Annotated in this window: 87 protein-coding genes and 5 pseudogenes (1 of these 92 running past the window's edge); 60 read left to right on the forward strand and 32 right to left on the reverse strand. The window is 57.0% G+C overall.

The features are described from left to right. On the forward strand, window positions 1-13 hold the 3' end of the coding sequence (locus ACR0AO_RS16010) for a uracil-xanthine permease family protein (protein ID WP_480605331.1). It extends 1,412 nt beyond the left edge of the window; the window shows 13 of its 1,425 coding nt (coding positions 1,413-1,425); its start codon lies beyond the left edge, outside the window; its stop codon occupies window positions 11-13. Window positions 14-118: 105 nt separating this feature from the next. On the opposite strand, the gene ACR0AO_RS16015 is transcribed toward ACR0AO_RS16010, so the two are convergent. The 5 genes from ACR0AO_RS16015 to bhcA form a co-directional block, all read right to left on the reverse strand. Next, window positions 119-2,398 carry an NADP-dependent malic enzyme gene (locus ACR0AO_RS16015; protein ID WP_480605336.1) on the reverse strand — a complete coding sequence of 760 codons (2,280 nt, stop codon included), beginning with the start codon at window positions 2,396-2,398 and terminating at the stop codon, window positions 119-121. Window positions 2,399-2,803: 405 nt separating this feature from the next. Then, a complete protein-coding gene (gene bhcD, locus ACR0AO_RS16020; protein WP_480605339.1) occupies window positions 2,804-3,769 on the reverse strand; it encodes an iminosuccinate reductase BhcD in 966 nt (321 codons plus the stop codon). Window positions 3,770-3,885: 116 nt separating this feature from the next. Then, window positions 3,886-5,049 (reverse strand): 3-hydroxy-D-aspartate aldolase BhcC, encoded by a 1,164-nt coding sequence (gene bhcC, locus ACR0AO_RS16025; protein WP_480605341.1) that lies wholly within the window; start codon window positions 5,047-5,049, stop codon window positions 3,886-3,888. Window positions 5,050-5,091: 42 nt separating this feature from the next. After that, window positions 5,092-6,060: a beta-hydroxyaspartate dehydratase BhcB gene (gene bhcB, locus ACR0AO_RS16030; RefSeq protein ID WP_480605630.1), complete on the reverse strand. Its 969-nt coding sequence runs from the start codon at window positions 6,058-6,060 to the stop codon at window positions 5,092-5,094. Beyond that, window positions 6,060-7,250, reverse strand: a complete 1,191-nt coding sequence (gene bhcA / locus ACR0AO_RS16035; RefSeq protein WP_480605344.1) for an L-aspartate--glyoxylate aminotransferase BhcA — start codon at window positions 7,248-7,250, stop codon at window positions 6,060-6,062. The genes bhcB and bhcA overlap by 1 nt, the downstream gene beginning before the upstream one ends. Window positions 7,251-7,419: 169 nt before the next feature. Here bhcA and bhcR point away from each other — a divergent pair, with 169 nt between their 5' ends. Next, window positions 7,420-8,268, forward strand: a complete 849-nt coding sequence (gene bhcR, locus ACR0AO_RS16040) for an HTH-type transcriptional regulator BhcR (RefSeq protein ID WP_480605347.1) — start codon at window positions 7,420-7,422, stop codon at window positions 8,266-8,268. Here bhcR and ACR0AO_RS16045 read toward each other — a convergent pair. Further along, on the reverse strand, window positions 8,249-9,118 hold the full coding sequence (locus ACR0AO_RS16045; protein WP_480605349.1) for a bifunctional allantoicase/(S)-ureidoglycine aminohydrolase: 870 nt from the start codon (window positions 9,116-9,118) through the stop codon (window positions 8,249-8,251). The genes bhcR and ACR0AO_RS16045 overlap by 20 nt on opposite strands. A 165-nt stretch (window positions 9,119-9,283) precedes the next feature. On the opposite strand from ACR0AO_RS16045, the gene ACR0AO_RS16050 reads away from it, so the two are divergent. Further along, window positions 9,284-9,679, forward strand: coding sequence for a hypothetical protein (locus tag ACR0AO_RS16050; RefSeq protein WP_480605352.1), 396 nt, complete (start codon window positions 9,284-9,286; stop codon window positions 9,677-9,679). Between the two features lie 40 nt (window positions 9,680-9,719). On the opposite strand, the gene ACR0AO_RS16055 is transcribed toward ACR0AO_RS16050, so the two are convergent. Further along, on the reverse strand, window positions 9,720-10,565 hold the full coding sequence (locus ACR0AO_RS16055) for a Rossmann-like and DUF2520 domain-containing protein (RefSeq protein WP_480605357.1): 846 nt from the start codon (window positions 10,563-10,565) through the stop codon (window positions 9,720-9,722). Between the two features lie 209 nt (window positions 10,566-10,774). Then, window positions 10,775-11,734: a homocysteine S-methyltransferase family protein gene (locus ACR0AO_RS16060; RefSeq protein ID WP_480605360.1), complete on the reverse strand. Its 960-nt coding sequence runs from the start codon at window positions 11,732-11,734 to the stop codon at window positions 10,775-10,777. A 137-nt stretch (window positions 11,735-11,871) separates the two neighbouring features. Here ACR0AO_RS16060 and ACR0AO_RS16065 point away from each other — a divergent pair, with 137 nt between their 5' ends. After that, window positions 11,872-13,434 (forward strand): winged helix-turn-helix domain-containing protein, encoded by a 1,563-nt coding sequence (locus tag ACR0AO_RS16065; protein ID WP_480605364.1) that lies wholly within the window; start codon window positions 11,872-11,874, stop codon window positions 13,432-13,434. A gap of 65 nt (window positions 13,435-13,499) precedes the next feature. Here the strand turns inward: ACR0AO_RS16065 and ACR0AO_RS16070 are convergent, their stop codons facing one another. From ACR0AO_RS16070 to ACR0AO_RS16105, 8 genes are all read right to left on the reverse strand, one after another. Continuing rightward, window positions 13,500-13,670 (reverse strand): hypothetical protein, encoded by a 171-nt coding sequence (locus ACR0AO_RS16070; RefSeq protein WP_480605367.1) that lies wholly within the window; start codon window positions 13,668-13,670, stop codon window positions 13,500-13,502. 77 nt (window positions 13,671-13,747) lie between these two features. Further along, window positions 13,748-15,241 (reverse strand): ABC transporter permease, encoded by a 1,494-nt coding sequence (locus ACR0AO_RS16075; protein ID WP_480605370.1) that lies wholly within the window; start codon window positions 15,239-15,241, stop codon window positions 13,748-13,750. After that, window positions 15,238-16,293: a quaternary amine ABC transporter ATP-binding protein gene (locus ACR0AO_RS16080; protein ID WP_480605374.1), complete on the reverse strand. Its 1,056-nt coding sequence runs from the start codon at window positions 16,291-16,293 to the stop codon at window positions 15,238-15,240. Before ACR0AO_RS16080 ends, ACR0AO_RS16075 begins: the two co-directional genes overlap by 4 nt. A gap of 65 nt (window positions 16,294-16,358) precedes the next feature. After that, window positions 16,359-17,318: an ABC transporter substrate-binding protein gene (locus tag ACR0AO_RS16085; RefSeq protein ID WP_480605378.1), complete on the reverse strand. Its 960-nt coding sequence runs from the start codon at window positions 17,316-17,318 to the stop codon at window positions 16,359-16,361. 199 nt (window positions 17,319-17,517) lie between these two features. After that, window positions 17,518-17,652, reverse strand: a complete 135-nt coding sequence (locus ACR0AO_RS16090) for a hypothetical protein (RefSeq protein WP_480605382.1) — start codon at window positions 17,650-17,652, stop codon at window positions 17,518-17,520. 111 nt (window positions 17,653-17,763) lie between these two features. After that, window positions 17,764-18,261, reverse strand: a complete 498-nt coding sequence (locus ACR0AO_RS16095) for a sulfotransferase-like domain-containing protein (RefSeq protein WP_480605633.1) — start codon at window positions 18,259-18,261, stop codon at window positions 17,764-17,766. A gap of 30 nt (window positions 18,262-18,291) precedes the next feature. Beyond that, on the reverse strand, window positions 18,292-20,706 hold the full coding sequence (locus tag ACR0AO_RS16100; RefSeq protein ID WP_480605385.1) for a GcvT family protein: 2,415 nt from the start codon (window positions 20,704-20,706) through the stop codon (window positions 18,292-18,294). Further along, window positions 20,703-23,096 carry a GcvT family protein gene (locus ACR0AO_RS16105; protein ID WP_480605389.1) on the reverse strand — a complete coding sequence of 798 codons (2,394 nt, stop codon included), beginning with the start codon at window positions 23,094-23,096 and terminating at the stop codon, window positions 20,703-20,705. Before ACR0AO_RS16105 ends, ACR0AO_RS16100 begins: the two co-directional genes overlap by 4 nt. Window positions 23,097-23,257: 161 nt before the next feature. Here ACR0AO_RS16105 and ACR0AO_RS16110 point away from each other — a divergent pair, with 161 nt between their 5' ends. The 3 genes from ACR0AO_RS16110 to ACR0AO_RS16120 all read left to right on the forward strand — a co-directional run bounded on the left by ACR0AO_RS16110 (window position 23,258) and on the right by ACR0AO_RS16120 (window position 27,185). After that, entirely contained in the window at window positions 23,258-24,235 is a 978-nt protein-coding gene (locus ACR0AO_RS16110; protein WP_480605391.1) for a LysR family transcriptional regulator, read from the forward strand. 113 nt (window positions 24,236-24,348) lie between these two features. Next, complete coding sequence (locus ACR0AO_RS16115; protein WP_480605395.1) at window positions 24,349-25,869, forward strand: trimethylamine methyltransferase family protein; 1,521 nt, start codon at window positions 24,349-24,351, stop codon at window positions 25,867-25,869. Then, window positions 25,866-27,185 carry an aspartate aminotransferase family protein gene (locus tag ACR0AO_RS16120; RefSeq protein ID WP_480605398.1) on the forward strand — a complete coding sequence of 440 codons (1,320 nt, stop codon included), beginning with the start codon at window positions 25,866-25,868 and terminating at the stop codon, window positions 27,183-27,185. Before ACR0AO_RS16115 ends, ACR0AO_RS16120 begins: the two co-directional genes overlap by 4 nt. Before the next feature lie 295 nt (window positions 27,186-27,480). On the opposite strand, the pseudogene ACR0AO_RS16125 reads toward ACR0AO_RS16120, so the two are convergent. Continuing rightward, window positions 27,481-28,485: pseudogene (locus ACR0AO_RS16125) on the reverse strand (IS110 family RNA-guided transposase). On the opposite strand from ACR0AO_RS16125, the gene ACR0AO_RS16130 reads away from it, so the two are divergent. After that, a complete protein-coding gene (locus ACR0AO_RS16130) occupies window positions 28,473-28,634 on the forward strand; it encodes a hypothetical protein (RefSeq protein ID WP_480605641.1) in 162 nt (53 codons plus the stop codon). The pseudogene ACR0AO_RS16125 and the gene ACR0AO_RS16130 overlap by 13 nt on opposite strands. Before the next feature lie 56 nt (window positions 28,635-28,690). On the opposite strand, the pseudogene ACR0AO_RS16135 reads toward ACR0AO_RS16130, so the two are convergent. Next, window positions 28,691-28,913: pseudogene (locus tag ACR0AO_RS16135) on the reverse strand (transposase); the annotation flags it as partial. Between the two features lie 208 nt (window positions 28,914-29,121). Between ACR0AO_RS16135 and ACR0AO_RS16140 the strand changes: the two are divergent. The 3 genes from ACR0AO_RS16140 to ACR0AO_RS16150 are packed head-to-tail and all read left to right on the forward strand — an operon-like array spanning window position 29,122 to window position 34,977. Beyond that, complete coding sequence (locus tag ACR0AO_RS16140; RefSeq protein WP_480605401.1) at window positions 29,122-33,366, forward strand: GAF domain-containing protein; 4,245 nt, start codon at window positions 29,122-29,124, stop codon at window positions 33,364-33,366. After that, window positions 33,341-33,730 carry a response regulator gene (locus ACR0AO_RS16145; protein WP_480605404.1) on the forward strand — a complete coding sequence of 130 codons (390 nt, stop codon included), beginning with the start codon at window positions 33,341-33,343 and terminating at the stop codon, window positions 33,728-33,730. Before ACR0AO_RS16140 ends, ACR0AO_RS16145 begins: the two co-directional genes overlap by 26 nt. Next, window positions 33,727-34,977 (forward strand): adenylate/guanylate cyclase domain-containing protein, encoded by a 1,251-nt coding sequence (locus ACR0AO_RS16150; RefSeq protein WP_480605407.1) that lies wholly within the window; start codon window positions 33,727-33,729, stop codon window positions 34,975-34,977. The genes ACR0AO_RS16145 and ACR0AO_RS16150 overlap by 4 nt, the downstream gene beginning before the upstream one ends. A 92-nt stretch (window positions 34,978-35,069) precedes the next feature. Here ACR0AO_RS16150 and ACR0AO_RS16155 read toward each other — a convergent pair. Continuing rightward, window positions 35,070-35,362, reverse strand: a pseudogene (locus tag ACR0AO_RS16155) (IS6 family transposase); the annotation flags it as partial. A 162-nt stretch (window positions 35,363-35,524) separates the two neighbouring features. Beyond that, complete coding sequence (locus ACR0AO_RS16160) at window positions 35,525-36,322, reverse strand: FadR/GntR family transcriptional regulator (RefSeq protein WP_480605410.1); 798 nt, start codon at window positions 36,320-36,322, stop codon at window positions 35,525-35,527. Window positions 36,323-36,655: 333 nt separating this feature from the next. Between ACR0AO_RS16160 and ACR0AO_RS16165 the strand changes: the two genes are divergently transcribed. From ACR0AO_RS16165 to dld, 4 genes are all read left to right on the forward strand, one after another. Continuing rightward, window positions 36,656-37,705, forward strand: coding sequence for a TRAP transporter substrate-binding protein (locus ACR0AO_RS16165; RefSeq protein WP_480605413.1), 1,050 nt, complete (start codon window positions 36,656-36,658; stop codon window positions 37,703-37,705). A gap of 118 nt (window positions 37,706-37,823) precedes the next feature. Beyond that, entirely contained in the window at window positions 37,824-39,887 is a 2,064-nt protein-coding gene (locus ACR0AO_RS16170) for a TRAP transporter large permease subunit (RefSeq protein WP_480605416.1), read from the forward strand. A 12-nt stretch (window positions 39,888-39,899) separates the two neighbouring features. Continuing rightward, window positions 39,900-41,051, forward strand: a complete 1,152-nt coding sequence (locus tag ACR0AO_RS16175) for an alpha-hydroxy acid oxidase (RefSeq protein WP_480605419.1) — start codon at window positions 39,900-39,902, stop codon at window positions 41,049-41,051. An 18-nt stretch (window positions 41,052-41,069) separates the two neighbouring features. Further along, the gene (gene dld, locus ACR0AO_RS16180) at window positions 41,070-42,773 is read left to right on the forward strand and encodes a D-lactate dehydrogenase (protein ID WP_480605422.1); all 1,704 of its coding nucleotides are present in this window, start codon (window positions 41,070-41,072) and stop codon (window positions 42,771-42,773) included. Window positions 42,774-43,050: 277 nt separating this feature from the next. Here the strand turns inward: dld and ACR0AO_RS16185 are convergent, their stop codons facing one another. The 6 genes from ACR0AO_RS16185 to ACR0AO_RS16210 form a co-directional block, all read right to left on the reverse strand. Further along, window positions 43,051-43,584 carry an ABC transporter substrate binding protein gene (locus ACR0AO_RS16185; protein ID WP_480605636.1) on the reverse strand — a complete coding sequence of 178 codons (534 nt, stop codon included), beginning with the start codon at window positions 43,582-43,584 and terminating at the stop codon, window positions 43,051-43,053. Between the two features lie 3 nt (window positions 43,585-43,587). Then, window positions 43,588-44,049, reverse strand: coding sequence for a type 1 periplasmic-binding domain-containing protein (locus ACR0AO_RS16190; protein WP_480605425.1), 462 nt, complete (start codon window positions 44,047-44,049; stop codon window positions 43,588-43,590). A 118-nt stretch (window positions 44,050-44,167) separates the two neighbouring features. Continuing rightward, window positions 44,168-44,413 carry a hypothetical protein gene (locus ACR0AO_RS16195; RefSeq protein WP_480605428.1) on the reverse strand — a complete coding sequence of 82 codons (246 nt, stop codon included), beginning with the start codon at window positions 44,411-44,413 and terminating at the stop codon, window positions 44,168-44,170. Between the two features lie 156 nt (window positions 44,414-44,569). Further along, the gene (locus ACR0AO_RS16200; RefSeq protein WP_480605432.1) at window positions 44,570-45,577 is read right to left on the reverse strand and encodes an ABC transporter substrate-binding protein; all 1,008 of its coding nucleotides are present in this window, start codon (window positions 45,575-45,577) and stop codon (window positions 44,570-44,572) included. Further along, window positions 45,556-46,920: a sensor histidine kinase gene (locus tag ACR0AO_RS16205; RefSeq protein WP_480605436.1), complete on the reverse strand. Its 1,365-nt coding sequence runs from the start codon at window positions 46,918-46,920 to the stop codon at window positions 45,556-45,558. Before ACR0AO_RS16205 ends, ACR0AO_RS16200 begins: the two co-directional genes overlap by 22 nt. Continuing rightward, the gene (locus ACR0AO_RS16210; protein WP_480605439.1) at window positions 46,913-47,581 is read right to left on the reverse strand and encodes a response regulator transcription factor; all 669 of its coding nucleotides are present in this window, start codon (window positions 47,579-47,581) and stop codon (window positions 46,913-46,915) included. The genes ACR0AO_RS16205 and ACR0AO_RS16210 overlap by 8 nt, the downstream gene beginning before the upstream one ends. 108 nt (window positions 47,582-47,689) lie before the next feature. Here ACR0AO_RS16210 and ACR0AO_RS16215 point away from each other — a divergent pair, with 108 nt between their 5' ends. The 11 genes from ACR0AO_RS16215 to ACR0AO_RS16265 all read left to right on the forward strand — a co-directional run bounded on the left by ACR0AO_RS16215 (window position 47,690) and on the right by ACR0AO_RS16265 (window position 59,691). After that, entirely contained in the window at window positions 47,690-48,673 is a 984-nt protein-coding gene (locus ACR0AO_RS16215) for a Bug family tripartite tricarboxylate transporter substrate binding protein (RefSeq protein ID WP_480605445.1), read from the forward strand. Window positions 48,674-48,732: 59 nt separating this feature from the next. Next, the gene (locus ACR0AO_RS16220) at window positions 48,733-49,215 is read left to right on the forward strand and encodes a tripartite tricarboxylate transporter TctB family protein (RefSeq protein WP_480605451.1); all 483 of its coding nucleotides are present in this window, start codon (window positions 48,733-48,735) and stop codon (window positions 49,213-49,215) included. Window position 49,216: 1 nt separating this feature from the next. Next, a complete protein-coding gene (locus tag ACR0AO_RS16225) occupies window positions 49,217-50,728 on the forward strand; it encodes a tripartite tricarboxylate transporter permease (RefSeq protein WP_480605457.1) in 1,512 nt (503 codons plus the stop codon). Window positions 50,729-51,198: 470 nt separating this feature from the next. Further along, window positions 51,199-52,305 (forward strand): MHYT domain-containing protein, encoded by a 1,107-nt coding sequence (locus ACR0AO_RS16230; RefSeq protein WP_480605461.1) that lies wholly within the window; start codon window positions 51,199-51,201, stop codon window positions 52,303-52,305. 140 nt (window positions 52,306-52,445) lie between these two features. Further along, window positions 52,446-53,279, forward strand: a complete 834-nt coding sequence (locus ACR0AO_RS16235) for an FAD binding domain-containing protein (protein WP_480605468.1) — start codon at window positions 52,446-52,448, stop codon at window positions 53,277-53,279. 12 nt (window positions 53,280-53,291) lie between these two features. Continuing rightward, window positions 53,292-53,786, forward strand: coding sequence for a (2Fe-2S)-binding protein (locus ACR0AO_RS16240; protein WP_480605471.1), 495 nt, complete (start codon window positions 53,292-53,294; stop codon window positions 53,784-53,786). Further along, complete coding sequence (locus tag ACR0AO_RS16245; RefSeq protein WP_480605477.1) at window positions 53,783-56,200, forward strand: aerobic carbon-monoxide dehydrogenase large subunit; 2,418 nt, start codon at window positions 53,783-53,785, stop codon at window positions 56,198-56,200. Before ACR0AO_RS16240 ends, ACR0AO_RS16245 begins: the two co-directional genes overlap by 4 nt. Window positions 56,201-56,253: 53 nt before the next feature. Beyond that, window positions 56,254-57,120 (forward strand): AAA family ATPase, encoded by an 867-nt coding sequence (locus ACR0AO_RS16250; RefSeq protein ID WP_480605481.1) that lies wholly within the window; start codon window positions 56,254-56,256, stop codon window positions 57,118-57,120. Window positions 57,121-57,167: 47 nt separating this feature from the next. Further along, complete coding sequence (locus tag ACR0AO_RS16255; protein WP_480605486.1) at window positions 57,168-58,307, forward strand: vWA domain-containing protein; 1,140 nt, start codon at window positions 57,168-57,170, stop codon at window positions 58,305-58,307. A 12-nt stretch (window positions 58,308-58,319) separates the two neighbouring features. Continuing rightward, complete coding sequence (locus ACR0AO_RS16260) at window positions 58,320-59,132, forward strand: XdhC family protein (protein WP_480605490.1); 813 nt, start codon at window positions 58,320-58,322, stop codon at window positions 59,130-59,132. Between the two features lie 106 nt (window positions 59,133-59,238). Then, window positions 59,239-59,691, forward strand: a complete 453-nt coding sequence (locus tag ACR0AO_RS16265; RefSeq protein ID WP_480605495.1) for an SRPBCC family protein — start codon at window positions 59,239-59,241, stop codon at window positions 59,689-59,691. Between the two features lie 343 nt (window positions 59,692-60,034). On the opposite strand, the pseudogene ACR0AO_RS16270 reads toward ACR0AO_RS16265, so the two are convergent. The 3 genes and pseudogenes from ACR0AO_RS16270 to ACR0AO_RS16280 all read right to left on the reverse strand — a co-directional run. After that, window positions 60,035-60,157, reverse strand: a pseudogene (locus ACR0AO_RS16270) (integrase core domain-containing protein); the annotation flags it as partial. A 33-nt stretch (window positions 60,158-60,190) separates the two neighbouring features. Continuing rightward, window positions 60,191-60,487 carry a DUF1330 domain-containing protein gene (locus ACR0AO_RS16275; protein ID WP_480605497.1) on the reverse strand — a complete coding sequence of 99 codons (297 nt, stop codon included), beginning with the start codon at window positions 60,485-60,487 and terminating at the stop codon, window positions 60,191-60,193. Further along, window positions 60,480-61,277, reverse strand: a complete 798-nt coding sequence (locus tag ACR0AO_RS16280) for a GntR family transcriptional regulator (protein WP_480605501.1) — start codon at window positions 61,275-61,277, stop codon at window positions 60,480-60,482. The genes ACR0AO_RS16275 and ACR0AO_RS16280 overlap by 8 nt, the downstream gene beginning before the upstream one ends. On the opposite strand from ACR0AO_RS16280, the gene ACR0AO_RS16285 reads away from it, so the two are divergent. The 7 genes from ACR0AO_RS16285 (at window position 61,276) to ACR0AO_RS16315 (ending at window position 69,387) form a co-directional block, all read left to right on the forward strand. Then, window positions 61,276-61,878 carry an amino acid synthesis family protein gene (locus ACR0AO_RS16285; protein ID WP_480605503.1) on the forward strand — a complete coding sequence of 201 codons (603 nt, stop codon included), beginning with the start codon at window positions 61,276-61,278 and terminating at the stop codon, window positions 61,876-61,878. The genes ACR0AO_RS16280 and ACR0AO_RS16285 overlap by 2 nt on opposite strands. Then, window positions 61,850-62,677 (forward strand): alpha/beta fold hydrolase, encoded by an 828-nt coding sequence (locus tag ACR0AO_RS16290; protein WP_480605508.1) that lies wholly within the window; start codon window positions 61,850-61,852, stop codon window positions 62,675-62,677. Before ACR0AO_RS16285 ends, ACR0AO_RS16290 begins: the two co-directional genes overlap by 29 nt. Continuing rightward, complete coding sequence (locus ACR0AO_RS16295) at window positions 62,674-63,609, forward strand: flavin reductase (protein ID WP_480605511.1); 936 nt, start codon at window positions 62,674-62,676, stop codon at window positions 63,607-63,609. The genes ACR0AO_RS16290 and ACR0AO_RS16295 overlap by 4 nt, the downstream gene beginning before the upstream one ends. A 6-nt stretch (window positions 63,610-63,615) precedes the next feature. After that, window positions 63,616-64,653, forward strand: coding sequence for an LLM class flavin-dependent oxidoreductase (locus tag ACR0AO_RS16300; RefSeq protein WP_480605515.1), 1,038 nt, complete (start codon window positions 63,616-63,618; stop codon window positions 64,651-64,653). Between the two features lie 14 nt (window positions 64,654-64,667). Then, window positions 64,668-66,131: an aldehyde dehydrogenase gene (locus tag ACR0AO_RS16305; protein WP_480605518.1), complete on the forward strand. Its 1,464-nt coding sequence runs from the start codon at window positions 64,668-64,670 to the stop codon at window positions 66,129-66,131. A 144-nt stretch (window positions 66,132-66,275) separates the two neighbouring features. Beyond that, window positions 66,276-67,868, forward strand: a complete 1,593-nt coding sequence (locus tag ACR0AO_RS16310) for a BCCT family transporter (protein ID WP_480605521.1) — start codon at window positions 66,276-66,278, stop codon at window positions 67,866-67,868. Window positions 67,869-67,938: 70 nt separating this feature from the next. After that, window positions 67,939-69,387, forward strand: coding sequence for an NAD-dependent succinate-semialdehyde dehydrogenase (locus ACR0AO_RS16315; RefSeq protein ID WP_480605524.1), 1,449 nt, complete (start codon window positions 67,939-67,941; stop codon window positions 69,385-69,387). A 548-nt stretch (window positions 69,388-69,935) separates the two neighbouring features. Here ACR0AO_RS16315 and ACR0AO_RS16320 read toward each other — a convergent pair. Further along, on the reverse strand, window positions 69,936-70,850 hold the full coding sequence (locus tag ACR0AO_RS16320; protein ID WP_480605528.1) for a LysR substrate-binding domain-containing protein: 915 nt from the start codon (window positions 70,848-70,850) through the stop codon (window positions 69,936-69,938). Window positions 70,851-70,994: 144 nt separating this feature from the next. Here ACR0AO_RS16320 and ACR0AO_RS16325 point away from each other — a divergent pair, with 144 nt between their 5' ends. The 16 genes and pseudogenes from ACR0AO_RS16325 (at window position 70,995) to ACR0AO_RS16400 (ending at window position 84,153) form a co-directional block, all read left to right on the forward strand. After that, entirely contained in the window at window positions 70,995-71,489 is a 495-nt protein-coding gene (locus ACR0AO_RS16325; protein WP_480605530.1) for a TRAP transporter small permease, read from the forward strand. Then, complete coding sequence (locus ACR0AO_RS16330; protein ID WP_480605533.1) at window positions 71,486-72,784, forward strand: TRAP transporter large permease; 1,299 nt, start codon at window positions 71,486-71,488, stop codon at window positions 72,782-72,784. Before ACR0AO_RS16325 ends, ACR0AO_RS16330 begins: the two co-directional genes overlap by 4 nt. A gap of 36 nt (window positions 72,785-72,820) precedes the next feature. After that, entirely contained in the window at window positions 72,821-73,813 is a 993-nt protein-coding gene (gene dctP, locus ACR0AO_RS16335; protein ID WP_480605536.1) for a TRAP transporter substrate-binding protein DctP, read from the forward strand. A gap of 72 nt (window positions 73,814-73,885) precedes the next feature. Further along, window positions 73,886-74,197 (forward strand): (2Fe-2S)-binding protein, encoded by a 312-nt coding sequence (locus tag ACR0AO_RS16340; protein ID WP_480605541.1) that lies wholly within the window; start codon window positions 73,886-73,888, stop codon window positions 74,195-74,197. Continuing rightward, a complete protein-coding gene (locus tag ACR0AO_RS16345; protein WP_480605545.1) occupies window positions 74,184-75,581 on the forward strand; it encodes an FAD-dependent oxidoreductase in 1,398 nt (465 codons plus the stop codon). The genes ACR0AO_RS16340 and ACR0AO_RS16345 overlap by 14 nt, the downstream gene beginning before the upstream one ends. Then, window positions 75,578-76,693, forward strand: a complete 1,116-nt coding sequence (locus ACR0AO_RS16350; protein ID WP_480605549.1) for an NAD(P)/FAD-dependent oxidoreductase — start codon at window positions 75,578-75,580, stop codon at window positions 76,691-76,693. The genes ACR0AO_RS16345 and ACR0AO_RS16350 overlap by 4 nt, the downstream gene beginning before the upstream one ends. A 15-nt stretch (window positions 76,694-76,708) precedes the next feature. Next, a complete protein-coding gene (locus ACR0AO_RS16355; protein ID WP_480605553.1) occupies window positions 76,709-77,053 on the forward strand; it encodes a RidA family protein in 345 nt (114 codons plus the stop codon). 136 nt (window positions 77,054-77,189) lie between these two features. After that, window positions 77,190-77,300: pseudogene (locus ACR0AO_RS16360) on the forward strand (IS6 family transposase); the annotation flags it as partial. A 69-nt stretch (window positions 77,301-77,369) separates the two neighbouring features. Beyond that, entirely contained in the window at window positions 77,370-77,465 is a 96-nt protein-coding gene (locus ACR0AO_RS16365; protein WP_480605556.1) for a DDE-type integrase/transposase/recombinase, read from the forward strand. A 178-nt stretch (window positions 77,466-77,643) separates the two neighbouring features. Further along, window positions 77,644-78,381 carry a GntR family transcriptional regulator gene (locus ACR0AO_RS16370; RefSeq protein WP_480605560.1) on the forward strand — a complete coding sequence of 246 codons (738 nt, stop codon included), beginning with the start codon at window positions 77,644-77,646 and terminating at the stop codon, window positions 78,379-78,381. A 2-nt stretch (window positions 78,382-78,383) separates the two neighbouring features. Further along, complete coding sequence (locus ACR0AO_RS16375) at window positions 78,384-79,427, forward strand: ADP-ribosylglycohydrolase family protein (protein ID WP_480605564.1); 1,044 nt, start codon at window positions 78,384-78,386, stop codon at window positions 79,425-79,427. Next, window positions 79,424-80,356: a PfkB family carbohydrate kinase gene (locus ACR0AO_RS16380; RefSeq protein WP_480605568.1), complete on the forward strand. Its 933-nt coding sequence runs from the start codon at window positions 79,424-79,426 to the stop codon at window positions 80,354-80,356. Before ACR0AO_RS16375 ends, ACR0AO_RS16380 begins: the two co-directional genes overlap by 4 nt. A gap of 37 nt (window positions 80,357-80,393) precedes the next feature. After that, window positions 80,394-81,428, forward strand: a complete 1,035-nt coding sequence (locus tag ACR0AO_RS16385; protein ID WP_480605573.1) for an ABC transporter substrate-binding protein — start codon at window positions 80,394-80,396, stop codon at window positions 81,426-81,428. Between the two features lie 33 nt (window positions 81,429-81,461). Further along, window positions 81,462-82,325 (forward strand): ABC transporter permease, encoded by an 864-nt coding sequence (locus tag ACR0AO_RS16390; RefSeq protein WP_480605577.1) that lies wholly within the window; start codon window positions 81,462-81,464, stop codon window positions 82,323-82,325. After that, window positions 82,322-83,107, forward strand: a complete 786-nt coding sequence (locus tag ACR0AO_RS16395; protein WP_480605581.1) for an ABC transporter permease — start codon at window positions 82,322-82,324, stop codon at window positions 83,105-83,107. Before ACR0AO_RS16390 ends, ACR0AO_RS16395 begins: the two co-directional genes overlap by 4 nt. Beyond that, a complete protein-coding gene (locus ACR0AO_RS16400) occupies window positions 83,107-84,153 on the forward strand; it encodes an ABC transporter ATP-binding protein (RefSeq protein ID WP_480605584.1) in 1,047 nt (348 codons plus the stop codon). The genes ACR0AO_RS16395 and ACR0AO_RS16400 overlap by 1 nt, the downstream gene beginning before the upstream one ends. Before the next feature lie 573 nt (window positions 84,154-84,726). On the opposite strand, the gene ACR0AO_RS16405 is transcribed toward ACR0AO_RS16400, so the two are convergent. Continuing rightward, window positions 84,727-85,488, reverse strand: a complete 762-nt coding sequence (locus tag ACR0AO_RS16405) for a helix-turn-helix transcriptional regulator (protein WP_480605588.1) — start codon at window positions 85,486-85,488, stop codon at window positions 84,727-84,729. A gap of 129 nt (window positions 85,489-85,617) precedes the next feature. On the opposite strand from ACR0AO_RS16405, the gene ACR0AO_RS16410 reads away from it, so the two are divergent. The 8 genes from ACR0AO_RS16410 (at window position 85,618) to ACR0AO_RS16445 (ending at window position 96,148) form a co-directional block, all read left to right on the forward strand. After that, window positions 85,618-87,594: a CocE/NonD family hydrolase gene (locus ACR0AO_RS16410; protein ID WP_480605592.1), complete on the forward strand. Its 1,977-nt coding sequence runs from the start codon at window positions 85,618-85,620 to the stop codon at window positions 87,592-87,594. A gap of 21 nt (window positions 87,595-87,615) precedes the next feature. Further along, the gene (locus ACR0AO_RS16415; protein ID WP_480605596.1) at window positions 87,616-89,181 is read left to right on the forward strand and encodes an ABC transporter substrate-binding protein; all 1,566 of its coding nucleotides are present in this window, start codon (window positions 87,616-87,618) and stop codon (window positions 89,179-89,181) included. 86 nt (window positions 89,182-89,267) lie between these two features. Next, complete coding sequence (locus ACR0AO_RS16420) at window positions 89,268-90,206, forward strand: ABC transporter permease (RefSeq protein WP_480605598.1); 939 nt, start codon at window positions 89,268-89,270, stop codon at window positions 90,204-90,206. Window positions 90,207-90,218: 12 nt separating this feature from the next. Next, window positions 90,219-91,076 carry an ABC transporter permease gene (locus ACR0AO_RS16425; protein ID WP_480605601.1) on the forward strand — a complete coding sequence of 286 codons (858 nt, stop codon included), beginning with the start codon at window positions 90,219-90,221 and terminating at the stop codon, window positions 91,074-91,076. After that, window positions 91,073-92,053 (forward strand): ABC transporter ATP-binding protein, encoded by a 981-nt coding sequence (locus ACR0AO_RS16430; protein ID WP_480605604.1) that lies wholly within the window; start codon window positions 91,073-91,075, stop codon window positions 92,051-92,053. The genes ACR0AO_RS16425 and ACR0AO_RS16430 overlap by 4 nt, the downstream gene beginning before the upstream one ends. Further along, entirely contained in the window at window positions 92,050-92,973 is a 924-nt protein-coding gene (locus ACR0AO_RS16435; RefSeq protein ID WP_480605608.1) for an oligopeptide/dipeptide ABC transporter ATP-binding protein, read from the forward strand. The genes ACR0AO_RS16430 and ACR0AO_RS16435 overlap by 4 nt, the downstream gene beginning before the upstream one ends. 50 nt (window positions 92,974-93,023) lie before the next feature. Beyond that, window positions 93,024-94,631, forward strand: a complete 1,608-nt coding sequence (locus ACR0AO_RS16440) for an amidohydrolase (RefSeq protein ID WP_480605612.1) — start codon at window positions 93,024-93,026, stop codon at window positions 94,629-94,631. Next, the gene (locus ACR0AO_RS16445) at window positions 94,631-96,148 is read left to right on the forward strand and encodes a M81 family metallopeptidase (RefSeq protein WP_480605615.1); all 1,518 of its coding nucleotides are present in this window, start codon (window positions 94,631-94,633) and stop codon (window positions 96,146-96,148) included. Before ACR0AO_RS16440 ends, ACR0AO_RS16445 begins: the two co-directional genes overlap by 1 nt. A gap of 283 nt (window positions 96,149-96,431) precedes the next feature. On the opposite strand, the gene pdxR is transcribed toward ACR0AO_RS16445, so the two are convergent. Then, window positions 96,432-97,916 (reverse strand): MocR-like pyridoxine biosynthesis transcription factor PdxR, encoded by a 1,485-nt coding sequence (gene pdxR, locus ACR0AO_RS16450; RefSeq protein WP_480605617.1) that lies wholly within the window; start codon window positions 97,914-97,916, stop codon window positions 96,432-96,434. A 160-nt stretch (window positions 97,917-98,076) separates the two neighbouring features. Between pdxR and ACR0AO_RS16455 the strand changes: the two genes are divergently transcribed. The 3 genes from ACR0AO_RS16455 to ACR0AO_RS16465 form a co-directional block, all read left to right on the forward strand. Next, the gene (locus tag ACR0AO_RS16455) at window positions 98,077-99,660 is read left to right on the forward strand and encodes an ABC transporter substrate-binding protein (RefSeq protein WP_480605619.1); all 1,584 of its coding nucleotides are present in this window, start codon (window positions 98,077-98,079) and stop codon (window positions 99,658-99,660) included. Between the two features lie 68 nt (window positions 99,661-99,728). Next, entirely contained in the window at window positions 99,729-100,658 is a 930-nt protein-coding gene (locus tag ACR0AO_RS16460; protein ID WP_480605622.1) for an endonuclease/exonuclease/phosphatase family protein, read from the forward strand. Window positions 100,659-101,040: 382 nt separating this feature from the next. Continuing rightward, the coding region (locus ACR0AO_RS16465) for a hypothetical protein (RefSeq protein ID WP_480605638.1) at window positions 101,041-101,131 on the forward strand (91 nt) is incomplete at its 3' end.

Genomic DNA, 101,131 nt, shown 5'->3' on the forward strand with positions numbered 1-101,131 from the left:
CGATCACGTCTGATGGATCTGACGTGAAACGCTGAATTCGAACGCAAAAAGAAAAGCGGCGTGCCGAGGCGCGCCGCTTTTTTGGGGGGTTCTCAATCGAGTGAGCCAGTCGATACCCTTAGCCGTAGGTCGACACGTCTGTTCCAGCCAGTGCCGCGATATTGAACAATCCACGTGGCGTCACGCCCGGGGTCACGATATGGGCACGATTGCCCATGCCCATCAGGATCGGGCCAACCTCAAGACCCTCTGCCGCGCTTTTCAACAGATTTCGGGCAGCCCCGGCAGCATCCGTATTGGCATAGACCAGAACATTTGCGCGACCGGTCAGACGATTACCCGGCAAGAGCCTTTCGCGCAGCTCCGGATCAAGCGCTGCGTCCGTGTGCATTTCGCCTTCGTATTCGAAGTCACGGGGTTCACGATCCAGTATTTCCAGCGCCGCACGCATGGTTCGGCCGGACCGGCAATCGAGATTGCCAAACTGAGAGCCCGAGCACAGCCCAACACGCGGTTCCAACCCAAAGCGCCGGACGTGCCGCGCGGCGGCGATGACCGTACGGGCCAGAGTCTCTGGTGTTTGTTCGACATTCACGTGGGTATCCGCAACAAACAGCGGGCCGTCATCAAGGATCACCAGCGACAATGCCCCTGCGGGCACCAGCTTGTCGGTTTGCAACATCTGAGTGACGTAGTTCAGGTGCCAGTGATATTGGCCGACAACGCCGCAAACCATGCTGTCCGCGTCTCCGCGATGAACCATCGTTGCAGCGATTGCCGTCGTGTTTGTACGCATGATCGCCTTGGCAAGATCCGGAGTGATCCCATAGCGTTGCATTTGAGTGTGATAAGTCCGCCAATAGTCACGATAGCGGTCATCATTTTCCGGGTTCACGATTTCAAAATCGACATTTGGCCGAATGGTCATTCCCGCCCTTTCAAGGCGTTGAACGATGACATCGGGGCGACCGATTAGGATTGGAGTATCAACGCTGTCTTCCACCAGGGCCTGCGCCGCACGCAGAACACGATCATCCTCACCCTCGGCAAAAACGATCCGGCGCTTTGATTTTCGTGCCGCTTCGAACACGCGGCGCATTATCAGCGATGATTTGAAAACTTCGGCCTCCAGCGCCTGATGATACGCATCCAAATCCAGTTCGCGACGGGCGGCCCCGGACTCGATTGCCGCTTTTGCCACGGCGACGGCAATTGTCGGCAAGAGCCGAGGGTCAAAGGGTTTGGGGATCAGATAGTCCGGTCCAAATGTCAGCCTTTCACCCTCGTAGGCTTCGCCGACTTCCGCCGAGGTGGTCTGGCGCGCCAAAGACGCAATTGCGTCGACGCAGGCCAGTTTCATTGCATCGTTGATTTCCTTGGCCTCCGCGTCCAGCGCCCCGCGAAAGATGAACGGGAAACACAGCACGTTGTTAACCTGATTGGGAAAGTCCGAACGGCCGGTCGCGATCATGGCGCCGGGTGATGCTGCCCGCGCCTCTTCCGGCATGATTTCGGGCACCGGGTTTGCCAGTGCAAAGATAATCGGATTGTCCGCCATTTTGCGAACCAGATCTGCGGCAAGTGCACCCGGACCGGACAGGCCCAGGAACATATCCGCGCCTGTCAGCGCTTGCTCCAGTGTCGTGCCTTCAATGGCGTTGGCGAAGATCGCCTGTTCTGGCGCGAGGTTTTCGCTGTTTTGGTGAAGAACGCCTGAGCGGTTGAACACGGTCATGTTCTCCAGCGGAACGCCCATTTTGTTGAGCATCGTAAGGCACGCAACCCCGGCCGCACCGGCGCCGAGTGCCACAATCCGGATGTCCTCAGGTCTTTTGCCCGCTATGCGCAGAGCATTCTGAGCGGCAGCTGCGACCACAATGGCAGTGCCGTGCTGGTCGTCATGAAATACAGGAATACCCATACGTTCGCGGCAAAGACGTTCAACTGTAAAGCAATCCGGCGCCTTGATGTCTTCCAGGTTCACCGCGCCGAAAGTTGGTTCCAAACGGCATACCAAATCTGCCAGTTTTTCCGGATCGGCTTCGTCGACTTCGATATCAAAGCAGTCAATTCCGGCGAATTTTTTGAACAGAACGGCCTTACCTTCCATCACGGGCTTTGACGCCTGCGCCCCGATATTGCCAAGCCCAAGGACGGCCGTGCCGTTTGATATAACGGCAACAAGATTGCGTTTGGCCGTATAGCGAGTAGCGAGTGCCGCGTCGGTCGCAATCTCAGTGCACGCCTCGGCCACACCCGGTGAGTAGGCGCGTGACAGATCGCGCGCCGTCGCCATGGGTTTCGTCGGGCGTATTTCCAGTTTTCCCGGCTTGGGGAATTCGTGATAATCAAGCGCGGCTTGCGCTTCGACGTCCTTTTTGGACCCATCCAAAGCCATTTCTATATCCTCCGAAAAAGTTGTGCAGTAGACGTGATGAAACGGCCCGCACAAAGCGGGAACAAACGCGCTTGCGTTGCCGGCTGATCTCAGCCGCCGTTGGTGAGATAGTTGAGAACTGTTTCCGCGTTTCCGGCAGGGTTCGTTGCGGGGCGGAATGCGCTCGAATCCTGCCCATCGCGAAGGATCATTGCGAAACGCTCGAACTGCGTTGTTCCGCCAGTTTCGAACGTCGGAAGCGACAGCGCGGATTGCAGATTCAGGTTTTCGTCAGACAGAATCTCGAATGGCAGATGCAACCTGCCAGTGTTAACAGGTCGATATCGCTTCCGTCGGTCGCCGTTAGCGGAACATTGGATAGACGTTTACCGACCAGCCGCTGAGGCAGGTTGTCACCGTTTGACATCAGAAATCGACCTCGATCGCGATCCCTTTTTGAACGGCAAGATCAACTACGGAAGCAGCGACCGCAAGATCTTGAAGACCTACCCCCGTACCATCGAACAGGGTGACCTGATCGTCCGATGTCCGGCCCGGATTTGTGCCATTAATGACCGCGCCAAGCTGGGCCACGTCGCTTTCTTTGATCAGGCCCTGCGCAACTGCATGCTGTGCTTCACCAATGGTAACGGATTGTGCGACTTCGTCGGTAAACACCGCCGCTTTGACCAGCAGAGCCGCTTCTACTTCCTGCTTGCCCTTTGTATCTGTTCCCATGCAGGCGACATGAGTTCCCGGGCTGACATGGTCCGCCATCAGCGACGGTGCAAATGCCGAAGTAATCGAGATGATCACATCCGCCTCTGTTAACCCGTCCAACTCGACCGCTTCAAAAGGCACGCCTGCTTCATTGGCGACCTTTTCAATATTAGGCAGCATTTCCGGGTGATAATTCCAGCCGACTACCTTTTCAAACGCGCGCTGCTCCAGCGCTGCACGAAGCTGAAAGGCCGCTTGGTGGCCCGCGCCGATCATGCCGATCACTTTGGCGTCCGCACGGGCGAGGTGTTTGATCGAAACGGACGATGCCGCTGCTGTCCGCAGGGCCGTCAGGAGATTGCCACCCACCATCGCCGATGGCTTTCCGGTGTCAGGATCAAAAAGAAAGACGGTCGACTGATGGTTGATCAGCCCGCGTTTTTCCAGATTGTTTGGCCAATACCCACCCGCTTTTAGGCCAAGTGTCAGGCCCGCGCGGTCAAACCCACCTTTGAAACCGTACAGTGCATCTTCATGCCCGATGGCTTCGCGCACGACGGGGAAATTGTAGGCGTCGCCGGACGCCATGGCAGCAAAGACCTGTTCGACGGCGTCAAAGGCCGCCTGGCGGGTCATAAGGTCAGCGATTTCGCGCTCGGGTACGATCAGCATATCTTTCTCCAATCAAACATTCGTGCGCCCGTGTGCCACTGCCGGAAGGAGAGCATACACACGGGCGTCTATCTGACTTCCTCCGAGCCAGACCTTCCTATCTATGAAGGGTTGGATCAATAAGCGCGGCCGCGCGCGGACACCGGCCAGACGGATTCGACCTTGCCGTTGCGAACGCCGACATACCAATCGTGTACGTTTGCGGTCGGGTCGCAATGCCCCGGCACCAGCTTCAGCTTGTCGTTGACTTTGAGCGCACCGTTCGGGTCCATCACGACGCCGTGTTCGTCCGAACATTTGATGTATTCGACATCGTCGCGACCAAAGACAACCGGCAGGCCGCTATCGACCGACTGCGCTTTAAGGCCCGCGTCGACGATTGCTTTGTCCGCCTTGGCGTGGCTCATGACGCTGGTCAGGATGAAGAAGGCATTTTCCCACTCGCCCTGGTCGATCCGGTTTCCGTCCTTGTCCAGAATGCGACCATAATCGGCATCCATGAACGCGTAAGACCCGCACTGCAGTTCGTTATACACGCCCGAGTTGGACTCGAAGTAGTAGGATCCGGTGCCGCCGCCCGAAACCAGCTCGCATTCGATGCCTTCAGCTTTGAGGCCCTCAACAGCGTCTTTTACCATTGCGATAGCGGTATCGAGCTTTTCTTTGCGCGCCTCGTAGCTGTCGAGATGCTGCATCGCGCCCTGATAGGCCTGAATACCAGTAAACTTCAGGTTGTCGGCAGCTTCTACTGCTTTGGCAATTTCAATCACGTCCTGCGTCGTCGTCACACCGCAACGACCGGCGCCACAGTCAATTTCGATGAAAACCTCCAGCTGTGTGCCGTGATCGACGGCCGCGCCCGAAAGGTCCGCGACATTGTCCAGATCATCAACACAAACGATGATGCGGCTGCCCAGCTTCGGCAGGCTGGCAAGGCGATCGATTTTGGCGGGGTCGCGCACCTGGTTCGACACCAGAACGTCCTTGATGCCACCGCGAACGAAAACCTCAGCTTCGGATACCTTCTGACAACAGACACCGACAGCACCGCCGATTTTCTCCTGCAGTTTGGCAACGTCGACCGACTTATGCATTTTCCCGTGTACCCGGTGGCGCATGCCATGCGCCTTGGCATAATCGCCCATTTTCTTGATGTTGCGCTCAAGCGCGTCGAGATCCAGAACCAGGCTGGGGGTCTGGATATCTGCTTCATCCATTCCGGGCTTGGCCGGAATGTCATAGCCTACTTCGAAATTGTCGAGATTGGTCATATCTTTCATTTCCGTCTTCCTATGTCGGGATTGATGTCTGTTAGGTGGCGGTCAGGCATTCAGCCAAGGCAGCTTGTCCAGATCGACATTGCCCCCGGTTATGATCAGGCCGACACGCTTGCCTTTGAAAGCGTCCGGGTTCTTCAACACTGTCGCCAGCGGAACGGCCGAGGATGGCTCCATCACGATCCGCAGGTGCTTCCACGTCAGCTTCATTGCGTCGATGATTTCTTGTTCCGAGGCCGTATAGATTTCGGAGACGTGGTTCGACACGAAGTGCCACGTGAGGTCTTTCAGCGGAACCAGCAGACCGTCGGCAATCGTCTTTGGTGCATCATCGGCGATGATGTGACCAGCTTTGAAGCTGCGATAGGCATCATCGGCCTGTTCGGGTTCAGCCGCAATAATCGCCGTTTCAGGTGCCAAAGTGGACAGGGTCAGGCAAGTACCGGACACCATGCCGCCGCCTCCGATGGGCGCGACCACTGCATCCAAGCCGTCGGTCTGCTCAATGAACTCACGTGAACAGGTGCCCTGCCCGGCGATTACGCGCGGATCGTTGTAGGGATGGACAAAATCCCCACCCGTGGCCGCCTGAACCTCGGCAAAGGTCGCTTCGCGAGACGAGGTGGATGGTTCACACTCGGTGATCTTCCCGCCATAGCGACGAACCGTGTCCTTCTTTGCCTGCGGTGCCGTGCGTGGCATCACCACATTGCAGGGGATGCCACGCTTCATCGCCGCATAGGACAGGCATGAGGCGTGGTTGCCCGATGAATGGGTCGCAACGCCTTTTTTCGCCTGCTCCTCATCCAACCCGAACACCGCATTCGTAGCGCCTCGTACCTTGAACGCGCCCGGTTCCTGAAAGTTCTCGCATTTGAAGAACAGTTGCGCCCCGGTCAGTTCATTCAGGTAGTCCGAAGTCCGGATTGGGGTGCGGCGGATAAAAGGTTCAATCCGATGATGCGCCGCGAGCATGTCCTCATACGTTGGGATGTACATGTTACAATCCTTCATCATGCAGCGTCCTTCTGAACGGCAGCTGGATGTCCGCGATAGTATTCCTGCGCAGCAGCTACACCGGAGCCGAGTTGGATATTCAGGCCCAGGTCGGCCATGCACATTTCAGCGGTGGCGATTCCGGACAGAGCCATGACATCCGTCAGGCTGCCAAGGTGTCCGATCCGGAACACCTTGCCTGCGACTTCGCCGAGGCCGACACCAAATGCAACGCCGTACTTTTCTGCCGCATGCGTGACGATATCGGTTGCGTTGAAACCGTTGGGCGTGCGGATGGCGCTTACGGTATCAGAATACACCGACGGGTTGGCCGCGCAAAGCTCCAGCCCCCAGGCACCTACGGCTGCGCGAACACCTTCGGCGATTCGATGATGACGGGCAAAGACGTTTTCCAGACCTTCACTCAACAGCATACCGCAGGCCTGGTTGAGGCCATTCATCAAGCCAACTGCGGGCGTATAGGGATAGGCGTTGTTGGCATAGCCCTTCGCCATATCGTGCACATCAAAGAACGTGCGGGGCAGGGTGCCTGTTTTTGTTGCCTCCATTGCCTTCTGGCTAAAGCCGACGATGGCCAGTCCCGCGGTCAGCATGAACCCCTTTTGTGAACCCGTAACCGCAACGTCGACGCCCCATTCGTCAAAGCGGAAATCCATCGAGGCAATAGAAGAAACGCCATCAACAAACAGGAGGGCCGGGTGCTGGGCCGCATCCAGTGCCTTGCGCACGGCAGCAATATCCGACTTTACGCCAGTCGCCGTTTCGTTATGCGTGGCAAGAACAACCTTGATTTCGTGGTTTGTGTCGGCGGTCAGAATTTCTTCGTAGCGGTCGGCTGACAATCCTTCGCCCCAAGGGGTTTCGACGATTTCGACATTCAGACCGTGCCGCTGGCACATGTCGATCCAACGGTGGCTGAACATGCCGTTGCGCGCCGCCAGAACCTTGTCACCGGCTGAAAGGGTGTTGGTCAAAGCGGTTTCCCAGCCTCCGGTTCCGGTTGAAGGGAAGATGAAGACCTCGGCGCTGTCGCTTTTCAGAATTTTCTGCACACCCGCGCGCGCAGGATGCAGAATCTGCCCGAACAGTGGCGAACGGTGGTCGATCGTGGGCATGTCGCAAGCCTTGCGCAGGCTTTCAGGGATATTGGTCGGGCCCGGGATGAAAACGGGGTTTTGAAAGCTCATGGGTGGTCTCCTTCCGTCGTTGACCACACAATAAGCCCAAGCCTCTCAGCTCGATATATTTTTGAAAATGCCTTTCAAAACATGCGAGCGGGGATTTAGTTTATAGTTGTCAGTGTGTTATATTTTTCATATGGTGAATTAGTCTTTCACGAATGATCAGAGGGTTTTTATGGATTCTCAAGATAATATGCCCGAATCCCGCCGAAAAGCCCGTGGAAGACCACGCGGATGGGATGACAAGACAGCACAGAACACGATCAAATCCCTGGACCGGGCGATGGAGGTCTTCGAGTATCTGAGTGAAGCGCAAGGCAAGGCATTGACCGCGCTTTCCGACGAAATGCGTCAATCTCCCGCCACCGTTTACCGTATCCTTGTGACGTTGGAGGGCAGAGGGCTTGTTGAATTCGATCACGATGAGCAGGTCTGGCATATCGGCCCGCGTGCGTTCGTCATAGGTGCGCGCTTTTTGCGCCGTACCAGCCTTGTGGACCGGGCCAGACCAATCATGCGCAAGCTGATGGAAGCCACGGGCGAGACCGCCAATCTGGGTATCGAGAAAGAAGGTTCAGTGCTTTTCCTGAGTCAGGTGGAAACACATGCCAGCATCCGCGCGTTTTTCCCTCCGGGCACACTATCACCGATGCACGCATCGGGCATTGGGAAAGCTCTGTTGGCTTACATGGATGAAGATCGTTTGGACCGGCTGTTGACCAACGTGGAGCTTCAGGCGTTCACGGACAAGTCGATTACAAATCCGGCGGCGTTGAAAGAGGACCTTGCAGCAGTCAGGGCGCAGGGCTTCTCAGTGGACAATGAAGAGAAGAACGCGGGCATGCGATGCATTGCGGCGCCGGTTTTCGACATCAACAGAGAAGCGGTTGCGGGGATATCAGTGTCCGGACCGACAAGCCGGGTTGGCGAGTCTGAAATTGAAAGGCTAAGCCGCCCCGTCATGGAGGCGGCTCGTCAGTTGACACTGGCCATCGGCGGAACGGTTACTCCGCCGCAGCCCTGAGACGTTGGTGGTGCGGGTAGGCGGCGGGTCCCGGTCGCAGCGCCATATGCCGGTTTACGTCCTTGTAAAGCAGGTAACGGAATTTGCCCGGACCACCTGCATAACATGCCTGGGGGCAGAACGCCCGTAACCACATGTAGTCACCCGCCTCAACTTCGACCCAGTCATTGTTCAGCCGGTAGACTGCCTTTCCTTCCAGAACATAGAGACCATGCTCCATGACATGAGTTTCAAGGAAGGGGATGACGGCGCCGGGCTCAAACGTCACCACGGTGACATGCATGTCATGGCGCAAATCGCTTGGGTCGACAAATCGCGTTGTGGCCCACTTTCCGTCTGTCCCGGGCATAGGTGTTGGTGCGATCTCATTTTCATTGAGAACAAGTACGTCTGGGCTATCAAGGCCTTCCACGGCCTCATAAGCCTTTCGAATCCAATGGAAACGCAGGGTTTCATCCCCCTGGTTTCGCAGAGTCCAATCACATTCCGGGGGCAGGTAGGCGTAGCCTCCGGGCGTTAGTTCATAGGTTGCGCCTTCGGCCACTAACCTAGCGGTGCCTTCGACCACAAACAAAACACCCTCGGCCTCGGGATCGGTCTCAGGCCGGTCAGAGCCACCACCGGGCTGAACCTCCATGATGTATTGCGAAAAGGTTTCGGCAAAGCCACTCAAAGGACGTGAGATCACCCATAAACGTGTGTCTTCCCAAAACGGTAGGAAACTGGTCACAATATCCCGCATCGTACCCTTCGGGATCACGGCATAAGCTTCAGTAAAAACAGCCCGGTCAGTCAACAACTGTTCTTGCCCGGGGTGTCCACCGGTTGGTGCGAAGTACTTGTTGCCCATGTATGCTCCTGAAGAATTGCCGTGTGCTCCAAAATATGCGCTAGGCGAATTGCACGAGCCACCCGCAAAAATGCAACAGCACTATTCGAAAAGTTTTGAAAAAGTCGTATTATCAAACGAATTGAATACGCGAAGCGACCAACCTGCAATCAGACGGCCGACATCATGCCTGCGCAAGCCTTCCAACCGGGTCGACTTGTGCCGCCGGGTGCGTCTGGACCGCGCTATTCGATGTGCATTGACACCATAGAAGACGTTCAGATGTGGCAACTCGGAGTCTTCGAAGCGGTTCCGGCTATTCTCTCGGTAGACGGTGGAACGATGTCAACCGATCCGCGATCTCCGGGACAGGCAATTTGGCTTCTCGCCGCTTGGCACTCTTACGACGTTCTTCCAAACTCAGGTGAGGGTGACGCTATTTCATCCAGCCTCTTCCAAGCAAACATCTGTTTTGATGCAGAATTTGCGCTTCGTCTGCAAATCCACCCCAGCTACAGTTTGACCCAGCAAAATGGTAATAATGTCAAATTCGTTTTGCGTCGCTTAGTGCGTTTAAGGTAATGATTTGGAGAGGAGTCCCATACGCTATAGGTAGCCGGCCCTAAAATGTCGTTCCATTTGTTTTGAGTTTTTTTGCCAGTTCGCTCAGTTCCTCGTAAACGCTCCCAACTACCGGATGCCACTCGGCCACATCTTTGCCTTGCTGTGTGACAACAAACTCATCTCCCCGCGCCGCTGGACCCGTCAGGGCATCTCTTGGTCCTTGATTTGCCACGTTCTCATATGTCCCGCGCAGTAGCGTCACATTCAACCTTTGAGCGATCTCGTCCGGTACGCCTGAAGCTACCCAGGCTTCGCGGGCTATTGCCTGAAGCACCACGGTGAAGTTGTTCGAAATCACCGCCGCCGCATGATAGAGGCTTTTACTTTCAGAGTTGATGGGGAAACTTTTCGCGCCCATTTGCTCGATTAGCGGTCGGACAATTTCGATTGCATCTTCATCGCCCTCTAGACCACAAAGTGCACCTTTGAACTGTTGTTGTGCAGCCGCCGGATTGGCAAAGGACAGAACAGGATGAATGCTTGCAAGCCGCCAACCCAGTTCCCGAAGAGGTGCCATCTGTTCTGCCGGGAAGAACCCACTACAGTGAAAGGCAATTGGTGCCCGTTGGGGCGCGGTGCACCCGCTAAACGTCTCGGCCAATTTGAAGGCTGTACAGGAAATCTGAGTATCGGGTACAGCTAGGATCCATATGTCGGCAATTCGCAGTTCCGCATGGCGTTCGACGGCCCGCCCAACCCCCGCCGCCTGAGTTGCTTCCCGAGCTGACTGAACTTTTGCACTCAACACATCCTGAACCGAGCATTCGGGGATGGCCTTCAATAGGCCGATAAGTGTTTTGCCGACCCGTCCGGCGCCAATCACGTTCACTTTAACGATGGGCACACCTGAAACCTCCCGTTTTGGCATGAGAATGTACTTCGAACATTACATCATTTCCCCGGCTTTACCCTTAGCCACAGGACCAATCAAATTGGTAGCTGGTAAAGCCAAGGCACCCAGTTCCGGTTTGTCGAAATTAACGCTTGTTTCAGATTGTTACTTGCATGTTGCTGCCTGTGGGAAAAGGCGGGCCCATAAGGCCCGCGCATCGCTTATTGTCCGGTGTGACAACTGTGTGAGATGTGTTCTATGTGCCGGTGATCCGTGCCACAGCACCCGCCGACGACGACCAGGCTCGGTAGCAGGCGTTGCAAGGTCGCGTAGTCCTGGCCCAATTCCCTGGGGTTGCCATCATCCAGCTCTTCGGCCTCATCAAGTTCCGCATGGGACATCCGTGAGGCATTGGCGCGAATACCCTGCAGCCGTTCCAGCCAAGGTTCACCACCTTCCAGAACATGGCGGAAATGGTCCGGATGGGCGCAGTTGATCATGTAATAAGCCGGTGCGCTTCCTGTGACTGCATCCACCTCGGTCACGGCATCGCCAAGAGGTTGCCCGGTGGGCAGTTTGCCATCGGTCTCAACCGTAAATGATATGACAGCCGGAATACTGTTGGCCACAGCGGCCAAAGTCAGCCCGATGGCCTCTTCTGAGTTGGTCATCGTGATTGCCGTTATCATTTCGGCTCCAGCGTCTGCCAACGCTTTGATCTGGTGGCCGTGATAGGCTTGGGCTTCGGCTACCGTCATGATCTGTCCGGGGTCATACCCGTCACCTCGTGGACCAACGCAACCACTAATCACCATTGGTGTTTCGGCGCTTTGATGGGTATTGCGTAAAGTCCGCATCAGGTAGATCGCCTTCTCGTTATATCTGGCGATTTCGTTTGCTGAATACCCAAGCAACTCGCCCCAGTCGGTGCTGGCGCGCCATGTCGGGCTTTCCAGGACAAATCCCATGCCCTTGGATTTTGCGACCGTGATGTGGCGCTCATAGTAACTCGTCAGCGCAGCCCTGCCGCCATCCGATTTGAGCAGGTCAAAGGCTGCGAAATACGGCAAGTCGATCCCGTCATGAAAAATGAGCGTCGTTTCAATGCCGCCATCTGTCAGGAATAGTTTGCCCTGCATCTGAGGCAGTTTGGTGGGTTTGGGTTTGGTCAATGTATCCATTTGAGTCATTCTCTCGTACAATGTTGAACAGAAATGGAGGTAACTCGGGCCCAAACCCGCTGCTTGACCGCCACTTGGCTTTTGCTTGACCTTTTCTGGTCATGTTGTGGTCGGGCGAATGATCCTTCGATGCGACCATGATTTACAAATTTACGGATTTCGAACTCGACAGCGACCGTCGCGAACTGCGAAGGCAGGATCGGGTATTGCACAGCGAACCGCTGGTACTCGACCTTTTGATCCTGTTGATTGAAAACCAGCACCGTGTCTTGGACCGGGACGAGCTTGTCGAAAAAATTTGGAATGGCCGGATCGTTTCGGACTGGGCAATCTCGAGCCGGATCAAGCGCCTGCGTAAGATGCTTGGCGATGACGGCCAGTCACAGCGCATAATTCAGACTTTGCGCGGGCGCGGATTCCGGTTCGTGCAAGATGCGCAGCTTTTGTCCCGTTCGCCGCCGCTTGTTTCCGATAACACACAGGAAACCGTGCCAGAACGCCGTCAAGGATCCAAACAACCATCCATCGCGGTCTTGCCCTTCGTTTTAGTTTCAGGCGACGGATCACAGCGACCGTTGGTCGAAGCCATCCCCCGGGAGCTGATCAGTTCGTTGGCAACTTTACGCTGGATCAAAGTGATTGCACCCGGTTCAAGCTTCCGTTTTCGTGGCTCGGCAGTGGACGTAAAAACAGTCGGTGAAACACTTGACGCGCGCTATTGCCTGACCGGCACGATTGAAGAGCACGGTCGCCTGGTTACGATCGACACCGAGCTTTGCGATACCCGTGATCGCCAGGTGGTTTGGGCTTTGCGTAAACAGGCCGGTATTGATGAAATACAGGCACTAAGGTCAGAAATTGTAGCCAACGTTATGACCGTGGCAGAGCTGGAAATTCCACAGCATGAAGCGCAACTTGTTGATTTTCAATCGGCCGAAAATCTAGACGCCTGGTCGGCCATGCATTGTGGGTTTCAGCAGATGTATCTGTTTACCCGTACTGGCGCTGCCCGTGCCGAACAGTTGTTTCAATCCGCCGTGCAACGAGAGCCCAGTCTGGCCCGTGCCTATGCGGGGCTTTCTTTCGTGAAATTTCAGCATGCGTTCATGCGCTATACTGACGACACCGAGAAAGATATTCGAGATGCACGGAAGCAAGCTGAACGCGCTATTGAGCTACAGCCACGCGACCCCTTTGCGAATTTCGTGATGGGGCGGTGTTTCTGGTTGAGGGGTGATCCTGAAAACAGCAAATTCTGGTTTGATCGCGCCACAAACGTAAGCCCCAATTATGCGATGGCTCATTATGGCAGCAGCTGGTCGGACGTGTTCACCGCGCAATATGACAATGCAGCCTCAAGCGCCGAGCGGGCCTTGGATCTCAGTCCATTGGACCCGATGCGACCGGGCATGACTGGAAACTTGATGTGGGTAAATATAGCGCGCAAGGATTTTCCCGCCGCCGTTTATTGGGCAGAAACAGCTGCCCGAACGCCGTGGTCACACGCCGGAATGACATTCTTCGCGGCATTGGCAAATTGGAAAAACGGAGACACCGCCACCGCGCTGCAGTGGGTCAGCGAAGCGCGGCGCAAAAACCCAGGACTTTCCTACAAGAACCTCAAGGTGTTGGTTCCCCAATGTCACAAGTCGTTTGCGACGATGGTCAAAGATGCCGCGAACGCACTCGGCGTACCCTGAGGTTAAAGGGTATATCCGGGTTACTAAAACTGCTGACCCCGTCTGTGAGGCCCTGCAGCAGAGCATCACCCCCACAGACCATTTTTGGCTGGCGGCCTGGTTGGTTTCTTTTCATCAACTTGCGTTTCCCGGGAACGTTCAAGCTCTTTCAGTGCGGCAATGCGGATTTGCGTATTCGGATGTGTTGCAAACAGGTTGTCATACCGATGTGCGTGTAGTGGGTTGATGATGAACATGTGAGCCGTGCTGGGATTGCAGGATGCTGAAAGCAACCTGACAGTGCCCTCTGAGTGTCTACCGTTCCTGCGGAGTATCAGTTCCGCCCCTGTACAATCCGGTCCAGCACCATGGCACACATTAGAATTGCAAGACCGGCTAAAATTCCCTGACCCACGGCGGCATACTGCAATGCGCTCAACACGTCTTCACCCAACCCTTTGGCGCCGATCAGCGAAGCAATCACCACCATCGACAGGCACATCAGCAGAGTCTGATTTACCCCGGTCATGATCGACGGCATCGCCAGTGGCAGATCCACTTTGAACAGTAGGAACCGCTTGGTGGCCCCGTAGGCGGCGGCGGCCTCACGTATGTCACTTGGCACCCCGGCAATTCCCAGCGCAGTCAGGCGGATCACGGGCGGCATACCAAAGACCAGAGTGGCAATGATCCCCGGCGGCTTACCGATGCCGAAAAAGGCAATGACCGGGATCAAGTAGACAAAGGCGGGCATGGTCTGCATGAAATCCAGTACCGGTCGCACGAAGGCATAGGCCCGTGGTTTTCGACCGCACCAGATACCGATCGGAATGCCGATGAACACGCAGAGAAACGCGGCCGTGCCCAAAAGGGCAACCGTCGCCATGCTCTTTTCCCAAAACCCAAGAAAAGCGAGATAGGCCAGTGCCGCGCCTGAAAAGATCGCGACCCGACGGCCCGAAACCTGCCAGGCAATGGCCAGAACGGCCATCATGACAATTGGCCAGGGGGTCACGACCAGCGCCGTTTCCATCAGGCTCAAGGCCGCATTGATCACGGCAGTGATGCCAGCAAACACCCAAGTCAGATTGTCCGCAATGGCGGCGACTCCGCCATCAATCCCTTGGGACACCGCGTTGCGGAAATCGGTGGCTGCGGGAAAAACCTCGAGCCATTTTGGTGAGTTGCTGGTGGAAAACCGAAAAACCGCGAGAGGATAGCAGATCGCCACCAGAAGGGTTGCAAACGCGATACGCATAGGCGGAAGGCCGTGCGGCAACTCCGGCGAGCCGCGCCACTGACGAAACCGCGCCGCCAATGCCGCGTTGCCAAGCAAGGTGATCACGGCGCGAACACTCAGCAATAGTGCCAGCCCGCCAAAGACATACAAGGGCGCGTCCGCGCGCGCGGCCTCGGCTTCTCCTCGCGCTTTTTCGGCGGCGTCTGCGATGGCCTTAGCCGAGGTTTTCATGCTCTCGCCCAAACTGTTGCCGCTGGCAATCGCCGCCTCAGCTGCTTCCATCCGAGCTGCTGCCTGAGCGGCCAAACGATCTGCCCGCGCGATGGCTTCGCCGCCCAAATCGCCAAACAGCCCGACTCCGATCAGCACCACAGCGAAAATCTCGATCACGAACGCTGGCCAGAACGCAGCCCAAAGCGCCCGAGAGCCCAGCCAGATCGGACCGAGCAGACCTGCGCTCAGGTTCGGGATCAGCGCCAGCCCCTTCGTGTCGGCAACGCGCGTGAACACATCGCTGTAGTAATCGCTGTTGCGGGTTATGAACTTGGCGACCAGAGTGGTGAAATCATCCTGTTGTGGCTGGCTCATCCCACTTCTCCCTTGATGCCACGCAAAAGCTGCGCCTGGTCGATCACGCCCACAATGTTGCTTTGCCCGTCCTTGACGACTGTCGGTCTGTTGGCCTCGACCGCCAGATTTATCAGCTCTGACAGGGTCATATCAGCCTGCGCCACCGGGAGCTCGGTCACGGCGGGTTGATCCGGGTTGCGCGCCGTCCATTCTTCGGCCGGCTCCATAATCCGATGTGCATGCACCACGTTGAGGCGCGAGATATTGGCGACGAAATCAGCCACATATTCATCCTGCGGATTCGCCACAATCTCTTCCGCGGTGCCCACCTGAATAACGGCACCGTCCTTCATGATCGCAATCCGCGTTCCGATCCGGATCGCCTCGTCCAGATCATGGGTGATGAACATGGTCGTTTTGCCCATCTCATGGCTGAGATGCATGAACTGGTCCTGCAATTGGCGCCGGATCAGGGGGTCAAGCGCCGAAAAGGGTTCGTCCATCAACAGTATCGGTGGATCGGCCGCCAGCGCCCGTGCCAACCCAACGCGCTGCTGCATGCCGCCTGATAGACTTGAAGGCAGACGGTCGCCCCAGCCCGCCAGATCCACCCTGGCCAGCGCAGCCTCTGCACTATCGTAGCGTTCGTTGAGCGACGCGCCCTGTATTTCCAGCGGCAAAGATACATTTTCGCGTACTGAGCGATGCGGCAGCAGGCCAAAGTTCTGAAACACCATGCCGATGCGGGTGGCGCGCATGTCGCGCAGTTCGGTGTCGGATTTGGCAAGGATGTCCTCGCCGTCAATCCGAACTTCGCCCGCAGTGGGTTCCAACAACCGGTTTACGTGCCGCACCAAAGTTGACTTACCGGATCCCGACAGGCCCATCACGCAAAAGATCTCGCCCCGGCGCACGCTCAGGCTAGCGTTGGAGACGCCCAGCACACAGCCATAGGTACTCAGGATATCGGGTTTGGACATGCCCTCGCGCGCGGCCACCATAGCCTCGGCCGCCCGATCTCCAAAGATCTTCCACACCCCGTTCAGTTCGATCACGGTGTCATCGGTCATGGTCATTCCTTCCGCCTTGCCGATTCCGCGGCGTATGGGGCGGAAAACGCCGCCCCACGCTAGCCTTAATGGGCCATCCAGCCCGCAATCATGTCTGTATTTTCCTTGGCCCAAGCCGATGTGATGTCGGCCGGCTCAGCCCCGTTCACGATCGCCAGTGACCAGGCATTCACATCTTCGGCAGACAGCTGGATGTTCTCGAGCAGCGGCACCAATGCGGGCTGACGCTCTGCCAGGCTCGACGACCAGCTGACATGCACCTTGGTATCGGCATAGGCCGAAGCGACATTGGATTTGGCCTGCCAATCCGGGTCCACGGCGGGCTGGACCATCACAAATGCAGCCGGGTCGTGGGGCGGTTCTTCCAGCAGGCGGATGTCGTAGGTGGCAAAGTTCTGATGCGGCCCATAACAATAGCCGACCCAGGGCTTGCTCGCCTTTGATGCGGCATCCAGACCTGCTGTCGCGACGGCCTCGTCGGTGGATTGCAGTTCGAAGAAATCGGCAAAGCCATAATCCCGGGCGCGGATCGTCTCGGTATTGGTCGACTGCCACCCTTGCGGCCCGATCCAGATTTCCCCTTTGCCATCGCCATTGGTGTCGAACAGAGCGGCGTTGGCCGGGTTCGCCAGGTCATAGACTGATTTGATTCCATGTTCGTCCATGGCCACGCCAGTCACGCAATAGCCCTGTACTGCATCAAACGGCTTGTCCGACAGTACCACGGATTTTTCCTGAGTGATGTATTTTTCGGCCAGACCCGACTGGTTCGGTAGCCAGGTTTCTGTCCAGATATCGATCTCGCCATTGCCGCGTGCCATGGCTTCCCAAATCACCGGGACGGCGGTGGTTGTGACCATATCTACCTCAAGCCCCAACGCCTCTTCGATGATCGCCTTGACGGCATAGGCGGTGGCTCGGCCCGAGGCATAGTTGGGGTCTGGAATGACAACGTCGGCGGCGGCAGCGGCAAGCGGAGCGAGCCCCAATGCAGCGGCAGCAAAAGGCATGGTTTTGCGTTTCATCAGTCGGTTCCTCCTGTTTTGGATGGGGGAGAGCCTTGATGAAAAACACCGCTTTGTATCGCTCTTTCTCGCATGATTAGGGAAACTGATTGTGCCTATTAGCACAGGGCGCAAGCGATGGCAGAGCGGCAGTATATGGGGGGCGAATGGTATGGAAAAAAACCGCCGCAGTGCGGGAGCTCAAAGAGCATAGGGCCCATCAGCCGTTCAGTTTTTTTGCTATCAGTTCTTGGTAGTGCGGAAGGTGATGATTGAGATAGTCGCGCAATTGCGGCGCGGCTTCAGCCTGGGCTTCGAACCAGTCGATCTGGCGTTGCAGTTCGCCCTTATCCATCGGTCGAATGCTTTTCGCCTTGCTCACCTCACAGTGCCAGCCCTCAACCTGACCCCAATCGCTTGGCACATCGCTTTGCCATTCAAATGCGTGATCTACCGGGGGTAGCCTCTACTCTCGCCACAGCGCGCCCATCACCACGCGCGGATCGGCCCGCATATCCTCGGCCGAAATGATCGGAGGGGCGTGACCGGTTGCCGCTGCGACCCCGTCATACAACCGTCTCTGCGCCTCCAGTCCAATCTCTGTACAAGTCACTTCGGGATCGAGCCGGTGATAGGACGCAATCGAAGCCACCGGATCGCGCAGCAAAAACCCATGGGTCAGCCGGGTAAGAAAGTCCTCATCCTCCAGGATTCGGGGCATCACGTAATAGGCCATGTCCTTGAAAAAGACCGGTCGGGTTTCGGCCCGGTCCAACAGCATATCGCGAATTTCTTCGTACCGCGTCGGGTGCCCCGGCTGCACATCGAAATGCGGCATCCCCCGCGTTTTGCGATACACATAGTAGTCATACATGAAGGGCTCATGGGCACAATCCAGATCCCCTCGCTCCCGCATAATCCGCTCGGTGGCCGTGGACATGGAGCGGGGATGGGACCAGAGCACGAAGATCGGATGTGCTGGCGCGGACAAAACTCAGTCTTTCATACGGCGGTTTCCCGGATCATAGGGCGGTTGGGCGAGGATTTCAGCGCCGCGCCGCTGGCCCAGCACTTCGACACTCAACCCGTCGCGTGCGGAACGGTCACGCAGATAGGCCAGTGCCAGTGTCCTGCCGGTGCGGTGCCCAAAAGCCGCCGAGGTGACAATGCCGACGGCACGGTCGCCCTGATAGATGCCATGGGCGTAATAGGGGTCCACCTCAGAGGTGTCCAAATCCAACAACACCATGTCCCATCGATCATTGGCCTGCATACGTTCAGCCAGAACATCCTTGCCGACGAAGTCATGATCCATCTTGATCATGAACCCGGCACCGGCTTCCGCCGGAGTGCGTTCGGTGGTGAAATCCCCACCCCAAGCGCGATAGCCTTTTTCAAGCCGCATCGCGTTCATCGCATAGGCACCGAAAAAGCCCAACCCATACGGTTGGCCAGCCGTTTCCACCGCGTCGAACAGCGCGGGCATATCGGCGGCTCTCACATGTAGTTCCCAGCCAAGTTCACCCACATAAGACACCCTGAGCGCCCGGACCGGGATGCCGGCCACCTCGATCTCGCGAACGGACAGCCAGGGGAAACCTGCGGCAAGATCGGCATCGGTCAGCGATGACAAAACATCCCGCGACTTTGGCCCCATCAGGCCAAGCACGCCGAAATCCTCGGTCACGCGGGTGATGGTCACGTCAAAGCCCTCGGCGCGAGCGTGCAGCAGGTCGTCATCCATCTCTTCCGCTGCGGCGGCGGAGGTCAGATAGATGTGGTCGTCGGCCAGTACGGTCACAGTGAATTCCGATTGCGTCCCGCCCGCTGGTGTCAGCGCATGGGTCAGACCGATCCGCCCGACCTTGGGAACTCGGTTCGCGCCGATGCTGTCGACAAAGGCGCGGGCGTCCGGGCCGGTCACGTCGAATTTTGAAAAGACCGACATGTCGGCCAACCCTACATGATTGGCCACGGTGTCACATTCCTGCGCTACGTGGTCGAACCAGTTCGAGCGGCGGAAGCTCGGCACCACCTCATCTCCTTGTGTATCCGAGAACCAGTTGGGCCGTTCCCACCCATAGGCTGCACCCATCACCGCACCCCGCGTGATCATGCGATCATGGACCGGCGACAGCCGTTTGCCACGTGCGGCGGGGCGTTCTTCGTGCGGGTAGTGTACGCCAAATTGCAGGCCGAAACACTCGATGGCTTTCTTGACCCGGTAGTCACGGTCAGCCCAGATTCCAAAGCGACGGCTGTCCACGGCCAGCGCGTCCATCGGCGGAGCGCCATGGCTCATCCAATGGGCCAGAAACCAGCCCGCGCCGCCGCCCTCCATCACCCCCATCGAGGACCCGGTAAGCAGCCAGGCATTGGGCAGACCATGGGCCGGACCGATCAGCGGGTTGGCGTCAGGGGTGAAAGTGATCGGACCATTGACCACCGATTTGATCCCGCCGGTTTCCAGCGCCGGAATGCGCGCCATCGCCATCATGATGATGTCTTCGACCCGGTCCAGATCTGGGGGCATCAGGTCAGCCCCGAACTCGGGCGGACAACCGTCGATCGACCAGGCTTCGGCGTTCTTTTCATAGGGTCCAAGGATCAACCCGTCGCGTTCCTGACGAACATACCAGCTTTCTTCCGGATCGCGGATCATCGGCAGTTCCGGCAGACCTGCTGCAATCCGATCTGCAACTGCGCTTACTGTGTCGGTCACGAGGTATTGGTGCAACACTGGAACTGAAGGGATGTTGAGCCCCATCATGTACCCGATTTCCCACCCCCAGGTGCCAGCGGCATTGACCAGATGATGCGTTTGGATCGTGCTCTTTTCAGTCTCGACCACCCAAAGCCCTGTTTCGCGCCGGATCGAGGTTACGGGGTTGTAACGCAAGATCGTGGCGCCGTTCCGCCGCGCAACCTGAGCCATGGCATTGGTGGCCAGCGACGGGTCCACATGCCCGTCATCGGGCTCAAAAATCCCGCCGAGCAACCCCTCGGTCCGGGCTAGCGGATGCAAGCGCTCCACGTCATCCGGGGTCAGCATCTGCAAGTCGTAACCGGTAAACCGGCTGAGACCCGCCACATGAGCAAACTCGTCCATCCGGTCCTGGTTTGAGGTGATCCGCATCGCGCCCGAGCGGTGAAAGCCGCAAGTGCCGCCGGTCTCTTTTGGCAGGATATCACGATACAGTCGGACAGAGGTGGCGCGCAGTTCCTGAATGGTCGGATTATGGGCGAAATGTGTGCACAATCCCGCTGCATGCCAGGTCGACCCATGGGTCAGGTCGTTCTTTTCCGTCAGCACCACATCCGACCAACCCGCCTTGGTCAGATGATACATCAGCGACACACCCATGGCGCCGCCGCCAATGATCAGGACTTGAGCTTGCGTGACTGTCATGATTTCATCCGTTCGTTCGTCGGGTCAAAAGGCGGGCGCTTCAGCGGGATCGCCGGGTAATACTTGCCGGCCACATCGATGGTGAAGCTGCGGGTGCAGGTCTCGGACAGGGTCTCTTCAGCCGCGATCTCGACCAGCCCCAGAGCATAGGTCTTGCGCGTCCGCGCCCCCCGCGCGCCCGAGGTGGTGGCGCCCACCACACGACTACCCTCAAGGATCAGTTCGTCATGCAAAATGAGCGGCTTGTCGGGCAACTCAAAGATCACGGACCGGCGGCGAAGACCTTCGGCCTTCTGCCGGGTCAACGCCTCTTTGCCCAGAAACTCCGTATCCCAGGCCACGGAAAATCCAAGCCCGGCTTCCAGCGGAGAAATATCGGGCCCGAGGTCGTGCCCCCAATGTTTGAACCCTTTCTCTATCCGACACCCATCCAGTGCGAAATGGCCCACGGGTCGCGCACCGGTCGCGTAGAGCGCATCAAAAACTGGCCCGCCCTGATGCGCGGGGATGTACAACTCCCACCCCAGTTCACCCACAAAACTCACCCGCTGCGCGCGGCATGTTACGCCTGCAACAACCACGTCGCGCGCGGTTGAAAAGGGAAAGCGCTGCCAATCGGCGTCGGACAGGGCCGACAGCGTATCGCGGGAACCGGCCCCCATAACGCCGATCACCACCTCATCTTCTGTCACGTCGTGGATCACCACGTCATGCCTTGCCCCATGACGCCTGAGCCAAGCGAGGTCCTTTTGCCGCGTCGCCGCACCCGACACCATTCGGAAATGCTCGGGACCAAGGCGCAGCAGTGTTACATCTGCCTCAACCCCGCCCCGCGCATTCAACAGCGGCGTATAAACCGCGCGCCCCGGCGCGACATCCATATCCGCGGTGGCGAGATACTGCACCAAGGCCAGCGCATTCGGCCCGCAAATGTCAAACTTGCCAAAGGGGGACAGATCGATCAGCGATGTGCCATGTTCCATAATCGCGGCTTCTCGATAGGCGATCTGCTGCCACGACTGTTCGCCAATGGAATAGGGCAGCGACCGTTCGCTGTCATCCTGCGCATAGTACAGCGCGCGCTCCCAACCCGCTGTCAGGCCGAATTCGGCCCCTGCCTCTGCCCACTTGTTATGCAGGGCGGATTTACGTTGGCCTCGCCCGGCCTTGGATTGTTTGAACGGCCAATGCAAGGCAAAGGCGTCACTCACTGCTTCTTCCATGCGGGTTTCGATATGGCTGGCAGCGGCGGTAAGCGGATCGATCCGCGCCACGTCCACCTCCCAGAGGTCCATGGGTGCCTCGCCCTCGATCATCCAGTCAGCCAGAACCCGGCCGACACCGGCTGAAGACATGACACCAACCGAGTTCATACCGGCAGCTACATAAAGCCCGTCGACCTCGGGGGTCTGACCGATCAAGGGGCGGGTGTCGTGGGTAAAGCTTTCCGGCCCATTCATGAAATGTTGGATGCCGGTTTCGGACAGCGCCGGGATCAGGTCCAACGCACTTTCCATGAAGGGCATGAACTGATCCCAATCCTCGGGCAATTCCAGAAACGGGCGGTCTCCTTCCGGGCCAAAGGGATCCCAGCATTTCGCATTCGGCTCAAAGCCGCCAATCACCAGCTTGCCCGCGTCGCCCTTGACGTAAATCCCGCGATCCAGATCGCGCAGCACCGGGTAGGGATTGGGTAAACCGACCATTGGCTCGGTGACTACGTACATATGCTCTACCGCTTGCAATGGCAGGGCCACCCTCGCCGCGTCGGCAAGTTTCTTGGACCACGCCCCGGCACACAGCGCCACGCGATTGGCCAACAATTCGGTCCCGTCCGCCAGAACAACGCCTTTGATCCGACCCGCCTCAACCAGCAACCGGTCCACCTGCACCCCTTCGCGGATATCGGCTCCTTTGGCGCGAGCGGCCTTGGCATAGGCCATACACAGATCCACCGGGTTCACATTTGCGTCTTCCTGGACCTGCAATGCGCCCACCAACCCGTCGCGGTTGAGACCGGGAATATCGACCTCAGCCGGTGCAAGGATGGACGGGGTCAACCCGAGGTGCCGGCCGAGCGAAGCAATGCGATGCAGTTCGTCCATGCGATTGGGATCGCGAGCGAGCCAATAGCCGCCAGTGCGGCGATACCCGGTGGATAAGCCGCTTTCTTCTTCCAGTTTCGGGAAAAGCGTTCCGGCATACATCGCTAGAAGCGTCATGTTCGGCGTGGCGCGGAGAGGACCGACAATTCCGGCCGCGTGCCAACTGGTGCCGGAGGTAAGTTGATTGCGCTCAAGCAGTTGCACATCGGTCACCCCGGCCGAAGCCAGATGATAAGCAAGGCTCAAGCCGATTGCGCCGCCGCCGATGATGATGGTTCCCGTCATGGGTCGCACTCCTTCATGTCACTGCCCATGTTCTCCGCGACATGAGAGGGATCAAGGGTCGTCAAACATCATTACCAGAACTAATAATTAGCAGAGCTTGCACCGTTCAGGCTCTGCGCGTTTGATGCGGATTGCAGCAATTTACGGGGAATCAGGACCAAATGGCGCGCAGTGAAGCCGAAATCAATCTGTTCCGGGCGATTGAGATCTTTATGGCCGTGGCCGAAATGCGCCATGTGACGGCCGCGGCAAATGCTTTGGGGATCACTCAATCGGCGGCCTCGCAGCATCTGAAGAACTTAGAAAGCGCCTTTGGCGTAACGCTTCTGGACCGATCGAACCGGCCGCTGGGATTGACCCATGCGGGTGAGGCGATGCAGCGGCACGGCTACCGTATTCTCAACGAGATTGACGATCTGAAATCCGACTTGCGTCACTTGAACGCCGCCGCGCTGCCAGTGTTGCGAGTGGGTCTGTTGGCGTCGACCGCCACAACGCTGACCCCCGGCCTTTATGACTTTGTAGAGCATGAATTGCGAGTTCCGGAACTAATCCTGTCGGCAGGGCTGGCCAGCGATCACCAAAACGCACTGAACGCACGAAAGATCGACGTGGCGGTGACTTCTGAACTGTTCCTGTTGAGTGATGATTACGACACCTATCCCGTTCTGGAAGAGCCGTTTTTTCTCGTATTGCCGGAGGATTACAACGGGCCCGCGGATGATATCCATGCGATTTCCCAATGCTTGTCACTGGTGCGATTCGGGGCGCATACCCCGGTGGGGCGGCGCACGGATCAGCACTTGCAACGCTGCCGTCTGCACCTGCCCCGCGCGATCGAGGCAGACCGGTCATCTATGGTTGTGGCCGGTGTGGTGACAGGTAAATGCTTTGCGATCCTGACGCCCTCGCTTTTGATCGACGGAGTCGCTGAAGGTATGCCGTTGCGTATCGCACCGCTGCCGTTCTCTGGCTTCAAACGCGGCGTGCAGGTGGTTTCGCGCAAAGGAGACCTCGGCGATATTCCCGCCCGTCTGGCCCATCAATGCGCCGATATTCTGCGTGAGCATTTTGATCGACGGTTTCCGGAAGTCGCGGATCAGATCACATATTCCGCCGGTACTAATCCCAATCATTAGGATTTCCGATCAAGCACCTCTCCCCCTGTTCGAAGCGCATTTCCGTTGCATAGTCAGAGAACCGGCATGGAGCATCCGCCCGCCGGGTGTGACAGGAATTCGGGAGGCGCCACATGTTACGTCGTTCAGGACGCAAATTGCGCGTGCAGGCTCGGGCTGCCAAAGGGGCGTTGTCTGCCCCATATGTGACGCGCCGGATCGGGTTAGTCAGCCTGATTGACGAAGAGGCCATCGCGATCATCGAACGCAACGCCGACCGGATTCTGAATGAGATCGGGATGGAGTTTCGCGGCGACCCCTACACGCTGGACCTCTTTAAGGCGCGTGGCGCACGGGTCGACGGTGAGCGTGTTCGGTTTGACCCCGGCTGGTGCCGCGACAAGATTAAAACTGCGCCAAGCGTGTTCACCCAGCACGCGCGCAACCCCTCCCGGTCGATCCAGATCGGCGGCGATGCTCAGGTCTACGCCCCCAGCTTTGGACCACCCTTCGTGCATGACATGGAAAATGGGCGGCGCTACGCCACGCTCGAAGATTTTCGAGACATCACCAAGCTGCACCATCAACTGGGTGCGGTGAACCATTCCGGCGGTGTGGTGGTGGAACCGGTCGATGTACCGGTGCCGCTACGCCACCTACATATGGCCCACACCCATCTGACCATGAACGACAAACCCTTCATGGGGGCAGTGACCGCGCCCGAGCGCGCCCGCGACACGATCGAGATGTGCAAAATCGCTATGGGCGCTGATTTTGTTGACAGAAACTGCGTCCTCTATTCCGTGGTCAACACCAATGCACCGCTGGTGATGGATGAAACCATGCTGTGGGCGCTCAAGGAATATGCGCAGGCGGGGCAGTGCACCGTGGTTTCGCCTTTCGTGCTGGGCGGTGCGATGTCGCCGGTGTCGGTCGCAGCGACGCTATCGCAGGTGCTGGCTGAAGTGATGGCGTCGGTCGCGTTGATTCAGCTGATCCGGCCTGGTGCTCCGGCAGCCTTTGGCACGTTCTTCTCACCGATTTCGCTCAAAACCGGGGCACCGACATTCGGCACCCCCGAGGGCACGCAGTTCCAGATGTGCGCCAAGACGCTGGCGGACAGGCTAGGCCTGCCGTTCCACTCGGTAGGGGGGCTTACCGCCTCAAAAATCCCGGACGCGCAAGCGGGATACGAAAGCCAGGCGCAGCTGATGGGGGCGGCGATGGCCGGGGTGAACTTCATCATCCATGCAACAGGTTGCCTCGAAGGGCTTCTGACCACCGGCTATGAGAAGATCGTCATGGATGCCGACCGTTGCTCCGCCATGCAGCGCTTTATCCAGGGTGTTGATTTCTCGGAAACCGCGCAGGCAATGGATGCGTTTTTCGAAGTTGAACCCGGCGGGCATTTCCTGGGCGCACGGCACACGCAGGATAATTTCGAAACCGCCTTCTGGATGGGCGACATGTCCGACAACGGCACTTACGAGCAATGGGCCGCGGAAGGTGCGCTCTGGCAACACGACCGCGCCACGGCCCGGGTAAAACAGCTGATTGAAGAATACGAAGCTCCGGCAATGGATGCCGGAACCCGTGAAGCACTTGATGATTTCGTCGCTCGGCGCAGCCGGGAAATCGAAGGAGAACAGCCATGAACATGCAAACCGACTGGACCCTGAACGACACCGCCCGGCGGCGCGACAACTTCTATGCCGCAAGCCAGCGCAAGTTCGTTCCCTTCAAGGACCCGATGGTCTTCAAAAAGGGATCGATGCAATATCTCTGGGATGTCGAGGGGCGCAAATACACCGACCTTCTGGGCATGAATGTGTGCATCTCGGTTGGCCACAGCCACCCCAAGGTGGTCGCCGCCGCGATGGCGCAGGCGCAGGAGCTGACGCACTGCACCACCATGTTCTACCACCCGGTGCCCGCGCATTTTGCCGAAGAACTGGCCGCCACCATGCCCAATCCGAATGGAGACATCGAATGGGTGGTGCATTTCACCAATTCCGGCTCCGAGGCGGTGGACCTCGCCATGACAATGGCGCGCAGCTACACCGGAAATCTGGATTTGCTGGCACTGCGGTCGGCCTATCACGGCCCCACGGCGGCGGCGCAATCCATCACGGGCATAAGCGGCTGGCGCCATCCCGGCATGCCCGGCAACGTCGCTTTTGTGCCCGACCCGCATCAGTATCGGGGCATCTTCGGCGAGAATGCCGGGGCCGAGCCCTATCTCGACGAGATCGACCGGACGATCCACACGGCAACCACCGGGCAGGTCGCCGGGATCTTTATTGAAAGCGTTCAGGGCTATGGCGGGATCGTCGAAATGCCCAAGGGCTACATGACCGGCGCGGCAGAGCGCGTTCGGGCCAAGGGCGGGTTGCTGATCGCGGATGAGGTTCAGGCAGGGTTCGGCCGCACTGGCGATCACATGTGGGGCTTTGAGGCTGACGGCGTCATCCCCGACATCGTCGTCATGGCCAAGGGGATCGGCAACGGTTTCCCGCTGGGCGCAGTTGTTGCCCGCAAGGAAGTTGCTGCGCCGATGGCCGAGAAGTTCATGTTCCACACCTATGGCGCCAACCCGACCTCCTGTGCAGCGGGCCGGGCCGTTCTGCAGGTGATCAAGGAAGACAGGGTGCGCGAAAACGCCCGCAACGTGGGGGCTGCGCTGCTGAAACATCTGCACGCTCTGAAGGACAAATATGAAGTCATCGGCGATGTGCGCGGGCGCGGGCTGATGCTGGCCATTGAAATGGTAAAGGACCGCAAGACCAAAGAGCCGGACCCGGAAACTACCGCCGCTGTATTTGAGGCGACACGCGAAAGCGGCATCATCCTGTCGAAGTCGGGCGCATACCAGTCCTGCCTGCGCATGGTGCCGCCAATGTGCCTGTCGATGAAGGATGTGGAACAAGTGGCTGAAGGGCTGCATCGCGCGTTTGCCACGGCTGCCAACTGAGATAGAAGGCACACGCTCTCGTATCAAACTGTGAAGGGCCGGTCGGGAGGCCGGCACCTTCCCAGGAGTGGATCTATGGACGTCCCCTGCGCAAGGTGTTTTTTGTGATTGTGTTGACGGCATTGGATGTGTGAATCTATCCAGCCTTTGATTGAAGCATTTTGGCTCCTGGCCTCGATGGAATCCGCTGATTTCAGTGCCTTCCAAGATGACCGGCCTTCTCTGGCCATCACTCCTTACAGGCTGTGAATAGGCGGCCCGTGCCGCTACACCATCGTCATATCACCTCGCATTCTTAGAACGCCGGAACTTTCCGAACTATTTGCCAAGTCGCTTTGTAGTTTTCTTCACTGCGCAGCACCGCCCAGGCGATGCGCGCTGTCTTGTTGGCGATTGCGACTAACATTTTGTTGTGACCGGCACGTGCCAGCAAGCCCTGTGCTCATCTCGCGCGCTTATCGTCATGATTGGCGATCCTGATAAGGACGGATCGGGCACCGTGGATGAGTTGGCGCCGCAGGTATTGGTTGCCTCGTTTACCTATGCCTCCCAACCGAGGTTTGCCTCCCGTTGTATATTGTCTGGGAACCAGTCCGATCCATGCAGCGAGCGCTCGACCAGACGAGAAGTGTCGACCGTCATCAACGGCGGCGATCAAAGCGGTGGCGATCACCGGGCCGACGCCGGGCAGGGTTGCCAGACGTTTGCACCTCTCATCGGTTCGACAAATCGCAACGAGCTTTCGGTCGATCTTTGCGATACGTTTGTCCAGTGCTTCGAATTCGGCAATAAGTGCGTTGAAGTTCTCTGTTGCCAGAGCTGACAGCTTGGCCTCGGCGACGGCATTCCTGATACCCTTTCGAAACCGAAAAGCACCGACCGGAATGACAACGCCATATTCCCCCAGAAGGCCGCGAATGTGATTAATCAGTCCGGTTCGTTGTGCAATGAGCCGGTCGCGTGTTCGATGCAGCATCTGCAAATCCTGTTGCTCCGTCGTCTTCGCGGGAACAAATCTCATAGTTGGGCGCAGAGTGGCTTCGTGGATCGCCTCGGCATCGACCGCGTCATTCTTGGAACCTTTTACAAAGGGTATTACAAAGCGTGGATGAATGAGGCGCACTGGATATCTCATGGCCTCGAAACTTCGGCCCCAATGATGTGCGCTTGCGCACGCTTCCATTGCAACGGTTTCCGGGTCGAGCTCTTGGACGGTGGCTTCCAGTTTTGATCGGCTCACCTTTTTCGAGATCATCTCGCCTTCATCGGTTATCCCATGGACATGTGATGTTCCAGGCAGCCCTCGTCGCCAGCCATCACAATCCAGTCTTGAAGATCTTCGCCAACCGTCTTCACGCTGTCGGCAAACCACATAAAGTCATCATTACAGCCGTCACCAGAAAGCTCGTCACAATCGCCAACGCGCAGTGCAAATCACGACAAAAGTGAAACGCTCGGCTCGCATGACAAATACAGTTGCTAGGATTACAACCCAGGCTTCAGAGTTTTCGGCGAATGACGTCCCGAAGTATTTCCCGGTCGAGCGTCAGGTCCGCCACGATCTTTTTCAGTCGGGTGTTCTCATCCTCGAGCGTTTTTCAGTCGGCGCATCTCGTCCGGCAGCAGCCCGCCGTATTTCTTCTTCCAATTGAAGTAGGTGGGCTGGTTGATCCCGACCTTGCGCTAGATCTCCGCGACCGGTGTGCCTTACTCGCCCTGCTTCAGGATGAATGCCTTCTGCGCCTCCGTGAATTATGATCCTTCGTGCGATTCCGCCCCCCTCCCAGCCAGGGAAACTTAGCGGGAAACTCCGTCTCCGGACGATCCAGTTATCAGGAGGCAGAGCACACCGATCGGAATAGTTTCTCTGGCATTCGGGCAATGTGATATAATCTGGTCATTGAAAGCTTGGTCATTGCCATTGATGGGATTGCACATGAGCCGAAACAGCGGTGACAAGAAGACAGGTAATCCACGCAAAAGGCGCAACCTGGATATTGTGGAACGCAAACGCATAAACGACGGCTCTGGGAGAGCGCACACCTCCCCGGAGGATCAAACGACCGGAGCGCCACAGCTCGATCTTAATCGAGTTGTTTTGTCGAAAGATCGTGTTGGAGGCGGTTTTGACAATCTGTTCATGGTCAATACGGATCTTCAGTCAACGTTGAACAGTGTCGCCAACCACGCTGTCACACTCAGCAATTCCTACTGTGGTGGCATTCTCTTATTTAATGACCAAAAAATAACCATTGCCGCCTTTTGTACGTGTTCTCCGGAACCTACCAGCAACTGCGACAACTTTTTTGACACCATGTTGCACAGTCAATCCATTACTCGAAAACTTATGAAGGCTGAAGTCGTTCGCATTCAGGACACCCTGAGCAGCCCTGATTTTCCGGACAAATTTGACGACGGCGACGGTTTTCGGAGTTTTCTTTCGGTTCCCATAGTTTGCGACAGACAACCATCCGGCGCCATTGTTGTCGGCAATCGCGATGCGGTTGGTTTCAACAAAACCATGATCAGCCATCTTTCCGTACTCGCCGATTTGGTCGCGGCGGTCATCGAAAAATCTCACTTGCTCGTGAGAACCTCGAAACTTGAAAAGGCCCTTGCCGACCGGAACAGGGAGTTGGCAGAGGCGCGCGATCAAAGGGCGGCGTCTTCCGACCTTTTGAAAATGATCAGCGGGACATCATTTGATCCCGAACCTGTCCTTGCAACCGTGGTCGACACGGCAAAACGGCTATGCGGTGCGGAACGGGCGCACGCCTTCATTCTTGAGGCGAACCTTTTGAAACTGGCGTCCGCGGGTACAGGCATGCCAAAAGGGCAGGAGCAATATCTTCGGGATCATCCTTTGCCATTGGACCGAGGATCGGCTGCGGGCCGCGCTGCACTTGAACGTCAGGCTGTGCAAATTGAAGATTCACTGAGCGATCCCGAGTACAAGCTGAGCGAACTCACGGCACGTTATCAAGGCCGGACACTTTTGGGTGTCCCGATGCTGAAAGGGGATAGCCTGATTGGCGTCATTACTGTGGTCAAGTCCAAGGTCGATCCTTTTCACGAGCGCCAGATTGAGCTTGTGTCAAACTTTGCAGATCAAGCTGTCATCGCAATCGAGAATGCCCGTCTGTTCCGGGAAGTGGAACTGCGCAACCGCGATCTTGCCGACGCCCTGGAACAACAAACAGCGACGGCCGATATTCTGGCGGTCATTTCCAGTTCTTTATCGGATGCGCAACCCGTGTTCGAAGAGATTGTCGAAAGTGGTCTCAAGCTATTTCCGGGCTGTAAAGTTACGATAGCAAAGCCGCAGGACCGAGAACTTCAAGTCGTGGCCATCGCAGCATCGAATGACGAGGACGAGGCCGCAGTTCGCGGTGTTTTTCCAATCCCGCTGTCGCATGAGTATCTTCATAGTGTTGCATTCTTGGAAAAGCGTTTGGTCGACCTATCCGACGCGGCGCAAGCCCCTGACGATCTGAAAGCAGGCGCGCAAAATCTTCTTGCAAGTGGCAACAGCGCAATCACGGTTTTTCCCTTGGTTCGCGGTGATGAAGCGATTGGCGCTCTGAGCGTGATCAGGGAGAGCTCTGGTCCCTTGTCTGACAAACAGCTTGGCCTTTTCAAGACCTTTGCCGATCAGGCCATGATCGCCATCGAAAACGCGCGGTTGTTGGAAGAACTGCGTGAATCGCTGCAGCAACAGACCGCAACGGCGGACGTGCTAAAAGTGATATCGCGCTCGGCTTTCGATTTGCAGACGGTGCTCGACACGTTGACCCATTCCGCAGCAACCCTGTGCGAGGCCGAGAATGCGTGGATATTTCGGCGACACGGCGACATCTACCGGTTTGCTGCAAGCTTCGGTTTTTCCAAAACATCGCACGCAAGAATAAAAAAATTCCTGTCACCTTTGGATGTGACCCCAGGCCCCGGTACGATGATCGGTCGTACCGCAAAAGCTCGCGAGCCGGTTCAGATTGTCGACGTGCTGGAAGACAGCGAATACTCGTGGGGAGAGTTGCAGGAAATCGCCGGCTACCGGTCTGTCATGGGAGTCCCATTGTTGCGCGACGGCGAGACAATCGGAATTTTGGCCTTGTCTCGCACCGTGGTTCGACCATTCACTGAGAAACAGGTCGAACTTGCAACGACATTTGCCGACCAAGCCGTGATCGCAATCGAGAATGTACGGTTGTTCGAAGAAGTTCAGGCGCGAACCAACGAACTTCAACAAACGTTGGAATACCAAACTGCCACAAGCGACGTTTTGGGTGTTATTTCTCGTACACCCAATGAAATTCAACCCGTGTTCGATGCCATCGTTAGTACTGCGAAACGGCTTTGCCACGCCAACGACGCTCATATATTTCGGTTAGACAATGGCATATACAAACTGGTGGCACACCTACAAACCAAGGCATCTAAAAGCCTGACAGATTACTTGCTGGCTCACCCAATCAAATCAGGACAACAGGGATCAGTGACGGCGAGAGCGGCCAAACAGTTGTGTGCCGTGCATGTCCCGGATACCGCCGCCGATCCGGACTATGACAAGGGCATCATAGGCCACGCAGGACGCCGCGCTGTTTTGGCGGTTCCATTGGTTCGCGATGGTACGGCTATTGGCGTCATCACGATGCAGCGCGAGGCCAATCGACCATTCACGCAAAAACAGATTGATCTGGTTTCGACATTCGCTGACCAGGCGGTGATCGCAATTAACAATGTCGAGCTGTTCGATACTGTCGAAGCCAGGTCTCTTGAGTTAAGGGAGTCGTTGGATCAACAAATCGCCACGGCGGATGTGCTCAAGGTGATTTCCCGCTCGGCTTTCAATTTGACCAATGTGCTCCAAACCCTCGTCGAAGCTGCGGCCCGGCTATGCCGCGCCGACCAGGGGATAATTGCCCGGGAACTGGATGGTCAGTTTGGTAGGGTGGCAAGCTTTGGGACTTCCGCCGAATTCAACGAATTTATCAGGATCATGCCAACTGAGCAGGAACGTGGCACGGCGATTGGTAGGGCCCTGATCGAACGTCGTATCGTTCATATTCCCGATATCATGAATGACCGCGAATACACCTTTCTGGAAGGTCGGGAGTTGGGAGGATACCGCACGATCCTTGCCGTGCCGATGCTACGCGAAAACCGCGCTATCGGTGTATTGTTGCTGACCCGGTTTGAGCCGGACCCGTTCAACGAAAAAGAAATCGAACTTGCCGGCACGTTTGCAGACCAGGCGGCAATCGCCATAGAAAACGTTCGTCTGTTCGAAAACGCGGAGGCGCGGACAAGAGAGTTGGAGCAATCGCTTAGCGATCTCCGCGCAGCTCAGGATCGCTTGGTGCAAACCGAAAAGCTTGCCTCATTGGGGCAGCTGACCGCAGGAATAGCGCATGAAATCAAAAATCCGCTCAACTTCGTCAACAACTTCGCATCGGTTTCGGCTGAACTCATTGACGAATTGACGGCAGCGGTTGACGGGTTGCAAGCCGACAAAGAGACGGCGGAAGATATCCGAGAACTGGCCAATATGCTGCGCGGTAATCAGGAAAAGATCGTGCAGCATGGCCAGCGGGCCGACTCCATCGTGAAAAACATGTTGCTTCATTCTCGACAGACATCCGACGAGCACCGCGTCGTCGACGTCAATTCCATTGTCGAAGACAGTTTGAATCTTGCCTATCACGGAGCCCGCGCCGAGCGGCAGGGTTTCAATATCACAATCAACCGTTCGCTAGCGGCGGATGCAGGCGCAGTCGATCTGTACCCGCAGGAGGTCACGCGTGTCCTGCTCAACCTGATTTCAAACGGCTTTTACGCGACTCTGAAGCGGAAAGCAGAATGTGCTGACCAAGATTATGAACCGACCCTGACGGCTTCCACCAGAAACCTCGGTGACAGCGTTGAAATTGCAATTCGGGACAATGGCACCGGGATACCTTGGGAAGTTCAAAAGAAGTTGTTTTCACCCTTCTTTACCACCAAACCGGCCGGAGAAGGCACAGGCCTTGGCCTTTCAATCAGTCACGATATCATCGTTGAGCAACATCGTGGTAGGATTGAGGTGAAGACTGAACCGGGGGAGTTCACGGAGTTCCGGGTCATATTGCCGCGGATTGCGGCCGCAGGAGATCGCCATGAATTTACTCGTTCTCGTGATTGACGACGAAGCCGATATAGAAACCCTATTCCGTCAGCAATTTCGCAAGGAGTTGCGGGCGGGTGAATTCGCCATGCAATTCGCCCTCGGAGCCGACGAAGCCTTGGCCGAAATTCGAAATATAAATGATGCAATGCTGATTCTTATCCTGTCCGACATTAACATGCCGGGCATGAGCGGTCTGGACTTGCTGCCGAAAGTGCGGGCCGCCCGGCCGGATGTCCCTGTATTCATGATCACGGCTTACGGCGATGCCGAAACCAGGCGCTTGGCGGCGGAAAAGGGCGCCAAGGGCTTTTTGACCAAGCCCATCGATTTTGCATCCCTGCGTGAAGAAATTCGCATGCGGGTGGAACAAGCCGCATGACGCCGCGAGTGCTTTTTGTCGATGACGAAGCGGATCTGGAACCACTGGTCCTGCAGAAATTCCGTCGCCAGATACGGGATGGGGATATAAGTTTCGTGTTCGCCCGCGACGGCATCGAAGCTCTGGAAATAGTTGGAAGCGACAAAGGTGTCGATCTGGTGATCACCGACATCAACATGCCGCGCATGGACGGCCTGACCTTGTTGCAGGAACTGCAGGAAAGAGAAGCCGGGCTGTCCACCATCATTGTCTCGGCCTATGGCGATATGTCGAATATTCGCACGGCAATGAACCGCGGCGCATTCGATTTTCTGATCAAGCCCATCGACTTTGCCGACCTTGAAACCACGATCGCCAAAACTGTCCGGTATGATGAAATGCTGCGCGAGGCCCATCGCCGCCAAGCTGCCGCCGAAAAAGCTTTCGCGTCTTTGTCCCGCTTCTTTTCTCCGAACCTTGCCGAAAGTTTGGCGGCGACAGGGAACGACGTCGCTCTTGCCGGGAAATGGCGCGAGATTTCTGTCCTGTTTACCGATATCGCCTCATTCACCGGTTTGGCCGAAACACTCGAACCCGCTCAACTGGAAATCCTCTTGAATGAATACCTAACAGGTATGACGGACATCGTTTTTGCGCATGAAGGGACGGTCACGAAAGTTGTCGGCGATGCCATGCACATTCTTTTTGGTGCCCCGGGAGATCAACCCGATCACGCCGACCGGGCCGTGGCCTGCGCCTTGGCGCTGGACCAACAAGCGGAACAGTTTCGAGACTCCTGGGAAAGTAAGGGGATTTTAGTTGGAGCCACAAGAATCGGTGCTCATGCCGGGCCTGCAATTGTGGGAAATTTTGGCGGCGAAAGATTCTTCGACTACACCGCATATGGAGACACGGTAAACGTTGCTGCCCGTTTGGAACAAGCCAATAAAACACTTGGAACTAGAATATGCATAAGCGCAAGCTTGGCCGAACAGGCGCGAAACTTTGAGGGCAGACCTATCGGCAACCTTGCACTTAGGGGACGCTCAGACATTGTGAGTGCGTTCGAAGCATTGGATAAAGACCAATGGGATTGCCCAAGTACGCGCGAATATTTGATGGCATATTCGATGCTTGAGGCGGGGACGCCCGAGGCACTACCTGCCTTTGCGGCACTGGTTGGAAACCGCTCATATGACCAGTTGGCGAGCTTTCATCTAAAACGTTTGCTCAACGGTGAATCTGGGGTCCGTGTTGAGTTGATCTAAAACGGCTTTGTCGCAAACTTTTGAGTCTGACTGCCAAAAGTGAAGCCCTCGTGTTAATGGCATCACGGATTTAGAATGAGGCGGGCAGTGGCAATGGTCCGCCAAAGCCAGTGATTCACGCCGCGGGTCAAATAACGACTTCATCGAGATGCCATTTTTTCGCGGTGCAGGCCGGTCACGCCTGATGCAGGCGGCGAAATTTCGGCCAAAACGATTGAGCCAGAACCGGATCGCTTCGCGACTTACAATCCCCCGCGGTCGGCAAGCAGGCCTTCCACATCAGCCGTGCTCATGTTGAACCGATAATAGGCCCAGACCGCATAGGAGATGATTTCGCGAGGGAAACGGAAGTGTTTTGGCGAGGCACGGAGGTTGGTACGATCATTTGACTTCGCTATCGCAACGCAGAGCCAAGAACAATTTGGCAATTCCCCGGCAACCATTCAACCGCAGCCCCGATAAGCGTGAAAGGCAACAATCTTAGCAACAGATCCTCGCCTTTTCGCAGAGAGCTGACATCCGGACCAAGCCCAGTCATTATTTGCGATCAAACTTTCGAAACAAAGGGGCGATAGTCCGATAGCATCCGACGCTTTTCGGCCATTGTTTCCAAGCGACGCCTCTCTATCCCCAGTTTGAACGACTTCTCGACGAAGTCTATGTGATCGGTCGCGGCTTTTTCGGCGCGGGCCTCGTCCCCTTCAATCACTGCCTGACCCAACTCCAGATGTTGTTGCAACAGCTTCTCGCCTGTCCCGTCGATCGTTTTCAGAAAATCACGATTGTAAAACACGCCTTTGCGCGTGAGTTCGTAAATCGAAGCCATCATGTGGATCAGGGTCGCGTTCTGGCTGGCATCGACAATTGCGGAGTGGAGCGCAAAGTCCGCCTCTTGCGATGCCTTCGAGTCGTTCTCTTGCCAGGCTCGTTCATTCTCGTCCAGAATTTCTGCAATCCGTTCCTTGTCGGCCTTTGTTGCACGGCGCGCAGCAAGTCTGGCGGCAAAACCTTCCTGCTCACGCCGGTACTCCAAATAATCGAAGAATGCAGGTTCGTGCCGTTCATATAGTGCCAGCAGCGCCGGCATCATTGCCTGGCCAGTCAGTGCGGCGACGAAGGTTCCTTCACCGTGCTGAGTTGTAACAAGGCCCCGCTCTTCGAGGACCGAAAGGGCTTCGCGCAGTTTCGGGCGCGACACGCGCAGCATCTCGGCCAGGTCCCTTTCGGAAGGTAGTTTGCGGCCCTGTTTCAGAACGCCCGAGGCGATCAGGTCCTCTATCTGAGCCACTACCGCTTCGGCCAGTGATTCGTGGCCAACCGGTTCAAAAATCGCTGTGGGGTTCATGACGTTGACCTCTGCTTAACTCCAAAATCAAAGATTAATGGTAAATAAATATAACCATAATTGATCAAAACTCAAGCTGCAGTACATGGTAGGAATTCTGAGCTTAGTATTATGTTTTTGTGGAAATTTTGGGCACATTCTTATTGTCATTATCTTTAACGCATCTGACGAGGTCGGCTTCACTTATCTTCACTTGATGTGTCGGAAATGACCAGTGGTAAATAAAAATATTGACTGGTTTTGACTGGTAAAGTTATTTTACCACCGGAGAGGCGTTGGAGGAGCCTGCGCCGATGGTTGGACATTGTTCCAACAAACTTTGGAGGAAAATTCATGAAAAAAACCCTGACGAGCCTCGCCGTTGCCGCCGGCCTTATGGCCGCTCCGGCGGTTGCCGCTGACAAACTGCTGTTGAAAACCCCGATCGCCTTTTCGACCGAGCTTCCGGGCCTTGGATCGCCGATCCCGCGCGTCGCTGACCAGCTGGAGCTGATGTCGGGCGGCACGCTCAAAATGAAAGTGTATGAGCCGGGCAAGCTGGTTCCGCCGTTCGAAATTCTGGATGCTGTATCTACCGGTAAGATCAACTCGGGCTACACCACCGCCGGTTATTGGGCGGGTAAAATCCCGGCTGCGCCTCTGTTTTCGGCCGTTCCTTTCGGCCCCGAGGCAGGCGAGTACATGGCATGGCTTTACTATGGTAACGGCATGACATTGTATCAGGAGATGTATGATCAGGCGGGCTATAACGTCAAAGTTCTGCCCTGCGCCATCATCGCTCCAGAAACCTCAGGATGGTTCGCGTCCGAAATCAATTCGCCCGAAGACCTGAATGGCCTGAAGATGCGCTTCTTTGGTCTTGGAGGCAAAGTGATGCAGAAATTGGGCGTCGCGACATCGCTGCTGCCGGGGGGAGAGATCTTCCCCGCCTTGGAAAAAGGCGCCATCGACGCGACCGAATTCTCGATGCCGGCCATCGACGCGCGTCTCGGTTTCCACAAGCTTGTGAAATTCAACTACTTCCCCGGCTGGCATCAGCAGGCGACCGTGTTCGAACTGCTGATCAACAAGGACGTCTGGAACGAAACCAGTGACCAGCATAAGGCAATCATCGAGAGCGCCTGTAAGGCCTCGATGGCGGACAGCTTTGCCGAAGGTGAGGCCATCCAGCATGCGGCCCTGATCGACAACGTTGAAAACAACGGCGTCACCATCAAGCAATGGTCGCCCGAGATGCTCGATACATTCCGCGCAACCTGGGAAGAAGTTGCAGCAGAAGAGGCCGCCAACGACGCCTTCTTCGCACAGGTTCTGGCCGACATGAACGAGTTCCGGGACGGCTATGAGCTTTGGAAGTCGAACGCTTTCCTCCCCCGTCAGTAAACTCCCTTGCTGACGAAACCGGGGCGGGGGTATCCGCCGCTCCGGTTCTTCTTTCCTGATCTTCGGAATTTCTAACTTTTCACTGCCCGCGCGCCGGGCTGCTGAGCGAGGAATGACCATGGCCACGCAAAACAACCTAACTGATCCGGTCGAAGCCTATGAAGGCATCCTGGAGCATCCCGAAACCGACCGCCAAAAGATCGCCGTTGCTATTGACGCAAGCGTCAAGGCTGTCGGCCATGTGGTCATGTGGGCAAATGTGCTGCTGATGGGGGCGATTTTCGCTCAGGTCTCGCTGCGTTATTTGCTCAGTCAGAATTATCCCAAGCTGGACGAGATCCAGTGGCATTTCTATGGCATCGTCACGATGATCGGCATCTCTTATGCCTTGATCACCGATAGCCATGTGCGCGTTGACGTATTGCATATGCAATTGTCTCGCCGTGCGCAGCGGATCATCGAGGTGATCGGCATCCTGACCCTGCTGACTCCGTTCATCTATCTGATGATTGATCAGGGGTATGACTATTTCTACGAGAGCTTCCGCGTAAACGAACGCTCGGACAGCCCCACAGGTTTGCCTGCGCGGTGGGCTTTCAAGGCGGTTATCCCGATCAGCTTTGTCCTGCTGGCGCTGGCGGCGGTGGCGCGGCTGATCCATGACGGGCACGCGCTGCTTTATGGACCGGCCTCTGAACGCGAAGGTGCACCATTGCGCCGCATCCTACTGGTTCTGGCAGTATTCGCCGCCGTCTGCGTCGGTCTAACTTTCCTTGTCGAAACGACCGAGGAAAAATTGGTCATCGCGATGTTCCTTACCTTTATCGCGCTCTTGTTCACCGGCTATCCGGTGGCCTGGGTGCTGGCCGGAGTCGGCGTTGGCTTCTGCGGTCTCGCCTATCTGTTCGACAATGACCTAATGTTGTGGACCGGGTTGGAGAGCACATTTACCGGGCTTGATTACCTGACCCTCGGCGCTGTGGTGAACCGGGTCTATGCGACCATGTCCAACGCGGTTCTGGTGGCCCTGCCGATGTTCATCTTCATGGGTCTGATGCTGGACGAATCCGGTGTGGCCGAGCGTCTAATGACTTCGATGCAACGCCTGTTTGGTACCGTGCGCGGTGGTCTTGCCATTACCGTAACCCTGATCGGGATCATTCTGGCGGCCTCAACCGGGATCATTGGTGCCTCAGTGGTGTTGCTGGGCGTGCTGTCGTTACCGTCGATGATGCAGCAGAAGTATCAACCGACACTGGCGGCAGGTGTGGTTTCCGCCTCAGGCACTCTTGGTATTTTGATCCCGCCGTCGATCATGCTGGTGATCATGGCAGACCAGATGGCCCTGTCTGTAGGCGATTTGTTCATGGCCGCGGTCTTTCCGGGTGTGATCATCGGTGGCCTGTACCTGACTTACATTTTCATCCTCGCGCTGGTGAAGCGCGACGCGGCCCCTGTCCCCGAAGGCGCAAAAGCCCCCGACTGGACGGCCGTCAAGGATGTGCTGGTTGCCGTCATTCCGACGCTGGTCCTGATCCTTGCTGTTCTGGGTTCGATCTTCGCGGGCCTGACCACACCCACCGAAGCGTCTGGCATCGGTGCTTTGGGTGCCACTCTGCTGGCGCTGGGTTATCGCAAGCTGACCTTTGCCAAACTGTGGAACGTGCTGGTATCGACCTTCAACACCACCGCTTATATCTTTGCGATTTTCCTGGGTGCGACCGTGTTCTCGTATGTTCTGCGAGAACTAGGAGGCGACGAGCTGATCGAACATGTGGTGCAATCCACGGGCTTTGGCGCCAATGGCACTATCATCTTCATCCTGTTCATCGTCTTCCTGCTGGGCTTTGTTCTGGATTGGATTGAGATCACGCTGATCGTACTGCCGCTGATGCGCCCCATCGTGAACGGGCTTGGCATCGACATCCCGGGCTTTGGAGTTCTGGATGAGCCGGCGCTGGTGTGGTTCGTGATCCTGGTCGCGGTAACACTCCAAACCAGCTTCCTGACACCGCCGGTTGGCTTCGCCCTGTTCTACCTGAAAGGCGTTTGCCCGCCAGAGATTAAACTGACGCATATCTACAAAGGAATTATCCCCTTTGTCCTGCTACAGTTGACCGGACTTGCATTGGTTTTCTTGTGGCCGACCCTTGCAACGTGGCTGCCCTCGGTCGCTTACTAAGGAGCTCATCCGATGCGTCTGAGCCAATGTCATAACTTCCACGACTTCCGGCGGCTGGCCAAACAGCGGCTGCCGGGGCCGATCTTCAACTATATCGACGGTGGCGCGGATGATGAGGTGACGTACCGCGAAAACACCAATGCGTTTGACCGGTGCGATCTACTGCCCTCGGTCCTGCGCGGGGTGAAGGACGTAGATATGTCGGTCACGGTGATGGGGCAAAAGCTGGACATGCCGGTCTATTGCTCACCCACCGCGTTGCAGCGCCTGTTCCACCATCAGGGCGAACGCGCCGTTGCTGCGGCGGCCGAGAAACACGGGACAATGTTCGGTGTGTCCTCTCTGGGGACTGTCTCGCTGGAGGAGCTTCGGCAGAAACACAAAAACCCGCAGGTCTATCAGTTCTACTTCCACAAAGACCGCGGATTGAACTCAGCCATGATGCAGCGTGCCAAAGAGGCGGGCGTCGAGGTCATGATGCTGACCGTCGACAGCATCACCGGTGGAAATCGGGAACGAGACCTACGGACCGGTTTCTCAATCCCGTTCCGGCTGACACTGGGCGGCATGATCCAATTCGCGATCAAACCGATGTGGGGGATCAACTATGTCACCCACGAGAAATTCCGTCTGCCACAGCTAGAGGAACATGTGGATATGGGCGGCGGTGCCAGTTCGATCGGAGGGTATTTTACCGACATGTTGGACCCGTCGATGAACTGGGATGACGTGGCGCAGATGGTGCGAGACTGGGACGGTCAGTTCTGCCTCAAGGGGATCATGACCGTTGAAGATGCCCGTCGTGCTGCCGAGATTGGCTGCACCGGCATCATCCTCTCGAACCACGGTGGCCGCCAATTGGACGGATCGCGGACGCCGTTTGATCAATTGGCCGAGATTGTCGATGCAGTTGGAGACAAGCTGGACGTGATGATGGACAGTGGCATTCAGCGTGGAACCCATGTGCTCAAGGCGCTGTCGATTGGTGCCAAGGCGGTGGGAGTTGGTCGGCACTACCTGTATCCGCTTGCCGCCGCAGGGCAGGCGGGTGTCGAACGTGCTCTGGGGCTGATGCGGGCCGAGATCGAACGCGACATGAAACTGATGGGTGTGACCCGTATCGACCAATTGAACCGCGAGAACATCCGCTTTCGCGCCGCCTAACCCGAGACGAGGGCTGCCATGACCAATGACGAGTTGATCAGACACTTCCGTTCTATCGTCGGACCGCGCCACGTTCTGACTGGTGAGCGTGCGACGGAACGCTTCCGGCGCGGGTTCCGCTCGGGCGAGGGTGAGGCGCTGTGCGTCATTCAACCCGGCAGCCTGCTGGAGCAATGGAAAGTACTTCAGGCCTGCGTCGCAGCCGACAAGATCGTTATCATGCAAGCGGCAAATACCGGTCTGACCGAGGGCTCGACCCCCTCGGGCAGCTATGACCGCGACGTAGTGCTGATCAACACTCGCCGTATGGATACACTCGTGCCGCTGCACAGAGGGGAACAAATTGTCAGTTTTCCGGGGGCCACGCTCTTCGCACTTGAGAAACTGCTGGCCCCGATGGGACGCGAGCCACATTCGGTGATCGGATCATCGTGCATAGGCGCATCGATTGTGGGTGGTGTCTGCAACAATTCTGGCGGCTCTCTGATCGAGCGCGGGCCGGTTTACACCGAGCTTTCTGTTTTTGCCCGGATCACTGAGCAGGGCGAGTTGGAACTGGTCAACCATCTAGGCATCGACCTGGGCGATACGCCCGAAGAAATTCTGGCCAACCTGGACGCCGGGACTTTCGACCGTACCCCTGATCCCACCAATAAACGCGCCTCGGCCAGCGACTATGCGCAGATCGTACGGGATGTGGACGCTGAAACACCGGCGCGGTTCAACGCGGACAAAGGGAAACTCTTCGAAACGGCAGGATCTGCCGGTAAACTGGCGGTCTTTGCCGTGCGCCTTGACACTTTCCCCAAGAACGAGGCCGAAAAGGTCTTCTACATCGGCACCAACGACCCGGGCGATCTGGTTGCGCTGCGCCGGCATATCCTGTCCGAATTCAAATCCCTGCCGGTGTCAGCCGAATACATGCAGCGCGAAGTATTCGATATCACTGTGAAATACGGCAAAGACACGGTGGTCATGATTGACAAGCTTGGCACCGATCGGCTGCCGATGTTTTTTGCGATGAAAGGTGCGGTCGATGCGCGGCTGCGACGGGTTCCCTTCCTGCGCAATTTCACCGACCGCTTCATGCAGGCTGCGGTATCTCTGTGGCCTCGGGTTTTGCCTAAACGCATGATGCAGTTTCGCGACCGTTATGAACACCATCTCATTCTGAAAATGAAGAACGATGGAATTGCCGAGGCCGGCAACTGGCTGCCTTCCTTTTTGAAAGATCGCGATGCGGACTATTTCGATTGCACTACGCGCGAAGCCAAGATTGCCGGTCTTCACCGCTTTGCTGCTGCTGGTGCTGCTGTCCGCTACATGGCGATTCACGCGAATGAAGTTGAGGATATCATCGCTCTGGACGTGGCGCTGCGTCGCAACGATCAGGATTGGCTGGAAAAACTACCATCCGATATTGCAGAACAACTTGCTCACAAACTCTACTACGGCCATTTTATGTGCCACGTGATGCACCAGGACTACGTGGTCAAAAAGGGTGCCGACCCAAAGGCGCTGAAAGCGGCGATGCTGAAGCTACTTGACGAACGGGGTGCTGAATATCCAGCTGAACACAATGTCGGCCACCTCTATCACGCCAAACCCGATCTGGCGGCGCATTACAAATGTTGCGATCCCACCAATTCGTTCAATCCCGGAATCGGCAAGTTGTCCAGGTACCGCAACTACGCTGAGGTCAACACTCAATCACTTAAGTAGTTGGCAACGGGCAGAGTTATCCAGGAGTACATGCGATATTCCAAGGAAGATGCCTCGCAGCCCGGCGCCGAGCTTTGGGGTGGCGTTAAACGCTTCCGAGGTGATCTTTCGCCGCGATGACCCCATCGGCTGCAAATAAGCTAAACTCGCCTTTCGAGTCGTAGGGCGAGCGGGATATTGGCATCCGCTACTTTTGATCCATTAGTCAGATATGCGCGATACGAGCAGCCTTGTTTCACGGGGCTTGATGTGAGTTGGCCGGTTAGATAGCGGGATCTCATTTCACCATATCGGCAATTTTGAGCAAATCGATCGGAGGCCAGGTCTCAATGGCACGGGCGAAATCCAGATTCACTGTCAGAGCGAAATTCTTCACCTGCGCAACCGGCATTTTCCCCGGGTCTGCACCATCGATCAAAATGGCGGCTACTTGTTGTCCCGCAAACTGGCCGACGTCATAATATCTTGCGGCCATCGAGATTAGCGCATTGCCGTTCCGGACCATTTCCTCGTACGGTGTTATAACGGGCAAGGCGGCATCCCTGGCAGCAGCGCCTAGTATCGCGGCGTTGGAACGCAAGAAAGAGGAACTGCCCACATAAAGCGCCTCTGCGCCCTGCGCCTTGATCGACCGAACTTGATCACCGATATCCTCGACCACCGGCGCGCCGTCATCGGACAAAGCAAAGGCAACGTCAATCAACCGAACACCAAGTTGTGGCAGCAATTCCGACATCTCGTCACGTTTGAGAACCGAGTTCACTTCGTTGGGATTGTACAGAAGGCCGAGCGTCTGAATTTCAGGGAGCAGACTTCACAGAGTTTTAACATTCACATTTTCTGGCACCCGGCTATAGACGCCCGTAAGGTTATCGCGCCCGGTGCTATCCAAACTCTCAACGATCCCGGAACCTACTGGATTCGCGACGATCATAAAGACCTGAGGATTCTTATGGTTAAGGGGCGGCACGTCACGATCGGATAGCTTCCCTGCTGTACCGATCGTCACTGTGGTACCCCACGAGATAATTAGATCGACGCCCTGCGCACGCGCCTCCTTGACGACTCCGGTCAAACGGTCAGGGTTGCGGGCAGCGTCACGTAGAAGGATCTCAACCTCGGGGGCAACTTCCGACAAATAGTCGATGACGCCCTTGCAGGCCTTTTCGCAGCCACGCCATGTGGCGAATAGAACCGTCTTGCCCTGTGTGAATGTAGGCCCCGCGAGCGCCATATCTAGGAATAAGACAAACAGTGAGATTCCAGTCCTGTTCATGTCGCCGACCCTCCCCCGGCATGTCTTGCACGATGGACAATGCCGAAGGCGAGCAGACCTGACAAAGAAAAATCTCCCAAACCAACAAAGATGGGACCCGGTTCGTCACCACCGACAGTCAGGATCGCGAAAACCAACGCCACGGCTGCACCCAGCCGTTCAGCCATTCGGAAATAACCAATCCATTCCGGCCGTTCGAAAGCCGGATGACGGCTTCGCGAGGCCGCCAAATGGAGCGCGCGGCCAGAGCCAGAATTACCTCGACTCCGAGCAAGATGATCGAGAAAGCAAGAACACCAATGTCGATCAAGGCCCGCAGCAGGTATGACTCGACGTATCTGGGGTTTCCAGTCAACTCGATCACGGCTGCGATTTCCCTGCCGGAAATATCCGGAATGGTGACGTGCCAGATCGGAGCTTCCTTCGCGCTGCAGCGGTGGTTCGGATCGAGCCCAAACCTACTGATGCGGCAAGATCGTCCAATGCCAGGGTTCGGAAACTCATAACGCGCAATGCCGCCCTAATTCTGGATAAGCGCGTTTTCCCATTCGGCAAGAAATTTGTTTCGCTTCAGCGTATCAAGAAACGTCATCAGAGCGGGTTCCAACGCAATGGTTGCACGTTCAGAACCTTGCCCTCTTCCGTGGAGCGGCGGCAACGATCGTGTGCCATCGCTTGGATTGGATTGATACGCGACCAAATACCGGATGAACCTTTCGGCGGCTTCCGGTTCCCGAGTGGCACTTGAGACAAAAGCTGTCCGCATCATTGTCGTTGGAAAATCGGAGGGTAACACGATCTCAAGTGTATTCTGGTGTTCGGCACGCGCTTCGGCATAACTTCCTAGAACGTTGTACGCGACGGCAATTGTCCCATCGGTGAGATCGTCAATCATCTCGCCCGAACAGCAATAAAGGCGCACATCAAGACTGCCCATCACTTCCATGAGTCGCCAGAAAGTCTCAGAAGCCCGCGCGTCCTGCGTCGCGAAAAGATAGCCCAGCCCCGATTGGCGCACGTCGTAAGTACCGACCCGGTTTCGAAACACGTCCGGTCGGGCGCGCAGCGCCTCGATCAACTCTTGTCGAGACTGCGGGATCGGCAGCCCATCGAAAGCGGATCGGTTGATGACAATGCCGGCCGGCTCGGAGGTGAAGGCGAACAGACTTTGCCGCCATTCCGCCCAGGCCGGGTGAGAGACGCTTTCCAAAGCAAGGGCAAACCCGTCATTTGCGAGTTTCAACTGCAAATCCATGGCACTGGAGATCGCAATGTCGAACGCCTCGGGCGTCTTTCGAACGCGTCTGTCAATATCCGCTGTTCCGGTCACCAGATACTCGATGGCAACATCCTGGTTCGCGGCGACAAATTCCTCGATCAGCGGTGCAAACAGATCCGTGTCCGTACTTGAGATAATGCGCAGCGAAGTCGTTGCCCCGGCTTCGCTGAAGACTTGCCGATCTTCCCAATCTTGCGCCCATCCTGCATGGCACAAGAAAATCAGGACTAAAGCAACAAGGTTGCGCACGCGCCGCCCTCCGGTTGGTTTGAAAGATCAATCCTGCCACCATGGGCCGCGGCGACATCCTGCGCGATGGTCAATCCCAGGCCGGATCCAATTGTGTCCTTGGAATTTTCCCCCCGTTGGAACCGCGTGGTCAACGTTGCGATCTCGTGCGATGGAAAGCCGGGGCCGTTGTCGCAGACGGCGATCTGGGGTCTGGGCTTTGCGGAAACCGTGATCTCGATGGAACTTTCAGCGGGTCCGTATTTCATCGCGTTGTCGATCAGGTTTCGCGTGGCGTTCTGGATCAGGATAGGATCCCCTGAATAAGGAACGCTTGGGCTGCCCTGTAGCGAAAGCGAAAGGTCTTTCATTTCTGCAATCGGCGTCAGGCGCATAACCAGATCGCGCACCAATTCGACAAGGTCGATATCTTCCCGCACGAGATGATCCGCCCGGAACGTGATCATCGCATGATCCAAAAGCTGGCCTGCAGCGCGGGAGCTTTCGTCGATGGCCTTTATCATGGACCGCATTGCCTCGCGGTTTTCCTCTTTGTCGACACGCTGCAACGTTGCCTCGGCATAAGATCGAACGGTTGCAAGTGGCGTACGAACTCGATGCGCCGCCTCGGCAATGAAGTATTCGGATTGGCTCAGAGATTGATCGAGTCGCCCCATCAGCGAGTTCAACGACGAAACCAGTGGTGTCATTTCCTGCGGGACCGGTTGCCTGAATGGGCTCAGATCCTGCGGCCCTCGACGTGTGACAGCGGTTGTGAGCCTGCCCAACTGGCCAATGGTGGCCGAAGTTGCCCAAAACGACAGGGCCGCAGCGAGGGTAAAAAAGCCGATACCCAAGAGCGCGGCGTTGCGCGATATCCGGTCAAGCGTTTCAGACAGCGCGTCCTGCGTCTGAGCGAGAACAACCTGGATTTCCGTTCGCTTATCAGCACCGATCAAGGTGCGGCTGGCGCTGACTATTCGAACGGCCGCCCCTCGTACCTGGTTGGATTGGAAAGTTGGGCGTTTGTCCGGCGAGATTTCGGAGAATTGCAAGTCTTCATAGCCAGACAGAAACTCACCGTCCTGCAGGATCGCATAGAAAACGCGGTCATCTGCAGGTGTGCTCAGCATCGAAAACGCGGAATAGGGCAAGTCAAGTTCGACCACGCCATCCCGAATTGCAGCCGCGTCGAGCATCGATGTAACCGACGCATCGAGGATATTGTCCTGCCCCTGTTGGGCGACCTGTACCGCAAAGTTTCGAACGGCGAAAAACAAGAGCAGTGCAAGAACTGCCGCGCCGCCGATTAGCGTCAGCACCAACCGGTTTCTGAGCGATCCGGAAACGGCGGGGCTATCCATCTTGATCCAACCGGTACCCCAGTCCGCGCAACGTGGTGATCCTCAGCCCTGAGGGCCTTAGATGTTTGCGCAGGCGACCGACATAGACCTCGATCGCGTTCTCCGAAACATCGTCATCATACGAGAACAGCCGGTCGGCCAGCTTGGGTTTTGAAAAGATTCTGCCTGGAGCATTTAGGAACAACTCAAGTAGGCGCAGTTCGCGATTGCGCAAAGTAACGGCTTGACCTTCTACAGTCAGGTGACCTGCAACCGGATCAAGCACGATGCCACCAACCTCGATTGTGGTCTTTGCGTTACCGGATCTTCGACGCAAGACGGCACGGCATCTCGCCTCCAATTCGGCGTGATCGAAGGGTTTGGTAACGTAGTCATCCGCGCCCAGATCGAGCGATCCGATTCGATCCGAAACCTGACTGCGGGCAGTCAAAACGATCACAGGAGTGTCGAAATTACTGGCCCGATGCTTTTGAAGAAACGCGCGACCGTCGCCATCCGGAAGCATGATGTCCAACAGGATCAGATCGTATTCACCTTGGGCGGCGAAAGCTGAAGCATCTTCCAAATTCTCTGCGTGATCAATGACATGCCCATCCAGTCGCATCCGCGATGCGACGGCGTTGGCAAGGTCTTTGTTGTCTTCTATCAGAAGAAATTTCATCGTCCCTCCGTACAAATTCCCGTGTGTGACAGGTTAGTGTCAGGTTGACGTGCTTTGCTTCCCTTCAACTGAGCCGCCATGCGGACAAATGTCAAATGGGAGGACAATATGCCAAATTTTGAATTGGGACGCCGGACACTTCTTAGCGCGATTGCTGCTTTTGGTCTGACAGGCCCCGCTGTGGCCGATGACCAGCAGGTTCTGGACAGCATTCACTTTTTGATCCCCGGTGGCGCGGGTGGTGGCTGGGACGGCACCGCCCGGGGCACGGGCGAAGCCCTTACCGAAGCCGGACTTGTCGGAACTGCATCCTATGAGAACATGTCAGGAGGAGGGGGCGGCAAGGCCATCGGATACCTGATCGAAAATGCTGACAGTAATCATGGAACGTTGATGGTTAATTCGACCCCCATCGTGATCCGGTCACTGACGGGTGTCTTCCCGCATAACTTTCGCGACCTGACGCTCGTCTCAGGCACGATCGGTGACTATGCGGCCATTGTTGTCGGCAAGGACAGCCCGATAAACTCGATGGCCGACCTGATGGCTGCTTTTGACGCCGACCCCTCTGGCACGGCCATCGGCGGCGGGTCTGTTCCCGGCGGTATGGACCATCTGGTTGCAGCCATGGTGATGGAAGCAGCTGGCAAGGATGCGCTGGCGGTAAAGTACATTCCCTATGACGCGGGCGGCAAGGCAATGGCCGCCTTGCTGTCAGGTGAAATCGCCGCCCTGTCGACCGGTTTCTCAGAAGCTGTCGATCTGGCCGATGCGGGTGAAGTGAAAATCATCGGCGTAACCTCGGACGCCCGCGTCGATGCCGCCCCTGACGCAATGACGATGAAAGAGCAGGGTATCGACGCCACCTTTGTCAATTGGCGCGGGTTCTTTGCGGCGCCCGGATTGCCGGATGACAAGCTGGCCATGTACCAGGACGCGATCGCCAAGATGTATGACACGCCCGAGTGGGAAGCGGTGCGTGCCCGCAACGGCTGGGTCAATATCCACAATTCAGGCGATGATTTCCTGAACTTCCTCGAGGCACAGGAAACGGCCATCGGTGATTTGATGAAGAAGCTCGGCTTCCTCTGAAAACGCAGCAGTCAGAGCGGGTTTCCGTTCTGACCCATCCACTCCAGGGAGGGGGTAAAATGGCTTTGGACCGTTGGATTGCACTGGTACTGCTGGGCGTTTGCCTTACCTATGGCTATACGGCCTGGTTCACCATGGATGGTAGCCTTGCCCCCTTCATGAAACGCAATCCCATCTGGCCTAGCACATTTCCAAAAGTGCTGTCGATTCTCGGAATACTCGCCACCCTCGTTATCCTTTTGGGATTTGAGAAAGGCGAACCGAAGGAGGCGGACATCGATTACCGCCGCCTGACGGAATACCATCTCGGGCAGGCACTTTTGCTTCTGGCTTTGATGGTGGCCTATGCGATGTGCCTGCGCCCATTAGGGTTCCTCATCGCAACATCGGCGTTTCTGATCCTTGGCTCATTAATTCTGGGTGAGCGCAAATGGCATATCATGCTGCCTGTCGCCCTGATCGCTGCGCTTTCTGTTTGGTATCTGGTTCAGGAAGTGCTTGGCATCTACATGCGCCCCCTGCCGGGCTTGTTCGGAGGCTGACATGCTTGAAGGATTGTTGATCGGCCTTTCAACGGCCATGTCCCTGCAAAACCTGCTGATGGTCGTCGCAGGCTGCCTCATCGGCACTTTCATCGGAATGCTTCCGGGCCTGGGGCCGATGTCGATCATTGCCATCATGATCCCCGTCGCGATTTCCATGGGCGATCCCTCCGCGGCTCTGATTCTGTTGGCAGGCGTTTACTATGGCGCGATCTTTGGCGGCTCGACTTCTTCGATCCTGTTGAACGCGCCGGGTGTCGCTGGCACCGTCGCCTCCAGCTTCGACGGCTACCCGATGGCGCAACAAGGCAAGGCGGGTAAAGCACTGACTGTCGCCGCCATAGCAAGCTTTACAGGCGGGACGATTGGCGCGCTGCTCCTCATGATATTTGCGCCCGCTCTCTCCTCTGTTGCGCTTCTGTTTCATTCGGCCGAGTACTTCGCCCTGATGGTGGTGGGGCTTTCCGCCATTGCGGCCTTTGCGGGCACCGGTCAGGTCGCCAAGGCGATGATCATGACCATCTTCGGACTGATCATGGCGACCGTTGGTGAAGGCGCGCTGTTCAACCTGCCCCGCTTCACCATGGGCATCATGGACTTGCAGTCCGGATTTGGTTTTATCACGCTCGCGATGGCGATGTTTGCTTTACCGGAAGCGCTGTTCCTTGTTCTGAAGCCGAAAGACCTTCAAGGCGACGATGGTGAGATCAAAGACCTCCGCATTACAGGCCCGGAAGCGAAGGCCATCGCACCCGTGATAGGGCGGCAATCTCTGCAGGGATTCTTTATTGGGGTACTGCCGGGTGCGGGCGCCACGATCGCCAGCTTTCTGGGCTATGCAGTGGAACGCAATATCGCACCGAAGCATGAACAAGATGAATTCGGCAAAGGCTCGATCAAGGGTCTTGCGGCACCCGAAACCGCCAACAACGCTGCCTGCACCGGTTCCTTCGTCCCGCTCCTGACGCTCGGCATTCCCGGTTCGGGCACCACGGCCATCCTGCTGGGCGCGCTCATTGCCTTGAACGTCACACCGGGCCCGCGGCTAATGCTGGATGAACCGCAGATATTCTGGGCCGTCATTATGTCGATGTTCATCGGCAACTTCGTGCTACTGGTCCTCAATCTTCCATTGATCCCCTACATCGCCAAAGTTCTCGCGGTGCCACGCAACTACCTGATCCCGTTCATTCTGTTTTTCACGTTGATGGGGGCGTATATCGGGCAAAACAACGCGACCGAACTGTTGTTGTTGGTTGGATTCGGAATCTGTGCCACTGCGTTGAAGTTCGCAGACTACCCTCTTGCTCCGCTGTTGATCGGCTTCATTCTGGGCGGCATGATGGAGGACAACTTCGCGCGCTCCATGCAGCTCTATGATGGCGTTGCGTTCATTTGGGAACGACCGATGACGCTGGCGCTACTGGTGATCGCTGCGATTCTGGTCGTGTTGCCAAGTTACCGTGCAAGGCGCGCCAAGGCCCGGGCGGAAGGCGTTGCCGAGGGCGATTAGCGCTGCATTTTGATCCATGCCGGGTTCTGTTTTTGGTCAATGGAGCCAATTGGACTTACCATTGCATGAAGTGAAAACAGACGTTCCCTCCGTTCAGGGAAACAGCGGCTTCGTCCCGCTCCACGATGGTCGATCCCGGACACGGCGAAAAGAAGGTTTGAATTTAGCCTCTGAATGCGGCTTTTAATGACCGCTACAGCAAACCGATCAAATCCTGGCAATCCCACCCCATCGACGGGCCTCGTGCAAGCCGGTTCGCCAGCCTATCCCGCTCCGACGGATTTAGTGACCTTCGATGGCTGTTCAGCACTTGGCGGGTGTGAGCGGATCCAAGCATAGTGGAGACCAAAAGTAGGACGCGAACGCAAAATGTATGCTTCGTCCAGAGCTGGCTCATCAGACGAGTCGATTGTACCCGGAAAACAGGTTTGGTAACGTCACCTCGCGCCGGGGAGGGCGCGCGTACCCACATGTTAGATTATTCGCATAACGCTTGGCTTGTTGCCGCGTCATTGGCCGTTGCGCTGATGGCGGGGTTTACCGGTCTTTATCTGACGCACGGTGCATCACAACTGGAAAATCAAAGGCGCAAATTCACGGTCGCCCTGGCCGCCGTGGTCCTGGGCGGCGGTATCTGGTCGATGCATTTCGTGGCGATGCTGGGTCTGCAATTGCCTATCCTGTTTTATTACGACGCCTTGTTCACCCTGATATCGGCGCTTGTAGCGATTCTGATGGTCGGGCTGGCGTTGCTGCTGCTGCATTTCAGGGCGCGAACACCGCCCACAATCCTTGGGGCTGGCGTGATTGTAGGGCTTGGGATCGTGGTGATGCACTACGTCGGGATGGCGGGGATGCAGCTGTGCCGCCCGGTCTACAGCGTTCTGGATGTGGCCATTGCCACATTGGCCTCCCTGATCCTATCAGTTCTAGCGATCTGGGTTGCCTATGACAGCCGAACCCACCGTAACATTCTTTTAGGCACCGTCTGTTTCGGCCTGGCTGTGTTCACAATGCACTTCATTGCAACCGGGCTGACCGATTTTGTAGTCAACGAGACTCCGGGCGCTGCCGGACCGGCATTGAACAATCAGGTGCTGGCAATGGGCGTGACTGTTGCCGTGTTTCTGATCTGCGGGGCGTTTCTGCTGACCGGCATAACCGTCATCGGACCCGTTCCCGAAACAGCCAGTCTGCTCAGAGCAGCTGAACCCGATAACGAGCCGGAACCCTCAATCGTCTTGCGCGCCGGAGTCCCCTTCGAACGCGAAGGCCAGACCTTTTTCGCGCAGCCCGCAAAAATTGCCGCCATCCGGGCCGAAGGACATTACACGGTTCTGTACATGGATGCCGAAAAACTATTTTGCCCGTGGTCGATCACCGAGGCCGAAACGCGCCTGAAATCCGACGGATTTTTACGGGCCCATCGCAGCTATCTGGTCAACCCGGAACATGTGTCCAGCTTTGAGCGGCACAAGGACAACGGGACCTGCTACTTCGATGGGGTCAGAGCGTTGACCAAGGTGCCCGTCAGCCGATCCCGCCTGACGGGCATCCGCGAGGCGCTGGGTCTGTGATCGCAACTCGTGCAGCTCATTCGCATTTCGTGAAACAGACCACGCGCCCCGTTCTCCCTGACTGGAAAGTACCAGGTTAAAGCCGCTTTTCTATTCCCCGGGCCCTCAAGGCATTCTGATCGGGCCCAGGGAGGAAATATATGATACCAGCCGGTTTCGAGTATCACCGGCCAGGCGACATCGCCTCGGCCATCGGCATTCTGCAAGAACATGGTGACGACGCGCGTGTGATTGCGGGTGGGCATAGCCTGATTCCGATGATGAAGCTGCGCATGGCCGAGATGGGCCATTTGGTCGATCTTCAGGCTATTGAGGAACTCAAGGGCGTCGAGATTGGGGCTGATAAGGTGACCATTGGTGCGATGGTGACTCAGCATGAGTTGATCACCCATGATGGTCTGGCCATGGCCATCCCTCTGATCCGCGAGGCGGCGTTGCAGATCGCCGATCCACAGGTTCGGTATATGGGGACTGTTGGCGGTAACGTGGCCAATGGCGATCCGGGCAATGACATGCCGGGGCTGATGCAGTGCCTGAATGCAACGTTCGAATTGTCCGGCCCAGACGGCAACCGCAGCGTTGCGGCGCGCGATTTTTTTGAAGCAGCATATTTCACCGCTCGCGAGGACGAAGAGATCCTGACGCGCATCTCCATCCCGGTGCCCGGTGCCGGCGTCGGTCAGGCGTATGAAAAACAGAAACGCAAGATTGGAGATTATGCGACCGCTGCGGCGGCTGTGATGGTTGGCAATGGTCAGGCTTCGGTGGCGATGACCAATCTGGCCGATACCCCCGTCTGGTCTGAATCGGCCAGCACAGCGCTGGCCAGTGGCGATGTCGACGGCTGCGTTGCCGCAATGCTCGACGCCATTGATCCGGTGGCCGACAACCGTGGTCCGGTCGAGTTCAAAAAACACGTAGCGGCCATGATGCTACGCCGCGCTATCGACCGCGCGCAAAGCCGCGCAGGTTGAGGGGAGGAGTCAATGTCTGAAATGCACGTCAAACTCACCGTGAATGGCAAACAGGTCGAAGGCCTTGCCGAACCGCGCACATTGCTCATCCACTTCCTGCGGGAAGATTTGAAAATCACCGGTCCTCATATCGGCTGCGAAACCAGCCATTGCGGCGCCTGCACTGTGGATATCGACGGCAAGTCGGTCAAATCCTGCACCACCTTTGTGGCGCAGGTGAACGGAGCCGATATCACTACCGTCGAGGGCCTTACCAATGACGATGGCAGCCTCGGTGTGCTGCAAGAGATGTTCCGCGAACATCACGGGCTGCAGTGCGGTTTCTGCACGCCGGGCATGATCACCCGCGCGCATCGCCTGCTGCAGGAAAATCCGAACCCAACCGAAGAAGACATCCGCTTTGGCATGGCCGGCAACCTCTGCCGGTGCACCGGTTATCAGAACATCGTCAAGGCGATCTCGGCCTCGGCCGACATGCTGAACGCTCAGAAAGAGGCTGCGGAATGAACGATCAAACCATGACCCCCGAAGAACGCGCCGCAAATCTCAAAGGGATGGGCTGCGCCCGCAAGCGCGTCGAAGATGTGCGCTTTACCCAAGGCAAGGGCAACTACGTCGATGACATCAAGCTGGACGGGATGCTTTTTGGCGACTTTGTGCGCTCTCCCTACGCTCATGCCCGCGTCGTCAGTGTGAACAAGGAGGCCGCGCTGGCATTACCCGGTGTGATTGCGGTGCTGACGGCCGAAGATCTGGCGCCGCTTGGTCTGCACTGGATGCCGACGCTGGCGGGCGACAAGCAGATGGTGCTTGCCGATGGCAAGGTGCTGTTTCAAGGTCAGGAAGTCGCCTTTGTTGTCGCCGAAGACCGGTACATTGCCGCAGATGCAGTGGAACTGGTTGAGGTCGAATACGATGAACTGCCCGTTATCACTGACCCGTTCGAAGCCCTGAAATCGGACGTTGTGCTGCGTGAAGATCTGGAAGGCCAAACCGAGGGCGCGCATGGTCCCCGTAAACATCACAACCACATCTTCACCTGGGAACAGGGCGACAAGGACGCCACCGAGGCTGTTCTGGCCGAGGCCGATGTGGTTGCCGAAGAGATGGTCTATTACCATCGAACCCATCCGTGCCCATTGGAGACCTGCGGATCTGTGGCTTCGATGGACAAGGTGACCGGCAAGCTGACGCTTTGGGGCACGTTCCAGGCCCCTCATGCGATCCGCACCGTCGTGTCGCTGATCTCGGGCCTGGCAGAGCACAATATCCGAGTTATCAGCCCGGATATTGGTGGCGGATTCGGCAATAAAGTTGGGGCCTATGCGGGCTATGTCTGTTCGGTTGTTGCCTCGATTGTCACCGGCAAGCCCGTGAAGTGGGTCGAGGACCGGATGGAGAATCTGATGTCCACCGCCTTTGCCCGCGACTACTGGATGCAGGGCAAGATCGCGGCAACCAAGGACGGCAAGATCACCGGCCTTTGGTGTCACACCACGGCGGATCACGGCGGTTTCGACGCTTGCGCTGACCCGACAAAGTTCCCGGCTGGTTTCATGAACATCTGTACCGGGTCCTACGACATCCCAACCGCCTATCTGGCCGTGGATGGCGTCTATACCAACAAGGCGCCCGGTGGCGTGGCCTATCGCTGCTCGTTCCGGGTGACTGAGGCGGCCTATTTCATCGAACGGATGATCGAGGTTCTGGCCATCAAGCTGAACATGGACGCGGCCGAGCTGCGCCGGATCAACTTCATCCGCAAAGATCAGTTCCCGTATCAGTCGGCGCTTGGCTGGGAGTATGACTCGGGCGACTATCACACCGCCTGGGACAAGGCGTTGAAGGCCGTGGACTATGAAGGTCTGCGGGCCGAACAGGCGCAGCGGATCGAGGATTTCAATGCCGGAAAGACTCGCAAACTGCTGGGCATCGGCCTGACGCATTTCACCGAAATCGTCGGAGCCGGGCCGGTCAAGAACTGCGATATCCTCGGGTTGGGTATGTTCGATAGCTGCGAAATTCGCATCCACCCAACCGGGTCCGCTATCGCGCGGTTGGGGACAATCAGTCAGGGTCAGGGCCACGCCACGACATTTGCTCAGATTATCGCCAGCGAGATCGGTCTGCCTGCGGATGACATCACGCTCGAAGAAGGTGATACCGACACTGCTCCTTACGGACTTGGGACCTACGGGTCTCGGTCGACACCTGTCGCAGGGGCGGCCACGGCCATGGCCGCACGCAAAATTCGCGCCAAGGCGCAGATGATTGCCGCCTATCTACTGGAGGTCCACGACAACGACGTCGAATGGGATGTGGATCGGTTCGCCGTCAAGGGCGCACCCGAGCGGTTCAAGACCATGAAGGAAATCGCCTTCGCCGCTTACAATCAGGCGATCCCGGGGCTGGAACCCGGTCTGGAAGCCGTAAGCTATTATGACCCGCCGAACATGACCTATCCGTTCGGGGCCTATATCTGTGTCATGGAGATCGACGTGGATACCGGCGAATGGGAGGTCCGACAGTTCTATGCGCTGGATGACTGCGGCACCCGGATAAATCCGATGATCATCGAAGGGCAGGTCCATGGCGGTGTGACCGAGGCACTGGCCATCGCGATGGGCCAGGAAATCGCCTATGATGAGATGGGTAACGTCAAGACCGGCACGCTGATGGATTTCTTCCTGCCGACCGCCTGGGAGACGCCCAACTACATCACCGATCATACGGTGACGCCGTCCCCGCATCACCCGATCGGTGCCAAAGGCGTAGGGGAAAGTCCGAATGTGGGTGGTGTGCCAGCGTTCTCGAACGCTGTGCATGATGCGTTCCGGCCCTTTGGGTTGGTGCAGAGCCACATGCCGCATGACCACTGGCGCATCTGGAAGATCGCTAACGATCTTGGCATGCACGACTAAAGGTACCCGCCGCCGCGCTGAACACTAGTGCGGCGGCTTTCCGGGAGAACGGCATGAGCTTGCAGAAAATACAACGGGGCCTTGCGCAGGTCGGCTATGTTGCCGACGATCGTCTGGCGATGGCACTGCATCTGGCGCAAACCCTTGGCCGCCCGTTGCTGCTTGAAGGGCCGGCGGGTGTTGGCAAAACCGAAGTCGCCAAGGCGCTCGCCGCTCAACGCGAAGCGCACCTGATCCGCTTGCAATGCTATGAGGGCCTCGATGCCAGCCACGCGATCTACGAGTGGAATTACCAGCGCCAGCTTCTGGCCATTCGCGCAAGCGAGGCACAGGGCGGCACAAGTGAGGCGCAGCTGTTCACCGATGACTATCTGCTGAAGCGGCCTTTGCTGGAGGCGATCAGCGAAGATGAACCGCCTGTACTGCTGATTGATGAAATCGATCGGGCGGATGAGGAGTTCGAGGCCTATCTGCTTGAGATACTTTCGGACTTTCAGATCACCATCCCCGAACTCGGCACCATCAAGGCGCGAACTCGGCCCATAGTGATCCTGACGGCCAACGGCACACGAGATCTGTCGGACGCGCTGCGGCGTCGGTGCCTGTACAGTTTCCTAGACTACCCATCGCGCGAAACGGAAATGGCGATCTTGAAAGCCCGCATGCCCGAAGTCGAAGGGCTGTTGGCACGCCAGATTGTTGGTGTCGTGCAGACCTTGCGCAAGGAAGATCTCGAAAAGACTCCCGGCATCGCCGAGATGCTGGACTGGGCGGCCGCCCTTTCAGGGCTGGGTGTCAACGACATGGCGCAATCCCGTGAAGAGGTTCAGGCGACCCTTGTTTGCCTTCTTAAAACCGCAGCCGATTATGATGCCGCCCCACTCGATTTAATGGATCGCCTGATCGGAAAGGTGGCGTAATGCAGGTCACCCGGTTCCCCTCTCGCGCATCAGGTTTGTCGGACCGCATGTCCGGATTCATCGCACATTTGCGTATGAACGGAATGCGTGTGGGTCCAGCCGACACAGGTGATGCATTGGCTGCGCTGGCGGCGGTTGAGGCAACGGATGTCAGACAAGCCCAGCAGGCGCTTTGCGTATTGTTGGCAGGCGACGGCGACGATTGGCGGCGGTTTGATGACCTGTTCGAGGCTTATTGGTTCAATACCGGCAAGCAACGCACGGGAATTGCCCAAGCGGCTCATGTGCGGGTTCAATCTGCCAAGCCGATGATCTGGCAGCAGGAAAACCAAGATATTCAGGAAACTGAAACCGGCACGGGTCAGGCCGCCGCGCCTGATCCTGGCGATGGGAAGGCCGTGGGGAAAGACGGGAAGCTAATTGCAACCCGTACGGCCAACCTGTCGCGTCGGGATTTGCGTGAGTTGATGGATGATGGCTCGTTGAAACGGGCCGAAGCCATGGCGGCAACACTCGCTCGAGCGATCAGAGATCATCGATCGCGTCGTCGGAAACAGGCGCTTCGGGGTCCTGCACTGGACATGCGTCGAATTCAGCGCGCAAGTCTTGCCCGCGGTGGTGAACCCATCGACCTGTTCCGCCGCGCCCGCCCTCCGCGTCCAATGCGGATCGTGGCCTTGTGCGACGTAAGCGGCTCGATGACGGTGTATTCCCGCGTCTTCTTGGCCTTTCTCAAGGGATTGGTTGGCAGCACAACCGAGGCAGATGCTTATCTGTTCCATACAAGGCTGATGCGTGTCACGGACGCGCTGCGCGATCACGACACGCTTCGCGCTGCCGGGCGATTGTCGCTGATGGCCGAGGGATTTGGTGGTGGAACCGATATCTCCGGCTGTCTTGAAACCTTCCTGAATGGCTACGGTGCCCGCGCCCTGAACGGGCGGACCATCGTTCTGATCCTATCGGATGGCTATTGCAGTTCCGACCCGCAGGCATTGGGGGAGGTATTGGCGCGAATTCGGCGCAAGGCCCGCCGGATTGTCTGGTTGAATCCGTTGAAAGGGTGGAAAGATTACCAGCCCATTGCCGCCGCAATGCAGGCGGCTGAGCCATATCTCGACGCGCACTTGCCCGCCAATACCCTTGAGGCGTTGGCGGCACTGGAACCCGAATTCCGAAAACTGTGAAAGGACACGGCCATGGCCGGTTTCGACATATTCGACACGATTGAGGAGTTGCGCCGCAAAGGTGACGCATTTTGCGTCGCAACTGTCTTGCGCACGGCCGATGCGACCTCGGCCAAGGCGGGCGCCAAGGCGGCGGTTACACGGGACGGGCAGATATTGGGTCATCTGGGCGGAGCCTGTGTACAACGGGCTGTTCGTGCTTCGGTGCAGCAAGCGCTCGCCAGCGGTACGCCCCGGATGATCCGCGTCAAACCCGCGAACAAGGTCGTGGCCATGACAGAGCCCGATGACATGCAAACGTTCAAGAGCGGCTGTCCATCAGGGGGCACGGTTGATTTGCTGGTCGAACCCTATCAGCACGCCCCGCGATTGATCATTTTTGGTGATACACCGATTGCGTTGGCTCTGGCTGCCCACGCCGCCCTGGCGGGCTTGCGTGTCTGCCTGCCTGAAGGAACGGAAAGCCCTGTAAGGTATACGGGTTTCAACCCCGAGAACGTGAATGTACTGGGCGTAGAGCATCGTGATTTTGTAGTCGTTGCCTCACAGGGGAAAGGCGACGGGGCCGCGCTTAAAGCTGCACTCGAAACGCCTGCGCGGCGGGTTTCCATGGTTGCCAGCCGACGCAAGGCGCAGGTGTTGTGCAACAAACTTTCGGCCCGCGGTATGGATCCTGCACGGGTGGCGCAGCTCAAGTCGCCCGCCGGCTTGGATATCCACGCGATCGATCCACATGAAATTGCCCTGTCGATTCTGGCAGAGATCATTCGCTGGCGGAATTCGGATGCATCACAGGAAGCAGCCCATGATGAAAAAATGGCGTGACTTGCTTAGGGCCTATTGGTCCGCGCGCCCGGAGATGACCCCGGAAAAAGCGACCGAGGCGGCGCTTCGGGTCTTTGCAAAATGTTGTTGAGCAGAGGAATATCAGATGGAACTTACAGACGAAATTATAATCACGGCCCCGCGTGATGTTGTCTACCGCGCGCTGAACGATCCGGATGTGCTGCGCGGGTGTATTCCGGGCTGTGAAGAGTTGCTTCAACATTCGCCCGAACAGCTTGAGGCTAAGGTGGTCCTGAAGATAGGCCCGGTAAAGGCCCACTTTTCTGGCCAGGTGATGCTGGACACGTCTGGTGCGCCTGATCGCTTTTCCCTGACCGGTGAAGGCAAAGGCGGTGCGGCCGGGTTTGCCAAAGGTGGAGCGGACGTGACACTTACCCCGAACGGGGAAGAAACCATTCTTGCATATACCGCGAAAGTCGAAATTGGCGGAAAGATTGCGCAATTGGGGAGCCGTTTGATCGCGGGCACCGCCAAAAAGCTTTCGGGAAATTTTTTCGCGCGTTTTGGAGAGGCCGTCTCGGAACAATCGGTTTCTTAATCCCTGTACGTTGTGAAAATCTTCCGAATTTCGGTGGTTCAATCGCTATGTCTGGTTTCCGTCATTAGACAGTCGATGTCATAGGTGCGGGATAGAGGGATCTTCCAGCACCGTTAGATCGCGGCAGAGCCCGTCAATGTTTTGGTGATCAGATAATAGTCCTCGGCGGCCTGAAGTGGCAGATTTCTCCCTGCCTTGGCGCCCAGTTCACGAGACCATATCCACCGCCGATCACCACCTTCTCGGCGGTGATGGTCTGGCCGTTTGCGGTACGCATCCCGGTGGCGGCGCCGTTTCTGGCCATGAATTCGAACACAGTCACGCCTTCGAAAATCCGGGCGCCGCCCTGAGCAGTGTGGGGCCGCTTTGTGTTGTAGTGTTTCCACCATTGCTCAATCAGAATTTGAGCTTCGCGCAGGTTGTCAAAGATTTCACAGTTGAGTAGCTCGTCCCAAAACTGGCCACTGCTTTCGCCGAAGAAAGGGGTATGAAATTTGCATCAACCCAGCCCTTCAATAATTGCGATGTCAGCGTAACACGCACTCGCTCGTTTCTCTTTCGCAGCACTGTATTCATCCGACGCATAACAATCACGCGCCTTTTGGATGCTGTCGAATTCGATTATAACTCGCCGCTGCCACATCCGACCTTCGAGAGTTTCTGCCTCCCCACGCGCCAAAAATCGTGCACCGAATTTCCGGAAAGCTTCGGGAGCGAGGCCTTGATAGGCTTGGTAGGCTTCCGGGTCGGTCACAGTGACGTTGGCGATCCAGTAACCTTTGGCCGTTCTAGTCATGGTAGTTCTTCTCTTCTTCGGCAAGCAACCGGTCAGCGATTGCAGTTGTGTCATCCAGATGCCTTTTGACGGCCTCCCGCGCGGCATCCGGATTGCCCGATATGATGGCCTCGCAAATCTGTTCCATATGCGCAATGCCCGGGCGGTCCCGGTCGGTGGTTGAAAGGGTCATCATGCGCAATCGGCTGATCCGACCGTTCAGGCGCTGGACGACATCCCATGCGATGTAGTGGCCAGCACCGTCAAAGATCTCAGAATAGAAATCAGCGGTGGCGCGGAAAAGCGCGCCGGGAGTTCTGTCTGAGAAGCCATGTTTCAGGCGCTTCAGAGCATCTCTGAGAGATCGCGCGCGTTCAGGAGTGATTTTGCGGGCACAGTTTTCAGCGGCGGCTGTCTCGAGCATGCGGCGAATTTCATAGATTTGCCGTGCGTCCTCACGGCTCATGGTGGCCACGATTGGGCCTCGGCCAGGCAAAATTTCCACAAGCCCTTCAGCTTCCAAGTAGCGAATAGTTTCGCGTATCACGGTTCTGCTGACGCCCAGCTGGTCGCACAGGGGGCGTTCGACAAGCCTTTGGCCGGGTTCAAATAATCCTTCGATTATCGCTTCGCGCATGCGCTCCTGAACCATGTCTCGCAGGGTGGCTGGCGGGTGATCAATTTTCGTTAACTTCGGTGTGCTCATGGCGGTGACGCTATCGTGAAGACATTTTTTGTACAAGGTATTATTGACAGATGGTATGATGGTATACCATCTTACGGCGCAACGAATCGTAAGGAATACCGTCATGCCCGCCGAAATCCGCAAAACGTTGCTTCACGTTGAAAACACCCTGATCGAAGGGGGGAGAGTTGCAGAGCAACCATTGAAGATGATTGCAGCGGTCGCGGTGATCAGGAATCCGTGGGCTGGCCGTGGTTTTGTTGACGACCTGAAGCCCGGGATTCATGATTGCGCACCAGGCCTCGGCAGCTTGCTGACAGAGATGGTACTCGACGCTGCTGGCGGCGGCGGCAAGGTCGAAGGTTATGGCAAAGCTGCGATTGTGGGTGTCAATGGTGAGGTCGAGCATGGTTCGGCTCTGATCCACACTCTGCGTTTTGGCAATTTTTATCGCGAAGCGGTTGGCGCGAAATCCTATCTGGCGTTCACCAATACGCGCGGCCCGGCAAATGCCGCGATGCAGATCCCGCTGATGGACAAAAACGACGGTGGTCGGCGCAGCCATTACCTGACCATCCAGTTGCAGGTGGCAGACGCGCCCGCACCGGATGAGATCATGGTTGCGCTTGGTGCCTCGATCGGTGGTCGCCCGCATCACCGCATTGGTGACCGTTATCAGGATCTCAAGGAACTGGGCCATGACGTTGACAACCCTGCAGCTGTCTGAGCCCTTTGGTGCGATCGCCTATCGCGAGGCGGGGCTTTCCCATTCTGGCAAAGCGGCCCCCGTCGTGCTGATCCATGGCGTGGGCATGCAATCGGCGGCCTGGGGTCCTCAGATCGAGTTCCTCGAACAAACGCATCACGTGATTGCGTTGGATATGCCGGGGCATGGTGGCAGCGATCAGATCCCGGAAGGCTCTGAACTGCCGGAGTTTCTGGATTGGCTGCTGGCGGTTCTGGATCTGCTGAAACTGCAGCGCGTCAACCTTGCCGGCCATTCCATGGGTGCGTTGATTGCGGGCGGATTTGCCGTGCGCAACACGGACCGGGTTGAGCGGGTCGCGTTGCTGAACGGAGTGTTCTGCAGGGACGCGGCCTCAAGCAAATCCGTGATCGAGCGCGCCAAGCTGATCGGTACCGGGTCCTTTGATGTCGAAACCCCGCTGCGGCGATGGTTTGGCGACACACCCGTGGAACAGGCCGCGCGTGACGATGTCGCGGCATGGCTTTCAGCCGTTAATATCGAAGGCTACGCCACCGCCTATAATGCGTTTGCACGCGGCGACGCCCTCTATGCCGACGGGTTTGGTAAGATCACCTGTCCGTTGCTGGCCCTGACCGGAGATGACGATCCAAATTCGACCCCGGCCATGTCTATCGCAATGGCAGAGGCCGCACGGAACGGGACAGCCATCGTGGTCGAAAATCACCGGCATATGGTGAACCTGACGGCGCCGGATACCGTCAATGCGGCCTTGGAGGCCTGGTTGCAAACCCCATCGGAAGAGGTTGACCCAAAATGATCGAATTCGACCCACGCACGCTCCGCAACCCCCGCGCCCTGCGCAATGCGTTCGGCACCTATATGACAGGTGTGACCGTCGTGACCGCGCATGACGATGCAGGCAACCCGTTGGGCTTTACCGCAAACTCATTTGCCTCGGTTTCTCTCGAGCCTCCTTTGGTGCTGGTGTGTCTGGCCAACACCTCAAGCAATTACGAAACCTTTGCGAACACATCGAAATTTGCCATCAACATTCTGTCCGAAAGCCAAATCGAGGTGTCGAACACCTTTGCCCGCCCGGTTGAAGACCGGTTTGCCACCGTTGAGTGGCAGCTTGGCCCCAATGGATCACCGATCCTTGATGACGTCTCCGCTTGGTTCGATTGTGACATGTCGCGAACTGTTGATGCCGGTGACCACCTGATCCTGATCGGTGAGGTCAAGGCCTTTGATCACAACATCGCACCTGGTTTGGGATACGCTCGCGGTGCCTACGTTACCCCCGCTGCCGAGGCGAAGGCCCTGAGCAAACGGACCGGCATGGTCGTGTCCGCCCTGATCGAGCGGGACGGGAAGATTCTGCTGAAGGGCGACAGCCATGGCCGCCTGACCATCCCGGCCATCGATGACGTTGCCGACGGTGCCAACGTCGCCCTGACCCGGCTGATCGAAGAGTGCGGTGTACAGGCAGAGCCGGGATTTATCTACTCTGTTTACCAGGATGAAGCGCGCAAACATCAACACATCTCTTTCCTGTGTCAGGCCGCCGATGGCGAACCGACAAACGGTGTTTTTACCGAGATCAGCGAGTCCACTCTGATGGATATTGCCGATCCGGCCATCCGCACCATGCTGGAGCGGTTCGCCACAGAAAGCCGCATCGGGAATTTCGGGGTGTATTACGGCAACGAGGTGAGTGGGGAGGTCAAACCACTCACCGCTGGGAGTTAAATGGCAATGAAATTCTCACTTTTTGCGCATATGGAACGGATCTCGCCGGATCAGGACCAGAAGCAGCTGTATGATGAATTCATCCAGCTGTGCAAAATCGCCGACGAAGGCGGTATGCACGCGATCTGGACCGGCGAACACCATGGTATGAACTTTACCATCGCGCCCAATCCGTTCCTGAATCTGGTCGATGTCGCGCGGCACACCAAAAATGTGCGGCTGGGCACCGGCACGGTCATCGCGCCGTTCTGGCACCCGATCCGTCTGGCGGGTGAAGCGGCCATGGCGGACATTATTACCGATGGCCGTCTGGATCTTGGCATCGCGCGTGGGGCCTACAGTTTTGAGTACGAGCGGATCATGCCGGGAATGGATGCGTGGGAAGCGGGCCAGCGCATGCGCGAGCTGGTGCCGGCCGTGAAGAAGCTGTGGCAAGGCGATTACGCGCACGAGGGCGAATTTCACCAGTTCCCCAAGACGACTTCGGCGCCTTTACCCTTGCAGCAGGACGGCCCTCCGATCTGGGTGGCGGCGCGTGATCCGAACAGCCATGAATTTGCGGTACAAAACGGCTGCAATGTACAGGTAACACCGCTTTGGAACGGCGATGATGAGGTCGAGAGCCTTATGTCCAAGTTCAACGCGGCCTGCGAGAAGTTCCCGGATGCGCAGCGACCCAAGATCATGCTGCTGCGCCATACGTTCGTGGCCGAGGATGACGCGGATGTAAAACGGGCGGCGATCGAACTGAACCGGTTCTACTGCTATTTCGGTGCCTGGTTCATGAACAAACGCGAGATCACGCAAGGTCTGATCGACCCGCTGAGCGAAGAAGATATCGCCGCGCATCCGTTCTATACGCCGGAAAACATGGAGCGCGATCTGGTCATCGGCACCGCCGACACCGTGATCGACCGCATCCGCAAAAGCGAAGCGCTTGGTTACGACGAGTATTCGTTCTGGATCGATTCAAGCATGCCGTTCGAGCGCAAGAAGGCTTCGCTGGAGCGGTTTATAAAAGATGTCATGCCGGCGTTTCAGTAGGGGATTGACGTAAAATGCAGCAGTTTCAACAGTATATCGGCGGCGCATTTTCGGATGGCGCGGGGCAGTTTGACAGCCTGGACCCCGCGACCGGTAAGGTCTGGGCCAAAATGCCAGAAGCCAGCGCCGAGGATGTCAATCAGGCTGTTGAAACTGCTGAACAGGCGTTTTTCTCGCCCGAATGGGCGGGAATGACGGCCACTGCGCGTGGCAAGCTGCTGCACCGGCTGGCTGATCTGGTCGCAGAAAATGCGCCGCGTCTGGCCGAGTTGGAAACCCGCGATACCGGAAAAATCATCCGTGAAACCTCGGCTCAGATTGCTTATGTCGCCGAGTATTACCGCTACTACGCCGGGCTTGCCGACAAGATCGAAGGCGCACACCTGCCCATCGACAAACCGGATATGGAGGTCTGGCTACGTCGCGAACCGATTGGTGTCACGGCCGCAGTCGTGCCGTGGAATTCGCAACTGTTCCTTTCGGCGGTGAAAATAGGACCGGCTTTGGCCGCCGGATGTACCGTTGTCCTGAAAGCCTCGGAAGAGGGTCCCGCGCCGATGCTGGAATTTGCGCGGATCTTCGATCAGGCCGGGTTCCCCAAAGGTGTGCTGAACATAATCACAGGTGGTCCCGAGGTGGGTGCCATTCTGACCAGTCACCCGAAAGTGGCCCATGTTGCCTTCACTGGCGGGCCCGAAACCGCGCGTCACATTGTGCGCAACTCGGCCGAAAACCTGGCCTCGACCTCGTTGGAACTGGGCGGCAAGTCGCCCTTCATCGTCTTTGAAGATGCGGATCTCGAAAGCGCTGTGAACGCGCAGGTTTCGGGTATTTTCGCCGCGACCGGCCAAAGCTGCGTTGCGGGTTCTCGCCTGGTTGTGCAGGCCTCGGTCAAGGATGCCTTTCTGGCACGTCTGAAGGAAAAGGCCGAGGCGGTCGTCATCGGTTCGCCGGATGACATGGCGACCGAGGTCGGCCCTCTTTGTACCCGGCGCCAGCGTGACATCGCGGTTGACCTGATCGACCGCTCCATCGCGCAGGGTGCCAGGCTGGTGACAGGCGGTAAGCCCATCGACCGCGAGGGGTTCTTTTTTCCGCCGACCATTCTTGATTGTTCGGAAGTACCCGGCGCGGACAGCCTGACCAATGAATTCTTCGGGCCTGTTCTGTCGGTTGTTTCGTTCGAAACCGAAGACGAAGCCATCGCGATTGCAAACAACACCAAGTTCGGGCTGGCCTCGGGTCTGTTCACCCGAAACCTGACGCGCGCACATCGCATGATCCGCGCCATTCGGGCGGGGATTGTCTGGGTTAACACCTATCGTGCCGTCAGCCCCATCGCGCCATTCGGAGGGTACGGCTTGTCGGGTCACGGACGCGAGGGCGGCCTGCAGGCGATGCTGGACTACACCAAGGTCAAGTCGGTCTGGCTGCGCACCAGTGATGATCCGATTCCTGACCCCTTTGTTATGCGCTGATTTCAACACTCACTACCGCGAACAACGGTAAGCGGTGCGTTCGTATATCACGGGAGGACTACAAATATGGCTAACGCTCAACCCCCTAATAATGGGGACCATCTGGTCTCCGACAAGGGGATATTTAAAGGGCTTCACAACGGAATGAGCATCGCGTCCAAAGCGATGGTCGCCGCCTTTGTGCTGTTTACGATTCTCAACGTTGACTTTGCCAGCGGTGTCTACAAAGGCATCCGTTCCTGGGTCGAGGGAGCGCTGAGCTGGTATTACATCAGTTCGGTTCTCGTGCTGTTCTTTGTCTGCCTGTTCCTGATGTTCAGCCGCTTTGGCTCGATCCGCCTCGGGGACGATGACAGCCGGCCCGAGTTCAGCAATTTCTCGTGGTTTGCGATGCTGTTTTCGGCTGGTGTGTCGATCGGCATTCTGTTCTTTGGTATCGCTGAACCACTGTTCTACTTCGACAATGCCGCAGGATGGGGATACCCGAACAACCCTTTTGCTGATGCGGCAGGCCATACCGAAATGAATGTCCAACGCGCCGTAGACGCTGTTGTCGTCACCAACTTCCACTGGGGTCTGCACGGCTGGGCGATCTATACGATGACCGGTCTGGCGCTTGGATATTTTGCGTTTCGCAAGAAGCTGCCGCTGACCTTCCGGTCGGCGCTTTACCCGATCCTCGGCGATCGCATCTATGGTCCGGTGGGTCATGCGGTTGATTTGCTGGCGGTTTTCGGCACGGTGTTCGGTATCGCAACCTCGATGGGCTTGGGTGTTACGCAGATGGCCGAAGGCCTGAACGTTTTGTTCAGCACTGGCACGGGCACCGCGCTGAAGGTTGCACTGGTTATCGGTATCTCGATTGTTGCGACAATGTCCGCAGTTTCGGGCATCGGCAAAGGCATTCGCATCCTATCCGAATGGAACATCATCCTGTCAATTCTGCTGGTGCTGTTCTTCCTGTTTGCCGGTCCGACCCAATGGCTCATCGGGTTCTTCATGAATGCCGTTGGTGACTATGCAACTGGCCTGTGGTCGATGGGTTTCTGGACGGCCTCCGAGCCTGGTGACGTGTCGTGGCAGGGTGGCTGGACCATCTTCTACTGGGGCTGGTGGTTGAGCTGGGCACCTTTCGTCGGAATGTTTGTGGCCCGAATTTCCAAAGGGCGCACGATCCGTGAGTTCATGCTGGGCGCGATGTTCGTTCCCACCACCATGGCTTTCATCTGGATCTCGATCTTTGGCGGCAACGCGCTTTTCCTTGAACTGAATGCGGTTGATGGTGCGGGCTCGGCAGGGCTGATCGACATGGTCAACAGCTGGAACCTTGGTGGCACGCTTTACAGCACCATTGAACTACTGGCGGTCAATGGCACCCTGTCCTGGATCGTGTCAGCGCTGGCAACGTTCCTGCTGGCGACATGGTTCATCACCAGTTCGGACTCGGGCACACTTGTCGTGACCACCATTCTGTCCATGGGCAATGCGCACCCACCGAAATTCCATCGTGTGGTTTGGGGCGCTGCCCAGGGTCTGGTCGCAGCCGTACTGCTGATCGCCGGTGGTTTGTCGGCTTTGCAAACGGCAGCCATTGCCGCAGCCCTTCCGATCTCGATCCTCGTTGTTCTGATGGCCTGGGGCGTCATCAAGTCGCTGATCGAAGACAGCTCGGCCACGGCAGAGGCGCCGGGTGTCGCACCGGATGGAACCGCACTTGATGGTGATCTGCACGCCTGAACCGGCATCACCAACCAACTTGAACGGGCGGGGACTTCCCCGCCCGTTTGAAATCATACAGGAGACACCAATGCTGACTTTGAAGCGTGCCGAACTTTTGATTGAGGCGGCCTATCTGAACGGAAAATGGGTGGCGCGCGACAACCGGTTCGATGTTACGAATCCCTCGACCGGAGAGGTTTTGGCACAGGTCGCGGAATGCTCAGCCGCCGATGCCAATGAGGCAATCGATGCAGCGCAATCCGCGCAAAGGGATTGGGCGGCGCTAACTGGCAAGGAACGCGCGGCAATTCTGCGCACCTGGTTCGATCTGATGGTCGCCAATGTGGATGATCTGGGCGCAATCTTGACCGCCGAGATGGGCAAGCCGCTCGCCGAAGCCAAAGGCGAAATTGCGTATGGCGCAAGCTTTGTCGAATGGTTCGGCGAAGAAGCCAAGCGTGTTTATGGCGATACTATTCCCGGACACCAGCGCGACAAGCGCATTATGGTGCTCAAGCAGCCAATTGGTGTGGTCGGTGCCATCACCCCGTGGAACTTCCCCAACGCGATGATCGCGCGCAAAGTGGCTCCGGCTCTGGCGGCGGGTTGCGCCATAGTGGTGAAGCCCGCGGCCGAAACGCCTTTGTCCGCGCTGGCAATGGCAAAGTTGGGAGAGGAAGCAGGTATTCCACCGGGTTTGTTCTCAGTGATTACATCTACTGACAGCGTGGGCATCGGCAGGGCATTTAGCGACAATCCAGTGATGCGCAAAATCAGCTTCACCGGTTCAACGCGCGTCGGAAAAATCCTGATGCAGCAAGGTGCGGCGCAAATCAAGAAGCTCTCACTGGAACTGGGCGGCAACGCACCATTTATCGTCTGTGACGACGCCGATCTGGACAAGGCAGTCGAAGGTGCGATGATTTCGAAATTCCGCAATGCCGGGCAAACCTGCGTCTGTACAAACCGTTTCTATGTGCAGGACAGTATCCACGACGCCTTTGTCAAAAAGCTGTCGGCTGCTGTCGCTGCCTTACCCGTCGGAGATGGCTTTGCCGAGGGTTCGGCAATTGGCCCGTTGATCACGCCCGCTGCCGTTACCAAGGTCCGCGAACACATTGCTGATGCGGTCGAAAAGGGCGGAGACGTCGTTACCGGTGGATTGGCGCATGAATTAGGCGGGACATTCTTTCAGCCAACAGTGATCACCGGTGCAACGCAGGAAATGGCAGTTGCGCGAGAAGAAACGTTCGGCCCGCTGGCACCGGTTTTCAGGTTTTCAGAAATCGGAGAAGCAATCTCTGCTGCCAATGATACTGAATTTGGTCTGGCGTCGTACGTCTACACGCAGAATCTTTCGCAGATCTGGCGCTTCATGGAAGAGCTTGAATACGGTATGGTCGGAGTGAACACCGGCTTGATCTCCACCGAAGTGGCACCGTTTGGTGGCATCAAGGAAAGCGGTCTTGGGCGCGAAGGATCAAAATACGGGATCGAAGATTATCTCGAGCTCAAGTACTGCTGCCTGTGCGTTTGATCCTATAGTCTGATAGAACTGAGCGATCGCTTGAAGAAGGTGGTCGCCCAACACAAATTCGAATGTGAGCGGTAAACAAATCGCGACTCTTATTGACGTTTAGGGTAGGGGGCTCGGCTCTTTTCCTCCATCATCTTTTTGCGGAAGACCCCGGCGGGTGTTCCCTATCCGAGGCATTTGCGAGGCGTCGCGTTGCGGCGGTTGCAGATCATTTTCAATTCATAATCTGAGACCGCCCGGATATCGCGTTTTCGGGGTAACAATCTTCGGACGCGCCGGATGGTGTTCTCGACAATACCATTTTGCCACGGTGATGAGGGACCACAGAAACTGGTTTGCGTGGTCATGTTGCGAACTTTTGTCTGGGCGAAGACATCCCACCGAACTGCCAAATCCTACCGTCACGCTCAAGCTGATGCTTTCGGGAATTGGACCGATTTCTCCAATCACCTGATGGTACAAACCGGCCAAGGCAAATAGCGAACAACATCTTCAAACTACATGACAGTGCCATTGTTTCTGTTCTATCCAGCGCTGAAATAGCTGCTTCAAAACTGCTGGTTGACACGTTCCAACGCCGTCTCCAATTGCAGGGCAAATTCACTTGCCAAAGCAGATGGGGGACGGTGGGCCGGGCGCATTATTGAGACGTTCAGAGCTACATGAGGACGGAACGCCCTGAAGACGACGGGCCTGGGCTCGGGCCGCATATTGACGTATCCTGCCGCAGTGATCGGGTCGCATATGCAATAGCACAGACCCTTTTCCACCAAGGTCAGAGCCGGGTGAAATGTCCTAAGTTCGAACCGATGTTCGAACGGGGCCTTTTGACTGGCAAACGCCCGGAGAGTCGCAACCAGGTTCGGATGTCCTTCTTGCAGTCCGGCCATTGGACGGCCAGACAGGTGATGGGCCTCGACCATGTCCAATTCGGTCAGCGGATCACCCGCGGGGATCGCGCACACGCATCGCATGTCGAAGTCGATCGTCTCGATCGCCGCGGTGGGTTTTGGGGATTCACCCAATCCGATGTCATATTGCTGGGAGGCAACCCATTCCTCGATTACCGGGGATGCCCGCATCATCAACGACGCTTTCACATCTGGTTTGTCCAACAGGAACTCACCTAAAAGCTGCGGCATCAAAAGACTGGCGGCGGCTGGCATGCAGGCGATGTTCAGACGACCCTTTGTCAGCGCCCCGATTTCGCGCATTGTCCGAGTAGAAAGCGACAAACGATCCAGGATCGCCTCGGCCTCGGTGATGAAGTACTGGGCCTCGGGGGTAGGGGCCATTTTGCCGCGCTGCCGGCGGAACAAGGCGATGTCCAACTCGGCTTCGAGATTTGCGATCAGCGCGCTCACTGCTGGTTGGGTTCGACCGAGGATTCGGGCGGCATCGGACACTGACCCTGTCCGCATGACTTCGCGAAAAGCCTGTAATTGGCGAAAACTGAGGTTCATGTACCGTGTTATTCCTTAACTTTTCAACACCCTATAAAGTAACTTTATTCAATGATCAATTTAATCGTTTTGACTTAATATGATTAGCTCGTGATTTTTCCCACCACGAATGCACCACCTGTATTCGAAACGACGGAGGGGGAAATGACACGCTTTGCAAGTGTTCTGCTGACAGTCCTGATATGCCTGGTTGCTCTAGGGCAATTCGTGCAGGTAATCACACGCTATGTTCTGGAAATCCCAGTCATGGGGCTGGAAGAGAGCCTGCTCTATCCCACTCTGTGGCTGTACATGCTGGGGGCGGTCAATGCCTCGCGCGAGAACACGCATATTCGGGCCAACGTGCTCGAGATATTTCTGTCCACCGAACGCCAGCATCAGGTTCTTGCAGTCATAGGTGAGGTCATCAGCCTGATCGTAGGTATCTGGCTGACAACCTGGGCCTGGGATTTCACCAAGTATTCGATGCGCGTCTGGCGCGAAAGTCCGACGCTGTATCTGCCGACCTTCTATGTCGATGTCGCTTTGTTTGTCGGGTTGGTCCTGATGATGATCTTCACCGCCTGGCATCTGCTGATGCATCTGCGCGCTCTGTTTTCCCCCATCGTCGAACCCGCCGTTGAAGGAGGTCTGAAATGATTGAGATCGCGCTTTTCGCAGTACTGGTTCTGGTCATCCTGCTGACACTGGGCGTTCCGCTGCCTTATTGCTTCGGTGCGGGTCTGATGGTGATGTATTTCGCCGGTGACGTGGTCATGAAGGGCAATATGCTGTGGGGTTTCCAACAGTTGGGCAACCCGGTGCTGCTGGCCATTCCGCTGTTTGTCCTGGCGGGGACGATCATGTCCGTATCCGGCATCGCGGCAAGCCTTCTCAACTTCGTCAATATCTTCATCGGCCACCTGCGCGGCGGGCTGGGTGTGGTCGCGACCGTGTCCTGCGCGCTTATCGGTGCCATTTCCGGCTCGGGCCTGACCGGCGTCGCCGCCATCGGCCCGCTGCTGATCCCGGAAATGGAGAAACAGGGCTACCCCCGCGAATACGCAACGGCGCTGATCGCAAACGCATCTCTTCTAGGTTTGTTAATCCCGCCCTCGGTCACCATGATCGTCTATGGCTGGGTCACCGATACCTCAATCCTGGCCTGCTTCCTGGCAACGCTGGGACCCGGTCTGCTGATCATGGCCAGCTTTTCGGCGGTCAATATCCGGATGGCGCGCAAGTTCCCACTGCAACTGAACGAACCCCTCAAAGGCATAGCCTTCGTGTCCGAAGCAACCCAACGCGGGTTCAAGGCCACACCCGCCCTGCTGATGCCGGTGATCATTCTGGGCGGCATCTATGGCGGCATCATGACTCCGACCGAGGCCGCCGCCGTGGCGGTGATCTATGCAATCCCGGTGGGGTTCCTGATCTACAAGGGGCTGGATTTCCGCACGTTCTTCGGCGCTGGCAAAGAAGCCGCCACATCCGTTGGAGCTATCATGCTGATGATCCTGTTCTCGATGATCCTCAGTCAGATGTTCGTTCTGGAGAGCGTCCCTCAGGCCATTGTGCAGGCGATCTTTTCGGTGACCGAAAACAAGGCGCTGCTGCTGGTGCTGATCAACATCCTGCTGTTTCTGGTGGGCATGGTGGTCAATGACGTCACCGCCATCATTCTGATCGCGCCGCTCCTGCTGCCGCTGATGCAGGCCATCGGCGTCAGCCCAATCCAGTTTGCCGCGATCATGGGCGTCAACACCGCCATGGGCGGGGTGACGCCGCCCTATGCCTCGATCCTGTATCTGGGCGCGCGCATCGGGCAGGTGCAGGTGACACGTGTGATCCGCCCCGCCATGACCCTCATTCTGCTGGGCTATCTGCCGGTGGTGTTCCTGACCAGCTTCTGGCCGGACCTGTCGATGTGGCTGCCCCGCTTCTTTGGCTACTAAGCCGTCCACTTCATCACTTACGGAGGAGACCTATCCATGATGAACTTTCTGAAATCCACCTGCATGGCCGCAGCCGTTTTGGCGACCGCCGGTATCGCCGCTGCGGATACGCTGAAGATCAGCCATATCCGCCCCCAAGGCGCAACTATCGATAATGAACTGCGCGCATTTGCAGACGATCTGAAAACTGCAACGGATGGCTCGGTTGAGCTGAACCTGTTCCCGGCCTCGGCGCTCGGAGACTATACCTCGGTTCAGGAGCGCATTTCGGTTGGTGCCATTGACATGGCGGTTCAACCCGCCGCCACGGCCGTAGATCGCCGTATGCAGATCTCAGCCTTTCCCTATGTGGCGGCAAACTGGGAGGAGGCAAAAAAGATCTACGGCCCCGGCGGTGCGATCCACGGTGCGATGAAAGATCTCTATGCCAAGCAGGACATCACCATGCTGGCAGCCTATCCGGTGTATTTCGGCGGGGTTGCCCTGAACACCGATGCCGTAAACCCGGGTGATCCGACTGCCGCAAAGGGCATCAAGGTCCGCGTGCCGGGCATCAAGAGCTTCCAGCTGACGGCCGACGCCCTAGGCTATATCTCGTCACCGATCCCGTTCTCAGAAGCCTTCACCGCTGTTCAGACTGGCGTTGTTGATGGTGTCGTCGGGTCAGGGGCCGAGGGCTACTATGCCTCATTCCGCGATGTGACCACGTCCTACGTGCCCGTCAATACGCATTTCGAAGTTTGGTACATGATCATCAACTCGGGCACGTTGGCCGATATGAGCGACGAAGATCGGGCCGCGCTGGAGAAGGCCGCACTGAAATTCGAATCCAAGCGTTGGGAAACAGCCGAAGCCGATCAGGGCGCGTTTGAGCAGAAGCTGGCCGATAACGGTGCCACAATCGTTTCACTTACGGACGAAGAGCTTGCCGCGACCGCTGCCCATGTACGCGCGCAGGTCTGGCCGCAGGTCCTGCAGGACGTCGGTCAGGATTGGGGTCAGGGCATTCTCGACCAGATCGGCGACTAAACCGGCCCGACCCTGAAATCGGGCAAGGCGTGTTCTCCCTGCGCCTTGCCCCGCTTTCCGACGGAGATCATAATGTTCAGATCCTTGCAAGATCATGGCTGCGACCGGGTACCGCTGACCATAAATGGCCAGCAGGTAATCGCCCGCGAGGGTCAGTCCGTTTGGTCCGCCATGGCAGTAAATGGCCATGTCGAAACCCGTAAAGCCGCTTTGTCGGGTGATGCGCGCAGCGCGTATTGCGCGATGGGTGTCTGCTTCGAGTGCATGGTAGAAATCAACGGTCTTCCTAACCAGCAAGCCTGCTTGAGGCGTGTGGCAGAAGGTATGAACGTCACCACTCAGGATATTTCAGAAGACTCCGAGGCGTTCGATGCAGGCCTTTGATTGTGCGATTGTCGGGGCAGGCCCGGCAGGCATGTCTGCTGCCATAGAACTGGCTCGGGCAGGTGTAAAGGTGGCTGTTCTGGACCGGGCACCAAGGGCAGGGGGGCAGGTTTTCCGCTCGGCAGCGGACAGCCCGGTTCCGGATGTTTTTGCCCTAGGTGCGGACTACGCTGCCGGATCCGTCCTAATTTCCAGTTTCGAGCAGACCAACGTGGCCCATTTTGCTGGCGCAGACGCATGGCATTTGGGCGATGACGGGCGTATCCTGTTTTCCCACGAGGGCGACACGCGAGAATTGTGCTGCCGCGAGATGCTGTTGTGTCCTGGTGCCATGGAGCGCCCTATGCCGATCCCCGGTTGGACATTGCCCGGCGTCATGACTGCCGGATCGGCGCAAGTGATGTTGAAATCGGACGCAACCGTGGCCGATGGGGCAATATTCGCAGGGTCCGGTCCACTGCTTTATCTGATCGTGGCACAATACCTGCGCCTTGGGGTGCCAGTGGCCGCACTGGTCGATACGACGCCTCGGCAGCATTATTTTAATGTCGCGCCGCACCTGTTCCGAGTTCTGCGGCAAACAGGGCAACTGCGGAAAGGGTTGTCTTTGTTGCAGGAAATCCGCGCTTCGGGTGTTTCGTTCCATCACTTCGCTGAACGGCTTGAGGTGATCGGCGACAAAAAAGCAAAAGGGCTCAGGTTCAATGCGGCGGGCAAGCAACACGAAGTCACTGCTGACACTGTATTTCTGCACCATGGCATACAGCCCAATCTGAACATGACGCGCGCGATGGACTTGGACCACCACTGGAACCCCGAGCAGATGTGCTGGCAGGTTACTGTGGATGAATTTGGTCAAAGTTCGGTTGAACATGTGTCGGTGGCTGGAGATGGCGCGGGTATTGTCGGTGCCGATGGCGCACAGGCCGCGGGTCGCCTGGCCGCGCTGAATATCCTGCACCGACTTGGCCAACTTTCGCGGGCCGAGCGTAATCAAAAGGCGGCCAAAGATCTGTCCTTTCTGTCTTCCTTGAAACCATTCCGACGTTTCATCGACAGGCTTTATCGTCCGACTGACGCGTTGCGACTGCCAAACGACCCTAAAACACTGGTCTGCCGCTGCGAAGAGCAATCTCTGGGCGATCTACGCAAAGGGTTCGAACAGGGTGCGCGCGACCCGAATGCACTTAAATCCCTGACACGTTGCGGCATGGGGCCATGTCAGGGTCGTCAATGTGGTCACATCGTGGCCGGATTGTTGGCGCGATGGCGAAACGTGCAACCGGAGACGGTTGGGTATTACCGGCTGCGCAGCCCTCAGCGTTTGCTGACTTTGGAGGAATTGAGCCGATACGGCACCGTTCAGGCGGAGGTTGCGGAATGAGGGCGGATGTTCTGATCGTCGGAGGCGGGATTCAGGGTTGTGCCACGGCTTACAATCTGGCGCGTCGGGGCGTGTCTGCGATCGTGTTTGAAAAAGACTATGCCGGGCGTCATGCGTCTGGTGTCAATGCAGGTGGGGTGCGTTTGTTGGGTCGCGACATGGCCGAAGTGCCGCTGTCCAAGGCATCGATGGAAATGTGGCAAACCCTGGATGACGAATTGGGTCGCGACACAGGATTTCGCGGTCAAACTCTGATCAACATCGCTGTAGATGACGCAGATTTGAAATCCCTGCACACGCGCGAGGACATGATGCGCGTGGCGGGACATACGCACGAGCGCATAATAGACCGGTCCGAGCTGATGGACCGTCTGCCGCACGTAAACCCCGAATGCGTAGGTGGTGTGATTTCCGAGATGGACGGGTATGCGATCCCCTATAAGGCCACCGCTGCTTTTCGCCAAGCCGCCGAAAGCTTGGGTGCGCAAGTGATAGAAGGCGAAGAGGTTTTGGGGCTCAGGCGGGTCGGAAACACTTGGCTGGCGCAAGGTCGTCGGCACCGATATGAGGCTGAGGCTGTAGTCAATTGTGCGGGTGCCTGGGCGGATCGGATCGCGTTGATGGTCGGGGACAACGTGCCGCTCAGCCATGCGGCACCCATGCTGATGATCACGGCCAGGATGCCACGTTTCGCCAAACCTGTGATTGGTGCGGTCAGTCGCCAACTCAGCTTTAAACAATTCGAGAATGGCACGGTCTTGATCGGCGGCGGTGCAAAAGGTTTTGCGGATCGCGCCAACAATCGTACCCGATTGGACTATTCCAAACTTGCAGCAGCCTGCCGGACCACGGCTGAGTTCTTTCCGATCATGCGTAAGGCCAGTATCAACCGGATGTGGGCTGGGCTTGAGGCCTACATGCCGGACAATCTGCCGGTCATCGGCCCGGGGGTGAACGCCGCTCGTGCCTTTCACGCATTCGGCTTTTCAGCACATGGATTTCAGATGGCTCCCGTGGTGGGGCAAATCATGGCCGATTTGGTGACTGGCGAGCAAAGCCGTTTCAATCTGTCGCCTTTTCGTATCGACCGTTTCGACCGCAAGGTCCTTTAACAGGAGACATCCACCGTGACGATCACACGCATCGAAACCGGCCATCGCATGAGCCGGATCGTCAAACACAACGGCACCGCATATTTGTGCGGCCAAACCTCGGACGCGACCACAGTCGCCGACCAGACACGCGACATTCTGGCCAAGGTCGAAGACCTTCTTGCCAAGGCGGGCAGCGACAAAACCCGGATTCTGCAATGTGTAATCTGGCTCGCCGACATGGCGGATTTCGCCGAGATGAACGAAGTTTGGGACGCTTGGGTGCCTGAAGGGTATGCCCCGGCCCGTGCCTGCGGCGAGGCCAAGCTGGCGCGCAATGTGTTGAAGGTCGAAATGATCGTCACCGCGGCATACGATTGACGGACTGGCCATAGATGGCGAGGCTGTGTCGCAATCTTTAGGCCTGGATCGACCTTTAGGTCTAGATTGACCGGCATGCCGGTTTTGACGTTTGTTTTCAGCGTAGTAAGGTCGCCATTTCCCAAATGAAGCGGTTTTGTACGCAGGTTATTCCTATATGCGATACGTGGTATCCTATCGTGGTTTGGAAGAGATCATGGCCGAACGCGGTGTTCAGTTTGACAGCGCCACTCTCAACAGGTGGGTTATGTAGTATTTGCTGATGATTGCGGCGCGAACGCAATCGATGAAACGTTCAACTCGAAAATCTTGGAGAATGGACGAAACCTACCTGCGCGTGCGGGGAGAGTGGATGTATCTCTATCGAGTGGTCGGAAAAGCAGGAAACGCCCTTGAATTCATGCTGTCTTAGCGAAGAAATGGTCTTGCACCAACAAGGTTCCTTGCCAGGGTAATTTCGTCAAACGGGATCCCAAAAAAAGGTCGTCATCGACAAGAGCAGCGCGGATACAGCAGGTACACCTTCAGAACCCGTGACGACAACTGCAAAAGCGTTGACAGGCGGAGTTCGTCACCGCTAAGGTACAGGTATGAACAGGTTTGAACACGACAGGACAGGATCAGAATTGATCGGCGCTTCAAAGCCTGTCAAAATCGCGCATCTGCTTGAATCGGACATTCGGTCCGGCACGCTGAGCAAGGGCGATCCGCTGGCAAGCGAAAACGCACTTGTCAAAAGGTTCTCGGTCAGCCGCAACACCATCCGCAAAAGCCTTGAGATATTGAGCAGCAAGGGTCTGATAACTACCAAAAGCGGTATCGGGTCCTTCGTCACGTTTGACGGCAAGACTATAGACGACCGCTCGGGCTGGAGCGTCGCGCTCGCCTCGGGCGATACCCGTCTGGAAACCCGCGTTCTGGTTCTGAACCGTGGGCCGATGGACATCGCCGATGTGCCCGAACAAACGGGTTCTGATTTTTTGATTGTCGACCGCCTGCGGTTCCGAGTGGAAACTGGCCAGGGCGTTTCGCTGGAGCGGAGCAGGGTGCCTTGGCGGGATAGTTTTGAACCTGTTCTGAACACTGGGCTCGAGGCGGGATCGCTGACTGAATTGTTGCGGTCCCAAGGATTGATTGTTGCTGGGGGCGACGAATGGGCAGGGGTCTTACCTGCACTTTCGGCTGAGGATGCAAGGTTGATGGCGCGCGAAACCGGCGAGCCGATGTTGCGCTTGCGGCGTCTGACGCGGGCAGCGGATGGCACCGTCATCGAATTTGTCGAAAGTATCCTCGATCCGTTGATGTTCGGCTTGCACATGGAGTTCTAACGGTGGAAGGGCCTGGATATGACGTCCAATTTGATCGCGCATGTGGTGCACTGGCAGGGATGGCGATTGGCGACGCGATGGGGATGCCGTCGCAAACCCTGCCGCGTGAGGATATTCAGAGCAACTACGGTACGATTTCGACCTATGTGGCGCCGTACCCGGATCATCCCGTTTCGCATGGGCTGAAGGCCGCCCAGATCACTGACGATACCGAACAGGCCCTGTTGCTGGCTGGCCGGTTGATCGACGATGGCGGTGCATTGGATGAAGCACGTTGGGCGCAGGATCTGCTGGGATGGGAAGCGGATGTGCGCAAGCGGGGTCTACGCGATTTGCTTGGCCCGTCCTCAAAAGCAGCACTTGACGCGATCATATCCGGCGCATCACCGACCGAGACCGGGCGCGATGGTACAACCAACGGCGCCGCCATGCGTATCACCCCGGTCGGTATCGCCACTCGGATTGATCCGTTGCTGGGTTTTCTGGACCGTGTCGAGCTGGCTTGCCGCATGACGCATAACACAGGCGAAGCAATCGCAGCAGCCGCTGCAGTAGCTGCCGTGGTGAGTTGTGGCATCGAAGGCATGACATTCGATCAGGCGCTCGCATCTGGGCTTCAGGCTGCTCGCGAAGGGCAGAAACGCGGGTACTCTGTTGGAGAGCCGGACATGGCGCAGAAGATATCTGCGGCCCTCGCAGCGGCTGATTCCGGCATACCCGTGGAAAAATTTGCCCAAAGGGTCGGAACCTCTGTGGCATCGCATGAATCCGTTGCCGCCGCTTTTGGCATCGTTCGGCTGGCCGGATGCAATCCCTGGGAAATTGCCAAAATAGCCGCAAATATCGGTGACGACACCGATACGATTGGCGCGATTGCCGGGGCGATGGCTGGGGCTTGTACTGGTCGAAACCGGATCGCACCTGAAGCGCTCGCGCCGGTTCTGGCCGCAAACAGCCTGCCGCTCGAGCAGACAGCCCGAGATCTTCTGCACTTAAGAACCAGACATGACCGGCCTGCGCCAGGCGGCGCGGAGTTTGACCAATGACGAACCGTCTTTTGCAAATGTCTGGTGTTGTTGCCGACCTTCTTTACGAAGTGGAGCAAGTGCCCGCAGCTGGTGAAGAGGCCATTGTCCGTGGTTTCTCGATCAAGCCAGGCGGCGGTTATAACGCGATGGTTGCCGCAAAGCGAACGGGCATGATGGTTTGTTATGGCGGGACAATCGGATCGGGTCCGTTTGCCCAGATCGTGCGCGAAGGGTTGAATGCTGAAGGCATCCCTTTCCTGCGCCCACAAGATCTGACCCGCGATCAGGGTTGTTGCAGCGTTTTGATCGATGCAGAAGGCGAGCGCACATTTGTGGCAAGTGATGGTGCCGAAGGGCATGTCAGCCCTGAAGACCTCAGGCAAATCGCCTTTGCCGAATTTGGGTGGACCCTGCTGTCAGGCTATGCGCTGCACTACACTGAGTCTCGCGATACACTGTGCCATTGGCTCGAAACAGAGGAAATTATCCCCAATCTTGTGTTCGACCCCTCGCCTGTTGTGGCGGCAATTTCTGACAACATACGGACGGCTGCGATGGAGCGGGCGCACTGGATCAGCACCAATGCCCGCGAAGCGGCCATCCTGACAGGTCGACACGATCCCGCCGAAGCCGCAAACATCCTCTCCACTTCGCGCCCGTCTGGCGGCGGCTCTGTGGTGCGGAACGGGGCTGAAGGGTGCTTTGTGGGCGTCGGGGGGGTGGTCAAACACATCCCTCCCTATCGCGTTCAGGTGGTCGACTCGAACGGGGCCGGAGACGCCCATGTCGGCAGTTTCATCGCCCGGCTGGCGGGTGGAGACACACCGTGGCAGGCCGCCAGATATGCCAATGTCGCGGCCGCGCTTTCAACAACACAAAAAGGCCCGGCGACAACACCGACCTGCGCGGTGGTTGCCGAGGTTCTGAATAACAAAGAGGCCTGTTGATCGAGAATATCCGATAGCGACTGACTGGGAGGTCAAAATGAACAAGCAAATCTTACTGGCGACAACTGTCGCATTTTTCGGAACGTCCGCGATCGCCGATGAAATCCGGGTGCTGAACTGGCAAGGTTATGGCACAGATCTGGACTGGGCTGTCGACGCGTTTTCGGAAGCAACTGGCCATACGGTAGTTCATGAGTATTTCAATTCCGAACAGGAAATGCTTACGAAATTGCGGACAAATCCGGGCGCCTACGATGTGGTTCTGATCAACGCCGCCTTTACGCCACAAGCGCAGGAAGAAGGCCTGATCGGCCCTGTCGACGTGACACTGGTCGAAAACCTCAAGGACGTGCCCGAGAACATGTCCGGCAATCAAGACCTGAATACGGGTGGTGCCTTGCACGGCGTACCGTGGACCTGGGGCTTGACTTCGTTCGCGGTCAATACTGGCGAGTTTGATGAGATGCCGGATTCGATCGATGTGTTTTGGGACAAGGCCCATGAGGGCAAAGTATCGATCCGGGACGACGCGTTGGAAGCAGTGCAGTTCGCAGCCATCGCAACGGGTCAGGACATCAACAATATCAGCGATATGGGCGCAATTCAGACCAAACTTGCCGAGTTGATGCCGCAGATCAAGACCTATTGGGGTTCGGAAAACGACTGGAACCAGTTCATGGCCGCAGGCGATCTTGATGTTGCAACTTTCTGGTCGGGGTCGGCAAGCCGGTCGATGGCCGCCGGACTGCCGGTTCAGTTCGTCGTGCCTAAGGAAGGTGCGATCGGTTGGCTCGACGGTCTGTCCATTCCGGCATCATCGACCAAGAAAGGAGCGGCACATCAGTTCATCAACTGGATGATCGACCCAGAATTTTATGTGAAATGGGCTGCCGAGGGTGCACCGGCTTCCGCCAATGCCAAGGCTGCTGCTGCGCTGCCAGATGATGCCTTCAACAAGCGTATTCTGGGCGATCCAGAAATTGTCGCGCGGGTTCAGTTCCAGCGCCCGGTCTCGGACGAAAACCGCGAGAAATACCTTGAACTTTGGCAGGGTCTGAAGGCGGCACAATAGGTCGGCCGCCGGTAAAAGGGAGAGCAAAAGAAGATGTCCAATGTCCTTGCAAGTCAGGAACGGTTGAAAATCTTCGGGCTGCTCTCCCCAGCCTATCTCTGGCTGACAGTGGCCATTTTCTTGCCGCTGTCCGCGATGCTGTATTTCAGTTTCTTGTCGGATGTGCCCTTTGGCGATACCGATTGGCACCATACGGCGGAAAACTACCAGGCCTTCTTCCAAACCACGACCTATGCGACGCTGCTGTGGAAATCGCTCAAGCTGGGTCTGACGGTCACAGCCGTATCCGTGTTGGTTGGGTTTCCCTGCGCCTATGTTCTGGCCAAGGCGATCCGAGGGCGCTCGCGTGAAGCGCTGTTCCTGCTGGTGATCCTGCCCTTCTGGTCCAATTCGCTAGTGCGCATCTTTTCCTGGGCGATCGTGCTACGCGGAAACGGTGTTCTGGAACTGGGCCTGAACACGATCCTGCCCTTCGAGGTTGATGTGAACCTGATGTTCTCTACGCCCGCAATCGTTATCGGGCTGGTGCATTCCTACTTGCCTTACGTGATTTTGACATCCTATCTGGCCCTGCAGGCCATTGACGACAATCTGATCGACGCGGCCCGTTCCATGGGGGCGGGCAAGCTAACGATCCTGTGGCGCATCATCCTGCCGCTGTCGCTGCCGGGGCTGTTGGCGGGTGCGGTTCTGATTTTCGTGCCGGTTGTCGGCTCGTTCATGGAGCCGCGCATTCTGGGCGGCCGAGTCGGCACCTATTTCGGCACCGTGATCGAGGATCAGTTCGTAGCTGTGTTCAACTGGCCGCTTGGGGCGGCCCTGTCCTTCATCCTTCTGGCTGTTGTCTTGCTGATCCTCGCGGCAGCCAGCCCGGTATTGAAGAGGGCACAGACATGAGCGGACGTTTCCTAACGCTGTTGGGCAAGACCTGGCTGGGCCTGATCCTGTTCTTCCTGTATGCCCCGATCATTGTAATGGCGTTTATGTCCTTCAACGCCTCGCAATATTATCAGCTGCCTTTCGAATTCTCGCTCAGATGGTATCAGGATTTGGCCGGTAATGATGAGATCATCGCAGCCGCCACCCGTTCGGTCCTGATTGCGATCGTGACCACGATCATTGCGACAGTTCTGGGCACGGCAGCCTCCGTCGCTCTGTTCCGGTTTGAATTCCGGGGCAAACGGTTCTTGCAGGTCATGCTGTTTCCCCCGATCGCTATCCCATGGCTGATCACTGGTACAGCCATGCTGATCTTTTTCTTCGGGGTCGGGCTGGGGCGCGGGACCCCGTCGGTTATTATCGGCCATGTAGCATTGGCACTGCCTTATGTGATCGTCGTCGTCAGCGCCCGTCTGTCCACATTCGATGCCACACTTGAAGAGGCTGCCAGGTCGTTGGGCGCCGATGCCTGGACCGTGACGCGCCGTGTAACGTTGCCGTGGATTTCGTCCGGCGTAATTGCGGGGGCGCTGTTTGCATTCGCGGTCAGCTTTGACCAGTTCGTCGTGTCATATTTCCTGTCCGAACCGGGAGACAGCACCCTGCCGGTGCTGATTTACACGTCGATCCGCAAAGGGTTCACCCCGGAGATCAACGCGATCTCCACGATCATAATTGTTGTTTCGATGGCCGTGATGCTGTTCGCGGCCCGGTTCTCAAACTTTGGAGGGGAACGCTGATGGCCGAGGTCTCTGTCCAGAATGTTACCAAGAGTTTCGGGTCGCTGAAAGCACTGAACGATGTCACGATGGATTTTCCCAACGGCGGCTTTTTTGCGCTGCTCGGGCCGTCAGGAAGCGGCAAGACGACCCTGTTGCGCGCGATCGCCGGGTTCATCTTCACCGATGGTGGGTCCATCCGTATCGGCGATACGTCCGTCGAACACGTCCCAGTGGAAAAGCGCGACATCGGCATGATGTTCCAGAACTACGCGCTGTTTCCCAATATGAGCGTGGCCGACAACGTGGGTTTTGGTCTGCGCGTGCGCAAAGTCGGGGCGGCAGAAGAACGCCGCCGTGTAGGCGAGGCATTGGATCTGGTTCAGCTTGGCCAACACGGAGATCGCAAACCGCATCAGCTATCGGGCGGTCAGCGCCAGCGTGTCGCTCTCGCCCGGGCCATCGTGACCAACCCCAAGGTGTTGCTGCTGGACGAACCCCTGTCGGCGCTGGACAAGGCGCTGCGCGTCGACATGCAGATTGAACTCAAGCGCATCCAGCGCGAGATTGGCATCACCACTATTTTCGTGACCCACGATCAGGAAGAGGCCCTCACTCTATCCGACAAGATCGGCATCCTCAGAAGCGGCTGCATGATTCAGGCTGGTCCTCCGCGCGAGGTTTACAGCAATCCGACGGATGTTTTCACGGCCGAATTTCTGGGCGAAGCGAACTTTCTGTCTAAGGGTGGCAAAGGGGTGCTTGGTGTGGAATCGGCCAGTATTAAGTTGCCGCCCAATACAGCAGCGAATGCAACGCTGGCTGTGCGCCCGGAAAATATTAGTATCTCGGTCGAAGAACCGGACCATGCGACGTTGTCGAAGATGCCCGCGACTCTGGAGCGCCGCATCTTTGCTGGCGCAATGGCGACCTGTATCTTGAATTGCGACGGACAGGTGTTCAAGGTGATTGCCCGAGATCAGGACATCCCCGAACTGACCGAGGGCGGCCGGGTCTGGCTCAGTTGGGAGCCTGAAAAAACCATGGTGATACCCGATGGCCAATGACCCACGGTGAATTCTGAACCGGGACTCTTGCTTGGCGCCAGATCAGGGATTCAAAACACCCTTCGATCAATTTCTTCGTGACACTAACGCCGGCACCTTCCACGGGGCCGATTCCGGCTCATTGCAGACTGATACGCTTCCACGAGTATGTTTTCCTCATTGATTGCCAACCTGTTAGTGAGTTGTGAACTGGTTACGCCTCGCGCATGCAAATGCCGATTAAAATGCTCTCTTGAAAGGGCTTCTTTTTCCGCGCGAGATCATCGCTTACACCGTCTGGGTACGCCATCGCTTTCCTGCGTTACTCTCAATTTTCGAAAGCTACGTAGGACTGTGATGGACGATCAACTCGATATTCCGGCTGCGGGCCGATCACAACAGGCCCGACTTTTGCTCGCGCTACTATTGTTGCCGCAGCATTGGTTCGTAGGAGCAGCACAAATATCACTGCGCTGCAACTGACGTCGCAGAATCGATCATTCTCAGCCATGGTGAAGCCCGGATGAGAAGGTGCCATCCGAACTGGATACAGTACCGAGGAAACTGTGCCTTCGCCTATGTCGATCCGACGCTTCAGGCCTCGGTCAGGTGCTTCCTGACTGTTGGATCGATCCTATTGCTTTGGATTGAGTAGATACCGCAAGCGGCAATAGCCTCGCGCGCAGTTACACGCTCGTGCAAGCGTTTCCAGATTGTTTTGGCAGCGTAGGGATGCGGGTATGGGCGCCACGCGACGCCCATGGTCATTCCTCGCAGATACTTCAACTGCTGACGGTGTGCGGAGTACAAGATGGTATTGGCAACGCTGCCTTCGCGCGCGATCTCGTGTTCGGTTACGAATATCCTGTTTCCGCGCATTGTCACCAAGCCAGCATAGCGCGAAATCTGGTGCGTGCTTTTGTCTGGTGACGTGGCAATTTCTCGAGACTGGATTGTGATAAGCCCTTCAACTTCCTGAAGGCGGATCAACGAGCAGAAGATCTTTCCTTCCCAGGATGGCGTGCAAAAAAATGAATGGTAAAAACCAACGTAGCGCCTCAGGTTTTTCTGTTGACCCCGAAAAGGATCCAAAAATGCGTCTGTAGGCGTCTTATCAACTTGTGGCAGGGCGCCCTTGAGCATTTGTTCAAAGCTCGTAGATTCAGCGAACAGCTCTGCTTCGGTCAGGTCGAAATGGCGCGCAATCCGGCGCATGTTGTGAGCCGAAGGCAGGCTTGAACCATTCAGGTAGCGGTTAAATTGCTGTCTGTTGACACCGATATCACGACAAATCTGTGAAATATTGCCGTGTTCTGCGCACAACGATCTTAGGTTGGAAGAAAAATACTCTGACACAGAAGAAACCTTTCGCGTTTTGACGCTATCTCGCGACAGATAGCATCAATTCGCACAAGGTCGCACAATTTGTTTTCCCTGCAAATTGGTTTCTTCTTCAGCATCAGCTCGTAACAGACAAGCTTCCAGATGCCGATTGAAACCATCGAAAACACATGGATCACTCTCTCCGATGGGCGCAGGCTCGCTGCGCGCCTCTGGTTGCCTGCAACAGGGCCTGCACCGGCCATTCTGGAATACCTGCCCTACCGCAAACGCGACGGCACTGCGCCCAGAGATGAAACAACGCACACAGTTTTTGCTGAGGCAGAATATGCCTGCATCCGGGTCGATATTGCCGGTACCGGGGACAGCGAAGGCCAATTCGATGACGAGTATTCTGAGCAGGAACTGCGTGATGGCGAGGAGGTCATAGCCTGGATTGCCGCGCAGGACTGGTGCGACGGTCATGTCGGGATGATCGGGATATCGTGGGGTGGGTTTAACGGCCTGCAACTGGCCTTTCGCCGACCACCGGCATTGAAGGCTGTGATCAGCGTCGCTTCGACCGTCGATCGCTATGCGGATGACATCCATTTTATGGGTGGGTGCCTGCTGAGTGACAACATGAATTGGGGCAGTCAGATGTTTGCTTATCTGACCCGACCGGCTGATCCGGACCTTCGTGCGGACTGGCGGGACGATTGGCTAACTCGACTGCAAGACGTCCCTTTCTCTGCTGCGGATTGGGTAAGACACCAAACGCGTGACTCATATTGGAAGCACGGTTCTGTTTGCGAAGATTGGTCTGCCATTCAAGTTCCAGTTTTGGCAATTACCGGCTGGGCAGATGCCTATGTAAATGCGCCTCCAGCATTGGCGGCGAATCTGACGGCACCTACCAAAGCTGTCATTGGGCCATGGGAGCACCGCTATCCTCATATCTCGCAGCTTGATCCCGCAGACTTTCATTCTGAAGTAATCGGGTGGTTTGATCGCTGGTTGAGAGGGCAAGAAAATGGTGCCGAGGACCTGCCAGCCTATCGGACATACATGCAGGAACACTTTGACCCGGCGCCGCAAAATAGCCCTCGGCAAGGTCGTTGGATTGCAGAAGCTATCTGGCCGTCGCCGCACGTGCATGAACAGACTTGGCATTTGACCACTGGCGGATTTTCCCAAAGCCCAAGCGCAGCTTCCGTAGTTATCGCATCGCCTTGCCAGATTGGCATGCAAAGCGGATACTTTTGCGCTGGTATGCGGATCGACAACGAACTGGCCGGGGATCAGTCAAGTGATGACGCCTTGTCGGTTTGCTTTGACAGCGCGCCGTTGCATGAGCCGTTGGAGTTGCTGGGGCGTGCAAGACTGAAATTTCAGTTCTCAGTGGACCGACCCGTGGCCCAGCTTGTCGCGCGACTGTGCGATGTGTCGCCGGAAGGTGTTTCACAACGCATCAGCTATCGATCGCTGAACCTCTGCCATTACCGTAGTCACGAAACGCCCGAAATCTTGCAACCGGGGGAGATTTACGAGGCCGAGATTGCCCTGAATGAATGCGCGCACCGTTTGCATGAGGGTCATGTGCTGCGGCTGGCCTTGTCAACGTCTTACTGGCCGATCATCTGGCCGGCGCCGCAATCTGCCAAGGTGGTTTTGCATTTGCAGGATTGTGCTCTGCATTTACCGGTGCGTGAAGTCACGAACGAAATCCAAGCCTCCGAACCCGGTTCTGCGCAGGAGTTTCCGGTTTTGGCTGCCGAGCAACTGCGGTTACCTGAGGCGCAATCCGAACGTAGCGTGACAGAAGACGGCCGAGTGGTTCTGGAGACCTTTGATGACTACGGTAAAACGCGGGATCCCTACCACGATCTGATTGTCGGCAGCGATGTGCGAATGCACTACGGTATCCATCCCGATGATCCCGCGGCCGCGCGTTTCGAGACTGCCTGGAATTTTACCTTTGAGAGGGCGGATTGGCAGGTCGCCATCTCGACTGAATGCCGCATGAGTTGCGACACGCAGAATTTCTACCTCTACCGCAGACTACGCGCCACGGAAGGCGCCGATGAAACCGAAGTTCTGACGAAGGAATGGTCCGAAACCGTTCCTCGCGGGCTTCTTTGACTTGATCCAAGGGAGGAAACCATGAAGATCGAATGGACAAAGGCCAATGTTGGTCGCAGGAATTTTCTGAAAGGCGCAACCGCGCTTGGGGCGGCCACAGCGCTTCCGATGGGATGGGCGAACCGCGCGTTTGCAGCAGATGACGGTGTTCTGCGGGTGCGGGCTTATGGTGATGCGCAGAACATGGACCCGGCACATTCTGTTGGTGTCGTGGAAGAAGAAGTTCATGCCGCCATCTACAACAAACTGATCCAGTACAAACCAGGCGAGGAATGGGGTTGGCAGCTGGATGCGGCGACTATGATCGAACAGGTTGATCCGACCCATATCAAGTTCGCGTTGCGTGACGATATCGGATTCACCAACGGATTTGGCGCCATGACCGCCGAGGACGTCAAATTCAGCATGGAACGGATCGTGGACGACGCGACCGACAGTCCGAACAAGCCCGACCTGGGACCGTTCAGTCATGTTGATGTAACCGGTGAACGCGAAGGGACGATCGTACTGAATAAGCCGTTCGCACCAATCTGGTCGATTGCCCTGCCATACATTACTGGCAACATCGTCTCGAAATCAGCGGTCGAAGCCGCCGGTGGCCGGATCGGGGCTGACCCGGTTGCGGAGTCAGGCCCTTACCTGCGGGATAGTTGGTCACCCAAGGAAAAGACGGTTCTCAAGCGCAACCCAAACTGGAAGGGGGATGCCCCCACCTGGGATACCGTCGAGATCTATCCGATCGACGATGAAAACACGGCCGAGATTGCGTTCGAGGCGGGTGAGCTGGACGTAACCCGCGTGTCGCTAGGCTCGGTCGAGCGTTATCGCGCCGGGGTTCCAAATGGTGGTTCACTGGTAGAGAAACCTTCGCTCTACTATGTCTGGATGGGAATGAACGTAGAGCATCCGAAGCTGCAAAATCAAAAACTGCGGCAAGCGATTCAGCACGCGGTGGATGTCCCCAGCATTCTCGAGGCCGCATATTTTGGCGCTGCCAAGCCATCGACCGGCATCATCGCGCCGGGCCTTGCCGGGCATCGACCTTCTTCGCTTGTGCCACCGGCTGCGAATTTTGAGAAAGCGGCGCAGTTGCTCGCGGAATCCGGTGAAACCAATGTCACTCTCACCCTCGACACGCTGAACAAGACGACCTTTACGACAACCGCCCAGATTATTCAGGCGACGCTGGCACAGATCGGGATCACGGTTGAAGTGAACGTTCTGGAATCCGGTGCGTTCTGGGCGTCTGGTGACAATGAAAACCTGCAGCTTGTTCTGAACCGTTATTCGATGACCCCGGACCCGTATTATGCGACGTCGTGGTTCACGCCCGAACAGATCGGCAAATGGAACTGGGAACGTTTCAACAGTCCTGAATTCAACGAAATTCATGAAACCGCGGCTGCGGAAACTGACATCGCAAAGCGGGCAGAAATGTACCAGCGAGCCCAGGACCTTATGGAAGAAAGCGGCGCTTATCGCTTCATCACCCATGAGGCGACACCGGTCATTCACAGCGCGCGTGTCATACCTGCGCTGCGCCCCGATGGCCTGTCCTTGCTTCGCTATTTCGGCAAGGCGGCCTGAAGTCCCCCGGTCGACCGGATACGGCGGGCGCGTGACGCTCGCCGTTCCAAAAACAACGCCATCAAGCCACAAGGAGCCAGTTAGCCATGCTGAATTTCGCAACCCGTCGCTTCGGGCTGTCGCTGCTCATCCTGTTCGTGGCGGTCACCGTCATGTTCCTGATGATCCGCGCCGTGCCGGGCGATCCGGTCCAGATCATGCTTGGTCCGCGCGCCACGCCCGAACTTCAGGCTCAGCTCACAGCCGCGCTGGGGCTTGATCAACCGATCTGGAAACAACTTTTGATCTTCTATGGGAATCTTATTCAGGGTGACCTTGGAACCGATGTCTTCTCGGGCCGTTCCGTGACTGAGATTGTGTTCCAGCAATTGCCATTCACTCTGGAACTGATTTTCGCGTCGATCTTGTGGTCCGCAAGCCTTGGCATTGCGCTTGGTGCCTACGCGGCCGCACATCCCAATACTGTGATTGATCGGATCGCCGCTGCGGTTTCTGTCAGCTTTGTGGCCGCTCCGGCCTTTGTCGTTGCGCTTCTGGCGCTTCTGGTTTTTGCCGTGCATCTCCAATGGTTTCCTGCCATTGGCGCAGGCGAAGGGTTTTGGGACCGTCTAGATCATCTTGTCCTGCCGGCCTTTGCCATCGGGCTCAGCTGGGTCGGCTATATTGCCCGTCTGGTCCGCGCCTCGATGCTTGAGGTGATGGGTGAAAGTCACGTACGCACGGCCCGCGCCTTTGGGATCGCTGAACGCCGCGTGGTGATGGTTTACGCGTTGCGCATTGCCATTCTGCCCGTGGTCACTGTGATCGGTGTGGGTATGGGCTTTCTGCTCAGCTCCGCCGTGTTTGCCGAAATTGTCTTTGCCCGCCCGGGGCTGGGTAAGCTGGTCATCGACAGTATCACCACGCGCAATTACCCGATTGTGATGGGCTCTGTCCTCATATCAACGGCTCTGTTCGTGGTGTCGACCGCATTGGCTGATCTGATCAATGCGTTGCTCGATCCGCGCGCCCGCACGGCACACTAAGGAGGGGGAGCAATGGAAAAGTCTCGTTCCGAACTGGGTCAGATCATAGTCGGAGTCGCCCGTGACCCGCTTGGCCTTATGGGGTTGATCATCGTTGGCATCATCGTGTTCTGCGCCATCTTCGCCTATTGGATTGTGCCCTACGACCCGATTGCGATGGATATCAAATCCCGCATGCAAGGGCCGTCTGCTGCCCACCTTTTGGGTACCGACCAGCTTGGCCGCGATACGTTCTCGCGTGTGATCGCTGGGGGCCAGGTTGCGCTTAAGGTGGCGTTGCCTGCGGTCTTCGGCGCGATGGCGATTGGCCTGACGCTGGGCATGATTGCCGGGTACGGGCCGAAATGGCTGGACAACCTTCTGATGTTGTTCTTCGATACCATCCGGTCCTTTCCGACAGTGATGTTCGCGCTGGCCGTTGTGGCGCTGGTCGGACCCAGCCTGCAGACCGTGGTGTTCGTGGTCATGGCAACCTCGATCCCAACCTATGGGCGCGTGGCAAGAACCCAGACGCTGACGCTGCGCAACTCCGAGTTCATACTGGCCGAACGCTCGATGGGGGCCAACATGGCGCGCATTCTGGGCGTGCATATGTTGCCCAATATCATCGGCGTTCTGGCTGTGCTGGCGGCCATGGATATCCCCACGGTCATCGCGCTTGAGGCCGGACTGTCCTTTCTGGGTTTGGGTGTAAAACCCCCCACACCCAGTTGGGGTGCCTTGCTGAAGGATGGCTATTCCTTGATCCGTCAAACGCCCTGGCTGGTGGTTGGCGGGGGCCTGCCGATCATTCTGGCAACGCTAGGCTTCACGTTCCTGGGCGAAAGCCTGCGCGACGTGGTTGACCCGAAACTGAGGAAACAGCGATGACCGACACACTTCTGGAAATCGACCACCTTAGCGTCGACTACGAAACAGGCCGTGGCGACCTGAAGGCCCTGAGGGACATCACATTCAACGTGAACAAAGGTGAAATTGTTGGCATTGTCGGGGAATCCGGCTGTGGCAAATCCACCTTGATCTCATCCATCCTGCGTTTGACCGCGCCGAATACGCGGTTTCGCCAAGGTGAGGTTCGGTTCAAGGGGCAGGACCTGTTGCAGGCTTCCGAGCGTCAGATGCGAGACCTGCGCGGTGCGGATATATCCATTGTCTTTCAGGATCCGATGCAAACGCATAATCCGGTTCTGACCATCGGGCAGCAGATGCTGGACATTCAACACCGCTCCAAAGAGCCAAAGGCGGACAAGCTGGCCCGCGCGGCCAGGATGCTGGGCGCCGTTGGCATTCCCGATCCCGAAGCGCGCCTGAAGCAATATCCGCATGAATTCTCAGGCGGGATGCGCCAGCGGATCGCTATCGCGATGGCGTTGATGTCCGAACCCGACCTATTGATTGCAGATGAGCCGACGACGGCACTGGATGCGACGCTTGAGGTGCAGATCATCGAGCGTCTGCAAGAGCTGCAGCGCGAGTTTCACTGTGCCATTCTGTTTATCTCGCACCACCTGGGCGTGATCGCGGAACTCTGTGACCGGGTGGTGGTCATGTATGCCGGTGCGGTTGTCGAAAGCGGGGACGTGCGTGAGATATTCCACAATCCCAAACACCCCTACACGCGCCGTCTGATCGAATGCGACCCCGGTCACATCAAGGAGCGCGCCCGCGTATTGCCTACCATCCCCGGTGAAGTGCCTGATCTGGCCAACCTGCCGGGGGGGTGCATTTTCCGGGATCGATGCGATCAAGCCTTGGCGCGTTGCGCCACCGAAGTGCCGCCGCTTGAACAATTGAAAGAAGGCCACCAAGCCGCATGCTGGCTGAACCACGAGGAGGTCACCACATGAGCTTGCTGAATGTCGCGGATCTTAAAACCAGCTATGGCCCGGTCAATGTACTGGCGGGTGTCAGCTTTACCGTAAAACCCGGCGAGACCTACGCGCTGGTTGGCGAAAGCGGCTCTGGCAAAACAACGGTTATTCGCGCCATTGCAGGTCTTGCGCCCGCGCAGGAAGGCTCGGTCACATTCGAAGGCCAAGAAATTCGGGGCGTGCCGGAAGGTGTCATGCGTCCGCTGCGCAAAGACATGGCAATGATGTTTCAGGACCCGGTCGGAAGCCTGTCTCCACGCCTGACGATCCGTAGCCTGATCACCGAACCCTATCGCATTCAGGGCATGAAAGACCGCGATCTGGATGCCGAGGCCAAACGCCTGTTGGAGATGGTGAACCTGCCCACGCATTTTGCAGACCGATATCCTTATCAGTTATCTGGCGGCCAGGCACGGCGTGTGGGCGTCGCCCGCGCACTGGCGTTGGAACCCAAGCTGATCCTTGCCGATGAGCCTACCGCTGGTCTTGATGTGTCGGTACAGGGCGAGTTGCTGAACCTGCTCAACGACCTGCGCGAGCGGCTTGGGCTGGCGATGGTCATCATCACGCATAACCTCAGCGTTGTGCGCCACGTGGCCGACAGAATGGGCATCATGTATCTGGGCCGTTTGGTCGAAGAAGGCTCGACTGAGGCAATCTTCAACGACCCGCGTCACCCCTATACGCGCTGCCTTCTGAGTGCGAACCCTGAGCCCGATCCGGACGCGCGATTGGAGCGGATCGCCCTCAAAGGTGAGCCACCCAGCCTGCTCCAGCGCCCTTCCGGGTGCGAGTTCCGCGAACGTTGTCCTTTTGCCAAGGACATCTGCACCCAGACCCCGGAATGGGAAGTGGACGGCGGTCACGGGCTGCGTTGTCTGGCCCCGCTGTCGTAATAGGAAATTCGATGCCAAGCACACTCTATTTTAACGGCACTATCCTGACTATGGATGCGCAGAACTCTTCACCAGAGGCTGTTCTGACCGAAGGAAACATAATTCAGGCAGTGGGTGCTGAGGCTGACCTGCGCGCGCGCATGCCCTCGGATTCACAGGAATACAACCTTCAGGGTCGTACTCTGATGCCCGCGTTTATCGACCCGCACGGACATTTCCCGGATTCTGGGTTTATCCGGCTGTTTCGTGTTGACCTGTCGTCGCCTCCTTTAGGGGATTGCAGGCAAATGTCGGAGGCGCTGGACAGACTCCGGAAAAAGGCCAACGCAACACCCGAAGGTGAATGGGTCATGGGTGTGTCGTTTGACAATACGTCCATTCTCGAAGGCCGCATGCCGACGCGGGCCGAGTTGGACGGTGTGTCACGGCGTCATCCTATCTGGGTTATTCATGCGTCGGGTCACAATGGCGTGGCGAATTCACTTGCGCTTGAGAGGCGGGGGGTAAACCGTCAAACACCTGATCCAGAGGGCGGCCGCTTTGGCCGTGACCCAGAAACCGGAGCCCTGACCGGATTGATCGAGGGGTTATCGGCCATGGGTGAGATGGGGGATACTGATTTCCTGATCGACCGCGAAAGATTTTGGCAAGGCTTTGACGCCAGTCGCGAGGAATACCTGGCTCACGGCGTGACCTACGCCCAGAATGCCTGGGCGTCGCAAACCATGTTGGACCACTTCGCCAGCCTGCCTGCGGATCAGGACCCAGGAATTGACATAGAGCTCTTACCTGTCGGAAGTCTGGAGCCCGAGTTGTCTGCCCACTGGATCGGCTCGAACTGGCCCGGAAACCCGCATTTTGCACTGGGTCCGCGCAAATTGTTCACCGATGGGGCCTTTCAGTTGCAAACCGCGTATCTGTCTGCCCCGTATTTCAAGCCTACAAATCAAGATCACCCATGCGGGATGACTTACACTTCTCAAGAACAGTTGGACGCCGACGTCATCAGGCTCCATAGCAAGGGATTGCAGATTCATTGCCACTGCAATGGCGACGCTGGTGCCGAGATGTTTGTCGATGCAGTCGAAAAAGCACTTCGTGCGCATCCTCGCGCAGATCATCGTCACACCATTATCCACGGTCAGGCCCTGCGGGATGACCAGTTGGAACGTATGGCTCAGCTAGGCCTTACGGTCAGTTTCTTTCCTGCTCATGTATTTTTTTGGGGGGATCGCCATTACGATACTTTCCTGGGTCCTGAGCGGTCCGAGCGGATATCGCCGGCGGCGTCAGCCGAACGGTATGGCGTGCGATATACGATCCACAACGATGCCTCGGTCACGCCAACACGTCCGATCCATCTGGCTCATTGTGCGGTGAATCGGAAATCCGGTTCAGGCCGTGTGCTCGGCGAGGATCAGAAGATCAGCGTTCTGTCCGCCTTGCGCGCCCAGACCATCGACGCCGCCTGGCAGGTGTTCAAAGAGGATCAGCGCGGATCCATCGAACCGGGTAAAGTTGCTGATTTGGTTGTCCTTTCGCGCAATCCGTTGCACGATCCGGAGCGCCTGACAGATACGCTGGTGCTTGAAACGATCCGCTACGGTCAAAGTGTTTTTGCGGCAACGCATACCGAACAAGAAATCGAGCACACGTAATGACGACCAAGCGTATTGCGATCGCAGGGTTTCAGCATGAAACCAACTGCTTTGGTGTGACAAAGGCCGGTTTGCACGAGTTTGAGATGGCAGATTCCTGGCCGGGCATGTTGCATGGTGCGCAGGTGGTCTTGGAAACAACTGGTATGAACCTACCCGTCGCAGGTTTTGCCAAGGCCGCTGCGACGGCAGGGTTTGAAGTTGTACCAATCCTTTGGTGCTCTGCCGAGCCGTCCGCACACGTGACCGACCATGCATTCGAAACCATCTGCGGGATGTTGTTGGATGGAATCCGGGATGCGGGCCACATTGACGGAGTTTATCTGGATCTCCATGGGGCAATGGTCACCGAAAGCTTTGCTGATGGTGAAGGAGAGCTTCTGCGTCGTATACGTGAAGTTGCGGGCCCTGGAGTCCCAGTTGTCGCAAGTTTGGATTTGCATGCCAACATCTCTGCTGAGATGGTCGAATATGCGGACTATTTGTCTATTTTCAGGACCTATCCTCATTTGGATATGGCGGAAACGGGCGCACGATGCGTTCGTGTCTTGCAGCGATTGTTAGCGGGCGAAACACTATACAAGGTGTTCCAGCCGGTGCCATATCTCATCCCCCTGCATGCGCAACATACGGGCTCCGCGCCATTTAACGAAATCTATCAATTGCCAGCAATGTTGGAGCAGCAGGAAGTTCTGGCAGAGATCGCTCTTGGTTTCACAGCGGCAGACTTTCCCGACACCGGTCCGTCTTGTCTTGCCTACGCAGCCACAACCCAGAAAGCTGCCACTGCCGCTGAAGAAATCGTCAACTTGTTTTTGTCCCGCGAAGCGGATCTTGATTGTTCGATGTTTTCTCTGGAGGAAGTCGTTTCGAAATGTCGCGAGAGGCGGGAAAAACCCGTTGTTCTCGCGGACGTTCAGGATAACGCAGGTGCGGGTGGGACTTCAGATACCACAGGATTGTTGGCAGCACTGATAGACGGCGGTGTAAAGAGTGTCTTGATGGGTTTGTTCCACGACCCGGAAAGTGCAATCCAAGCCCATGAGGCTGGAGAAGGGGCATTGGTTGAACTGGCAATCGGTGCAAAGTCCAACCTGGCTGGTCACGTTCCGGTCAAAGCAGAGTTTGAAGTCCTTGCTTTGGGTGATGGCACTTGCCGCTACACCGGAGAAATGTATGGCGGTGGTGTAGCTACGCTCGGCAAGACGGCCGCGTTACGCTTGGTTGGGCACGAGGCCGAAATTGACCTAGTCGTCACAAGCGTGCGAAACCAATGTCTGGATCGCGCACATTTTACTCATATAGGGCTAAATCCCACGGTCTATTCAGTGATTTGCGTAAAGAGCACCACTCATTTCCGAGCAGATTTCGAACCTATTGCAGGAGATATTCTTGCGGTTTCCTCGCCAGGTGCCTTTCTCTGCGACCTGGAAAAAATCTCTTACGCCAATATCATCAGAAGGTTGCCCAACACTCGCGGCGCTTCCATTAGCCAACAAAAAATGAAGGCCTGCTGAATTCGGAACCTCCCGTTCCGAGAGTGTTGCTGATCCTCTGCCACTGAAGTGGTCCGTCGCAAAGTTCAGGAAAACGGAGGATCCACGAAGGGCGACAAACAAAACAAGACGCGGCTCGGGGGAAGCATCAGTCCCTATACTCAGGGATGGTCGGATTTGAGCGGTTCTCGCACCTCGTAGGAAAAGCGTGCCATTGGAATGGCCAACTTTTCTCTCGCAAGAAGTTTGCGACACATCTAGGCTCAAGTTACCGGGAGAAGGTTAACGTGACAACTCCCGCAAGCTACTGATGAATCCCAGACAAGCACGAACAAAGCTCTTCAACTGCTGCGGGAATATCATCTTCGTGAGTACAGCCGAATCCAAGCAGAAGGCCATTAAGGTCGCTTCGCCGCATACAATAGTAGGATAGTGCGTAAGCCGACAAGCCACAGCCAGCGAGCGCCTCGAGAACATCTGTATCCCGCATAAATTCGGGCAGATCGGCAATGACCCGCAACCCGCTGGTGTTCTGGCGCGGCGAAACCAGCGAGCTGGAGATTTGGGCGAAGCTGCTGAGCATCGCCCTGCGGCGGCGTGTATATGCGCTGTGCATACGCCTGATGTGACTACTGAGGTGGCCCTGTTCAATGAATTCTGCCAGCACTGCCTGCAGCCAAGTATTGGGGCCGCGGTCGGTGATCGTGCTCAGCGCCATTAGCTGTTTAGCCAGCTTCTGGGGGGCAATGATGAAACCCAGCCGCAGCGACGGGAACAAGGCGTTGTTGAAACTGGAGACATAGAGGGTGCGCCTCTGCCGGTCGTCACAATAAATCGCTGGGTCGGGGCGGCCTCCGAACACAAACTCATTATCCAAATCGTCTTCGATCAGCCATGCGCCCGAGCGGCTGGCCCAGTCCATCCAGTCTAGCCGCTGCGCAATCGGCATAACTGTTCCTAATGGGTACTGACAGGACGGCGTCAGATAGGCGAGCCGTGCGTCCCGATAGTCAGATCTTTCCGACGGTACCATTGCACCGCTTTCGCCCACTTGGATTGGCACCACATCCCCACCTTGGGCCATAAAGCTGAGGCGCACAATTGGGCTGGAGGGATCCTCCATCAGTACTTTTTCGCCTGGATCTAGCAAAAGCGCGGCAATCAGATTCAGGGACTGTTGGCTGCCATTAGTGACAATTACCTGATCCGGGTTGCATTTCAGCCCGCGCCGGTTCAGCACGTAGTCCGCAATCGCGGCGCGTAGTGGTGGGTAGCCTCCCGGCTGGCCATAGGCCATCATCGCGCGGTTCATCCGGTTGCGAATCCGGTTCTCGATCCGGCCCCAGATCTTATGAGGGAACAAGTCTATGGCCGGCACGTTGGCGATGAACGGCCTAATAAGCAACGGGTCCAAATAGGACGGATCAAGCCCTTCCGTCGCTGCAATGCCTCGGCGCGACAGCCGAGGAGAGCTGCCAGCTTCTGCAGAGCAGTCGTTGTCTGAATGCAACCCCTGGAACTCGGGATTGACAAAAGTCCCTGCCCCAGTTCGGCTTTGAAGATAACCTTCGCTGCTCAGCTGCTCATAGGCTGCAACCAGTGTGCTACGGGCGATGCCGTGATGGTCCTTCAGCCAGCGGGTCGAGGGCAGTTTTTGCCCTGGCTTGATGTCGCCGCTCTGGATCATCCGGCGCAGCTGTTGAACAAGTTGCAGGTAAAGTGGAGCGCCGCCCTCACGGTCCAACTTCAGAAAGGGCAGCGGTGCAATGTGCTTGGTTTGCTCCGACACCGGTTCACTCCAAATGGTTTGCAATATTTAACCAAAATGGACGTAGAAGGTAAAACCATTTTCTGCCAATACAACTCTGCCAGCCCGCATTTGGGTGCTTAACGGAAAGAGGGCTGCTTCTGCCTGCCGGACGGGCAAGCGCAGCTGCCAGGGGATCTACATGTCTGACATTATCGAACACTATGTCGAACGGGTGACAAAAGGCTTCATGAGCCGCCGAGAATTCATCGGCCGCGTCGGCGCGCTGGGTTTCGCTGCGGCCGCGGCAAACAGTATGCTGGCTTCTGCGGTGCGCGCAGAGGGACCAAAAAAAGGAGGGTTTATCCGCGCGGGCTTGCAGGGCGGCGCTAGCACCGACAGCCTGGACCCGGCGCTCTCGGCCAGTTCTGTCACTGCAAATGTTCTTACTGCCTTTGGCGATTTGCTTGTGGAGGTCAGCCCGCAGGGCGAGATTGTACCTCGGCTGGCGGAATCGGTTGAAGCCAGTGATGATGCCAGAACCTGGACCTTCAAGATCCGTAAGGGTGTAGAGTTCCACAATGGCAAGACGGTGACGCCGGAAGACGTGCTGAAGACCATGCAGCGTCACTCGGATGAGGAGTCCCAGTCTGGAGCGCTTGGAATTGTGCGCGGTATCGAGTCGATGAAGACTGATGGTGAGTATTTCAGCGTCACTCTGGATACGCCAAACGCTGACCTGCCCTATCTGATGGCCGATTATCACTTGGTGGTGCAGCCCGATGGTGGAATAGGGGCGCCCGCGGCAGGCGTGGGCTGCGGTCCCTATACGGTCGAGCTCAACGAGCCTGGAAGCCGCCACGCATTCAAGAAATTTGCCAACTACTGGGATGAGGGTCGCGGCCACGCCGACGAGATTGAGATCCTAGTTCTGAACGACGACACTGCCCGCACCGCCGCGCTGCAAAGCGGCCAGGTACATTTTATCAACCGGGTGTCGCCGAAGATTGCAAAGCTGCTGGGACGCGCGTCCGGCCTGCGGCTTGAGACCATCTCTGGCCGTGGTCATTACGTCTTTGTCATGCACAATGATACTCCGCCCTTTGCCAGTAACGATCTCAGGACTGCGCTGAAACTGGCCGTAAACCGTCAGGAGATGGTCGATAAGGTGCTGAGAGGGTTTGGCAGCGTTGGCAACGACATGCCGATCAACGCCGCATACCCGCTGTTTGCAGAAGACATAGAACAGCGGACCTATGACCCTGATCAGGCCCGCCACTATTACCAGAAATCCGGTCACGACGGCCCGATCGTGTTGAGAGTGTCCGACGCCGCTTTCCCCGGCGCTGTGGATGCCGCGCAGCTGTTCCAGCAAAGTGCTGCCAAGGCGGGTATCCCGTTACAGATCGAACGGGTTCCCAACGATGGTTATTGGTCCGAAGTTTGGAACAAAAAACCGTTCTGCGCTTCGTACTGGGCCGGCCGCCCAGTGCAAGATCAAATGTATTCCACCGCCTATAAATCCGACGCCGACTGGAATGACACCCGCTTTAAACGCGAAGACTTCGACGCGCTGCTGCAGCAAGCCAAGGCCGAACTAGATCCGGCGAAACGCACGGTACTCTACCGCGAAATGGGCGTTATGGTGCGCGACGAAGGCGGCGCGATCATCCCGATGTTCAACGACTTCATCGACGCGGTCAGCGAACAGATCGGCGGGTGGGAAGGTGATCCGGGCGGTGGCACCATGTTCGACGGCGCTCTGGTAAAAACGTGGCTATTGTAAACTGATACTCAGAGACTTCGGTGGGTTGCCTGTCACGGCAGTCTGCCGGTTAATGTTAGGCACTCCACGTGAAACTTGTTACCTACAACATCCGTTACACGCTCGGCCTGGATGGAGTCTTTGATTGCGCCCGGATCGCCGACGCGGTTCGCGGTGCTGATGTTATCGCCCTTCAAGAGGTCGAACGTAATTGGCGACGCAGCGGTATGACCGACCAGCCTGCTTTGTTGGCGGATCTGTTGCCTGAGTATCACTGGAGTTTCTTCCCGGCTTTTGATATGGATGCCAGCCGCACCGAGGTTGATGGGCGGGTCGAAAACCGACGCCGTCAGTTCGGCCCAATGCTGCTCTCAAAATACCGGATCTTGGAGGTTCGCCGCCATCCGCTGCCAAAAATTGCAACCACCAATAGCTTTGGTATGGAGACTGGCGCACTGGAATGCATCCTTGACGCCCCGAACGGTCCGCTTCAGGTCTACTCGCTGCATCTGTCCGCCAGCTCTAGACGCGAAAAAATGCAGCAGGTGCAACATCTCCTCGGCCTGCACCGAGGAACTCAGGCCCGGGGCGGTTCCTGGACAGGTTCAGCCCCTGAGCATGACCCAAGCGAGCTGGCCAATTTCCATGCTATGGACTGGTCCCAGGGTGAACCGCAGCCCGATCTGCCGCACCATACTATCCTAGTGGGCGATTTCAATATGGTCCCAGAAAGTCCGGAATACACTGCTCTCACCGGAGAGCCCGACCTGGCTACCGGCCACAACCTGCACTGGAACAGCTTTGCGGACAGCTGGCGAGTTGCAAGGGACCGACCCACCGGCGAGGGCTTCACGTGGTGGCCCGATCCACCTGACCGAGCACCTGCAGAGCCTTTGCGGCTTGACTACTGTTTTGTAACTCCTGAATTGGCGCACCTGGTAGAAAGTGTTTGGGTAGATCGCAAAGCACATGGTTCTGATCACCGACCCTATTGGGTATATTTGCGCACTGGCATATAGCAATTGAGAGGGTTCTGATGCAGTGGCCATTCCCTGATCTCACGTCTGGTAGGTTCTGGAGGTGGAAGTCATCCGGGGGTCAGCAAAATGATGGAACTGGACCTTGTCGGGATAGATCTGGCGAAAAATGTGATTCACCTTCATGGCTGCAGCTCCACAGGCGAGGTGGCTAGCGGCCATTTCGTCGCCTGCTATTCCAAAACATGACCCAACCAGTAACCAGTAACAGAAAGCGGAAGCCGCACCGAGGGTGCGGGTTGCTCCGGCATCGCAATTTTGTGGATATTCCAACCTTGTTGAAGCCGGCGACGGGCATGAAGCGCTGAAATAATTAGCCCAGACCTCATTTAATTTGGTTCTTCTGGATATCATGATGCCCGGCATGAATGGGTTCGAAGCCTTGGAATGCATGAAATCGGATATGGCTTTGCGCGACATACCCGTCATTATGATCTCGGCGGTCGACGAAGTTG

Source organism: Ruegeria sp. AF8, assembly GCF_056541825.1.

Bases quoted from the DNA above. Each gene is read 5' to 3' on its own strand.
- ACR0AO_RS16075 (WP_480605370.1), bottom strand. From the start codon at position 15,241: ATGAGCCAGCCACAACAGGATGATTTCACCACTCTGGTCGCCAAGTTC.
- ACR0AO_RS16315 (WP_480605524.1), top strand. From the start codon at position 67,939: ATGCTGACTTTGAAGCGTGCCGAACTTTTGATTGAGGCGGCCTATCTG.
- ACR0AO_RS16330 (WP_480605533.1), top strand. From the start codon at position 71,486: ATGATTGAGATCGCGCTTTTCGCAGTACTGGTTCTGGTCATCCTGCTG.
- ACR0AO_RS16410 (WP_480605592.1), top strand. From the start codon at position 85,618: ATGCCGATTGAAACCATCGAAAACACATGGATCACTCTCTCCGATGGG.
- ACR0AO_RS16115 (WP_480605395.1), top strand. From the start codon at position 24,349: ATGTTACGTCGTTCAGGACGCAAATTGCGCGTGCAGGCTCGGGCTGCC.
- ACR0AO_RS16210 (WP_480605439.1), bottom strand. From the start codon at position 47,581: ATGAAATTTCTTCTGATAGAAGACAACAAAGACCTTGCCAACGCCGTC.
- ACR0AO_RS16090 (WP_480605382.1), bottom strand. From the start codon at position 17,652: ATGGATAAGGGCGAACTGCAACGCCAGATCGACTGGTTCGAAGCCCAG.
- ACR0AO_RS16445 (WP_480605615.1), top strand. From the start codon at position 94,631: ATGACGACCAAGCGTATTGCGATCGCAGGGTTTCAGCATGAAACCAAC.
- bhcR (WP_480605347.1), top strand. From the start codon at position 7,420: ATGGATTCTCAAGATAATATGCCCGAATCCCGCCGAAAAGCCCGTGGA.
- ACR0AO_RS16275 (WP_480605497.1), bottom strand. From the start codon at position 60,487: ATGACTAGAACGGCCAAAGGTTACTGGATCGCCAACGTCACTGTGACC.
- ACR0AO_RS16110 (WP_480605391.1), top strand. From the start codon at position 23,258: ATGGCGCGCAGTGAAGCCGAAATCAATCTGTTCCGGGCGATTGAGATC.
- ACR0AO_RS16145 (WP_480605404.1), top strand. From the start codon at position 33,341: ATGAATTTACTCGTTCTCGTGATTGACGACGAAGCCGATATAGAAACC.
- ACR0AO_RS16205 (WP_480605436.1), bottom strand. From the start codon at position 46,920: ATGGATAGCCCCGCCGTTTCCGGATCGCTCAGAAACCGGTTGGTGCTG.
- ACR0AO_RS16370 (WP_480605560.1), top strand. From the start codon at position 77,644: ATGAACAGGTTTGAACACGACAGGACAGGATCAGAATTGATCGGCGCT.
- ACR0AO_RS16325 (WP_480605530.1), top strand. From the start codon at position 70,995: ATGACACGCTTTGCAAGTGTTCTGCTGACAGTCCTGATATGCCTGGTT.
- ACR0AO_RS16050 (WP_480605352.1), top strand. From the start codon at position 9,284: ATGCCTGCGCAAGCCTTCCAACCGGGTCGACTTGTGCCGCCGGGTGCG.
- ACR0AO_RS16350 (WP_480605549.1), top strand. From the start codon at position 75,578: ATGAGGGCGGATGTTCTGATCGTCGGAGGCGGGATTCAGGGTTGTGCC.
- ACR0AO_RS16430 (WP_480605604.1), top strand. From the start codon at position 91,073: ATGACCGACACACTTCTGGAAATCGACCACCTTAGCGTCGACTACGAA.
- ACR0AO_RS16140 (WP_480605401.1), top strand. From the start codon at position 29,122: ATGAGCCGAAACAGCGGTGACAAGAAGACAGGTAATCCACGCAAAAGG.
- ACR0AO_RS16215 (WP_480605445.1), top strand. From the start codon at position 47,690: ATGCCAAATTTTGAATTGGGACGCCGGACACTTCTTAGCGCGATTGCT.
- ACR0AO_RS16060 (WP_480605360.1), bottom strand. From the start codon at position 11,734: ATGGATACATTGACCAAACCCAAACCCACCAAACTGCCTCAGATGCAG.
- bhcC (WP_480605341.1), bottom strand. From the start codon at position 5,049: ATGAAAGATATGACCAATCTCGACAATTTCGAAGTAGGCTATGACATT.
- ACR0AO_RS16130 (WP_480605641.1), top strand. From the start codon at position 28,473: ATGTTCCAGGCAGCCCTCGTCGCCAGCCATCACAATCCAGTCTTGAAG.
- ACR0AO_RS16365 (WP_480605556.1), top strand. From the start codon at position 77,370: ATGGACGAAACCTACCTGCGCGTGCGGGGAGAGTGGATGTATCTCTAT.
- ACR0AO_RS16105 (WP_480605389.1), bottom strand. From the start codon at position 23,096: ATGACGGGAACCATCATCATCGGCGGCGGCGCAATCGGCTTGAGCCTT.
- ACR0AO_RS16290 (WP_480605508.1), top strand. From the start codon at position 61,850: ATGACGTTGACAACCCTGCAGCTGTCTGAGCCCTTTGGTGCGATCGCC.
- ACR0AO_RS16280 (WP_480605501.1), bottom strand. From the start codon at position 61,277: ATGACGGTATTCCTTACGATTCGTTGCGCCGTAAGATGGTATACCATC.
- ACR0AO_RS16380 (WP_480605568.1), top strand. From the start codon at position 79,424: ATGACGAACCGTCTTTTGCAAATGTCTGGTGTTGTTGCCGACCTTCTT.
- ACR0AO_RS16190 (WP_480605425.1), bottom strand. From the start codon at position 44,049: ATGAACAGGACTGGAATCTCACTGTTTGTCTTATTCCTAGATATGGCG.
- ACR0AO_RS16385 (WP_480605573.1), top strand. From the start codon at position 80,394: ATGAACAAGCAAATCTTACTGGCGACAACTGTCGCATTTTTCGGAACG.
- ACR0AO_RS16455 (WP_480605619.1), top strand. From the start codon at position 98,077: ATGTCTGACATTATCGAACACTATGTCGAACGGGTGACAAAAGGCTTC.
- ACR0AO_RS16080 (WP_480605374.1), bottom strand. From the start codon at position 16,293: ATGACCGATGACACCGTGATCGAACTGAACGGGGTGTGGAAGATCTTT.
- ACR0AO_RS16070 (WP_480605367.1), bottom strand. From the start codon at position 13,670: ATGTTCATCATCAACCCACTACACGCACATCGGTATGACAACCTGTTT.
- ACR0AO_RS16160 (WP_480605410.1), bottom strand. From the start codon at position 36,322: ATGAACCCCACAGCGATTTTTGAACCGGTTGGCCACGAATCACTGGCC.
- ACR0AO_RS16225 (WP_480605457.1), top strand. From the start codon at position 49,217: ATGCTTGAAGGATTGTTGATCGGCCTTTCAACGGCCATGTCCCTGCAA.
- ACR0AO_RS16235 (WP_480605468.1), top strand. From the start codon at position 52,446: ATGATACCAGCCGGTTTCGAGTATCACCGGCCAGGCGACATCGCCTCG.
- ACR0AO_RS16230 (WP_480605461.1), top strand. From the start codon at position 51,199: ATGTTAGATTATTCGCATAACGCTTGGCTTGTTGCCGCGTCATTGGCC.
- ACR0AO_RS16045 (WP_480605349.1), bottom strand. From the start codon at position 9,118: ATGGGCAACAAGTACTTCGCACCAACCGGTGGACACCCCGGGCAAGAA.
- ACR0AO_RS16400 (WP_480605584.1), top strand. From the start codon at position 83,107: ATGGCCGAGGTCTCTGTCCAGAATGTTACCAAGAGTTTCGGGTCGCTG.
- bhcB (WP_480605630.1), bottom strand. From the start codon at position 6,060: ATGAAGGATTGTAACATGTACATCCCAACGTATGAGGACATGCTCGCG.
- ACR0AO_RS16320 (WP_480605528.1), bottom strand. From the start codon at position 70,850: ATGAACCTCAGTTTTCGCCAATTACAGGCTTTTCGCGAAGTCATGCGG.
- ACR0AO_RS16435 (WP_480605608.1), top strand. From the start codon at position 92,050: ATGAGCTTGCTGAATGTCGCGGATCTTAAAACCAGCTATGGCCCGGTC.
- ACR0AO_RS16065 (WP_480605364.1), top strand. From the start codon at position 11,872: ATGATTTACAAATTTACGGATTTCGAACTCGACAGCGACCGTCGCGAA.
- ACR0AO_RS16415 (WP_480605596.1), top strand. From the start codon at position 87,616: ATGAAGATCGAATGGACAAAGGCCAATGTTGGTCGCAGGAATTTTCTG.
- ACR0AO_RS16300 (WP_480605515.1), top strand. From the start codon at position 63,616: ATGAAATTCTCACTTTTTGCGCATATGGAACGGATCTCGCCGGATCAG.
- bhcD (WP_480605339.1), bottom strand. From the start codon at position 3,769: ATGCTGATCGTACCCGAGCGCGAAATCGCTGACCTTATGACCCGCCAG.
- ACR0AO_RS16265 (WP_480605495.1), top strand. From the start codon at position 59,239: ATGGAACTTACAGACGAAATTATAATCACGGCCCCGCGTGATGTTGTC.
- ACR0AO_RS16150 (WP_480605407.1), top strand. From the start codon at position 33,727: ATGACGCCGCGAGTGCTTTTTGTCGATGACGAAGCGGATCTGGAACCA.
- dld (WP_480605422.1), top strand. From the start codon at position 41,070: ATGACCAATGACGAGTTGATCAGACACTTCCGTTCTATCGTCGGACCG.
- ACR0AO_RS16015 (WP_480605336.1), bottom strand. From the start codon at position 2,398: ATGGCTTTGGATGGGTCCAAAAAGGACGTCGAAGCGCAAGCCGCGCTT.
- ACR0AO_RS16085 (WP_480605378.1), bottom strand. From the start codon at position 17,318: ATGAAACGCAAAACCATGCCTTTTGCTGCCGCTGCATTGGGGCTCGCT.
- ACR0AO_RS16295 (WP_480605511.1), top strand. From the start codon at position 62,674: ATGATCGAATTCGACCCACGCACGCTCCGCAACCCCCGCGCCCTGCGC.
- ACR0AO_RS16175 (WP_480605419.1), top strand. From the start codon at position 39,900: ATGCGTCTGAGCCAATGTCATAACTTCCACGACTTCCGGCGGCTGGCC.
- ACR0AO_RS16305 (WP_480605518.1), top strand. From the start codon at position 64,668: ATGCAGCAGTTTCAACAGTATATCGGCGGCGCATTTTCGGATGGCGCG.
- ACR0AO_RS16250 (WP_480605481.1), top strand. From the start codon at position 56,254: ATGAGCTTGCAGAAAATACAACGGGGCCTTGCGCAGGTCGGCTATGTT.
- ACR0AO_RS16345 (WP_480605545.1), top strand. From the start codon at position 74,184: ATGCAGGCCTTTGATTGTGCGATTGTCGGGGCAGGCCCGGCAGGCATG.
- ACR0AO_RS16165 (WP_480605413.1), top strand. From the start codon at position 36,656: ATGAAAAAAACCCTGACGAGCCTCGCCGTTGCCGCCGGCCTTATGGCC.
- ACR0AO_RS16395 (WP_480605581.1), top strand. From the start codon at position 82,322: ATGAGCGGACGTTTCCTAACGCTGTTGGGCAAGACCTGGCTGGGCCTG.
- ACR0AO_RS16425 (WP_480605601.1), top strand. From the start codon at position 90,219: ATGGAAAAGTCTCGTTCCGAACTGGGTCAGATCATAGTCGGAGTCGCC.
- ACR0AO_RS16240 (WP_480605471.1), top strand. From the start codon at position 53,292: ATGTCTGAAATGCACGTCAAACTCACCGTGAATGGCAAACAGGTCGAA.
- ACR0AO_RS16440 (WP_480605612.1), top strand. From the start codon at position 93,024: ATGGATGCGCAGAACTCTTCACCAGAGGCTGTTCTGACCGAAGGAAAC.
- ACR0AO_RS16420 (WP_480605598.1), top strand. From the start codon at position 89,268: ATGCTGAATTTCGCAACCCGTCGCTTCGGGCTGTCGCTGCTCATCCTG.
- ACR0AO_RS16245 (WP_480605477.1), top strand. From the start codon at position 53,783: ATGAACGATCAAACCATGACCCCCGAAGAACGCGCCGCAAATCTCAAA.
- ACR0AO_RS16340 (WP_480605541.1), top strand. From the start codon at position 73,886: ATGTTCAGATCCTTGCAAGATCATGGCTGCGACCGGGTACCGCTGACC.
- dctP (WP_480605536.1), top strand. From the start codon at position 72,821: ATGATGAACTTTCTGAAATCCACCTGCATGGCCGCAGCCGTTTTGGCG.
- ACR0AO_RS16260 (WP_480605490.1), top strand. From the start codon at position 58,320: ATGGCCGGTTTCGACATATTCGACACGATTGAGGAGTTGCGCCGCAAA.
- ACR0AO_RS16310 (WP_480605521.1), top strand. From the start codon at position 66,276: ATGAGCATCGCGTCCAAAGCGATGGTCGCCGCCTTTGTGCTGTTTACG.
- ACR0AO_RS16220 (WP_480605451.1), top strand. From the start codon at position 48,733: ATGGCTTTGGACCGTTGGATTGCACTGGTACTGCTGGGCGTTTGCCTT.
- ACR0AO_RS16100 (WP_480605385.1), bottom strand. From the start codon at position 20,706: ATGACAGTCACGCAAGCTCAAGTCCTGATCATTGGCGGCGGCGCCATG.
- bhcA (WP_480605344.1), bottom strand. From the start codon at position 7,250: ATGAGCTTTCAAAACCCCGTTTTCATCCCGGGCCCGACCAATATCCCT.
- ACR0AO_RS16170 (WP_480605416.1), top strand. From the start codon at position 37,824: ATGGCCACGCAAAACAACCTAACTGATCCGGTCGAAGCCTATGAAGGC.
- ACR0AO_RS16390 (WP_480605577.1), top strand. From the start codon at position 81,462: ATGTCCAATGTCCTTGCAAGTCAGGAACGGTTGAAAATCTTCGGGCTG.
- ACR0AO_RS16120 (WP_480605398.1), top strand. From the start codon at position 25,866: ATGAACATGCAAACCGACTGGACCCTGAACGACACCGCCCGGCGGCGC.
- ACR0AO_RS16255 (WP_480605486.1), top strand. From the start codon at position 57,168: ATGTCCGGATTCATCGCACATTTGCGTATGAACGGAATGCGTGTGGGT.
- ACR0AO_RS16285 (WP_480605503.1), top strand. From the start codon at position 61,276: ATGCCCGCCGAAATCCGCAAAACGTTGCTTCACGTTGAAAACACCCTG.